Origin of the sequence: Mesorhizobium sp. M1399, from assembly GCF_040317735.1 — a bacterium.
Lineage (GTDB): Bacteria > Pseudomonadota > Alphaproteobacteria > Rhizobiales > Rhizobiaceae > Mesorhizobium.
This window is the reverse complement of the sequence record NZ_JAMYKZ010000003.1, coordinates 171019-281564: the sequence shown is the minus strand read 5'-3', so window position 1 is coordinate 281564 and position 110546 is coordinate 171019. Positions and strand designations below refer to the sequence as shown.

Genomic DNA, 110546 nt, shown 5'->3' with positions numbered 1-110546 from the left:
CGCTGCCGTCGAACAATGGCGCCAAACCGAGCGCCTGCAAATGGCGGCCGCCGATGCCTACGAGCCGAACTTCGCGCCCGGTCATGCGCTTTAACGCCTGCACAAGGTCGGCGCCAAGCAGGTCGCCGGACTCCTCGCCGGCGACGACGGCTATCTTCAACGGCTGCTCATTCGCCATGCGCCGGCTCCGCAGCAGGCAGGCCGATCACGAACAGGCCGAGTGCATTGGCACGCCCGATGGTGGCAGGACCTTCGAGCACCAGCGAGCGGCCGGCTTCGACGGCAATGCCGGCCAGTCCGGCGGCATGCGCCGCCTCGACGGTCAGAGGGCCAATGGAGGGCAGATCGGCACGCAGTTCCTGACCGGGCTTGGCGCATTTGACCAAAACACCACGGCTCCTGCCAGCCAGCCTGCCGTGCCCGCGTAATTGTTTTGTCCGCTCGAGCAGCCCGTCTGTGCCCTCGACGCCTTCCAGCGCGATGGCGCGGCCACCAACCGCAACAGCCGCCTGGCCAATATCCAGCGCGCCGATAGCTTTTGCTGCAGCGTGCGCCGCCTCGATGTCGCGCCAGTCGGATTTGCGTGGCGCCATCTTGGTCAGCGGGCCTTCAGCGGCGACCAGTTCCGGCACGATCTCGTGAGCGCCGACAACCTTGATGCCGCTGCGCTCGATCCTGCGCACGAACAGTTTCAGCACCGTATCGTCCCCCCGGGTTACACCGACGAGAAGGCTGGGTAGCCAGGCGAGCAGGCCCAAATTGAGGCGCATGGCGCTCAGCCTGGGGCGGCGCGTAATATGTCCCGCGGTCACCAGATGCGTAACGTGATGCCGCTTGAGCATCGGCAGCAGCGAGCCGACGTCCTCCAGCCTCAAGCTTGCCTGCTCATAGGGCTCGAAATCGACTATGCGGTCGACCTCGCCCGCCGCCATGACGACGAAGGGAGGTTTGCCTTGCCGGGCGAGCGCTCGGGCAATTTCGACCGGGAGACTGCCGCCGCCGGCGATAATGCCGACCTTGGCATCTGGCGCGAGATCAAGGCCCTTTCCGGCAGCCTCAATCTTCGTCATCTGCCCTCAGTCTTCATCATCGGTATCGTCGCCGTCGCCACCTTTGAGCGACGGCACGGCATAGTGCCGCTTGCCGCGGCCAGCGATGAAATCGACGATCTTCATGGCCGTCGGCGACGAGGCGAATTCCGCCTTGGCGAACTCGATGTTTTCGCCGACGGTCCGAGAGCGATCGAAGATCGTGTTGTAGGCTTTGCGCAGCAAGTGGATCTCGGAACGCGGCAGGCCGGCGCGCTTCAGGCCAATGATGTTGAGGCCGCGAAGGCTGGCACGGTTGCCAACGGCGATGGCGTAGGGAATGACGTCGCCGACGATCGCCGAGCAACCGCCGAGAAAGGCGTTATCGCCGATGCGGACAAACTGATGAACCGCGGTAAGGCCGCCGATGTAGACATTGTCACCGACTTCGCAATGCCCGCCTAACGTCGCTTGATTGGCGAAGGTGGCGTTCCTGCCGACCACGCAGTCATGTGCAATGTGGGCATAGGCGAGGAAATTGCCGTTGTCGCCGATCGTCGTTTCGCCGCGGCTGGAATCGGTGCCGAGATGCATGGTGACGCCTTCGCGGATCGCGCAGTTCTCGCCGATCACCAGCGTGGTACGGCCGCCCTTGTGCTTGGTGTTCTGCGGCGGCCCGCCCAGTATCGCCATCGGATAGACCTTGGTCGATGCACCGATGGTGGTCGCGCCCATCACCGACACATGGCTGACCAGTTCGACACGGTCGCCGATCACGGCGTCGGGGCCGACGTAGCAGAAGGGTCCGATGCGGGCGCCTTCGCCGATTTGGGCGCCTGCCTCGATGACCGACGATGGATGGATGACTGTCTGGATTTTCATTAGCATTCGTTTGTCAGCCGCTTGCGACCATCATTGCCGAGATCTCGGCTTCCGCCGCCTTGGTGCCATCGACGAGGGCCTCGCAGGCGAATTTGAGAAGATTGCCGCGTTTCTTGATTTTCTTCACATGAATTTTCAATTGGTCGCCTGGAACGACCGGCTTGCGGAACTTGGCGTTGTCGATGGTCAGGAAATAAACCAGCGACGGCTTTTCCGTACCGAGGCTGCGGATGCAGATGGCGCCGGCCGTCTGCGCCATCGCCTCGATGATGAGCACGCCGGGCATGACCGGCTGGTCGGGGAAATGACCTTGGAAATGCGGCTCGTTTATGGTGACGTTCTTGATGCCGATGGCGGATTCGTCGCCATCTATGTCGACAATGCGGTCGATCATCAAGAACGGATAGCGGTGCGGCAGGAGCTTCATCAGCCGCATTATGTCAACCGCTTCGAGCGTCGCCGCTGCGATCTCAGCCATTTCCCCCCTCACCCTGTTTGCGCGTCCGTGCAAGTCTGCGCAAGGCCGCTATCTCGCGCATGGCTTCCGCCATCGGCTGCGCCGGATATCCTCCCCAAATCTCACCTGCAGGCACATTGCTCATAAACCCGCTTCTTGCGGCAAGCTTGGCCCCGGACCCGATGGTCAAATGATCCGCAAGGCCGACGCCGCCACCCATGGTGACGTTGTCGCCTACCGTCACGGAACCGGAAATACCCGAAAGCCCGGCTATAATGCAATTGCGGCCGATGCGAACGTTGTGGGCGATCTGCACCAGATTGTCGATCTTGGTGCCCTGGCCGATGATCGTGTCGGACATGGCGCCGCGATCGACGGTCGTATTCGAGCCGATCTCGACGTCGTCCTGAATGATGACGCGGCCGATCTGCGGAACCCGCTCCGGACCCTTGGCGCCGGCAACGAAACCGAAGCCATCCTGGCCGATCCTGGCACCGCCATGGATGATGACGCGATTGCCGATCAACGCATATTGCACGCTTGCACCTGGACCGACATAGCCGTCGCGGCCGATCTGAGAGGAAGGACCGATAACCGCATGCGGGGCAATGACGGTTCCGCTGCCGATGGCAGCGCGCGGCCCGATGACCGCGCCTGCTTCGATGATCGCACCGGCCTCGACATGGGCGGTCGGATCGACATGGGCGTGCGGCGAGATACCGGTTTCGCCGGTCATCGGTCCAGGCGTTGCAGCCGCCGGGAAAAGCAGGCGCCCGACCATTGCGAAAGCCTGCTGCGGGCGCGGATGCACCAGCACCGCAATGCCCGCCGGCGCCTTGCCGGCAAATTCGGCGGGGCAGAGAACCGCTGCCGCCCGCAGTGACTGCATCAGCGCGAAATTGCGCCTCCCATCGACGAAGACAAGCGCGTTCTCGCCGCCTTCGTTGGCGGGCGCCAGAGCCTCGATCGATACATCGGAGAGACCGGAATCGACAAGCGTCGAGCCGGTCAGATTCGCGACTTCGCCGGCCGTATACCGGCGTGAGGGCGCGAAGAACACCGGATCGGTCATTCCAGAAGCAATATCCAGCTAGCGCATGACCCCGGAAATCGGAAGTCGATCCTCGGAAAGGATCATGCGCAAAAACAAAGTGCTACAACATCCTTTGCGTGTCCAATAGGACGCGCTGCGCTGTAGTGTCGGGTCACCGCCCATCCGGATCCAAACGAGCCGGAAGCATCGTTACCCGCACATCAGAAGCGGGTCGATATACCGAAGTTGAATTCCTGCACGTCGTCGGTCTTTTCCTTCTTGACCGGGATCGCATAGTCGATGCGGATCGGACCGAAGGGCGATGCCCACATCAGGCCGACACCGACAGAAGCGCGCCATTCCATTCCGGTTGTCGACTGATCGACGAGGCCACTTGCAATCTTGCTGCCGTAGAGCGTTGCCGCATCGGCAAACACTGCCCCGCGGAGGCCGAAGCTTTCCGGGATAACCGGCAGCGGGAACTGGGCTTCGGCCGAGGCGTTGAAATAAGTGGTTCCGCCGAGATGGTCGTTGCGGTTGTCCAAGGCAACCGGACCGATGCCACCATATTCGAAGCCGCGGATCATACGGTCGCTGCTCTGGAAATGGTCGAAGACACGTAGATCGCCGCCGCCATATCCCTGGACATGGCCGGCGCCGCCGGAAATGAGGCCTACCAGATCCAATTGTTCGGACAACGTCTGATAGATGCTGCCGCGCGCCGTGACCTTGATGAACTTGGCGTCGCCGCCGACGCCGGCCACTTCGGTGTTGACATTGGCATAAAGCCCGTCATGCGGGTTCTTCATGTCGTCGATGGTGTTGTAGATCAGGCCGAGGCTGACCGACGACTTGAGCCATGGGCTCTCGTTAACTCCGTTTTGGATCGCCTGGGAGACGTTGCAACCGGCCATTGGGTCGCAGTCTTCGTCGAACTCGTACTTCTCTTGCGCGATATTGTACGCGAGCTGCGTCGTGATGTTGTCGGTGATCGGCAGACCGAAACGCACTGTCGCGCCCGTCGTATCGCTGTCGTAATGGTCGTAGTTTCGGCTCTGCTTGTAGATGTCGAAGCCGGCCGCGATGCGCCGCCCAAGGAAATAAGGTTCGGTGAAAGAGAAGCTGTAGTCGCGCGAGTTCTTGCCGCCGCCCGCCGCCACCTTGATGAATTGGCCGCGACCGAGGAAATTGCGCTCACTGATAGAACCTTCGACGGACGGACCTGACGTTTCGCCACCAGTCGAATAGCCGGCACCGATCGAGAATTCACCGGTCGACTTCTCGACTACGTCGACCACCAACACGACCTGGTCCGGCTCAGAGCCCGGAACGGTGGAAATCTCGACTTTCTCAAAATAATCGAGCGCTTCCAGCCGCCTCTTCGCGCGCTGGATGAGAACCTGGTTGAACGCATCGCCTTCGCTGACATCGAATTCGCGGCGAATGACGTAGTCGCGCGTTCGATCGTTTCCGCGGATCTCGATGCGCTCGATATAGGCCTTGGTGCCCTGGTCGATTGTATACACAACCGAGATCGTGTGGTTTTCGAAGTTGCGATCGCCGCGCGGCGTCACCTGGGCGAAGGCATAGCCCGAACCGGCGACTTTCTCGGTCAGCGCGATGATCGTGTCCTCGACGTCCTTGGCGTTATAGACATCGCCCTTGTGGGTCTGGACTACCGATTCAAGCGACTTGCTGTCGACCTCGGGGATTGTGCTTTCGACACTGACATCGCCGAACGTATAACGCTCGCCCTCCTGCACCGTGATGGTGACGGTGTATTTGTTGGTGGTGTCGTCGAGTTCGCCGACAGCCGAGACGACCTGGAAGTCGGCATAGCCGTGATTGTAATAGAAGCGGCGCAACAGCTCTTGGTCGGCCCGCAGCTTGTCCTCGTCATAGACGTCGTCGCGCAGCACGAAGGAAAGGAAGGACGAGCGCTTGGTGGAGATGATGTCCGACAGACGGCGGCTCGAATAGGCGCTGTTGCCGACGAAATTGATCGCTGCGATCTGGGTGCGGCCGCCTTCGTTGATGTTGAAGACCACGTTCACGCGGTTATCGCCGAGATCCATGATCTGGGTGGTCACGGCGGCGTCGTCGCGGCCGATACGCCTGTAAGCGGCCTTGACCGCCTCAACGTCGGTGTCGAGTTGCTGTTGCGAGAAGGTGCTGCGCGGCTTCAATTGCACCGCAGCTTCAAGCGCGTTGTCCTTGAGCTTCTTGTTGCCCTGGAACAGCACCTGGTTGACGACCTGGTATTCGGAAACCTTGATGACCAGCGTCGATCCGACTTGGTTGATCTGCACGTCCGAAAACAGCCCGGTGCCGAACAGCGCCTTGACCGCATCGTCGATGTCGGAGCTGGAAAACGCCTTGCCCGGCTTGATCGTCACGTAATTGCGGATGGTGTCCGCGTCGACACGCTGATTGCCGGTGACTTCGACTCTGGAGACGACAGCCGCCTCGGCGGCCGATGTGGCAACGAACTGCACTGCGAGCGCGCCTGGTACAACCAGAGCGGCGGACATAGCCACCGCGGACGCGGCGCTCAGAAACTTGGATGCTGCCTTCATCGGGCTTTTGTACCTTTTCTCGAAGTCCCCACGGCGAGAAAACCGGACGTGCGGTAATTTCCCCTACCGTATTAACCGGATTTTCCCTACACGCAAGGCTTCTGGTTAATTTGTATTTACTTAACCCTGTGGCGTGGCTTTCGCGTCACGCATATCCCCACGCATGGTAAACGGCGTCTCAACATTGCTCGTGCCGAAGCCAAATTCCTTCATGATTTCAGCACCCAAACAGATCGTTCCAGAAAACAAAGCCCATGAAGCCGAGCACCAATATGAGGCCGCTTCGGTAAGCCATTTCCATCATCCGTTCGGACACCGGCCGCCGGATGACAGCCTCCACGCCGTAGAACAGAAGATGCCCTCCGTCGAGGGGGGGAATCGGCAAAAGGTTGAGAATCCCGATCCCGACTGACAGGAATGCAACAAGCTGTACGAGCCATTCAAAGCCGAGCTTTGCCGCCTGACCCGACATCTTGGCGATCTTGATAGGGCCGCCCAGCTGGCACTTGTCCTCGCGACCGACAACGAAACGTTGCAGGAACTGGCCGGTGCGCTGAATGACGTGTCCGGTTTCCTGGACCGCTGCCCCGACCGCCCCGGCCGGACTGTAGGTGATCAGCCGTGGCTGGCCGAGTTCCTTGTTGTTGACGACGCCGATCACGGCCACCTGGACCTTGTTGCCCAGTGCGTCCTGTTGTTCCATCAAGCGCGGCGTCGCCGTGACGGTGATTTCCTTGCCGCCGCGTAGCATGACGAAGGTGATGCTGTCGCCGGCACGGCCGGAGACCAGACGCTGGACGTCGGCAAAGGTCTCGACCTTGCTGCCGTCGACGCTGACGAATCGGTCGCCGGGCATGATGCCGGCCGCCGCCGCCGGACTGCCGACGGTAACCTCAGCCACCATCGGCTCCAGCACGGGACGGCCATGGACAGAAAAAAGCACGGAAAAGACAGCGATCGTCAGCAGGAAGTTGAACAGCGGCCCCGCCACCACTGTCGCCGCGCGCTTCCAGATCGGCTGCGTGTGGAAGGCGACCTTGCGTTCTTCGTCGCTCAGCGCCTCGATCTCCTCCGAGCTGGGCTGGCTCGACGTCGCGTTCATGTCGCCGACGAACTTGACGTAGCCGCCGAGCGGTATGGCGCAAAGCTTCCAGCGCGTGCCGCGGCTGTCGTTGAAGCCGATGATTTCAGGACCAAAACCGATCGAAAAGGCCTTTGCGCCGATACCGCACCAGCGGCCGACGAGGTAGTGGCCCATTTCGTGGACGAAAACGACCACGGTCAGCACGAACAGGAAAGGCACCAGCGTGCCGAGGACAAAGCCCTCTGTGCTGAAAACCGCGTGAAGAATCTCGTTCAATTCATGCCCTCAAATTCATCCACGGCGCAGGTCACGCCGCGACTGTGACATCAATCCAGGCGAATCCATGGCGCAACCCGCGCCAGCCCGCCGTCGGATGCCGCTCAAACCGGGAACAGTCCCTGTGCGGGATGGTCGGCGGTCGCGGAAATCCAGCCGATGACGTATAGGGCGAAAGCCGCCGCGACAAGCCCGTCGACCCGGTCCATGATGCCGCCATGGCCGGGTATTAGCGCGCCGGAGTCCTTACGGCCGTGGCGTCGCTTGACCCATGATTCGAACAGGTCGCCGGCTTGCGCGACGATCGAAAGCACCAGTGCGATCACGCCAAGCACGACAACGTTGCCCGTTCCGGCTATGGCGGCCAGAAGCAGCCCGGCCACCACGCCGCCGATCGCCCCGCCGAGCGCCCCGCTCCGCGTCTTGCCCGGCGAGATCGACGGCGCCAGCCTTGGACCACCGACGGAGCGGCCGACGAAATATGCAAAAATATCGGTCGCCCAAACCACGGCGAACAGAAAGAGGATGGCCAGCAGCCCGGAACGGTCGCCGTCGCGCAAGAAGGCCAGCGACAGGCCGGAAACCGCCGCATAGGCAAGGCCGGATGCTTCCCACGGTCCTGCCTTGCGCATCGACGCCGCGATGGCAGCGACAGCAACCAGAGCCGCGACGAGCGGCAGCAGCAAAGACGCAGGCAGGCCGGCGATGAGGGCACCGATAAAGACCACGATCAGCGCTTCGGGCAGAAAGCCAAGACCTGTCGCAGCATTAACACCTGTCGGGGCAGCTGGACGGCTCATCCGCGTCCACTCGTAGAAGATCACCGCCGCCATGGCAGCGCAAAGCAACCGGAAGGGCAGTCCGCCAAGCCAGGTCAGGCCGAGCGTGACGATGGCAAGCACGACGGCCGAAATGACGCGGAGCTGAAGGTTGCTCATCCCTCAGCCCGAGGCGACGTCTTGGGCGGCAAGTCCGCCGAAGCGGCGCTCGCGGCCGGCGAAATCGCGCAGTGCATCGGACAGGTGCTCGCGACTGAAGTCGGGCCAGTAGCAAGGCAGGAAAACAAGTTCGCTGTAGGCGGCCTGCCATAACAGGAAATTCGACAGCCGAAGCTCGCCGCTGGTGCGGATGACCAGTTCCGGATCCGGGATGCCCTCTGTGTCGAGCGAGTTGGCGAAGGACTCTGCCGTGATCGCTTCGCTGTCGATCTCGCCACGCGCCACCGCCGCGGCGAGTTTGCGCGCTGTGCGGACGATCTCGTCGCGCCCGCCATAATTGAAGGCGATGACCAGCGTCAGCGCCTCGTTGCGGAGAGTGAGCGTTTCGGCTTCCTCGAGCAGGCCTCTTATGTCGGGCTGCAGCCCTGCCCGGTCACCGATGACCCTGATTCGGACGCCGCTCTGGTGCAACTCGGCGAGATCGCGTCGGATGAAAAGCTTCAGCAGGCCCATGAGGTCGCTGACTTCGGATTTCGGCCGTGACCAGTTTTCCGACGAGAAAGCGTAAACGGTCAGGAAGGAGATGCCGAGGTTAGGGGCGGCGCGCACCGTCTTGCGCAGCGCTTCGACGCCGGCGCGGTGACCGGCGAGCCGCGGCAAGCCGCGCGCCTTGGCCCAGCGTCCGTTTCCGTCCATGATGATCGCGACATGCGCGGGCGTTGCCATGTTCTCGCTTCCGGGCCAGCCGTGGCCAGACCCTAGACCTGCATGATTTCCGCTTCCTTGTCGGAAAGCAGGTGGTCGATGGTGCTGATTGTCTCGTCGGTTAGTTTCTGAACCTGGTCGGCCCGTTTGCGGTGGTCGTCCTCGCTGATGTCGCCGTCCTTTTCCGCCTTTTTCAGAAAGTCCATGCCGTCCCGGCGAACGTGACGCACAGCGACGCGGGCATTCTCGGCATAGCCGTGCGAGATCTTGACCAGCTCCTTGCGGCGCTGCTCGTTGAGTTCAGGCAACGGGATCCTGAGATTGGTGCCGTCTACGATAGGATTGAAGCCGAGATTGGATTCACGGATGGCGCGGTCGACGGCACTGACCATCGACTTGTCCCAGACCGAAACCGAGATCATGCGCGGCTCCGGCACCGACACGGTTGCCACCTGGTTGATCGGCATGGCGGTGCCGTAGGCCTGCACCTGGATGGCGTCGAGCAGGCTGCTCGACGCGCGGCCGGTGCGCAGCGAAGCCAGATCATGCTTGAACGCGGCGATCGCCCCGTCCATGCGCCGTTTGAGATCGTCGTATTCGCCACTCATCATCGTCTCCTCGACCCGTTTAGCCCGGGTTCACTGCCTTGAGGGTAAACCCTGTTCGAGCCTCAATCCGCGAACTGGTCCCTCTTTCGGGTTCACGGTCCGGATTAATCGTCGGCGACAACCGTGCAACGGCCGCCGCCACGCAGGATATCACCGAAACCACCCTTCTCGTGGATCGAATAGACGATTATCGGAATGTTGTTTTCGCGCGCAAGTGCAATCGCCGCGGTATCCATGATCGAAAGCCCGCGTTTTATGACGTCGCTATGGCTGATGCGCTCGAAGCGTGTCGCGTTCGGGTCCTTCTTGGGATCAGCCGAATAGACGCCATCGACCTGAGTGCCCTTGAACAAAGCATCGGCGCCGATCTCGGCGGCGCGAAGGGCTGCAGCCGAATCGGTAGTGAAAAACGGGTTGCCGGTGCCACCGGCGAAGATGACGACCTTGCCCTGGTTCATGTAGGCGGTTGCCTGACGCTGCGAAAAACTTTCGCACAGCTCGGGCATGGCGATCGCCGACAACACCACGGCGTCGACGCCGATCTTGTTGAGCGAGGTGCGTAGCGCCAGCGAATTGATGACCGTGGCAAGCATGCCCATATGGTCGCCGGTGACGCGGTCTCCGCCTTTTGATGCAACCGCGACGCCGCGAAAGATGTTGCCGCCGCCGATGACGACACCGACCTCGATGCCCAGTGCGCGGGCCTCGGCAATGTCGGCGGCGATGCGGTCGACCACCGATACGTCGATGCCGAAATGCTGTTCGCCCATCAACGCTTCGCCCGACGCTTTCAGCAAGACACGTCGGTAGAGGGGCTTCACCGTCATCTGGTCCTCGTCATCATGCGTGTGACGCGCTTCGGTGGCGCCCCGAAACACTGGGCGTTCCGATACACGAAGGGCGCCCCGCTGTCCCGCGGCGCCCGAGCCGGAAAGTTGAGATCGTGGACTGGGATAGCCGTCAGCTCACGCCGGCAAAAGTGCCTTGCATGAGCAGATCCGGCAGATAGCTTGCCGGCTTGTCGCCAACCGCCTGCCCACCGGTCAAGCCGCCTTGTATTTCAGGGCCGAAGAACGAATACGGAAAGGGCGTGACCGGCCGGCTCACCGCATCGAGCCGTGCCCGAAGGTCTTCGGGAATGTCGAAATCAAGCGCGCCGAGATTGTCCTTGAGCTGGTCAAGCCTGGTGGAGCCGACGATGACGGACGCAATGCCTGGCCTGTTTGCCGCCCAGTTCAGGGCGACCTGGGCCATGCTGCGGCCGAGCTGGCCGGCAACCCTCTCCAGTTCGGCGACGATTTGCCAGTTGCGGTCGGTGAATTTCTGGAAACCGGGATTGGTCGAACCACGCATTGTCTCCAGCCGGCCACCATCCTTGACGATTGTATCGAAACGGTATTTTCCGCTGAGCAGGCCGCTGGCCAACGGACTCCAGACCATGATTCCAGCGCCATAGCGCGTGCCGAACGGCACGAACTCGTGCTCGATGTTGCGCTCGGCCAGCGAATATTCGAGCTGAAGCGCCGAAACCGGTTCATAGCCGCGATGCTCGGCGATCGCCTGCGCCCGGCTTGCGTACCAGGCCGGCACGTCGGACAGACCGACATGCCGGATCTTTCCGGCGCGCACCAGATCGTCCAGCGTCCGCATCACCTCCTCCGGTGGCGTCAGCCTGTCCCAGGTATGGAGGATGTAGAGGTCGATGTAATCGGTGCCGAGCCGCTTCAGCGAACCGTCTACCGCCCGCAGGATGTTCTTACGGCCGTTGCCGCCGGCATTTGGATTACCCGGTTCGGCGTTGTAGGTGAATTTGGTACTGATCACCGCCTTGTCGCGCAGCCCACGCTCGGCGATGAATTCGCCGAGCCAGGTTTCGGCCGTGCCACCGGTATAGAGATCGGCGGTATCGAAGAAATTGCCACCGGCTTCGACATAGGCATCAACCAAGGCGCGCGCCGTTTCCTTCTCCGCGCCCCAGCCCCATTCCGTGCCGAACGTCATGGTGCCGAGCGCCAGACGAGTGACACGCAGCCCGCTGTTGCCGAGCGTGTAGTAGGACATGGTCATGGATTTTCTCCTGAAATTTGAAAACGGGATTGAGGTCCTTGCCTGGGATATGCAGTCAGGCCTTGGCCAGCGCATCGACCACCACCTGGAACCGACGCGGATCGAAATAGTCGTGGTAGGCGCTGATCAGACCGCTCTCGAAGCGGAAGATCGCGATATTGCTGTTGGTGTATTCAGAGCCGCCAATCAGCATCGCGCGGTTCTTGTACTCAACGACGATCGCGTCCGAATCCGCTGCCGGATAGACGGCTGTCAGCTGGGAGTCGAAGGATTCGAAATTGCCGAAGAGGCCTCGGAAGGCCGCCAGGATCGCGGCCTTACCATCGATGCTGCTTCCAAATCCTGCCGGCGGGTAGAAGACAAGGATTCGGCCATCTTCAGCCCAAAGGTTGCCCCATGCCTCAATGTCCTTGCGGTGCATCAGGTTCAAAGAATTTACGCACTGTCTCGAGATTACGGGTTCGTTCGGACTTGAGGTCGGTCATTGGACGTCTCCTTGGCTGCTCGGCGATTGCCGTGTGATGCAGCCAAAGATGCGTTCTTCTTCCCTATCCGATAAGATTGCATTATCCGAATGGACTATGCGATACCATGCATGAATGGATCGCGATCTGCTTAGCCACCTACCTATAATCGTTGCCGTCGCGCGGCGTGGCGGCTTCGCCTCGGCGGCCGCCGAGCTCGGCATGAGCCCGTCAGCGGTCAGCCATGCGGTGCGGCTGGTGGAGGAGCGAATCGGCCAGCCGTTGTTTGCCCGCACCACACGCAGCGTCTCGCTGACCGAGGCTGGCACCGCCCTCGTCGCTGCGGCGGAGCCGGCGCTGGAAGACATTGCCGACCGGATCGAACGCATCCGCTCTGTCAAAGGCCGGGCAAGCGGACTGCTCAGGATCAACGCGCCGCGTTTGGCGCTGCCTCTGGCGCTGATGCCCATCCTGACGGCGATGGCGGAACGTTACCCTGACGTGACGGTGGAGATCGTCACCGACGAACGTCTGAGCGATATCGTCGGCGAGGGTTTCGACGCCGGCATCCGGCTGGGCGAGATGATCGCCGAGGATATGGTGACGGTGCGGCTGACTCAGCCGTTCCGGACGACCATTGTCGCCTCTCCGGCCTATATCGGCCGCCACGGAAAGCCGCGAACAATTGCTGATCTCTCCACCCGCAACTGCATCGGCTATCGGCTGTTGCGATCACGTGCGCTCTACCGTTGGGATCTGTCAGACCAGGGCAAGGATATCGGCGTCGAGACGCGCGGCAGCGTCGTCGTCAGCGAACCGCTGTCGGCAAAAGACATGGCCCTTGCCGGCATCGGCCTCGCATATCTGTTCGAGCCGCTTGTCAAGCCCGACATCGAGGCAGGCCGGCTGGTCGAAGTCCTTGGCGAGGCATCGATCGAGGAACCGGGACTGTTCCTCTATTTCCCGCGCCGCGCCGCGATGGCCCCGAAGCTCCGCGCCTTTATCGACACCGCGCAAGAAATCGGCCGGGCATCCTCGCGGACACCCGGCCGAAAAAGCCTTTCAAACGAATAGTTTACTTCTTGACCGCTGCCGCGACTTCCGCCGCGAAATCGGTCTCTTCCTTCTCGATGCCCTCACCGAGCGCGAAGCGCAGATAGGCGGCGATTTTGGCCGGCGCGCCGATCTCGCTTTCGGCATCCTTCAGCGCCTTCTCGACGGTGATGTCGGGATTGAGCACGAAAGCCTGCTTGAGCAGTACGACCTCTTCGTAGAACTTGCGCAAACGGCCCTCGACCATCTTCTCGATGATCGCTTCCGGCTTGCCGGACTGGCGCGCCTGGTCGGCGAAGATCGCCTTCTCGCGCTCGACCGCGGCCGGATCGAGCTCTTCGGTGGTCAAGGCCATCGGGTTGGTGGCGGCGACATGCATGGCGACTTGGCGGGCAAAGGCGTTGGCGGCCTGCGCGTTGCCTGTCGTCTCGATGGCGACCAGCACGCCGAGCTTGCCAAGGCCGTCGGCAACCGCATTGTGGACGTAGGTTGCGACAGCGCCGTGCTCGACGGTGAGCTTGGCCGAGCGGCGGAAGCCCAGATTCTCGCCGATGGTGCCGACTGCATCCTTGATGGTCTCGGTGACCGACTTGCCCGAGCCCGGATAGGGAGCAGCGGCAACGGCCTCGGTCTTGCCGCCATAGGCAAGCGCGACCTTCGCGACATTGGCGACGATCTCCTGGAACGCAGCATTGCGCGCAACGAAATCCGTCTCGGAATTGACCTCGACGATCGCTGCCTCGCGGACGCCGGAATCGACGCCGATCAGGCCTTCGGCAGCAGTACGGCCAGCCTTCTTGTCGGCCTTGGAAATGCCCTTCTTGCGCAGCCAGTCGATGGCTTCTTCCATGTTGCCGTTGGTCTCGTTCAACGCCGCCTTGCAGTCCATCATGCCCGCGCCGGTCAAGTCGCGGAGTTCTTTGACCTGTGCAGCCGAAATGCTCATTGTCGCCTCTTTGTCTAAATGCACCGACGCACCATCGAGTTTCGATGATGCGCCTGGTGCCGGTAGCGCTTACCGCGCCAACATATTGGAAAGATGAAGGCCGCAGCCGGCCTTCGCTATTATGCTTCCGGGGTCTGGGTTGCCGGGCTCTCGGCGGCCGGGGTCGGTTCGAGCGCCGGCTCGACCGGAGCCTCGACCGATGCGCCGATGTCGACGCCGAGTGCGCCCTGCTGGCGGGCGATGCCGTCGATCGCAGCCTTGGCAATCAGATCGCAATAGAGCTGGATGGCGCGGGCCGCATCGTCATTGCCGGGGATCGGGAAGTCGATCTTGTCCGGGTCGCAGTTGGAATCGATGATGGCAACGACCGGGATGCCGAGACGCTTGGCCTCGAGGATGGCGATCGCTTCCTTGTTGGTATCGATCACGAACATCAAATCGGGCGTCGAACCCATATCCTTGATGCCGCCCAGCGCCTTGTCGAGCTTCTCACGCTCGCGGTCGAGGTTGAGGCGCTCCTTCTTGGTCAGGCCCTGAGCCTCGCCGGCCAGCATCTCGTCGAGCTTGCGCAGGCGCTGGATGGAATTCGAGATCGTCTTCCAGTTGGTCAGCATGCCGCCGAGCCAGCGCGAGTTAACATAGTACTGAGCCGAGCGCTGCGCGGCATCGGCGACGATGTCGGAGGCCTGGCGCTTGGTGCCGACGAACAGCACGCGGCCGCCCTTGGCAACAGTGTCGGAAACCTGCTTCAGCGCCTGGTGCAGCAAAGGCACCGTCTGCGAGAGGTCGATGATGTGGATGTTGTTGCGGGCGCCGTAGATATAGGGCGCCATTTTCGGATTCCAGCGGTGGGTCTGGTGGCCGAAGTGAATGCCAGCTTCCAATAGCTGGCGCATGCTGAAATCAGGCAGAGCCATTCTTATTTCCTTTCCGGTTAGCCTCCACGGACACAGGCATTTTTTGGACTTGGTCCTCGAACGCCACCGGAGGTTTCCGCCGGATTTCTCCCGGGCAGACACCAAAGTCCGTGTGTGGAATGTGCGCGCATATAGAGGGGATGCGCGACAAACGCAAGCGCTGTGGCGTCTTGCGGCTCAGCGTGCGGCGATCAGCGCACCGGTGCCTATCATGGCGCCGCCGGCAAACCTGTTCATCAGCCGCATGCGCCTTGGCGTCTTGAACCAGCTCGAAGCCCGCCCGGAGAGCGCTGCGTAGAAGCCCATGGTGACGATGTTGACGCAGATCACGACCGCAACCACGAGCAGCCCATCGGCGAAGGTCATCGTATTGAGGTCAAGAATCAGCGGGATGATAGAGGCGTGGAACAGGATCGCCTTGGGATTGCCCAATGCGATGGAGATACCGAGGAAAAACGATCGAGACAGTCTTGCCTGGGTTGCGTGCTGTCCATGCGATCGCGCGGAGGCCGATCGCCACATCCGGATGCCGAGAAACACCAGATAGGCAGCACCCGCATACTTCAGGATTAAAAAAACCCATTCGAAGGCCTGTACCAGCGCCACGAGACCGAGCAGTGCCAAGGTGACCAGCACCGCGTCGCCTGCGGCGATGCCGAGTCCAGCCAGGAAAGCGCGAACGAAGCCAAGCGAGACGCCATTGGCGATAACCGTGAACATCGCCGGACCAGGCGTGGCGGCGGCAAATGTGATCGCGGCGCAGTAAGCCAAAAATGCCGTCAATGTCATCGTCGCATCTTCCCCCTCGGCACGCGCACACGCCGGAAAACAGCGACGATCTCCTCGCGGCTGCACTCGATGGCGCCGAGCCGCACCGCGCGGTCGCGCTCGAACCCGGTTATGTCATAATGCGGCGCCGATGTCTTCGGCGGCCCTTGGTAGGACGAGCGCTTGATGCCGAGCTGCGCGGCGAAGCGATGCAGCTCGTCGGTGTCGTCTGCCAGCAGATGACACCAGCGGTGGCCGACCCATTTCCAGATCGCCGCATCGACATAGACCGCCATGGGGCTTGCCGCACTCCTTCATCTTGCGCCGACCAACACGCCGCTAACGATGATAGAAGGGATTAGCATAGAAAATGAAGCCGCCGCCGGCCTGGAGTTGCGCTATGGTGCTGGTGATGGTCTCCTGCATGCGGTCGTGCAGTTCGACGAGTGCCGCCTCGACGGAGCCTTTATAGGCGTGCAAGCCTAAAGGGTCCGGCACCCGGATATGGGCGCGGCGTGGGCCTGCCGGCTGCGGCACGAAACGGTCGATCGTATCGCGCAGTGTACCCTTGCAATAATCGTTGCGGATCCGCTTCAAGTGTTCGGCGATCTCCTCCTGCGTGATGCGCGGATTGGCTGAAGCCCAGGGCCCGACACGCCGCAAGCGCTGGATCGTATCCGCCAGCGTTCGGACCTGCTTCCGGCTTCCGGTATCATCCGTGTTTTCTCGCAGCCAGCGGCGCGACCGGCGCAAAAGCTCGGCACTGTCGAGCGTGCCGGCGCCGACCGAGACAAGTTCAGCAAGGCGACGGCCGAGTTCCACGAGCAGGTCCTTCTGACGTGCGTCATACGAAACCCGCTCATCGGACCGCAGGCCATATCCAGCCTCATCGCGCGACAGCAATGTCGCATAGATATGATGGACGCGCTCCGGCAGCGAATCGGCGGCATGGCGTTCGATCTTCAGGCTGCGCTCGACGTAGGCGCACTCCTTTGCCAGCGCTGCCTCGACATTCCCCGTGAAAGCGAGCTTCCAGATCACGGGCGCGATCCAAACTTTGAAATCCGGATCCGTCAGGCGGCCGCGCTTCAGCGCTTCGAGCCCCATCTCGACCGCGCCCGGCAGCAGCGGGGCAACGATGTTGGCATGCCAGCCGACGCCGCCTTCGGGATGCAGGAGAACGCCGTGCCCTTTCAGCGCCCAGGCCACCGAATGTTCCTTGGCGGCCCCGCTATTGCCCGGGATTTGGGCGATTAGATTGTTGGCCAGCCAGAATTTCTGCATCAGCCGGCCAAGCCCGTTGACGACGCCGTGCGTGGCCCAGGATGCCGCCAGCGGGCTTACCCGCGAGACGACCTCCTTGTCGATCATCCAGTCGGTAAAGAACTCCGGATGGTTGGGCGTGATGAACGTCGCCTTGCCCGCGCCGCAACAAGCCTTCAACCTTTGCCGGTCGTCCTCCGGAAAATCGATGTGGCGGACATTGGCGACGCCGCGCAGACCGGCCAGACGGTTGAACGGCAACAGGTCGCGAAGCCCCGGAATGCCGTGCAGCATGACAATGCGGTTGACGAATGTCATGGCCTTGATCAGCGTCGCATTGGGCCGCGGCGCCACAAAAACGTCGATCCTGCTCAACCTGCTCCCCCCGCGGCGCTTACCGTCGTAAGACGTTGATATGCAATTGCGGCATGCTCAAGTCGGTGCAACATGCCCGCAAGATCAAGCGCCACTATCGCGGAGAGCAGCCGGCAGCAGCTTGCCGTCGGTTCGAGCCTATTTCGACGGGCAGGTCTTTGGCTGATCGAACAGCGACAGATTGACCAGCTTGCCGGTCATCGAGAACTCGCCATAGTCCATTACGAGACCGCGCGTGATGCCGTTCTCGTGCAGCTTGAAGCTGATCCGGTATTCCGGCACTTCCTCGCCGCCTTTGTCGGTATCGTCGAAATAGGCGATGTCAACCGGCCAGTATTTGTCGCTGGCGAGCTTGGCCAGCGCCGGCACTTCCGGATCAGTCTTGTCGGCATTGGCTTGCTTGCCGACGACGACGGTGGTGGTCATCACCTTGTTGGCATCCTCCGAGCCGTCGAACAGGTTGGTTTCGTAAAAACGCTCGCCCTTTTCCGCCTTGCCGATCATTTCAACCATTTGCTGAGTCGGGAACTGGGTCGCGGCGAGTTCCAGGCTGTTCTTCTCGGGCTTGTCGATTTCGACCTTGAGACCATTGGCCTCCTTCGTTGCCGTCCCCTTGACCTCCTTGTCGAGGTTCTGGTCGACAAAGGACTTGTTGACGAAGGAGAAGGTCTTGCCTTCGGCATCCTCGAAGGTGGTCATCTGCTGGTCGGTCAGCCTAGTATTGTCGTTGGTGACGATCTGGGTGACCAGGCGGAACTTTACCGTGTAGCCCTCGCAAGGCGAGCCATTGAACTCGTAGACCATACGGCCCGATATGCCGGTGATCCCCGAGCGATCCGACGCCTTGTCCAGGGTGATATCATAGACGGCACGGTGCGCCTGCAGCGCCGGCACCGCAAAAGCGGGAGCCGCCCAGGAAGCCGCTGTCAGAAGAACGGCGTTGAATGCGAGGCGCGTTGCGCGCATGGGGTGCTCCGATCATCGCGGCTAATGGCAGGCCGCATGGAAAGATGGTCCAGCTTAAAAAAAGTCGTGGCGGAAGCGAGGCAAAAATAGCAATTTCGGCCCGGCCTGCGCGGCACCTTCAAGCAATAGGGAAATAGCATGAGCGAAACAATCGAAAAGCGGCTAAGCGATCTCGGCGTGACGCTGCCGGCTGCCGCTGCGCCCGCCGCCAACTACGTTCCCTATTGCAGGACCGGCAATCTGCTGTTCACCGCCGGGCAGTTGCCGCTCAAGGAGGGCAAGCTCCAGGCGAGCGGGCTGCTTGGCCGCGATGTCGACACCGCGACCGGAAAGGAAGCCGCAAAATACTGTGCGATCAACATATTGGCGCAGGCCCAGGCGGCACTTGGCGATCTCGACAAGATCCGCCGCCTGGTGAAGATCACCGTCTTCGTCGCCTCGGCACCGGATTTTGTCGAACAGCATCTGGTCGCCAACGGCGCCTCGGATTTTCTCGTCGCCGTGCTCGGCGACCGCGGCAAGCACGCCCGCTCCGCCGTCGGCACCCCCTCCCTGCCGCTTAATGCCGCAGTGGAAATCGAAGCGATCTTCGAAGTCGAATGACCGGGACTGCGACCATGACCGACCTTTCCTGGCTGACTGCCCGGCCCGTCGCCCATCGCGGCCTCCACGACATGAACAAGGCGCGCTGGGAGAACACTCTTTCCGCCTTCGCCGCGGCAGCCGAGCGCGGCTATGCGATCGAGTGCGACGTGCACCTGTCATCCGACGGCGTCCCCGTCATCATCCACGATGGCGATCTGCGGCGGCTGACCGGCGAGGACGGCTTCGTCTGGCAGCGTACGGCTGCTGAGATCACGGCGCTGAAGGTCGGCGGCACCGCCGACCATTTGCCGACGCTGCAGCAGGCGCTTAATCTGGTCGACGGGCGTGTGCCGATGGTTGTCGAACTGAAAGGCGCTGCCGGACACGACGAAGGCCTGGTCGAAGGCGTCGGCAAGATGCTCAAGCGCTATAAGGGCAAGACCGCGATCATGTCGTTCGACCATTGGCTGATCCGCGAGTTCCCGAAACATGCACCCGGCATACCCGGCGGGTTGACCGCCTACGGCAACGACAACCATCTGATCGAGGCGCATTTCGCCATGCTGGCGCATGACATCGCCTTTATCTCCTACGCCGCCGGCGACCTGCCGAACCGGTTCGTGTCGTTCGTACGTGAAAGGCTCGGCATGCCGGTGATCACCTGGACAGTGCATGACCAACCTGCCGTCGACCTGACCTTCAAATATGCCGACCAGATGACGTTCGAAGGATTCGAGCCCGATCTTGTGCGGCTTGCTTGAACGGGCTTGTACGGGTTCGCAGCGAGCTTAAGTAAGCCACATGGATCAAGGGGACGACTGCGACAGACAAACGGCGAATGCGGAGCTGTCGATCCGCATCGCCGCGGGCATCGGCGCCTTCACCAGCGCGGAATGGGACAGCCTTGCTGGCACTACGCGGGGCGAGGCAGAAAACGCCTACAACCCGCTTGTTTCATTCGCTTTTTTGAGCGCGCTAGAAGATTCCGGCTGCGCCGTTCGACGCACCGGCTGGCAGGGTCATCATCTCAGGCTGGAAACCGCGCAAGGCAAGCTGCTCGGTGCGGTCCCCTGCTATCTGAAGTCGCACAGCCAGGGCGAATATGTCTTCGACCATGGCTGGTCGGACGCATTCGAACGCGCCGGCGGGCGCTACTATCCGAAGCTGCAATGCGCGGTGCCGTTCACACCCGTCACCGGCCCTCGCCTGCTGGTCGGCAAGCGCGAGGACAGCCCCACCGTCAAGGCCGGCCTTGCGGCCGGCCTAAAGGCGGTGACGGATAAGCTCGGCGTGTCTTCCGCGCATGTCACCTTCGCGCCGGAGGATGATGTCCAGATCTTGGCGGCAGCCGGCTTCCTGCATCGCACCGACCAGCAGTTTCACTTCTTCAACGAAGGCTTTTCGAGCTACGACGATTTTCTCTCGACGTTGGCCTCGCGCAAGCGCAAGGCGATGAAAAAGGAGCGGCGTGAGGCGCTCGCCGACGGCATCTCGATCGACTGGCTGACCGGCAAGGATCTGACCGAAAAAGCCTGGGACGACTTTTACGCGTTCTACATGGATACCGGCAGCAGGAAATGGGGCCGGCCCTACCTCAACCGCGATTTCTTCTCCTTGATCGGCGAGCGCATGGCCGACGACATCCTGCTGGTGATGGCCAAACGCAACGGGCGCTACATAGCCGGCGCCATCAACTTCCTCGGTTCAGACGCGCTCTACGGCCGCAATTGGGGCTGCATCGAGGACCACCCGTTCCTGCATTTCGAGGTCTGCTACCATCAGGCGATCGATTTCGCCATCTCGCGAAAGCTGAAGGTGGTTGAAGCCGGTGCGCAGGGCGAGCACAAGCTGGCGCGCGGCTACCGGCCGGTGACGATGCATTCGGCGCACTACATCGCCCATCCAGGTCTGCGCAATGCAGTGGCCGACTACCTCCAGCGCGAGCGGCGCGAAGTCGAGCGGATGAGCGAATATCTGGAAGAGCACACCCCGTTCCGCAAGGACATGGCGGAGTAGCAAAACCCGCCCGATCGCTCAACCACGTTCGAGCCTGCATGGCCGATGTCGACCGATCGTCTTGCCCGCCCGCAACAGCTTCGCTACACGAGACCGCGAGCCAAGAACCGGAGCGTGCGCCATGGCCGAAGCAACCTACGACAGCAGCAACATTTTCGCAAAAATCCTGCGCGGAGAAATCCCTTCGCACCGCGTCTACGAGGATGATGCGGTCATCGTCTTCATGGATGTGATGCCGCAAGGACCGGGTCACACGCTGGTCGTGCCGAAAGCGCCGTCGCGCAACCTGCTCGACGCGGATCCGGCGGTGCTTGGCCCCCTCTTCGCTCACGTGCAGAAAGTTGCGCGGGCAGTAAAGAAGGCCTTCGATGCCGATGGCGTCACGGTCATGCAGTTCAACGAACCAGCTTCGGGCCAGACCGTCTACCACCTCCATGTCCATGTCATTCCGCGCTTCGAAGGCATCCCCTTGAAGCCGCACAGCGGACAGATGGAACAGCCTGAAGTCCTGGCTGAGAACGCCGGCAAGATACGGACGGCGCTGGCAAACTGAATCGGGGCGAAGCCGCTCGGCCGACACTCGACCACAAGCTTCATGAAAAAAGCCCCGTTGCCGGGGCTTTTTTACTTGCAGGATTGTCAGTTCTTACGCGGCAGTTGCGGCACCAGGCTGCGCTTGCCGCCATCCTTGCCCTTCGGCTCCGACTTCTGCGCCACTGCCTTTTTCGCGGCGGGCTTTTTCGCCCCCGCCTTCTTGGTTTTCGGCACGTCGTCCGGCTCTTCCTTCTTCGGTTTCACCGGCGCCTCGTCGGCGAGCGATTCGAGCTTCAGGCCGGTCTCGCCGGTTTCCTTCTTCTCGACGGTGACACGCACCGTGCCGCCCTTCTTGAGCTTGCCGAACAGCACCTCGTCGGCCAGCGGCTTCTTGATGTGCTCCTGAATGACACGGCCAAGCGGCCGCGCACCCATGCGCTCGTCATAGCCCTTGTCGGCCAGCCAGGCGATTGCATCCTGCGACAGGTCGAAGGTCACGCCGCGTTCGGAAAGCTGCGCTTCCAGCTGCATGACGAACTTCTGCACCACCTGATGGATGACCGGCACCGGCAGCGAGCCGAACGGAATGATCGCATCGAGACGGTTGCGGAACTCCGGCGTGAACAGCCGGTTGATCGCTTCGACATCGTCGCCTTCGCGTTTGGTCGAACCGAAACCGATCGCCGCGCGCTGCGCGTCGGATGCGCCCGCATTGGTGGTCATGATCAGGATGACGTTGCGGAAGTCGATCTGCTTGCCGTTATGGTCGGTCAGCTTGCCGTGATCCATGACCTGCAACAGGATGTTGAACAGGTCCGGATGAGCCTTCTCGACTTCGTCCAGCAACAGCACGCAATGCGGATGCTGGTCGACGCCGTCGGTCAGAAGGCCGCCCTGGTCGAAGCCGACATAGCCGGGAGGCGCGCCGATCAGCCGCGAAACGGTGTGGCGTTCCATATATTCCGACATGTCGAAGCGGATCAGCTCCACGCCGAGCGAGGCGGCGAGCTGCTTGGCCACTTCCGTCTTGCCGACACCGGTCGGACCGGAGAACAGGTACGAGCCGATCGGCTTTTCCGGTTCCCGCAGGCCGGCCCGCGCCAGCTTGATGGCCGAAGTCAGCGCGGTGATCGCGGTGTCCTGGCCATAGACGACGCGCTTCAACTCGATGTCGAGACCTTGCAGCACCTTCTCGTCGTCGGCGGAAACCGTCTTCGGCGGGATGCGCGCCATCGTGGCGATCGTCGCTTCGATCTCCTTGATGCCGATGGTCTTCTTGCGCTTGGCTTCGGGCACCAGCATCTGCGAGGCGCCGGTCTCGTCGATCACGTCGATCGCCTTGTCCGGCAGCTTGCGGTCGTTGATGTAACGGGCCGAGAGCTCGACCGAAGCCTTGATCGCTTCACTCGTGTAGCGAACCTTGTGGAACTCCTCGAAATAGGGCTTCAGTCCCTTCATGATCTCGATGGCGTCCTCGACGGTCGGCTCGTTGACGTCGATCTTCTGGAATCGCCGCACCAGCGCGCGGTCCTTCTCGAAGAACTGCCGGAACTCCTTGTAGGTGGTCGAGCCGATGCAGCGGATCGCGCCGGACGACAGCGCCGGCTTCAACAGGTTCGACGCATCCATGGCGCCGCCAGAGGTGGCTCCTGCCCCGATCACGGTGTGGATCTCATCGATGAACAGCACGGCTCCGGGATAGTCCTCGAGCTCCTTGACGACCTGCTTCAGCCGCTCCTCGAAATCGCCGCGATAACGGGTGCCGGCCAGCAGCGTGCCCATGTCGAGCGCGAAGATGGTGGCATTGTGCAGCACTTCGGGAACGTCGCCCTCGACGATGCGCTTGGCGAGGCCTTCGGCGATCGCCGTCTTGCCGACGCCGGGATCGCCGACATAGAGCGGGTTGTTCTTGGACCGGCGGCACAGCACCTGGATAGTCCGGTTGATCTCGCTCTCGCGACCGATCAGCGGATCGATCTTGCCAGCCTTGGCCTTGTTGTTCAGGTTGACGCAATAGGCAGTCAGCGCGTCCTGCTGCTGCTTCTTCTTGCCGCCTTCTTCTTGCGGCTCAGCTCCGCCCTGGCTGCCTTGCTCGTCGTCGGCGCCGCGCGGCGTCCGCGTCTCTGAAGCGCCTGGGCGCTTGGCAATGCCATGCGAGATGTAGTTGACCGCGTCGTAGCGGGTCATCTGCTGTTCCTGCAGGAAATAAGCGGCGTGGCTCTCGCGCTCGGCGAAGATGGCGACGAGCACGTTGGCGCCGGACACCTCCTCGCGGCCTGACGACTGCACATGGATCACCGCGCGCTGGATGACGCGCTGAAAACCGGCCGTCGGCTTGGAATCTTCATCGTAGCCGGTGACGAGATTGTCGAGCTCGGTGTCGATATAGGTGAGAACCGTATGCTTCAACTCGTCGAGATCGACGTTGCAGGCACGCATGACTGCGGCCGCCTCGGTGTCGTCGATCAGGGCGAGCAGCAAATGTTCAAGGGTTGCATATTCATGGTGCCGCTCATTGGCGAGCGTCAGCGCTTGGTGAAGCGCCTTTTCCAGGCCTTGGGAGAAAGCCGGCATGTTACCTCACTTCTTCTCCATCACGCATTGCAGCGGATGCTGATTCTGTCGGGCGAAATCCATGACCTGAGACACTTTGGTCTCGGCCACCTCGAATGTATAGACCCCGCACTCGCCCACCCCATGATTGTGAACATGAAGCATTATGCGTGTGGCGGCTTCGCGATCCTTCTGGAAAAAACGCTCCAGCACGTGAACCACGAACTCCATGGGTGTGTAGTCGTCGTTAAGGATGAGGACCCGATACAGACTGGGCTTCTTGGTCTTGGTTTTTGTGCGCGTGATGACGGCCGTGCCGCGACCGGCCTCATTGCCGTTGCTGCCGTTCTGCATTCGCACCACGTAGCTCGTGGCAGTCAAACCTGTAGTCACGTAGTCCTGCCTCTTTCGAATCCTCATGCATGCTCGACATGTAGGTGCTCGATGGACGATTTTAAGCCCTTCTGTTTAGCTGACAATATGGCTAGGTGGCCAAACTTGACCGATTTTTCAAATCGTGAAGACCGCAAGGACCCCGATTTCGAACTGGCATGAAAAAACCCGGCCGCGCGTTCGCGACCGGGTCTGTCTTTTGAGGCCCAGGGGCCGGCTTGGAACGTTCGTCGAATTTACTTCGCCTTGGCGACAATCGATTCGAACGGCTTGTAGGCTTCCTTGGCGAGTTCGGCATAGAGATCGCCAAGCTTGGTGGCCTCGGTGACGAAGCTCTCATAGGACTGCTTGGCGTAGTCGGACTGGATTTCGATCGCCTTATCCAGCGACTTGGCGGAGAAGAGCTTCTCGACAACGGCGCTGCCGGCCTCAAAACTTTTCTTGGTGTACTCGCCCGCCTCGGTGGCGATGGCCTGCGCACCCTTGGACAGCGATGCAAAGCTCTTCAATCCGGTGTCGGCAAATTCCTTGCCGTATTTGCTGAAATCTTCATAGGTCTGGGTCATTTCACGCATTCCCTTGAACGGTTGCCTTTGGACGATGGACGCGCCTTGTCCGGGCCGCGTTGTGCAATGCGTGTAAATATATTGTGCAGTGCACAAAAAGTCAAGATTTCCGCGGCAATGCGCATCGTGAGCCGCCGGCAATCGCTAAGATTCGAATAAAGAGAGGCTCAATCCCGCAGAAAATGGTGAACGCGGCGGTTACCATAAACGGATTGGTAACGCTGCCCGCGTTAGCGTGGCCCGAGGTGAGGCAGGACCCTTTGCCGCCTCCAAGGCAACGGAAATTCAAAGGAACTATCAGTGCGTAAGGCGTTGTCGGGCTTCGTTTCCAAATCCGCGTCCCCCCTCAAAACGATCATGATTCTCGCTATGGCGATGAGCTTCGTCGTCGCGGACGCGGCTTCATCCATGGCGGCCAAGTCGGCGGCCATCGTCATCGATGCCAAGTCCGGCAAGGTGCTTTATTCATCGGATGCCGATGGCCGGCGCTATCCGGCCTCGCTTACCAAGATGATGACGCTCTATCTGACGTTCGAGGCATTGGCGAAGGGCAGGATCAGCAGGAATTCTCCGGTCGTGTTCTCGGCCAATGCCGCTGCCGAACCGCCAACAAAGCTCGGCGTCAAGCGGGGCGGCTCGGTCACGGTCGAGACCGCCATCCTGTCGATGGTGACCAAATCGGCAAACGATTCCGCAACTGCGCTTGGCGAGATGCTCGGCGGCAATGAGGCCAATTTCGCCCGCATGATGACCGCCAAGGCGCGGGCGCTGGGCATGCGGGGAACCGTTTTCCGCAACGCCAACGGCTTGCCTGATCCCGGGCAGTTCACGACGGCGCGCGACATGGCGCTGCTCGGTATCGCCCTGAGAGAGCATTTTCCACAATATTACGGCTATTTCTCGCAGCGCTCCTTTCTTTACGGGCGACAGCGCATCAACGGCCATAACCGTCTGCTCGGACGCATCAAGGGCGTCGACGGCATCAAGACCGGTTATACCCGCGCCTCCGGCTATAACCTGGTCTCCTCGGTATCGGATGGCGACCGGCGCATCGTAGCGGTGGTCATGGGCGGCAGGTCCGGCGGCAGCCGCGACAGCCAGATGGCCGGGTTGATCAATGCCTACATGCCGAAGGCGTCGTCGCGCGGCGGCGGCATGCTGATTGCCAAAGCCGGTGGCGGCAATCCGATTTCAGCCCTGGCCAAGGTGCTTCTGCCGAAGCATGACGCGCCGACGCCGGATAGTAAGCCGGACGACGATGCCGTTGCCTCCCTCGTCGAGGAAAATGCTCCCGTCGTTGAAGAAACCACTCCGGTCGTTCAGACCAGAAAGGTCAAGACGGCGGCCGTGGCGACAGCGGACGATGTGGCGACGGCCCGGGTCGCCGCAGCCTATGCCGAACCGGCTGCAGAGGTCGATCCGGTCAGCACGGCGTCGGTGCCATCCGGCTGGGCAATACAGGTCGCCTCTTCGCCAAAGCAATCCGAAGCAAAGGCTTTCCTCGACAAGGCGACGAAGCAGGTGCCCTCCGTTCTGGCCGATGCCTCCGGTTTCACCGTCGCCTTCGACAAAGACGGCGTCACCTATTACCGCGCCCGGTTCGGTGGTTTTGGTTCGAAGACCGCCGCCTGGAGGGCTTGTAACGCTTTGAAAAAGAAGAAGATCGAGTGCTACGCCGTCCAGCAGTAAGGGCGCGAAACGATATCTTTCCCGAAAGTTCTGCGTCGAAGGAGACTAGTTGTGATTGGAGAGCAAGACGTCCTTGGCTTCGTTGATCCGCGCCGCCAGGAAAGACGTGCCACCGATATCGGGGTGCAGGCGCTGCATCAGGCGGCGGTGCGCCTTGCGGACATCCGCCGCGGCAGCCCCCGCTTCAAGACCAAGGATCTTGTAGGCCTCCTCCTTAGTCATGGCGCCCGAACCTGGCGCAACACCCAGCCCTTCGCCACCATTCGCATCAGCGTCTTTGCGCCAGATGGGAAATCTGCCGTCAAGATACGTCTCTAGCAGCTGGCGGCTCTCCGGATCGCCGGAGAGCTCGCGATAAAGTTGCTGCAATTCGGCAAGCCCCATCGAGCCAAGCATCTTGCCTTCATGGCGCCCAGCCAGCACGAGGCCTTCGAGGCCGCCGGTGTCGTGATCGAGTTCCATCTCAAGCGCCGCGGTACGCACCGTCGAACGCTTGCCCGGTGCCAGTTTTGCGGCCGGCTGATTCATGCGCATGGAGCCATACCAGGCGAGCGCGGCCGACAGGATCAAGCCGCCGAGGCCCTCGCGCCCGACCAGCAGCACGGCAACGCCGACCAGCCCGAGCAGCACGGGTCCAAGGGTCCTCATGCCGCCTGCAAGCTTCCCCGGATCGGCGCGCAGGAAGATGGTGAGCATGCCGAGAAGCACCAGAAGCAATGCTACAAAAGCGATAATCGCGCCCATCAGTTTCCGCCGCCCCGCAGATGCTCGATCATCAGCCGGTCCTCCGGCCTGCCCCGGTCCTCCAGTGCTTTCAGACCGCCGGTCGCAAACACGGCGACGGACGAAAGCAGGCCGGCCAAGGTCGCGGCAGCCCGCCGATCAAACCGGAACCAGGCCCCTTTGGACAGCCGTGCAATTTCCTTGAACGCCTTTTCTGCACCGGCATCATGGCCTTCCTGAAAAACGAAGACAGGAACGCCGTGCAGACCTAGGCTACCGGCCTTTTCGGCCAGATCATCTATGTTTTCTTCCATCGCATCGCCGATATAGACCAGCGCGTTGACCTTGGCCGCCGCCGTCTGTTTCAGCGCATGGGCGAGCACCTTGCCGATCTGGGTGTGGCCGCTACGGCAGTCGATGCGCGTCATCAGCTGCTTCAGAGCTTCGGTATCGGTGACGAATGCGGAGGAACGGCACTCGCCAAGCCCGCGGAAATAGACCAGTTGAACCTTGAGCACCCCAGCCTTGCCGACGGCGTCGAACATCTCGGCCTGCAGCGCACAGGCGAGATCCCAGGTCGGCTGGCGGCTCATCGTAGCGTCGAGGGACAGGATCAGCCTGCCTGAACCGGTGGCGGATGCAGCGAGCGTCCTTGCCTGACGGAGAAAGGCGTCGATCTCGCCGGTGCTCGATTGGGACTCGACCGGCGCAGGATTGGCCTTTGCAGGCACGGGCTGCTTCTTGTCGCTCATGACATTCAAGATGTGGCGTTGTTCCCCAGCTTGCAAGCCCAGATCAGGCGACCTGCAGGACCGGTGATGATGGCAACTGCGGACAAGCGTTCGGCCGGTGCCCTTGGCGTTACGGTTCTTGGCGTCAGAGTAGGCCGAGATCGGCAAGCTCACGCCTGAGCTTCGGCGGCATTTCGATCAGCCCGGCTTTGCCCTTGCCGAGATCGGCCGGCGCGTCCGCCGGCTTCAGGTAGCGCCACCCTTGGAATGCACGGCGCGGCTGCCAGTCGGTGCGCACGACCTCGGGATCGAGGATCAGATGGCAGCGGCCGATGCCATCGTCATCAGTGAAGGGCCGGATTTCGGTGATCAGCTGACGGCATTGGACATTGCCCTTGACCACCCAGTAGAGCGAGCCGCCGTCGGTGATCTCGGCGCCGCGCGTCGGCACCATGCGGGTGGTGTGGTAGTGTTCGGCCGGTTCGCCGGCGCGGCGCCGCTCGTCGAGGCGGAAGGCAATCCACTCTTCCAGATCCTCGACGCTGTCACAGCCGACGCAAAGCTTTATGAGATTGAGAGACATCGTTTAAGGTTTAGCCCAGCACGCGAACGCGTCAACGGCCTGATCGACTTCTCCACAGTGGTGGTCCAGGCCGCCAGACTGGCGCTCAGCACTCCACGACATTGACGGCCAATCCGCCAAGGCTGGTTTCCTTGTACTTTTCGTTCATGTCGAGGCCGGTCTGGCGCATCGTCTCGATCGCCGCATCGAGCGGCACGAAATGAACGCCATCGCCCTTGATGGCCAGCGAAGCGGCGGTCACCGCCTTGACAGCGCCAAGCGCGTTGCGCTCGATGCACGGCACCTGCACCAGGCCGCCGACCGGATCGCAGGTCATGCCGAGATGATGTTCCAGCGCGATTTCGGCAGCGTTCTCGACCTGCTCGGGCGTGCCGCCCATGACGGCGCACAATCCCGCCGCAGCCATCGCCGAAGCCGAACCGACCTCGCCCTGGCAGCCTACCTCGGCCCCCGAGATCGAAGCATTGGTCTTGATGATGCCGCCAACGGCCGCCGCCGTCAGCAGGAAATCGCGGATACTTGGCTGGTCGGCTTCGGGATGGAAATGCAGCCAATAGCGCAACACCGCGGGCAGAGTGCCGGCCGCCCCATTGGTTGGCGCGGTGACGACACGGCCGCCGGCGGCGTTCTCCTCGTTGACCGCCATTGCATAGATCGACAGCCAGTCATTGGCGAGCAGCGGGTTGGGCCGGTTCTGCTGCCATTGCTCCTGCAACTTGTCGTGCAGCATCCGGGCACGGCGGCGCACCTTCAGTCCGCCGGGCATGATGCCGTCTTGCGACAGGCCGCGCTCGATGCATCCCTTCATGGCGCTCCAAATGCCGTCGAGGCCGGCGTCGAGCTCCTCGCGCGACATCTGCGTCTCCTCGTTGACGCGCTTCATCTCGGCGATGGAAAGGCCACTTTTCGCTGCCATTGAGAGCATTTCGACGGCGTTCTTGAACGGATATGGAACCTTCTTGCCTTCGGTTGTCGCCGAGCCCCTCGCCTTCATCCGCTGCAATTCTTCCTCGGAAACGACAAAGCCGCCGCCGATCGAATAGTAGACGCGCCTCAGCAGCAACCGGTCTCCGGCATCATAGGCAGAAAACGCCATGCCATTGGCGTGACCCGGCAGCGGCGTCTTGCGATCCAGCACCAGATCCGTTGCCGGGTCGAAACGATAGGACGGATGGCCGGGCGGCGAAATCCGCTTCTCGGCGGCGATGCGAGCGGCGATGCCGTCGGCGTGGTCAGGATCCACCGTCTGCGGCGTCTGGCCGGCGAGGCCGAGCACCACGGCGCGATCGGAGCCATGGCCGATACCGGTATAGGCGAGCGAGCCATGCAGGCTGGCCGCGATTCGGTCGACCCTGGCGTCGGCCGGACGCGGCCAGTCGTCTCCCGCAATCTCGTCGAGAAACCGCCGCGCAGCCGTCATCGGCCCCATCGTGTGCGAACTCGATGGGCCGATGCCGATCTTGAACAGGTCGAAAACCGAAAGGAACACGTGGGCGTTTTCTCCTGGGACCCTGTTGAGATCTACATATAGGAATTCCCATGATGTTTTCCGCTGTTTTGAAGATCGCGGCGCTGCGCCTGCCGACCTTGTTTGCTCCGGCAGCGACATTCCGGCTTCGGCCATCGAAGCGTCCCCTCCGCCTGTGGTAAAAGCACCGCATGAGCGATTCCTTTCATTTATCGACGGCCGACCTTGCTGCGCTGGGGTTCTTCCTTGCCGCGTGGGTGCTGCATACGCTCGCCGCCGACGGAATGCTGGTCAGCCGCATGTCGCTGACGAGGGCGATGAACGCGCAGCGCGAGGCCTGGATGAGGACCATGGCCGAACGCGAGATCCGCATCGTCGACACCGCCATCATGAGCGGCCTGCAACAGGGGACCGCCTTCTTTGCCTCCAGTTCGCTAATTGCGATCGGCGGCTGTTTTGCCTTGCTCGGCACTTCCGATCAGGTTCTCACTGTGCTGAGCGACCTGCCGTTTGGCGCCACATCCTCACGCGCCGCCTTCCAGACGAAGGTGTTCGGGCTGGTGCTGATCCTGGCCTTTTCCTTCTTCAAGTTCGGCTGGGCTTACCGGCTGTTCAACTATTGCTCGATCCTGATCGGCGCGGTGCCGATTCCGCATGGCGAGGCGTCGCGCAATCCGGTCACCGAAACGGCGGTGTGGCGCGCGGCCCGCATGAACATGCTGGCCGGGAAGCATTTCAATTCCGGGCTGCGCGGCGTGTTCTTCTCGATCGGTTATCTTGGCTGGTTCGTCGATCCCGCCGTTTTCGTGCTATCGACGCTGCTGCTTCTGGCGGTGCTGGTGCGCCGCCAATTTTTCTCGGCGGCGCGGCAGGCGGTGCTCGGTCAGCCGCCCGGCCCGGGAAAAGGCTGATCAATGCGGCCCGACAGCCAATAGGCGACGAGCCCGATCCATTCGCGAATCGCGATGGTCGTGGTCTGCAGCGCTTCGTTGGTAGATTTGCGGAACAGGCTGATACCTTCCTTACCGGAGGTGCGGTAGTCGACCGGCCATGGAACCGTCGGGAAGCCGGCTCTGTCGAACAGCGCCTTGGCGCGCGGCATGTGGAAGGCTGAGGTCACCAGCAGCCAGATCTCGCCGGGTTTCGGCGTAATCAGCCGCTTGGTGAAGACGGCATTCTCGTAGGTGTTGCGTGACTTGTCTTCCAGGATCAGACGATCGGCCGCCACGCCGAGCGCAGTGAGTACGCGTGGCGCCGTGGTTGAGTCGCCTTCGTCCTCACCGATTATTGCAACGGGGCCGCCTGAAATGACGACTCTCGCTGTCGGAAAACGCCGCGCCAGCACGGCTGCCTCGACAATTCGATCGCCACTGGCGTTGAGTTCATAACCGCCGCGAACGAAATTGATGGCGCCGTCCATACCGCCGCCGAGCACAACGATTCCGTCAACCCTTTCCGGCAGGGGTGGCTTAGGGAAACGCTCCTCGAGCGGATTGAGCATCACTGCGCCGAGCGAGGTCCATGCTGACAGTGCCAGGACAAGGAAGGCCAGCACGCTGCCGGTGGCAAATAGCCTTTTGCGCCCGACCAATGCCGCAAGCAATCCAGCCAGCAGCAGGATGATCGCGAGATTAAGCGGCTGGACGAAGAGCCACAGGACCTTGGAGACATAGAAGAACATCCCTCACCCCCTCAGATGAGAAACGATCCTACCACCATTTTTCCGGCTGAAATGTGCCGGCCGCCTGTTCGATGACATGGGCGGTCTGGAACAGCGTTTCCTCGTCGAAAGGCCGGCCGATCAGCTGCAGGCCGAGTGGCAGCCCCTTGGCGTCGAGCCCGGCCGGAACCGCGATGCCGGGCAAGCCGGCCATGTTCACCGTCACCGTAAAGATGTCGTTGAGATACATCTTGACCGGGTCGGCGGCCATGTCTTCGTCTGCGATGCCGAAGGCGGCGGACGGCGTTGCCGGCGTCAGGATGACGTCGACACCTGCGACAAACACATTTTCGAAATCGCGCTTGATCAGGTTACGAACCTTCTGCGCCTGCAGATAGTAGGCATCGTAGTAGCCAGCGGAAAGCACATAGGTGCCGATCATGATGCGGCGCTTGACCTCACGCCCGAAGCCGGCGGCGCGGGTCTTTTCATACATGTCGACAATGTCCTTGCCGGGCACGCGCAATCCATAGCGGACGCCGTCGTAACGGGCGAGGTTGGACGAGGCTTCGGCGGGCGCAACAATGTAATAGGCCGGCAGCGCGTATTTCGTGTGCGGCAGCGAGATGTCGACAATCTCGGCGCCGGCATCCCTCAGCCAGGCAATGCCCTTCTGCCACAACGCCTCGATCTCCTCGGGCATGCCGTCGACACGGTATTCCTTGGGGATGCCGACCTTCATCCCCTTGATCGAGCGGCCGATCGCCGCCTCGTAATCCGGCACCGGCAGGTCGACGGAGGTCGTGTCCTTCGGGTCGACCGAAGCCATCGAGTTCAACAGGATCGCGGCATCGCGCACGTCGCGCGCGATCGGCCCGGCCTGGTCGAGCGACGAGGCGAAGGCGACGACGCCCCAACGCGAGCAGCGGCCATAGGTCGGCTTAATGCCGACCGTGCCGGTGAAGGCGGCGGGCTGGCGGATCGAGCCGCCGGTGTCGGTGGCGGTAGCGCCGGCGCACAGGAAGGCCGAGACGGCTGATGCCGAGCCACCGGACGAACCGCCCGGCACCAGCTGGGCATTGTCCAACGTGCGCGCGGTCCTGGTGCCGCCCGCCGAAACGAAGCCGCCCTCGCCCTGATGTGTCGTCGGCATTACCACCGTGTCGAGCCGCGAACGCCGCCACGGGTTGATGACAGGCCCGTAATACGAGGTCTCGTTGGACGAGCCCATGGCGAACTCGTCCATGTTGAGCTTGCCGAGCATGACGGCGCCATCCGCCCACAGATTGGCGGTGATAGTCGATTCGTAGCGCGGCTTGAACCCGTCAAGCACGTGGCTGCAGGCCTGGGTGTGGACGCCTTCGGTGCCGAACAGATCCTTGATGCCGAGCGGGATACCCTCGAGCGACCCGCCCTCGCCCTTGGCCAGTTTCGCGTCGGAGGCCTTGGCCATGTCGCGCGCTTTGTCGCCAGTGACCACCACATAGGCATTGAGCGCCGGATTGGCTCGCTCGATAGCCGAAAGATAAGCCTCGGTGACTTCGGTGGCGGTGATCTCCCTGGAGCGCAATTTGGCGCGGGCCTGCGAAATCGTCAGCTGGGTCAGGTCGCTCATCAGGCAAGACTCTTTTCGTAAAACACCGACCACTCGGAATTGGGATAATTCAGCACCGGCCCACAGCGCGAAAAACCGGCGCGTTCGTAGACGGTCCAGGCGGCGGGATGACGGTCGCCCGTCTCCAGCACCAGACGCTTCAGCCCTTCTTGGCGCGCCAAGCCCTCAATCCGCTCGACGATCATCGCACCGATTTTGCGGCCGCGATGCGAAGGCCGCGTATACATACGCTTGACCTCGCCGACGACAGCATCGTGGCGCTTCAGCGCGCCGCAACCGATGGCAAGGCCGTTATCGCGGGCGATGAAGACGGTCGTGTCGCGGTCCGCCATCTGCTCGACCGTCAAATGGTAGCAATGCTCCGGCGGCGTCAACTCCAGCAATGTGGCGTTGAGCTCCTCGACCAGCCCACGCACATCGTCCTGCAGCGGCGTCTCCGCGGCGATCTCGATTACCATCGGCCAGCTACTCCACGACCTTTGGCACGAGAAAGAAGTTCTCTTCGGTTGCCGGCGCGTTGGCGACGATGTCGGCTGCCTTGCTGCCGTCGGTGACGACGTCCTGGCGCTTCTTCATTGCCATCGGCGTGACCGAGGTCATCGGCTCGACGCCGGAAACATCGACCTCGTTCAACTGCTCGACAAAGCCCAAAATGGCGTTCAATTCGCCGGTCATGCGCTCTGCATCCTCCTCGCTCACCGCAATGCGGGCAAGGTGCGCGACGCGCTTCACGGTTTTAATATCAACGGACATGTTGTGCCTCGGGGAAAACCAGCGCTATAGCGGCGCAGCGCGTGCCGCGCAACATGCATCGTGCCGACAACTGCCCTACGGCATCGCCACGCCGTCGCAGAGGAAATAGCTGCCACCGTTGCCGCTCTGCTCGCTTTCGTCCGCGGCAGGCCGAACCGAAACCAGGTCGATCTGCTTCGGGTTCATCTGAGTCAGTGAGAGAACATCCGGAAAGACGTAGCCCGGCTCCTGGCAGATGGCGGTCACCGCCCAGCTTGGCGACCGTGTCGCCTTGGTGATCTGCAGGAACTCGCAGTTATATTCGATGCTTTCCAATCCGTTTGCCGACAGTACGATATTGCCGCCCTCGATCACCGTCTGCAGCGTATCCTTTTTGGCCTGCGCGCAGAGATCCTCCGATTGCAGATAGATGCCCTCGATGAAATCCTCGGCGGCCAGCGCCGGCGATGCGGCAACCAGCATAGAAATGCAAAGAGAGTTTCTCAGACCCATGTCGTCATTCCGGTTCGCTATTCCTACAGCGTAATCGTCTCGCCGATCTTCGGCAACGCCACTTTCACACCCGATCCGTCCAGCCCGGCCACAAACTTGTCGGCGGTCTGATCTATCATCGGAAATGTGCCGAAGTGAGCGGGAACGACCGTCTCGAACTTGAAGAAACGCTGGCAGGCAAGAGCTGCCACCGCGCCACCCATGGTGAAGCGGTCGCCGATCGGCACGATGCCGATCTTCGGCTCATGCAACTCGTTGATCAGCGCCATATCGGAAAAGATGTCTGTGTCGCCCATATGGTAGAGCGTCTTATCCTCGGGGAAGTGCAGGACGAGCCCGCCCGGATTGCCGAGATAGGTGTTCTGGCCGCTCTCGCCTAGAAAGGACGATGAATGCAGAGCCTGAACGAAAGTGGTGGTGAAGCCGCCGCAATCGACGGTACCGCCGATATTGCCGGGATTGATTTGCTTGTCACTGACGCCTTTGCCGACCAGGTACATGCAAATCTCGAAATTGGCGACAAGCATCGCGCCGCTTTTCTTGAGCACTTCGACGGCGCCGCTGATGTGGTCGCTGTGGCCATGGGTAAGCAACACGTGCGTGACCCCTTCGGCCGGCTCTTCCCAGCCGCCTGTCCATGACGGATTGCCGACCAGATACGGGTCGATGAGGATTTTCGCGCCTTCGATTTCGACGCGGAATGCCGAGTGTCCGTACCAGGTAAGTTTCATCAATACCTTCCTCGATTTTTGCTTCGGTAGAGGCTAGAACGCCGACGGCGAAATTAAAGTGCCGCGGCATATGTTGCGCGTATAGGAAGTGCGGCGTCGCGGTCAAAGGAAAAGCCGTTGGGCATCATCACGATCGAGGAGTTGCCGGGCCGGCTCGGCGGCGGCAAGACCCTGGCTGGGCTTGACCTCGGCGACAAGACGATCGGCGTGGCGGTTTCGGACCGCGGCTTGTCCTTCGCGCACCCGCGCCCTGTCATCATGCGCAAGAAATTCTCGCTCGATGCCGCGGTGCTGCTCGCTCTGCTGCAGAAGGAAAATGCCGGCGCAGTGGTGATCGGCCTCCCCATCAACATGGACGGCTCGGAAGGCCCACGCGCCCAAAAATCCCGCGCTTTCGTCCGCAACATGGCTGGATTGACCGATCTGCCGTTCGTCTTTTGGGACGAAAGGCTGTCGACGGTGGCGGCCGAGCGGACACTGATCGAGATGGATTTTTCCCGCAAGAAACGCGCCGGCAAGATCGATTCAGCGGCGGCGGCCTTCATCCTGCAGGGTGTTCTCGACCGGCTTCAGGCGCTCGGAGTCGATGCCTGGTCGAAATAGCGATTGCGCGTTGCCTTGATCCAGCTGCCGATCGCCTTGCGGCGGCGAAATGCCCAGAACGCCATCAGCAGTAGGCCGTCGAAGACGCAAGCCTTCGCCACCATGCCCGGGATGAGCGCCGGATCGACGCCGAGCATCTGCCCATAAAGCTGGAAAACGAGATCGTGCAATTGGCGGCTCAGCATGACATAGCCGAAATTGATGTCGTTGAGCGACAGAAAGAACCAGCCCCAGAACAGGAGGAGCGGAGCCGCCCACAGCGCGAACAAGGTGCGCATCAGCGATCGTCCCTCGAATCCGGCCGGCCCGAAATGCGCGCAAGCGAGGAATTGTACGCCGCTGCCTTGGCCATGATATGCGCGGCCGCGCGGATTTCGCCGGTCACTGGAACTGCCGCGGCAGCGGCTGAGCGCCGCTCGGCGAGCATCGCGACATATGACGCCAGAAGTGCCGCCAATTGCACGGCGACAACCATGAACAGCCCATTGATGCCTTGCGCAGCGCCGCCGATGACGATCAACGACAGCACGCCCGAGGCCGAGATGAAGGCGATCCGCACAACACTGTCGGCTGGGTCCGGGTTGGTGGCGTCGCTGGTCAATGCTTCAACAAAGGCCCAGCAGAACAGCACCGCGACGACAAGCAATGCCACGGCGAGCGGCGCCACGACGACGGCGTTTTCAAGATCGGCAAAGCGAGTGTTCTGGACGGGAACGCCGAGCACGCCAAGGGCCGCCGCGACGCCACGATTCCCATCGATGCAAATGAACGCCAGCAGGGCGAAAACGGCCGCCCAATGCAATGCCAGAAAAGAGCTCAAAATATGCCGCATGACGCTCCTGCTTCGCAGGACAAAGACCGCTCAGCCGAACAGTCCTTGCCTTAACCATAACACTGGGCTTTGCCACCGGCCGCCGCAATGGAAACCATTTGTTAAGGTTAACGATCATCCACAGGGCGCGCGAAAAAAAGCGGCTACGACCCGGGCGACGGCACTAGTTGATCGGCGGGTAGAGCGTGTCGATGATCATCCGCGCATCGTGGCGCGAATCGAGCATTCCATAGGTGTTGCGCCACTGGCCGGCGAGGCGCGTCTCGACGAAGGCGTCGGCGATCCGCCCTGCCCCCAGCCTGCGAAGCTCTGCCGCCGCCGCCGACAATGCTAATTGCTCGGTCAACAGCCGCGCTGAGCCCTCGTCGGTTGCAGCGACCTGCATTGCTGCCTTGAGCACGCCGACGGTGCCGCGTCCGCCAGCGCCGAGATCGCGGTCGATGCCGGCCAGCACGTCATCGAACAGGCCTGGCGCGCGGCCGAGCACTCGCAACACGTCGAGCGCCATGACGTTGCCTGAACCCTCCCAGATCGCGTTGACCGGAGCTTCGCGATAGTAGCGGGCGAGCGGCCCCTCCTCGACATAGCCATTGCCGCCGAGGCATTCCATCGCCTCATAGAGCAGCGGCGGCGCAATCTTGCAGACCCAGTATTTGACGACCGGCGTCATGGCGCGGGCGAAGGCCGCCTCGCCGCGGTCGCCGGCCGCCTCGTCGAAGGAGCGCGCCAGCCGGAACGACAGCGCGGTAGCGGCGGCAACGTCGAGCGCCATGTCGGCCAGAACACGCTGCATCAGCGGCTGCTCGATCAGATTGGTTCCGAACACCTGGCGGTGGCGCGTATGGTGGACGGCCTCGGCCAGTCCGGCCCGCATGATCGCCGAGGAGGCGACGGCACAGTCGAGCCGCGTCAGGGTCACCATGTCCATGATCGTCTTCACGCCGGCGCCGGGCTCGCCAACCATCTCGCCGATGGCATTGACGAATTCCACCTCGGAGGACGCATTGGAGCGGTTGCCGAGCTTGTCCTTCAGCCGCTGAAAGCGGAAGCCGTTGCCGGATCCGTCGCCAAGCAAGCGGGGAACGAGAAAGCACGACAGTCCCTCCGGCGCCTGTCCGAGCACCAGGAAGGCATCCGACATCGGCGCCGACATGAACCATTTGTGGCCGGTCAGGCGATAAAAACCGCTGCCGGCGCGCTCGGCCTTGGTGACGTTGGCACGAACATCGGTACCGCCTTGCTTCTCGGTCATGCCCATGCCGAGCGTCAGCCCGGCTTTTTCGACCGGCGGCTTTTGGCCCTGATCGTATTTGCGCGTCGTCACCCGAGGCGCCCATTCGCGAAACAGCTTCGGGCTGGCCATCAGCGCTGCCAGCGAAGCGCTGGTCATGGTGATCGGGCAAAGATGCCCGGTTTCGAGCTCAGCCGTGAGGTAAAAGCGCGCGGCGCGCACCTGGTGGCGGCGGCCGATCTCGGCGTCGCCATTCTCCCAGACCGACGAATGCAGCCCGTTGGCGACCGAGCGGCGCATCAGCGCGTGATAGGCGGGGTGGAACTCGACCTGGTCGATGCGCCGGCCCTGGCGATCATGGGTCCTGAGCTTCGGCGTCTCGACATTGGCAAGACGGGCCAGCTCCTGCGCCTCATGCGTCAAAACGAAACGGCCAAGCCCGTCGAGGTCCTTGCGCACCGGATCGGAAAAGCGCTCGGCAAGCTGGATCAGCAACGGATCGCCCCGCCAGGCGTTGCCGCCGGCCAGCGGCGGCGGCTGGTTGGTCACGTCGTCGGTCACGCTTCGTCCTTATCACCTGAAGTCTGCGAATCCAAAGTCATCGCGGTTTATAGCCTATGGCCGGCGGCGCGCGACGAAAATACCGGGGAGAACCGATCCAATCCCAAGCCGGTGCTTGCAGCCGCGGAGCCTCCCCCCTATAGCAGCGACTTGAGATGACTGACGCATCGTCCCTTCCACTTTATCCCCACCGCCATCTTCTAGGCATCCGCGATCTTTCCCCCGCCGACATCGAGCTTCTGCTCGACCGGGCGGACCGGGCCGTTGCCATCTCGCGGCAATCGGACAAGAAGACATCGACGCTGCGCGGCCGCACCCAGATCAATCTCTTCTACGAAGCCTCGACCCGTACGCAATCGTCGTTCGAGCTGGCCGGCAAACGGCTCGGCGCCGACGTCATGAACATGTCGGTGGCAAGCTCGTCGGTGAAGAAGGGCGAGACGCTGATCGATACCGCGATAACGCTGAACGCCATGCGCCCCGACATATTGATCATCCGCCACCAATCGGCGGGCGCGGCGGCACTTCTTGCTCAAAAGGTCGGCTGCTCGGTGGTCAATGCCGGCGACGGCGCTCATGAACATCCAACGCAGGCGCTGCTCGACGCGCTGACCATCCGCCGCGCCAAGGGTCCGTTGTCGAAGCTGATCGTGGCGATCTGCGGTGACATCCTGCATTCGCGCGTGGCCCGCTCCAATATCATTCTGCTCAACGCACTCGGTGCCCAAGTACGGGTCGTCGCCCCTTCGACGCTTTTGCCCGCCGGCATCGAGAAGATGGGCGTCATCGTCACCCGCTCGATGGGCGAGGGTCTGAAGGACGCCGACGTGGTGATGATGTTGCGCCTGCAGCGCGAACGCATGGAAGGCGCTTTCGTACCCTCGGTGCGTGAATATTTCCGCTATTTCGGGCTCGACGCCGAGAAGCTGAAAGCGGCCAAGGAGGGTGCGCTGGTCATGCATCCCGGCCCGATGAACCGCGGCGTCGAGATCGCCTCCGAGATCGCCGACGGCCCGCAAAGCGTTATCCAGGAACAGGTTGAGATGGGCGTCGCCGTGCGCATGGCGGTGATGGAAGCGCTGCTCGACCCCCGTCGAAACCACGAGGGCCGCGGCGCATGAGCATAACGGTCTTCAGCCGCGCCCGCATCGTCGACCCATCGCGCGGCATCGACGAGATAGGCACCGTCATCGTCGAAGGACGCAAAATCGTTGCCGCCGGCAAGGCGGCCTTGAACCAGGGCGCGCCCGAAGACGCCACGATCATCGAGTGCGCTGGTAAGGCGATCATCCCCGGCCTGATCGATGCACGTGTCTTCATCGGCGAACCGGGCGGCGAACACCGCGAAACCATCGCATCGGCGAGCATTGCTGCGGCGGCGGGCGGCGTCACCTCAATCGTCATGATGCCCGATACCGACCCGGTGATCGACAATGTCGCACTGGTCGAGTTTGTGCTGCGCACCGCCAAGGACACGGCAATCGTCAACATCTTTCCGGCGGCAGCGATCACCAAGGGGCTGGAAGGCCGCGAGATGACCGAATTCGGCCTATTGCGCGAGGCTGGAGCGGTCGCCTTCACCGACGGCCGGCATTCTATCGCCAGCGCGCTGGTGATGCGTCGCGCGCTGACCTACGCGCGCGATTTCGACGGCGTCATCGCGCATGAAACCCAGGACGCCGATCTCGCCTCGGCCGGCGTGATGAACGAAGGCCTTTACGCAAGCTGGCTTGGCCTTGCCGGCATTCCTCGCGAGGCCGAATCAATCCCCCTGGAGCGCGATCTCGCGCTGGCTCGCCTGACCGGCGGCTCCTATCACGCTGCCAAGATCTCGACGGCTATGGCGGCAGACGCGGTAGCGCGCGCAAAAGCCGACGGGGCCAACGTCACAGCAGGCGTGTCGATCCACAATCTGTCGCTCAACGAGAATGATGTCGGCGAGTACCGCACCTTCTTCCGGCTGACGCCGCCGCTGCGCGCCGAGGAAGACCGGCTGGCGATGATCGAGGCGGTCAAGGACGGCACCATCGACCTCATCGTCTCCTCGCACGACCCGCAGGACGTCGACACCAAGCGCCTGCCCTTCGCCGATGCTGCGGCCGGCGCCATCGGGCTGGAAACGCTGCTGGGCGCGGCGCTGCGGCTCTATCACAATGGCGACGTGACGCTGCTCCGGCTGGTCGAGACCTTATCCACCGCGCCGGCAAGATTGTTCAGCCTGCCCGGCGGCACGCTGAAACCGGGGGCTTTGGCCGACCTTGCACTCGTCGATCTGGACGAGCCATGGATCGTCAGCGAGAGCGGCATCCGCTCGCGCTCGAAAAACACCTGTTTCGAAGGCGCGCGGCTGCAAGGCAAAGTCTTGCAAACGATGGTGGCGGGCCGCACAGTGTTTTCGGCCTAGGACGGAACAGGCGTCACGCCTTCAAATCCGTTCAGCCAAGGAAACTTCGGGGGAACAATGGCTTACAGTCCCGTCTTGGCATTGGTGTTCGGCTATCTTCTCGGCTCGATCCCCTTCGGGCTGCTGATCACCCGTGCCGCCGGCCTCGGCGACGTGCGCAACATCGGCTCCGGCAACATCGGCGCCACCAATGTGCTGCGCACCGGCAACAAGGGTCTGGCGGCGGCCACCCTGCTGCTCGACGCCCTTAAAGGCACCGCGGCTGTGCTGATCGCCGGCCGCTTTGCACCTGAGTTCGGACTCTGGGCCGGTTTCGGTGCGTTTCTAGGCCACCTCTTTCCGGTCTGGCTCGGCTTCAAGGGCGGCAAGGGTGTCGCCACCTACCTCGGCGTGCTGATCGGCCTTGCCTGGCAGGTGGCGGTGATCTTCGCCGTTGTCTGGCTCGCGGTGGCTTTCCTGTTCCGCTACTCCTCGCTGGCGGCATTGACGGCAGCGGTCGTCGTGCCAGTGGCCTTGTACTTCCTGAGCACGCCGCAGATTGCCGGGCTTTTCGCGGCGATGAGCCTGATCGTCATCATAAAGCACCGCGCCAACATTGCGCGGCTGCTTGCCGGCACCGAGGGTAAGATCGGGGCAAAGGAGTGAGCGAGCCCGCCGCCGGGCCGCGCCTCAGCGACCGGCAGCGGCTGAGCTGGCTTCGCCTGATCCGCACGCCGAATGTCGGCCCGGCTTCCTTTCGCGACCTGATCAACCGGTTCGGTTCGGCCGAAGCAGCGCTTGCGATGCTGCCGGAGCTGATGATTTCGGGTGGCGCCAAAAAAATCGTCCGCATTCCGTCCATTGCCGAGGCCGAGGCCGAGCTGGAGGCAGCCAGGCGGGCGGGCGCCCGCTTCGTCGGCATCGGCGAGGCGGATTATCCGCCGCTGATGAAGAGCATGGACCATCCGCCGCCGTTGCTCGCGGTCAGGGGCAGTAGTGCGGTTTTCCGCTTGCCCGCGGTCGCCATCGTCGGCGCTCGCAACGCCTCGCTGGCCGGCATCAAGATGGCGCGGATGCTGGCGGCGGATCTCGGCCGCGACGGCTATGGCATCGTCTCCGGCTTGGCGCGCGGCATCGATACGGCCGCGCACCAGGGCAGCCTTTCGACCGGCACGATCGGTGTGCTCGCCGGCGGCATCGATTTGCCCTACCCGCCCGAAAATGCCGGGCTGTGCGACGAGATTGCCGAGCGCGGTGGCGCCATCGTCTCGGAAATGCCGTTTGGCTGGCAGCCGCGCGCGCAGGATTTTCCGCGCCGCAACCGGCTTGTTGCTGGCGCCGCATTGGGATTGGTGGTGGTCGAGGCCGCACAGCGCTCCGGCTCGCTGATCAGCGCCCGGCTTGCCGGTGAGATGGGCCGACTGGTCTTCGCCGTTCCCGGTTCGCCGCTCGATCCGCGCGCCGCCGGCACCAATGGCCTGCTCAAGGACGGCGCCACCCTTGTCACCGAGGCCGCCGATGTCACCAGTGCGATCGCGCCGCTGGTCGGCGCCTGGGCGCCAAGGACATCGCCGCTTGAAGAGCCGCCCGACTTTTCGGCAACGCCGCCGCCGCGCGAGGATGACCGCGACCGCGTCGTCGAGGCACTCGGCCCGACGCCGGTAGCAGTCGACGAGATCATCCGCCACACCGGCCTGCATCCCGCCCAAGTGTTCATGGTGCTGCTGGAGCTCGACCTCGCCGGCCGGCTCGAACGCCATGCCGGCGGTAGTGTCTCGCTGATTTGACCGGGAGCTTGCGCATGTCCCGGCGCGCATTCAGACGTGATTTCATGACCGATCTAAGCAACAAACCAAAGCGGACGCTGTTCACTCGTAAGACGGCCTTCGTTTGGGCGGCATTGAGCGTCGTGCTGGCGCTGCAATGGTCGATGGATCTCGGCACGCTGGGTTTTCCCGACAGCTATACAACGCCCTTCGCAAGAGGGACGAGCACGCTTCTGGGCATTCTGACGGCAGCCTGCATGGCCCAGGGTCTCTACTTTTTCCTGGCCGGCGTGTTCGGCAGAAAGGTAAGCGCCGTCGGTCTTTGCCCGCAAATCCTTGCCGCAGCGGTTCTCACGGTGGTGCCGGCGCTTATCGTGAAGGATTGTCCGCATTCGCAGCTGTGCAGCAGAGCCTATGAGGCGCTCACCGGCACGATGATGGACGATGGGGCGGTGGTTAAGGCCACCGCATGCGTTCGGCACGAGGTTGTCACCCATTTCTTAGGTACAAACTGTTACCCATGTCTCCGGGCCGTACATCTGGATTTTGGTGAGCGCGATGGGATTCGAACCCATGACCTACTGATTAAAAGTCAGTTGCTCTACCGGCTGAGCTACGCGCTCCCGCGGGCTCAGAAAGGCCGCCCTCGAAATTGCGCGGAACATAGGGAGAGTGCCTCTGCCGGTCAACCGGAAAAAGACGGCTCGCACACCGGGCTTTCCAGCCGTGTCATCATGCCTTGCGGAGCGCTTCGGCGTTGACGGAACTGCCTCCCTCTCGCACAAGGCCGAAGCTCGCCCTCTATGGCGACAAAGGCAAGCAGCAAATCGGGAGAACCTTTGCGGATCAGCAACTTGGGATTTTTGGCGGAACAATTTGCGCAGCCTGCCCGTTTCCCGCGATAAGGGACATGCGTTTCAAGGAGAAGATCATGAATAGGATCATGTCGGGCCTGCTGGCGACCACTCTTTCGATCTCATTCGCTGCCGCGGAGATCGTGCCAGTCAACGCTCAGCCCAGCTATGCGCCCCCGGCCCAGGGGATCACCTCGAATGTCCAGACCGTCCAGTACGAGCCGTGGCGGAGGCACCGGAGTTTCAACCGCGATTTCTCGCGTCGCGATTTCTCCCGGCGCAGTTTTGCGCGTGACGATGGCATGTATTGGCGTGGCCATCGCGGCTATCGCGAATATCGTCGCGGCTATCGCCGTCACGGTGACTACTGGTTCCCGCTGGCCGCCTTCGCCACCGGAGCGCTGATTACGGGCGCTATCGTCAACAGCCAGAATCGTGTCTATCGTGGCGATGCCCACGTGCAGTGGTGCTACGACCGTTATCGGAGCTATCGCGCTTCTGACAACACTTACCAGCCCAACTACGGTCCGCGCCGGCAGTGCCGGTCGCCTTACTGAGTCCTAAAGCGCGTCGCGTTCGATCGGCCTCATGCGACGCGCTATCGCAAAACCGCTGTTTGCGCGACATGCATTAGATTAGAGGCTGCAGGCCCGCGCCCGAAACGGCGCGGGTGTTTCATTAGTGCGTATCCGGTGGCATCCCTGCCTATTGAGTACTGAGCGTCCTGCGTACAGCGTGGCGCCAACCTGCCAGCTTGGCGGCACGTGTCGAAGCATCCATGTCCGGCTTGAACCGGCGCTCGAGCGCCCAACTCCTGGCGAATTCCGCGGCCTTCGGCCAGACACCCGCCTTCGAGCCGGCCAGCCAAGCCGCACCAAGCGCCGTCGTCTCGAGAATTGTCGGCCGGTCGACCGGCGCATCGAGAATGTCGGCCAGCCGCTGCATGGTCCAGTCCGACGCCACCATGCCGCCATCGACCCTGAGCACGGTCTTGGCCGAGGCGCCCTTCCAGTCCTTTCGCATGGCGTCAAGCAGGTCGCGGGTCTGGAAGGCAACGGATTCCAGTGCCGCGCGGGCAAATTCCGCCGGCCCCGAATTGCGGGTCAGCCCGAAGATGGCGCCGCGCGCCTCGGCATCCCAGTGCGGTGCGCCGAGCCCGACGAAAGCCGGCACCAGATAGACGTTCTGCGTTGGATCGGCTTCCGCCGCCAATTTGCCGCTCTGCTCGGCCTTGCCGATCACCTTGATGCCGTCGCGCAGCCATTGTACGGCGGCGCCGGCGATAAAGATCGAGCCCTCCAGTGCATAGGTGGTCTTGCCGTTCAGCCTATAGGCGATGGTGGTCAAAAGCCGGTTCTTCGAACGCACCAGATCGCTGCCGGTGTTGAGCAGCGCGAAGCAACCGGTGCCGTAGGTGGATTTCATCATGCCCGGATCGAAACAGGCCTGGCCGATCGCCGCCGCATGCTGGTCGCCGGCCACACCGAGGATTCTGATCTCTGCACCAAACAGGCTTTTGTCTGTGATTCCAAAATCATCGGCACAATCTTTCACCTGCGGCAGCATTCTTGCAGGTATGCCAAGAATGGCCAGCAGCTCGTCGTCCCAGGCATTTTGTTCGATGTTGTAGACCAGTGTGCGCGAGGCATTGGTGGCGTCAGTGGCGTGGACCTTGCCGCCAGTCAGGCGCCAAATCAGAAAACTGTCGATGGTGCCGGCCAGCAGTTCGCCCTTCTCGGCGCGTTTTCTGGCGCCCTTCACCTTGTCCAGCATCCAGGCGATCTTGGTGCCGGAGAAATAGGGATCGAGTAGCAGGCCGGTCTTTTTTGTGAATTTCTTCTCCAGCCCCAGCTTCTTCAGTTTCTGGCATAGCGGCGCGGTGCGGCGGTCCTGCCAGACAATCGCGTTGTGGATCGGCTTGCCGGTCTCTTTGTCCCAGATGACGACGGTTTCGCGCTGGTTGGTAATGCCGATCGCGGCGACTTCGGCTGCGTTGCGGCCAGCTGTCTTCAGCGCGGCCTTCACCGTTTCCACGACGCTTGCCCATATCTCCTCGGGATCGTGCTCGACCCAGCCGGAGGCCGGATAATATTGAGTGAATTCCTTTTGCCCGCTGCCGACGACCTTCATCTTGTCGGCGAACAGGATCGCCCGGCTCGATGTCGTCCCCTGGTCGATTGCAAGGATGTATCCGGTCATTCTCTCTCCCGTCGAAGCGAATTCAAAGGTGCTACGGTGTCTCGACGCCAGACGGCGCGGAGCCGTTCACGCAAACAGGGGAGACGGCAACATGCCGCCTCCCCTGAGCATGGCGATGCGGGCGCGGACGCCCGCATCAAACGGTCCTATTGCTGCCAGCTCTTCACCAGCTCGTCGTAGTTGATGGTGACCGGCTTTTCCTTCTCGTTCTCGATCTTGAGCTGAGGAGCGAGATTGCCCTTCTTGACCGCGTCGGCGTTCCAGTAGGCGAGGTCATGCTCTTCGGCCATCTTCGGGCCAATATCGCCCTGGACGCCCGACTTCTCGATGCGGCTCATCACCTTTTCCTGCTCGGCGCAGAGCGAGTCCATCGCTTCCTGCGGGCTCTTGGCGCCCGACGAAGCATCGCCGATCGCCTGCCACCAGAGCTGTGCCAGCTTCGGATAGTCCGGCACGTTGGTGCCGGTCGGCGACCACTGGACGCGCGCCGGCGAGCGGTAGAACTCGATCAAGCCGCCGAGCTTTGGCGCACGTTCGGTGAAGCTCTTGTCGTGGATCGTGCTCTCGCGGATGAAGGTCAGGCCGACATGGCTCTTCTTCACGTCGACCGTCTTCGAGGTGACGAACTGCGCGTAGAGCCAGGCGGCCTTGGCGCGGTCGGTCGGCGTCGACTTCATCAGCGTCCAGGAACCGACGTCCTGATAGCCGAGCTTCATGCCGTCCTTCCAGTAGACGCCATGCGGCGACGGCGCCATGCGCCACTTCGGCGTGCCGTCGTCGTTCAGCACGGCCTTGGCGCTGGCGTCGACCATGCTGGCGGTGAAGGCGGTGTACCAGAAGATCTGCTGGGCAACCGCGCCCTGCGCCGGAACTGGCCCCGATTCGGAGAAGGTCATGCCTTGGGCTTCCGCCGGTGCATAGGCCTTCAGCCAATCGAGATACTTCTGGATGGAGTAGACGGAAGCCGGACCATTGGTGTCGCCGCCGCGCGCCGTGCAGGAACCGACCGGACGCGAATTCTCGTCGACCTTGATGCCCCATTCGTCGACGGGCAGACCGTTCGGAATGCCCTTGTCGCCATTGCCGGCCATCGACAGCCAGGCGTCGGTGAACCGCCAGCCGAGCGACGGGTCCTTCTTGCCATAGTCCATATGGCCGTAGACCTTCTTGCCGTCGATCTCACGCCCGGTGAAGAACGCTGCAATGTCCTCATAGGCCGACCAATTCACCGGCACGCCGAGGTCGTAGCCGTATTTGGCCTTGAAGTCCGCCTTGTTCTTCTCGTCGTTGAACCAGTCGTAACGGAACCAGTAGAGGTTCGCGAACTGCTGGTCAGGAAGCTGGTAGAGTTTCTTGTCGGGCGCGGTGGTGAACGAGGTGCCGATGAAATCCTTCAGGTCGAGATTCGGATTGGTGACATCCTTGCCGTCGCCTGCCATCCAGTCGGTCAGGTTGCGCACCTGCTGGTAGCGCCAGTGCGTGCCGATCAGATCGGAATCGTTGACCCAGCCGTCATAGAGGTTCTGGCCGGTCTGCATCTGGGTCTGGATCTTCTCGACAACGTCGCCTTCCTGGGTGACGTCGTGCGTAACCTTGATGCCGGTGATGGCTGTAAAGGCCGGCGCCAGCACCTGCGATTCATACTGATGCGTGGCGATGGTTTCGGAAACCACCTTGATATCCATGCCGGCGAAAGGTTTCGCGGCATCGATAAACCATTGCATTTCGGCTTCCTGGCCGGCGCGGTCGAGCGTCGACAGGTCGCCGATTTCCTTGTCCAGGAAGGCCTTGGCCTCGTCCATTCCGGCATAGGCGTTGCTTGCCCCGAGCAACAGGACAAGCGCAGTTGTTGATGTCAAGAATTGCCGTCGCATGTATTTCCTCCACTGTTAAGTTCAAAGTGCGATCTGGATCGGCGGCCGGCACGCCGCCGTTCCAACAGTTTCCCCCTCTATACGTAGCGGAACACGCCGACGGCGTAGACCACGGAGAGAGCGAGAGCCCACCACAGATTGGGTCCGACTAGACCCAGCCAAGCGAGATGGATAAAGGCACTGCCAAGCAGCGACAGGAACAAGCGGTCGCCGCGCGTCGTTTCGAAGCGCAGCACGCCGACGCGCGGATTGCCGCCCGGCGAGACGTATTCCCACACCGCCATGCCGCAAAGCAGCAGAAAGATGGTTCCAAAGAAGGCCGCGGTCGGCCACGTCCACGCCATCCACGAAAAATCGAGGTTGGACGAGAGGTTAAATCCCCACAGGCGGATATTGGCCGGATCGCTGAAGCCTACCGTTATTGCCACGAAATCGATTTGAAGGGCCACCCAGGCCACGACGACCAGGGCGAGAAACAGCACGGCCCACCACCATGGGCTTCTGTCGACCTGCTCCATCATACCCTCCCCAGGGCAAAGCCCTTGGCGATGTAGTTGCGCACAAACCAGATGACGAGCGCGCCGGGAATCAGCGTCAGCACGCCGGCTGCGGCGAGCAGCCCCCAATCCATGCCGGCGGCCGAAACGGTGCGGGTCATGGTCGCGGCGATCGGCTTGGCGTCCGTGGTCGTCAGCGTGCGGGCGATCAGCAGCTCGACCCACGAGAACATGAAGCAGAAGAAGCACGCCACGCCGATGCCGCTCGCAATCAGCGGCATGAAGATCTTGATGAAGAAGCGCGGGAACGAATAGCCGTCGATATAGGCGGTCTCATCGATCTCCTTCGGCACCCCCGACATGAAGCCTTCGAGGATCCACACCGCCAGCGGCACGTTGAACAGGCAATGCGCCAGAGCCACGGCGATATGGGTGTCGATAAGGCCGAAGGCCGAATAAAGCTGGAAGAATGGCAGCGCGAACACCGCCGGCGGCGCCATGCGGTTGGTCAGCAGCCAGAAGAACAGATGCTTGTCGCCGAGGAAGCGATAGCGCGAAAAAGCATAGGCAGCAGGCAGTGCTGCGGCCACCGAAATCACCATGTTCATAACCACATAGGTGATCGAGTTGATGTAGCCCGAATACCAGGACGCGTCGGTGAAGATGGTGCGGTAATTCGCCAATGTCGGTGCGTGCGGGTAGAGCGTCAGCGACGAGACGATCTCGCCATTGGTCTTGAAGCTCATATTGATGAGCCAGTAGATCGGCAAAAGCAGAACGATGATGTAGAGCGTCGGCACGATCCACCACCAACGCGACTCCTCGCCGCGACGGCGCATCAGCCGTGCGATCTCGTCCTGCCGCAGCGTGCTGGCTAATCCTTGCGAAGCTGTCGTCTCGCTCACTCTGTCGGCTCTTTCGTCAGCGCGGCTCATCTCAGCGCTCCGCGTCGTAATTGGTCATCACGGTGTAGAACACCCATGACAACAACAGGACGATAAGGAAGTAGACCAGCGACATCGCCGCCGCCGGGCCGAGGTCGAACTGGCCGAGCGCCGTCTTGACGAGATCGATCGAAAGAAAGGTCGTCGAGTTGCCGGGTCCGCCGCCGGTCACCACGAACGGTTCGGTGTAGATCATGAAGCTATCCATAAAGCGCAGCAGCACGGCGATCAGCAGCACGCGGTTCATCTTCGGCAGCTGGATGTAACGGAACACCGCCCAGCGCGAGGCACCGTCGATCTTGGCCGCCTGATAAAAGGCATCCGGGATCGAGACCAGGCCGGCATAGCAGAGCAGAACGACGAGGCTGGTCCAATGCCAGACGTCCATGATGATGACCGTGACCCAGGCGTCATAGGGATCTTGCACATAGTTGTAGTCGATGCCGAGCGCGTTGACGTAATAGCCGAGCAGGCCAATGTCGTTGCGCCCGAACACCTGCCAGATGGTGCCGACGACGTTCCACGGGATCAGCAGCGGCAACGCCATCAAAACAAGGCAAACAGGCACGCCCCAACCCTTCTTCGGCATATTGAGCGCAATGAAGATGCCGAGCGGCACTTCGATCGCCAGGATGATGAAGGAGAAGACAAGGTTGCGGATCATCGCCTGCCAGAAGCGGCTGGAGGAAAGCAGTTCCTCGAACCACTCGGTGCCGGCCCAGAAGAAGACGTTGTTGCCGAAAGTGTCCTGCACCGAATAATTGACAACCGTCATCAGCGGTATGACCGCCGAGAACGCCACCAGCAGCAGCACCGGCAGCACCAGGAACCAGGCTCTGTTGTTCCAGGTCTTTTCCACTTCAGGCTCCCATCTCGACGCGCCAGGAATCGGCATAGATGTTGATGCCGGCCGGGTCGAACCGCACCTTCGGATCAGCCGGAACTGTCTCGTCCTCGCCGATGATGGCGGCGATCTCGCGCCCTTCGAGATTGGCACGGACCACCTTGTGGCGGCCGACGTCCTCGACCTTGCTGACCCGGACGGCCATGCCCTGGCTGCCCAGGCGCACATATTCGGGACGGATGCCGAGCTCGATGGCGCTGCCGCCCGCCTTGGGCACGCCCGGCAGTTCGATCTGCTGCGAGCCCAGCTTCGCGGTCTTGCCGTCGATCGCCACCGGCATGACATTCATGCCGGGCGAGCCGATGAAATAGCCGACAAAGGTATGGCGCGGGCGCTCGAACAGCTCCGCCGGTGTGCCGATCTGCACGATTTCGCCGTCATACATGACGACCACCCTGTCGGCGAAGGTCAACGCCTCAGTCTGGTCGTGCGTGACATAGACCATGGTGTAGCCGAAGCGGCGGTGAAGCTGCTTCAACTGCGAGCGCAGCACCCATTTCATATGCGGGTCGATGACGGTCAAAGGCTCGTCGAACAGGATGGCATTGACGTCGGAGCGCACCAGCCCGCGTCCGAGCGAGATTTTCTGCTTCTGATCGGCGGTCAGTCCGCGCGCCTTTCGTTTGGCCATATCGGCCAGCCCGGTCATCTCCAGCGTCTCGCGCACCTTGCGGTCGACGTCGGCCTCCGGCACGCCGCGATTGCGCAGCGGGAACGCCAGATTGTCGTAGACGGTCATCGTGTCGTAGATCACCGGGAACTGGAAGACCTGGGCAATGTTGCGCTCTTGGGTCGACAGATTGGTCACGTCCCTGCCGTTGAACAGCAACTGGCCGTGCGAGGGATGCAGCAATCCCGAAATGATGTTGAGCAGCGTAGTCTTGCCGCAGCCGGACGGGCCTAGCAGCGCATAGGCGCCGCCATCCTCGAACGTGTGGTGCACTTCCTTCAGCGCGAAATCGGCATCCGTGCGGGGGTTCTGCAGATAAGAGTGGCGGATATGATTGACATCGATGCGCGCCATCGCTTCCTCCTAAGCCGCCAGCTTCGGCGCGGCCACGGCGCGGCCGTGCTCGTCGAAGACCATGATGTGGCGCGGGTCGATGAACACCTCGACCTCCTCGTCCGGCTCGAAGTCGCGAATGCCGTGGGTCAGCATGACCCAGCGCGCATCGGCAAAATCGAGATGGATGAAGCTTTCCGATCCCGTGATCTCGGTGATCGTCACCTTTGCGCGCACCGGCACCGCGGCGGCGTCGGGCCGATCGAGGGAAAGATGATGAGGCTGGAAGCCGATCGTATAGATCGCATCGGCAATGCCGAAGAGTTCGGCCGGCACCGGCAATTTCACGCCGCCCTCGAGCAGGAAATCCAGGCCCTTCTTGGCAAGCACGATGGTGTTGAGCGGCGGATCGGCGAAGGTTCTCGCCGTCACCAGATCGACCGGCTTGCGGAACACTTCGATGGTCGGCCCGAACTGGGTGATGCTGCCTTCGGAAAGCGTCGCCGTGTTGCCGCCGAGCAGCAAGGCCTCGTGCGGCTCGGTCGTGGCATAAACGAAGATTGTGCCGGCGGCCGCGAATATCTTCGGCAGTTCCGCGCGTAATTCTTCGCGCAGCTTGTAGTCTAGGTTGGCGAGCGGCTCGTCGAGCAGCACGAGGCTGGCATTCTTGACGATGGCGCGGGCCAGCGCGGTGCGCTGCTGCTGGCCGCCCGACAGACTGAGAGGCGTGCGATCGAGATAGGGCGTGAGTTTGAGAAGGGCGGCGGCATTGCGCACCTCCCTGTCGATCGTTGCCTGATCCGTGCCGGCCACCCGCAGCGGTGAGGCGATGTTTTCGTAGACCGTCATCGCCGGATAGTTGATGAATTGCTGGTAGACCATGGCGACGTTGCGCTTTTGCACAGGCATGCCGGTGACATCCTTGCCATCGAACCAGACCGAGCCGGAGGTCGGCACGTCGAGGCCCGCCATCAGCCGCATCAGGCTGGTCTTGCCGGAGAGCGTCGGCCCGAGCAGGACGTTGAGCGAGCCGTGCTGAAGCGTCAGCGAGACGTCGCGGATATGTTCCGCCGCACCCACCGTCTTCGTCACGTTTCTCAGTTCAAGCATGATGCCTCCTCCCAGGCTTTCTGCATTAGTCGGCCGTCCCTATTCGGCAGCCGCTACGTGCTGCCGGCTTATTCCGCGCATGAACTCGTCGAGCACTGCCGCCTGCTCACGGCTGAGACGCAGGCCGCGCTTGGTCCGGCGCCACAATACATCCTCGGCGGTCATCGCCCATTCGTTTTCGACGAGGTAGCGCACCTCGGCTTCGTAGAGATCGGCGCCGAAGTTGCGGCCAAGATCGACGTTCGACTTGGCGAGGCCCAGCAGCTTCCTTGCGCGGGTGCCGTAGAGCCGAGTCAACCGGCGGGCCAGCCGCGCGTCGAGGAACGGGTACGCCGTTTTCAGTTTCGCCACCTCGGCATCGAAGCCGGTGACGGGAAAGTCACCGCCGGGCAGCGGCGCGTTTGCCGTCCATGGTTTGCCGCGCTTGCCGAGAAAACCCTCGATCTTCTCGAGCATCGATTCCGACAATCGGCGGTAGGTCGTGATCTTGCCGCCAAAGGCGTTGACGATCGGGGCGGCACCCTCGCCTCCATCGGCCTTCAGCACATAGTCGCGGGTGGCTTCCTGCGCCTTTGAGGCGCCATCGTCGTAGAGCGGGCGCACCGCGGAATAGGTCCAGACGATATCCGACGGCTTGACCGGCTGCGCGAAATATTCGCTTGCCGCAGCGCAGAGATAGTCGATCTCGGCATCACTGATCCTGACGTCGTGCGGATCGCCGGGATAGTCCCGGTCGGTGGTGCCGATGAGCGTGAACTCGTCTTCGTATGGGATGGCGAAAATGATGCGCCCGTCCTTGTTCTGAAAGAAATAGGCGCGTGGGTCGTCGAATTTCTTGCCAACGACGATGTGGCTGCCTTGCACGAGGCGGACATTGTGCACGTCGTTCAAGCCGACGGTGGCTGAAAGCACCTGATCGACCCACGGGCCGGCGGCATTGACCAGCAGCCGCGCCTTGACCTCCTCGGTATCGCCGGTCCGCACGTTTTCAAGCCTGACCGTCCAGAGATTGCCTTCGCGGCGTGCGCTGACGACCCTTGTTCGGGTTCGAACGGTTGCACCGCGCTCGGCAGCGTCACGGGCGTTCAACACAACCAGCCGGGCATCGTTGACCCAACCGTCGGAATATTCGAACGCCTTTCGAAAAAGCGGCTTCAGCGGCTTGCCGGCCGGATCCTTGGCCATGTCCAGCGTTTTCGTCGGCGGCAGCAATTTGCGCCCGCCAATATGGTCGTAGAGAAAAAGCCCGAGCCGGATCAGCCAGGCCGGACGCAGCCCCTTGGCGTATGGCAGCACGAAGCGCATCGGCCAGATGATATGCGGCGCGTTCCTCCACAGGATCTCGCGTTCCATCAGCGCTTCGCGCACCAGGCGGAATTCGTAGAATTCGAGATAGCGCAAGCCGCCATGGATCAGTTTGGTCGAGCCGGAAGAGGTTCCGCTGGCCAGATCGTTCATCTCGGCAAGGAAGACCGAAAAGCCACGCCCAACGGCATCGCGGGCAATGCCGCAGCCATTGATGCCGCCACCGATGACGAAAATGTCATGGATCGGTGATGCGCCCAAAGAAGTCCTCCCTCGATTTCGCATTGCAGCATTTTTGAGTTTTGCGAAACCGTGGCAGGATTATTTCGAAATGATAACGAATGTCAAACGAAATATGATCGGCGGCAGATGCCGCAGCGGCATCTCTAGGAGAGCGACGTTTCGATCAGCTGAACCTCTGCCTCCTGGCAGATCTTGCGCACCGACGGGATGTCGCAACGATCGGTGATGAAGGTGTTGACCTGCGACAGATGGCCGATGCGGACGGGCGCGGTGCGCTCGAATTTGGTCTGGTCCGACACCAGGATCACATGCCGCGCGTTGGCGATGATCGCCTGAGCCACCTTCACCTCGCGAAAATCGAAGTCGAGCAGTGCGCCGTCATGGTCGATGGCCGAGGCGCCGATCACCGCAAAATCGACTTTGAACTGCCTGATGAAATCGACCGCTGCCTCGCCGACCACGCCGCCGTCGGAACCGCGCACGACACCGCCGGCGATCACCACCTCGATCGAAGGATATATGCGCATTCTGTTGGCAACATTGATGTTATTGGTGATGACCATCAGGCCAATATGATCGAGCAGCGACTTGCTGACCGCTTCCGTCGTGGTCCCGATATTGATGAACAGAGAGGCGTTGTCAGGGATCAGCCGGGCTGCCGCGCGGCCGATCGCCTCCTTCTCCTCGGCGGCGATCTTGCGTCGGGCCTCATATTCCATGTTCTCGATGCCGGACGGGAACAATGCCCCGCCATGAATGCGGGACAAAAGCCGCTGGTCGCAGAGATCGTTGAGATCCTTGCGGATCGTCTGCGGCGTCACGTTGAAATGCGTCGCCAACTCCTCGACCAGTACGCGGCCATGATCTTTGGCCATCTGGATGATTTCGGAATGACGCGGCGACAGATACATCTAGCAACCTCTCATTTTCGTTTTTCTCGTCTATAGCTGAAAACGAAAGCCATGAACAGGTATGAGCCGGCTAATGAAAATCGGGCGACTGCAGAGAGAAAAGCTCCGGCGCAATCTCGACGAGGCTATCAACTCAGGCCCCGCGCGATCTCAGTGATGACCTCGAAAGCAGTATCGACGTCCGCCGCAGTCGTTTCGAACTGCCCGACCTGAAAGCGGATCGCCACCTGCCCGTCCACCCGAGTCTGCGTCAGGTAGATGCGGCCGTCATCGTTGATCGCGCTGACCAACCGCAAATTGTGCTTGTCAGAGTCGATGCCCGCAGCCGTAAGATGCCGGAACGAGAGCAGCGACAGCATCGGCTCCGTTACGATCTCGAAATCCGGTTCCCGAGCCAGCCGCGCGGCAAGGCTCTCGCTCCAGGCGACATGATTGCGGATCATGGTTCGCAGATTTTCCAAGCCATGTGCACGCAGCAGGAACCAAAGTTTCAGCGCGCGGAACCTCCGTCCGAGCGGCACCGACCATTCGGAATAATTGATGACCCCGTCGCGGCCATGTGTTCTCAAGAATTCGGGCTTGATCGCCAGCGTACGCACGAGGTCTTCCGGCTGGCGAACGAACTGCATCGAGCAATCGAACTGTGCGCCCAGCCATTTGTGCGGATTGAAGACGATCGAATCCGCATGTTCGGCGCCGGCCCAGAAATGCCGGAACTCGGGGCAGATCATGGCGGAGCCGGCCCATGCGGCATCGACATGCAGGTAGAGCCCGTGCCGCTTCGCCACCGCGCCAACAGCCGCGACATCGTCGGTGCCGCCGGTACTGGTGCCGCCGACGCTGGCGATGATGCCGGCCGGCAGCATGCCGTTTTCGCGGTCGGTGACGATCGCCGCTTCCAGAGCCGCCGTCTGCATGGCGCGAAAGCGTCCGGCGACCGGAATGCGCACGAGGTTCGCCTCGCCGATGCCCGACACCCAGATCGCCCGGTCTATGGAAGTATGGACTTGGTCGGAAGAATAGACCCGCACGATCGGCTGGCCTTGCAGGCCGCTCTTGTTGCCTTGCCAGTCGAGCGCGCGCTCGCGCATGGTCAGCACGGCGGCAAGCGTCGCCGATGAAGCCGAATCCTGCATGACGCCGGAAAATCCCTCCGGCAGACCAAGCGCCTGCCGCATCCAGTCGACGACCCGCATCTCGAGCTCGGTTGCGGCCGGCGAGGTCTGCCAGAGCATGCATTGCGCAGCCATCGCGGAAACCAGATACTCGGCCACGACGGAGGCCGGGGCCGCATTGGCCGGAAAATAGGCGAAGAAACGCGGATGCTGCCAGTGCGTCATGCCCGGCAGGATCTTTTGCTCGAAATCGGCGAAGATTGCCTGCATCGTTTCGCCGTCTTCCGGCGGCGCGACATCGATGCTTTTGAAGATTTCGCCCGGCTCGACAAGCGGCCGCACCGGTCTTTCGCGAAGGCTGTTTCTGTAGTCGGCGCCCCATTCAGCCGCTCGCAGCGACCATTCGCGGAATTCGTTGCTATTCATCTTCGCCTCCGTAGCGCCTCAGCGAGCCGCGATCAAAGAGCACGAAAAACGAAGGTTTTCATTCGGGAAAATCAGGCAAGCTCGCAAAGGCGGTCTTCAGCGCGTTCGACCAGCTATCCGAGATCGTGCGATAATATTGATCGTCATGGTTTATTCGCTTTTTGAGGCCGACCTTGAAAGTGTCCTTTTCATAGAACAGCAGGTCGAGCGGCAGGCCGACCGACAGGTTCGACTTCAGCGTCGAATCGAACGACACCAGCAACAGCTTTACCGTCTCGGCGAAACTCATCGTCTTTTCGTAGGCCCGGATGATGATCGGCTTGCCGTATTTGGTCTCACCGATCTGGAAGAACGGCGTATCGTCGGTCGATTCGATGAAATTGCCTTCCGGATAGATCATGAACAGGCGCGGCGCGCTGCCCTTGATCTGACCGCCGAGGATGAAGGAGGCGTTGAAATAGGAATCCGCCTTTTCGCCGGCCGGCGACGAACTGGCGATGACCTCCTTGACGGTGTCTCCGACCAACCGGACTGTCTGGTACATGGAGGGCGTTTCGAGCAGCGTGGCATGGCGCTCCGCCACTGCCTTGGTGCGTTCGTCGAGCAGGCTGACTACGGCCTGGGTTGTCGCCAGATTGCCGGCCGACATCAAAACGATGACGCGCTCGCCCGGCTCCTCCCAGACATGCATCTTCCTGAAGGTCGAGATCGAATCCATGCCGGCATTGGTGCGCGTGTCCGACATGAACACGAGCCCGCGATCGATCTTCAGGCCGACGCAATAGGTCATCGAATCTCTTTGGCAACAATCTTGCCGGGATTACTGCTCCACGGTGACGGTGACCGCAAGCTGTTCTTCCGCCTGTCCCAGCCGAATTCCCGATACCGGCGTGGCGTCGCGATAATCGCGGCCGATCGCCACCTTTACATAGCGCTCGTCGGGAGAAATGCCGTTGGCGACATCGAAGGAGACCCAGCCCAGGCCCGAGACATGCGCCTCGGCCCAAGCGTGGCTTGCCGCCTGCTCGATCGCTGCATCCATCATCAGATAGCCGCTGACGTAGCGCGCCGGGAAATCCATGGCGCGAGCCGCGGCAACGAAGATATGGCTGTGGTCCTGGCAAACGCCGGTCTTGAGCGCAAGGGCCTCTTCGGCCGGCGTCGTCGCGTTGGTGGTGCCGGGTGTATAAGCGACACGCTCGCCGATCACGGCCATTAGCCGGTGCAGCCTTTCGATGTCGGTGCCCTTGCCCACCGAGGCAGCAAGCTCACGAATGCCGCTGCCGATCGTCGTCAGCGGCGTTTCATGGCCGAACAGCCAGAGCGGCGCGAAACCCTGATGCGGTCCGCAGACACCGGCGGTATCGCGCGTCACCACTTCGCCAGCTGCTTCGACTGTGATGAAGTCGCGCTCGCCCTCGACGCTCAACAGCCGGGTATCATTGCCGAAATGGTCGGTGAACCGCACTTCCTCGCGCGCGCCTTCGATCTTCAGCGCCCAGGACAGCACCGTCTGGGTGCGCCCGTTCACCGGGAGCAGCCGCAAACGCTGCAACAGATAATGCACCGGCGCATCGTAGCGGTATTCGGTCCGGTGGGTGATCTTCAGCCGCATCGCTCTCGTCCCTGGAGCATGAGCCTTACCGAAAACCGGTCTTCGTTTTTTGGGATCATGCTCAATAGAACCTGTAATCCTGCGCGATCTCATCGCCGAGCCTGGTGTTGTCGCGGATGAAATTGGCCAGGAATTCGTGCAGGCCGGCGTCGAAAATATCCTTGATCGAGCCGGCCGTCAGCATGGAATGGGTCTTGGCGGCCGTCGCATGACAGGCGTGGCGCTCACCATAGTCGTCACCCAGGAATTTGAGATGCTCCGTCAGGAAGCGGTAGCAAAAGGTCAGCGAGCGCGGCATGCGGACATTGAGGATCAGATAGTCGGCGATGTTGCTCGGCTTGTAGTCGGCGTCATAGACCCAGCGGTAGGAGCGGTGCGCCGACACCGAGCGCAGGATCGATTCCCACTGGTAGTTGTCGAGCGTCGAGCCGACCCAGGAGATCGACGGCAACAGAACATAGTACTTCACGTCCAGGATGCGCGCGGTGTTGTCGGCGCGTTCGACATAGGTGCCGAGCTGCGAGAAATCGAAGATCTCGTTGCGCAGCATGGTGCCGTAGAACGAGCCGCGGATCAGCGCCGTCTCGCGCTTGATTGCGTCGAGCGCGCTGGGCAGGTCGCGCTCGTCGATCGGCTTGGCCAACATCCGTTTCAGCGACATCCAGGCTTCGTTGATGCTTTCCCAGGTTTCACGCGTCAATGCTGTGCGCACCATGCGGGCATTGTTACGGGCCGTTTCGATAGACGACATCGTGCTCGACGGGTTCGACGTATCGCGCAGCAGGTAGTCGGCGACATTGGCGGCGGTGTAGTCCGAATATTTCTGCGTGAAGCTGGCGTCCGAGCCGGCACTGAGCAGCACCGAATTCCACTCCTCCGAAGCATTCTGCGTGCGAGTGAGCGCCATGCGCAGGCCGGCATCCACCAACCGCGCCATGTTCTCCGCCCGCTCGATATAGCGGTTCATCCAATAGAGCCCGTTGGCGGTGCGGCCGAGAAGCATGTCAACGTGCCTCGATGCTGAGTGAGTAGCGAATAGCGAATAGCGAATAGGGGAAAATCGGCTTCATGATTTCTGTTGCAGACTCCTGATCATCGAACGCAGCATTCTCCCGATCTCATCGGCCTGGCCAAGCAAACGCAATACGTCCTGCTCAACCATCAGCGCTACCCTTCCAGACAAGATTAGGTGCGTTTCCAACTCTTTGAAAGAACCTTGCGCTATGCGAAGATATTGAACGAACGATCCCGTGTTTTCTCGCCCGTGCCCTTCGGCGACATTTGCCGCAATCGATACAGATGATCGCCGTATCTGAGACGTCATCCCGTAAACTTCGCTGCTCGGAAAGGCTTTCGTTGCCGAATAGCAATCTACAGCCAATTCAACGGCCGCCTTCCAAACAATCAAGTCCCTGTAAGAGTTAATAGTCGTGTTGGTGCCCCTCTTCCCTATTCGCTACTCACTATTCGCTATTCGCTACTCACTATTCACTCGCTCTAATCATCCAACACCCAAGTATCCTTCGTGCCGCCGCCTTGCGAGGAATTGACGACCAGCGAGCCTTCCTTGAGCGCTACTCGCGTCAGTCCACCGGGCACGATCTGGATACGGTCGGACACCAGCACATAGGGGCGCAGATCGACATGGCGCGGCGCCAGCCCCTTGTCCGTCAGGATCGGACAGGTCGACAGCGCCAGCGTCGGCTGGGCAATGTAGTTCGACGGTTTTGCCGCGAGCTTTTTGGAAAAATCCTCGCATTCCTTCTTGGTCGCCGCAGGTCCTACCAGCATGCCGTAACCGCCGGACCCGTGGACCTCCTTGATCACCAGTTCGTCGATGTGCTCCAGCACATATTTCAGGCTGTCCGGTTCCGAGCAGCGCCAGGTCGGGATGTTGCCGAGCATCGCCTTGCGGCCGGTGTAGAATTCGACGATTTCGGGCATGTAGGAATAGATCGCCTTGTCGTCGGCAATGCCGGTTCCGGGCGCATTGGCGATCGTGATATTGCCGGCGCGGTAGACGTCCATAATGCCCGGCACGCCAAGGGCTGAGTCCGGGCGGAAGGTCAGCGGATCGAGGAACGAGTCGTCGACGCGCCGGTAGAGCACGTCGATCTGCTTGTAGCCCTCGGTCGTGCGCATCGCGACATGGCCATCGACGACGCGCAGATCCTGCCCTTCGACGAGTTGCACCCCCATCTGGTCGGCAAGGAAAGCATGTTCGAAATAGGCCGAGTTGAAGCTGCCCGGCGTCAGCACGGCAATGGTCGGCGCGCCCTTGGTGCTTTGCGGCCGCACTGCGGCCAGCGACTGGCGCAAGAGCTGCGGATAATTCTCCACCGGCCGCACCTTGATCTGCTGGAACAACTCGGGAAAGAGCTGCATCATCGTCTCGCGGTTCTCCAGCATGTAGGAGACGCCGGACGGCGTGCGCGCATTGTCCTCCAGCACGTAGAACTCGTTCTCGCTGATGCGTACGATGTCGACGCCGATGATATGGGTATAGACGCCGGCCGGCGGCCGCACCCCGATCATTTCGGGCAGGAACGCCTCGTTCTTGGCGATCAACTCCTTCGGCACACGGCCGGCACGCAAGATTTCCTGACGATGGTAGATGTCGTCGAGAAAGGCGTTCAGCGCCTGGACGCGCTGCTCGATGCCTTGCGTCAGCCGTCGCCATTCGTTGCCGGAAATGATGCGCGGAACGATGTCGAAGGGTATCAGCCGCTCCGATGCTTCCTGCTCGCCGTAAACGGCGAATGTGATGCCGGTCTTGCGAAAGACGCGTTCGGCGTCCTGCATCTTCTCGTTAAGCCTGGCCGGGTCCTGTTCCTTCAGCCAGCGATCGTAAGCCGAATACGGTTTTCTCAGCCCGGAAACTTCCGGAAGCATTTCATCGAACGCTGCCAATCGTATACTCCCCTGTGGCGCCATTTCACTGGCCTCGCTGGAGAAAATCAAGCGCAATCGGTGATTTGGTGGGCGCCGGCGATCAGTATATCGCTCTTGCCTAAAATTAAGGCAGTGCCGATAGGGCCGTAGTCAGGCTTTGCTTCGTGTCCGGGCAGATGCCGGATGCGGATCAAAACGCGCGAAAGGTGACGACCGTGAACGTGTCTTTGATGCCGGGAAGAATCTGCACTTTCTCGTTGACGAAGTGGCCGATGTCTTCCTCGTCGTCGACATAGAATTTGGCGAGCAGGTCGTAGTTTCCGGCTGTCGAGTAGATTTCGGAAGCGATCTCGGCATCGGCCAGGGCGCTGGCAACGTCATAGGCCTTGCCCAGATCGCACTTTATCTGCACGAAAAATGCTTTCATTGCCTGGTCCTGCCCAACATCGCACGCTCTAGGTAAAATCGAGCGGCCCTTGTGGCAGACTGCCGCCCGGCTTTCAAGCATCGGCCATCGCTCAGGCTGTTCTAGCCTCGACAATGCTTTCTCGGTCTGGACACAGCTCGCGGCGCCGAATGTTTGCGCTCGGCTGAAACCCTCGAGCACTGCAAAGCGTATAGTATCATGTACCTCGGACAGCGATTTCTCAGGGACAACGGAGACAGGCCATGCGCCGCGCGTTTTTCGCATTCGCAGTCGTTCCATTCATTTTCGCATCCCAGGCCTTTGCTGGCGACGCCGAAGTCAAGGCGGCGCAAACGGTCATCGATGGTCAATTGAAGGCCTTCATCGCCAACGACGGAGCGACGGCCTACAGCTTTGCCGCACCAAATGTGAAACGCATCTTTCCAACTGTCGATACCTTCATGAACATGGTGACCAACGGCTACCCGCCGGTGCGCCAACCGCAGACCTACTCCTTCGGCAAGGTTCGCGAGACGAGCCCGACCTCGATCATCCAGCAGGTGCTGATCGTCGGCCCGGATGGCAAGGACTATGAGGCGGTCTACACGCTCGAACTACAGCCTGACGGCAGCTTTCGGATCACCGGCTGCAGCCTGCGCGCGTCCACGTCGCTCAGCACCTGAGGGTGCTTGAGGAGGGCAAAGTTGTCTCAATCCTGTCGCCGGTAGAGCGTCCAGCTCAGGCCTGAAAACCCCCAGTGTCTCGACGCGTCGGCCCGTTCATACGCCAAAGCGCATGCGGCCGTCGGTTCAACATGTTCGGCTTGCTTGTCCACATCCCCCTCGAGGATCAGCCAAGCCGGCCGGTCGGCGCACATCCTGTTTTCCGGAACCAGCCAAGCCCGACGATCCGTCCGCGCCGCAAAATAATCGACGACCATGGCGGTGCGGAAATCACTGTTGCTCGCATAGGCGGCAGCGCCGTTCCTGGTCATTTCATCGACCATAGCAGCGTACGAGCCGCGTCCGTACTGATAGAATTGGAGCAGCGACGAAATGCTTCCACTCACCACGATCGCCAGTGCTCCCACCGCAAATAGCCTGGCAGTCCCGCGAGCAGCCAAGCCGCGACCGATCATCTCGCCGGCCCAGAGCAGCAGCAATGTTCCGCTGATGATGAAATAGCGCGGAAACTCGAGATTGGGCAGATGTGTCGCCGCCATGAGCAAAGGCAGTCCGATAATCCCGATGACATAGAGGCTGGCCCGGCGATCGCACCAGACACCAGCGGAGAGGCCAACAAGACCGCAGGCGGCAACGATATACGGCCAGTCGCCGAACCAGGGGGGCAGCCCGAACAGAGAGCGGATCATTCCGCCATAGCCCTGCGCGAAGGCGGCAATCGAGAACGGCGAAACACCACCGACACTGAAGCCGAACAGCCTGCCGCCGATAAACACGCAGGCAGCCAGCGGCAGCACGGCAAGCAAGGCCGGCAGGAAGATCGACGCCAGATCCGCAACGACACGGCTGACCCTCGCCGTACGCTGCCAGGCGAGCCACGCGGTCCAGATTGCGAGGACTGCCACCATTCCGATCATGGTGAGATGGCATAGGAACCCGAAAAGGATCGCCGCTGCCAAGGCCGTGCCAGACAACCGTTTGTTGTCGAGCCGGCGCTCCAGAAAAACCACCGAAAGCAGCGTGAAGAGCACAAGGCCGGCATAGCCACGCGCCTCCGAGCCGTAGTGCACCATCGGATAGCTCACGGCAAACAACAGGCTTGTGGCAATCATCGCCCGTCGTCCGTGCGGTGCGGCGGTCGCTGCCGCCGCAACTGTCGTGGCAACACCTAGTGCTATCGACAGGCCTCGCTGGATCAAAGGCGAAGCGTCGGGGCCGATGAGATAGAGATAGATCGAGTTGAGGAAATGATTGTTGTCGTGATTGACGCGCCAGAATATCTGGTCGATCGAGGTCAGCGGCTCAATCAGCGCAAAGCTCCAGATCTCGTCCAGCCAAAGGTCGCCGCGCGCGCCAAGCAAGCGCAAAACCAAGCCGGTCACGGCGATGACCAGAACGGCAAGCAACGACCCCGCCGTCCATTGCTGGACCGCCACGGAGGGCGAAGGCGAAGGCTCGGCGCTGCCATTCGTCCGCACCGTCGTGCCAGGAACTGAAACTTGCCCCGAAACGAACAGGTTCTTGATCCTCGCCCGATGTCGTCCGGCAATGCTTATTAGGCAGACGTTTCAAAACAGTTCATGGCAGGTGCGACTCCTTCCTGGAGCCGGATTCCTGGCGAGCACGCCTACCGGACGGGGAGGTCACCGTTTGCCCATTGCTGCGTGATGATCTCAGCTTGTCCGGCGAACCTGCCAGCCCCGATCGCTTCGCGAACGTCGCGCATCAGCTGCTGGTAGTAGGACAGATTGTTCCAGGTCAGGAGCATCGCCCCGAGCGCCTCTTGCGAGCGCACCAGGTGGTGCAGATAGGCGCGCGAATAGTCGCGTGCGGCCGGGCAGTCGCTTTCCTCATCGAGCGGGCGCGGATCGTCGGCATGGCGGGCGTTGCGCAGATTGACCTTGCCGCGCCGTGTATAGGCAAGGCCATGCCGCCCTGCCCGCGTCGGCATCACGCAGTCGAACATGTCGATGCCGCGCGCCACCGACTTCAAGATGTCGTCCGGCGTACCGACACCCATCAGGTACCGCGGCCGATCAGCCGGCAACTCCGGGCAAGTGATGTCGAGCATCTCCAGCATCACCGCTTGCGGCTCGCCGACGGCCAACCCGCCGACCGCGTAGCCCTTCAGCTCCATCGCCTTCAGCGCCTGCGCCGAGCGCAGCCGCAGGTCCGGTATATCGCCGCCTTGCACAATGCCGAACATCGCCTTGCCGGGCTGCTCGCCGAACGCCGTCTTGCAGCGCTCGGCCCAGCGCAACGACAACTCCATGGCACGCTCGATCTCTTTTTCCTTGGCCGGCAGCGCCGTGCACTCGTCGAGTTGCATCTGGATGTCTGAATCGAGCAGCCCCTGGATCTCGATGGAACGCTCCGGCGACATCTCGTAGGCGCCGCCGTCGATATGCGAACGAAAGGTCACGCCGTTCTCGGTCAGTTTCCTCAGCTTCGACAGCGACATCACCTGGAAGCCGCCGCTGTCGGTGAGGATCGGATAGGGCCAGCGGGCGAATTCATGCAGGCCGCCGAGCCGAGCCACGCGCTCGGCGCCGGGTCTCAGCATCAGGTGGTAGGTATTGCCAAGGATGATGTCCGAGCCGACACCGCGCACCTGATCCATATACATGGCTTTCACCGTGCCGCCGGTGCCGACCGGCATGAAAGCGGGCGTGCGGATTTCCCCGCGCGGCATGGTGATTGAGCCGCGCCGGGCTCTGCCTTCGGTCGCCAGCACCTTGAAGGCGAATGCGTTAGTCATTGAATTCCCTAGCCATCGAACTCCTTGTCGAACACCGGCGCGTCCGGAGCCTGTCGGTCGAGCGACTGCCGGTAGCGGATGCAGCCGCGCATGAATTTCGGCCAGGGCGGCACGGCAATCGCCGGCTCGGTCTTTTCGGGTAAAAGCGACCAGAGGTCGGGGTGATGCCAGCACAGATCATGGCCGGTGGCGTCGCGGTGTTGGCGGATGCCGGCGCGCAGTTTCCTGACCTCGGCGAGCAAGGCTTCGCGGCCGAAAGTTTCCAGGTCATCGTCCATCGTTATCCTCCCTGAACAGAAGACTTGCGTCTCCATAGGAATAGAACCTGTAGCGGTTCTCAATGGCATGCGCATAGGCCGCGTGCATCGTCTGCAAACCGCAGAAGGCCGAAACCAGCATGAACAGCGTCGAACGCGGCAGATGGAAATTGGTCATCAGCATGTCGGCGGTCTTGAAGCGATAGCCGGGCGTGATGAAGATGTCGGTCGGGCCTGACCATGCGGCCAGCCTGCCGTCCTTGCCAGCCGCGCTCTCCAACAAACGCAGCGATGTCGTGCCGACAGCGATAATGCGCCCTCCTTTTGCTCTCGCCGCATTCAGCGCCTCGGCGGTTTCCGGGCTGACCGAACCGGTTTCGGCGTGCATCTTGTGGTCGGCGGTGTCGTCCGCCTTCACCGGCAGGAACGTGCCGGCGCCGACATGCAGCGTGACGAAACGGCGCTCTATGCCCTTGGCGTCGAGCGTCGCAAACAGCTCCGGCGTGAAATGCAGCCCTGCCGTCGGCGCGGCCACGGCGCCCTCCTCCCTGGCATAGATGGTCTGGTAATCGCTGCGGTCGCGCTCGTCGTCGTCACGCTTGGAGGCTATGTAGGGCGGCAGCGGGATGTGGCCGACGGCGTGCAGAGCCTCATCGAGGAACGGACCCGACAGGTCGAAGCCGAGCAGCACCTCGCCACCTTCACCCTTCTCGATCACGGTCGCGTCGAGCTGGCCGAGAAAGCAGGAATTGGCATCATGACCAAAATGGATGCGATCGCCGGCGGCGACGCGCTTGCCCGGCCGCATGAAGGCGAGCCACCGGTCGGGCGCCGTCCGCATGTGCAGCGTGGCTTCAACCTGCGCCGCTGCCTCGCCGCGCCGCCTGATGCCTTTCAGCTGCGCAGGAATGACCTTGGTGTCGTTGAAAACCAGCACATCACCAGCCTTGAGCAGGGACGGCAGGTCGCGCACGGTCATGTCCTCGAGCCCCGCGCCCGGGCTGACCACCAGCATTCTGGCACTGTCGCGCGGCTCGGCTGGGCGAAGCGCGATGCGCTCCTCCGGCAGATCGAAGTCAAAAAGGTCGACGCGCAAGAAATCCCCGCCTCAAGGTTCCGGGCAGGTCACCGCCCAGGCGCCGACACCGTCTATGCTCAATGTGCCGCCCATCGCGAAACTGGACTGCTCGCTGGCCTTGACCAGCCGCAATCTGGCGACGATCGAGCTGAGGCCCTCATCAGTGAGATCGATCAGCATACGCTCGTCGTCCTCGAATGCCTGTCCGACGATGACTTTCGTTGAACCCGGCTGGCCGTCCGTGGTCCATGTCTTGCCGCCGGCATCCAGCCACACGCGCGCCACTGCAATGACGGCTGTGTGTCCCATCAACACGTCGATCGATGCCGCGCCGCCGTCGGCGCCGCAAACGATCGATTCCGTCGCCACCGCCGGAGTGGCCGCCGCGACGAGCACAAATGCGATGGCCGCGACAGCCCGGCTGGTCATTTCACGTCGGCCGCGACCTTGAGCGACACGATCTTGTCGGGATCCTGCACCGGTTCGCCGCGCTTGATCTTGTCGACATTGTCCATGCCTTCGATGACCTGGCCCCACACCGTGTACTGGCGGTTGAGGAAGGCGGCATCGTCGAAGCAGATGAAGAACTGCGAATTGGCCGAGTTCGGGTTCTGCGAGCGCGCCATCGAGCAGGTGCCGCGGCCGTGGTTGGCGTTGGAGAACTCGGCCTTCAAGTCGGGCTTATCGGAACCGCCCGTACCGGCGCGGGTCGGCGCGAAAGACGGCTTATTGGAATTGCCGAATTTCACGTCGCCGGTCTGCGCCATGAAGCCGTCGATGACGCGGTGGAAGACTACGCCGTCATAGGCGCCTTCGCGCGCCAGCTCCTTGATGCGGCCGACATGGCCGGGCGCCAGGTCTGGGAACAATTCAATGACGACCTTGCCCTTGGTCGTGTCCATGATAAGCGCGTTCTCGCGGTCCTTGATCTCGGCCATGTCAGAATATCCTTTTGAAACTTGGGTTTACTTGCCATCCGCGGCGATGCGCACCTTGATCATGCGATCGGGATCGGTCACCGTCCCGTTCTGCGCCTCGTCGCCTTTCTTGATGTGGTCCACCAGTTCCATGCCGCTGACGACATTGCCGACGATGGTATACTGGCCATCGAGCGGCGGTGCCGGCGCGAACATGATGAAGAATTGCGAATTGGCGGAATTCGGATCGTTGGAGCGGGCCATGCCGACCACGCCGCGCTGGTAGTGTTCGGTGCTGGAGAATTCGGCCGGCAGGTCGGGAAGATCGGAACCGCCGGTGCCGACGGCGTCGGCATTGAAGCCGCTCTTCATATTGCCGAACTTGACGTCGCCGGTCTGCGCCATGAAGCCGTCGATGACGCGGTGGAAGGCGACGTTGTCGTAGGCGCCCTGGCGCACCAGCTTTTTGATCTGCGCGACGTGCTTCGGCGCAAGGTCGGGCCTCAGCGCGATGGTCACGTCGCCGTCCTTCAGCGTTACGATCATGGTGTTTTCGGGATCGGCGGCAAACGCCGACACCGATGCGGTCACAAGACCGGCAAGCATGACAAGCAAGAAGGCAAGCTTTTTCAGCTGCATGGGATCTTTCTCCGAATATCTTCGTTCATGCATGTCGTTACCCAAAACCGGGCTCCACTTTTGGGCGACATGCATTTATTTCGCGAATTTGGCGGTGAGCGCGCCGGCCACGGCCGCCGGCACGAAGTGGCGGATGTCGCCTCCCATCGAAGCGATCTGGCGCACAAGTGTGGCGGTAATGGTGCGCACCGAGGGGCTGGCGGGCAGGAAGACCGTCTGCAGCTCCGGCGCCATGGTCTCGTTCATGCCGGCCATCTGCATCTCGTAGTCGAGATCGGTGCCGTCGCGCAGGCCGCGGATCATGATCGAGGCGCCATGCTTCCTGGCCGCGTCGATGACCAGACCGTCGAAGGCGACCACTTTGATGCGCGCACCGTCGCTGCCGAATTCCGCCTTCGTTGCCGTTTCGATCAGATCGACCCGTTCCTCGAAGGAAAACAATGGCTTCTTGCCGGGATGGATGCCGATCGCCGCATAGATGGTGTCCGCCACGGCCAGCGACGCCTTCAGCACGTCGAGATGGCCGTTGGTCAGCGGGTCGAAAGAGCCGGCATAAAGGGCGATGCGTTCGGTCATGGCAGGTGCTTCTAGCGAGCCTCTCCCCTAAAGGCAAATCCGATCGGCAGGCCCGCCCCATGAACCTTTTGGCCGACGTGAACGACAGATGAATGTGCCGCTCACAACGGCTTCACGCAGTGTTCACTAAGTTGCAGCTTCGAAAGATGAAACCAAACACCCATCTAACCGTTGTTAGGCGCAGGAGAACACGCACATGCTGATCTACATGCTCGCCACCGCAATGACCGTCGCCATGCTGATCGCTACCGTATTCGGGTTGCATCAGGAAGCACAGCGAGTCCGCGCCAAGGCCAATACCAAACGGTTCGAAGGCTTCGGCATCCGCAAGCCTTATCGCCACTTCTAGATTGCTGGGGTTTCTTGAGAACGCCGGCCCATAGGGCTGGCGCCGTCGCGGCAAACTCACTCGACGGTAGTGTCAGGCTCCCCACCTTCGGCATCGGTAGCAGCGCCACCTTCAGCATCGACACTCTCTTCGATCTCTTCGTCGGCTTGCGGCTCTGAAATCCGCTCCACCGAAACGACCTTCTCGCCCTCTGCGGTATTAAAGATCGTAACGCCCTTGGTGGCGCGGCTGGCAAAACGAATGCCGTTGACCGGGACGCGGATGACGGTGCCGCCATCCGAAACCAGCATGATCTGATCGTCATTGCCGACCGGGAAAGTCGCCACCAGGCGGCCGATTTCGACCGTTTTCGACACGTCGGTGGCGCGGATACCCTTGCCGCCACGGCCGGTCAGACGGAAATCGTAGGACGACGAACGCTTGCCGTAGCCATATTCCGTAACCGTCAGCACGAACTGCTCATGTGCCTTGAGGAATTCGTAGCGCTCGTCGGAAAGCTCCGCCTCTTCGCCGACCTCCTCATTGGTAAGCTGGATTTCTTCCTCCTCACCGGCGGCAATGTCGACGACAAGCCGGCGTTCAGCCACCACCCGCTTGAGGTAGGCGGCCCGCTCGGCCGGCGGCGCATCGACATGCTCGATCACCGCCATCGAGATCACCCGGTCGCCATCGGCCATGGCTATGCCGCGTACACCGACCGAATTGCGGCTCTGGAAGACGCGTACGTCGCTGACCGAAAAGCGAATGCACTGGCCGGAACTTGCCGTCAAAAGCACGTCGTCATTGTCGGTGCAGGTTTCGACGCCGAGGATCTCGTCGCCTTCCTCGTCCAGCTTCATGGCGATCTTGCCGTTGCGGTTGACCTGGACGAAGTCCGAAAGCTTGTTGCGACGCACCGTGCCGCGCGTGGTGGCGAACATCACGTCGAGCTCGCCCCAGCTCGTCTCATCCTCCGGCAGCGGCATGATGGTGGTGATGCGCTCGCCCTGTTCGAGCGGCAGCATGTTGATCAGCGCCTTACCGCGCGATTGCGGGTTGCCGATCGGGAGGCGCCAGACCTTTTCCTTGTAGACGATACCGCGTGAGGAGAAGAACAGCACCGGCGTGTGCGTGTTGGCGACGAACAGCCGGGTGACGAAATCCTCGTCCTTGGTCGACATGCCGGAGCGGCCCTTGCCGCCGCGGCGCTGCGCCCGGTAGAGCGACAGCGGCACGCGCTTGATGTAGCCGGAATGGCTGACGGTGACGACCATGTCCTCGCGCTGGATGAGGTCCTCGTCTTCCATGTCGGCCCCGCCCTCGGCGAGCTCGGTGCGGCGCGGTGTGCCGAACTCGTCGCGCACGGCGATGAGTTCGTCCTTGACGATCTGCTGGATGCGGGCGCGGGACGACAGGATGTCCAGGTAATCCTTGATCTCGTCGCCGATCGTATTCAGCTCGTCCGCGATCTCATCGCGGCCGAGCGCGGTCAGGCGCTGCAGGCGCAGTTCGAGGATGGCGCGGGCCTGCTCCTCGGAGAGATTGTAGGTTCCGTCCTCGTTGATGCGATGGCGCGGATCGTCGATCAACAGAATCAGCGATTCCACGTCGCCCGAAGGCCAGCGCCGCTCCATCAACTGCTCGCGCGCCGTCTGCGGGTCCGGCGCCGTGCGGATCAGCTTGATGACTTCATCGATGTTGGCAACAGCAATGGCAAGGCCGACCAGCACATGGGCGCGGTCGCGCGCCTTGCGCAGCAGGAATTTCGTGCGCCGGCTGATCACCTCCTCACGGAAGGCGACGAACGCCTTCAGCATGTCGGTCAGCGTCAGCAATTCCGGCTTGCCGCCGTTCAGCGCCACCATATTGGCGCCGAAGGACGTCTGCAGCGGGGTGAAGCGGTAAAGCTGGTTGAGGATGACATCGGCGACGGCGTCGCGCTTCAGTTCGATAACGACGCGGTAACCCTGGCGGTCGCTCTCGTCGCGAATGTCGGAAATGCCCTCGATGCGCTTATCGCGCACCAGCTCGGCCATCTTCTCGATCATCGACGCCTTGTTCACCTGGTAGGGAACCTCGGTGATGACAATCGATTCACGGTCGTTGCCGCGTGGCTCGACGTTGACGCGGCCGCGCATGACGATGGAACCGCGGCCTGTCGAATAGGCGCTGTAGATGCCGGAGCGGCCAAGCACGATGCCGCCGGTCGGGAAATCCGGTCCAGGAATGATCTCCATCAGCGCCGGCAGGTCGATCGCCGGATTGTCGATGAGGGCAATGGCGCCGTTGCAGACCTCGCCCAGATTGTGCGGCGGGATGTTGGTGGCCATGCCGACGGCGATACCGCCGGAGCCGTTGACCAACAGGTTCGGGAAGCGCGCCGGCAGGACTTTCGGTTCGCTGCCCGACGCATCGTAAGTGTCCTGGAAATCGACGGTGTCCTTGTCGATGTCTTCCAGCAACTCATGCGCGACCTTGGTCAGCCGCGATTCCGTGTAGCGCATCGCCGCCGGCGGATCGCCGTCGATCGAGCCGAAATTGCCCTGCCCGTCGATCAGCGGAACGCGCAGCGACCAATCCTGCGCCATGCGCACCAAAGCGTCATAGATCGAGGCGTCGCCATGCGGATGGTATTTACCCATCACGTCGGCGACCGGGCGTGCCGATTTCACATATTTGCGGTTCCAGTGATAGCCGCTCTCATAGGCGGCGTAGAGGATGCGGCGATGCACCGGCTTGAGGCCGTCGCGCACGTCCGGCAGCGCACGGCTGACGATTACGCTCATGGCGTAATCGAGATAGGAGCGCTGCATCTCCTCGATGATGGATATCGGCTCGATGCCGGTGGGGCCGCCGTCGGCGCCGCGCGGTGTCTTTTGGTCGGTCAAATCGGATCACAATCTAATCAGGAATCACTTGGTGCTTATATAGGAAGCCGGCCCGAAACTCCAATAATCGCGGCAGTTTTCCAGTGTCGTTTTTAGCGGCAAATTCAAAAGGATACACCAATTGCGACGATATGGCCGTGGCACCCTTTCACGAGCGTCGCCGGCGGGCGCGATAAGTTCCCGGCGTCTCGCCCATCAGCCGCCGGAAACGGCGGTTGAAGGTTGATAGATCGTTGAATCCCGCCGCAAAGGCGATCGCCGAGATCGCCTGATCTGACGTCCGCAGCCGCACGGCTGCCCTGTGCAGCCGCGCTCTCAGCAGGAACTGATAGGGCGTCATGCCGGCAACGTGCCGGAAGGTGCGCAGGAAATGGTAAGGGCTGGTGGCGGTCTCGTCGGCGAGTTCGGCAAGCGAGATCGGCCGGTCGGCATCGATTTCGATGCGGCGCACCGCTTCGGCGACACGCTTCTGGTCACGGCGACTTGGCGCCCGTCCCCGATCCGTATCGCCGCAAGCCGCTGTCACGGCTGCGCCGGCAATGCGCAGGGCGAGTTCCTCGAACGCGCCGGTGTCGGCCATCTCGCGCGCCGCCTCCGCTTCGGCGAGCAGCGGCACCAGCGCCGACAAAGGCGGCAGGCGCGGCATGCTGAAATCAAGCTGCTTTGCGCCCGCGTCGGCGACGATCCGCTCCATATAGGCCAGTCCGAAATGGAAGGAGAGGCAGCGGTCGCCGGTGCCATGCTCATGCCCGCATTCGTAGCAGGTGCCGGGATTGCCGAGCAGGAGCGCGCCCGGCGCCAGCATCGCCGTGCCCTGGCGCGCACGATAGCGGAACGTGCCGCTGGTCACGGCGGCGACGCAGAAATCCCGATGCTCCTCCTCGAATGGCCTGTCGGCGGCACTAGCGGTGCAGACGACATCCAACACCTGCCAGCCTCGGCCCGACGCCAGCCTATGCGCGCTCGTCGTCATCGCCGAAACATAGCAATTTTTCCCAAGCGCAGAACCCCGGTCGGCCTCTATGCTTACCGGTCTCCTGACAAGATGAGAGCGAAGCCATGTCCAATTCCTTTGCCAAGGCCCTGCACAGCGATGGGCCCGTACCGGCCCTTGCCGAGAAACTGAACCTTTATGGCCGCTTCGTCGGCGCCTGGACGTTCGACGCCACGCGCCATCTCGAGGACGGCCAGGTGCTGACCGGGCGCGGCGAAGTGCATTTCGGCTGGGTGCTCGAGGGCCGCGCGATCCAGGACGTATGGATCCTGCCCGCTCGCGACGCCGGCCCCTCGCCGTCGCTCGGCAAATGGACCTTCTATGGCACGACGTTGCGCGTCTATGACTCAGGCGTCGACGCCTGGCACATCTTCTGGAGCGACCCGCGCAACCAGTATTACAGCCGTCAGCTGGGCCGCGTCGAAGGCGACACGATCGTCCAATTGGGCGCAGACGGCACCGGCGCTTCGGTACGCTGGAGCTTTTCCCGGATCACCGGAGATTCCTTCCGCTGGCTGGGCGAGCGGTCGTATGACGACGGCGCGGCCTGGCGTGTCGAAGTCGAGTTTCTGGCGCGGCGCGCCGCCAGCCCCTGATCCGCACGGTTTCCACTGGCACCGCTTTGCTCTACCAATCCCGTTATCCGGCATTGCCGGCGGGGAGGGTCAGCATGCCGAGCTTCGACAGCCTGTTCAACGCCTTCGTCACCATACTGGTGACGATCGATCCGCCCGGCCTGGCGCCGCTCTTCCTCGCCGTGACCCGCGGCATGAACCGCGAGGAGCGCAACCAGGTCTCCGTGCGCGCCTCGGTCATCGCCTTCCTGGTGATGGCGTTGTTCGCAGTCGCCGGCGCGTCGATCCTGTCAGTCTTCGGCATCACCCTGCCGGCCTTCCGCGTCGCCGGCGGCTTTCTGCTGTTCTTCATCGCCTTCGAAATGGTGTTCGAGCGCCGGCAGGACCGCAAGGAGAAGATCGGCGATGTCGCCATCACCAGGGACATGATCCACAACATCGCCGCCTTTCCGCTGGCGATCCCGCTTATTGCGGGTCCCGGCGCGATTTCGGCGACCGTCCTGCTCTCAAGCTCGTTTCAGGGTTTTAGCGCGCAGACAGCACTTGTCGGCATCATCGCGATCTGCCTTGTCATCACCTACCTGGTGTTCGTGCTGTCAGAGCGCATCGACCGTATCCTCGGCCAGACCGGCCGTTCGATCCTCACGCGGCTGCTTGGCGTCATACTGGCGGCGCTCGCCGTGCAGTTCGTCGCCGACGGCATCAAGGCACTGATGGCGACGTAGGAACCGCCCTACTTCGCCGTCTCGATCACTTCGAAGTCATGGGTGATCACGGCGGTCTTGGCCATCATTGCCGAGGCCGAGCAGTATTTCTCGATCGAAAGCTCGATCGCGCGCTTTACCTTGTCGTGCGACAGCGCCCGGCCCTTGACGACGAAATGCATGTGGATGCGGGTGAACACCTTGGGATCGGCTTCTGCACGGTCGGCATCGAGTTCGACGACGCAATCTTCGACCGCCTCGCGCCCCTTTTCCAGGATATGGACCACGTCATAAGCCGAACAGCCGCCGGTGCCGATCAGCACCAGCTCCATTGGGCTCGGCCCCGGCGTCTTGCCCTCCGGCCCGAACGCAGTGCCTAGCACCAGCTTGTGCCCACTGGCGGACTCGCCGACGAAAGTGCGCTCCTCGACCCATGTGACCCTTGCTTTCACTGATCCGTCCTTTCACCGCTCAAACGCACAACGTCCCGAAAATCCAAGACAGATTTTCGGGACGCCATTTCGTGGCCAAGGTGCTGGCGCTTTTCGCCGCAAGGGCAGTCCGCCCCGAGAAATCAGAACGGGATTTCGTCGTCCAGTTCGCGCGACGAACCACCGCCGGTGCCCTTGTTGGCGCCACCGCGATTGAAACTTTCTCCCGGGCCGGACTGGCCGAAATCGGACCCGCGGCTGGCACCACCACCGGCATAGTTGCCGACCTGGCCGCCGCCCTCGCCCCGTGCATCGAGCATCTGCAGCTCGCCGCGGAATTTCTGCAGCACGATTTCGGTCGTATAGCGGTCATTGCCGGTCTGGTCCTGCCACTTGCGCGTCTGCAACTGGCCCTCGACGTAGACTTTCATGCCCTTCTTCAGATACTGCTCGGCCACCTTGGCGATCTGATCGTTGAAGATCACGACATTGTGCCACTCGGTCTTTTCCTTGCGCTCTCCGGAAGTCTTGTCGCGCCAGCTTTCCGACGTCGCGATGCGGATGTTGACAACCGGGTCACCCGAATTCAGGCGGCGGATTTCAGGGTCCGCCCCGAGGTTGCCCACCAGAATGACCTTGTTGACGCTACCCGCCATGATACTTCTCCGCGCTCATCCGAAACCAGATTTCCGTCGCTGCACCTTACAGGCTATGGATAAGCCCTGCCTGCCGTCGCTGCCTTTTCCCACAACGTTTTTGTTCTCTTTTCGTTCTATAGTACAGGCCCTGCACTGTCAATAGTTGTCAGCAAGAAGTAGTGTCTTGGCGTCGAATTTCCACAGACCATGGGATCGAGGCGAACGCATGAAGACGGTTGCGCATGACGATCAGCCGCAAGAAGAATGGCGGGCGGGGGTAAAGACCCGAATGCATGTCTCGGCCCACAACGGCGCAACTCAACTTTGCATATTCGAACAATGGGTCGAACCAGCGGTTGGCGCCCCGACACATTGGCACCCGGTCGAGGAAGTGCTTACCGTCATCGCTGGCAAGGCCGAGATGTGGATCGACGAAGAGCATGTCGTCTTGACTGCCGGACAGTCGCTTGTTGTTGCCGCGCGCAGGCGACATGGCTTCCGAAACGTCGGCTCCGAAATGCTTCATATCCATGCCGTGCTCGCGTCACCAGTTTTCGAGGCGACGTTCAACGGATCCCCTGACATGGTGAGACGCTGGCTTCCAGCGAGTTTGTAAAACCTCGCCCGTCTTAAAAAACACCGCCTGTCTTAAAAACACGGCTTGCCAAACCGATAAGTATCGACTTATGCTTTTGACATGATCGAAGCAGAGATTTTTCGGGCACTGGCCGATCCGACGCGTCGCGCCGTCTATGAGCGGCTCGCCGGCGGCGAGATGACGGTGTCGGAACTGCGCACTGGCATGCCGGTATCGCAGCCGGCGGTATCGCAACACCTCGCCGTGCTGCGCGGCGCCGGCCTCGTGGTCGAGCGCCGGGCCGGTCGCAACGCCTATTACCGCGCCGATCCGAAGGGGCTTGCGCCACTGCTCGGCTGGATCGAACGCTACCGCGCGTTCTGGCCAGAGCGCATCGAAAGGCTCAAGACGGTTTTGAAGGACATGGACCAATGACCAGCCGAGGCAAAGAACGCGCGGAAATGGCGGCAGACAAGATCGAGTTCGAGTGCGAGCTGCCGGAGCCGCCGGAAAAGGTGTGGCGGGCGCTGACGGTGCCGGACCTGCTCGCGGCCTGGATGATGCCGAACGACATTGAACCAAAGATCGGTAGCCGCTTTGCCTTTAAAGCGCCGGAGGCGCCGATCGAATGCGAAATCCTCGACGCCGATCCCGGACGGCTGCTGCGCTATTCCTGGCGAGAACGGCCGGCGCCCGGCGATACACAGGCGCCGCCCGGCAGCCCGGTGGACAGCCCAATGGACGACAGCCCGGTGGACAGCATCGTCACCTTTACGCTCGATCGCACCGTTTCCGGCGGCACGCATCTGCGCATCGTCCATGATGGTTTTGCTCGGGCAGCGATGCCGGAGATCGCGATGGCAGGCGCCGGCTGTCGGCTTTCGTTTGAAGCGCGCAATCCCAGGCACAAGCAGATCGCCGCCAACATCCCGCGCCTCTTCCTGCGCGCGGCCTGAACGACAATAGTCAACGGAGAGAAACGATGAGCGGCCTTGCCAATCTGGTGCCGATGGTGATCGAGCAGTCGAGCCGCGGCGAACGCGCCTTCGACATATTTTCGCGGCTGCTGCGCGAGCGCATCGTCTTCATCAACGGCCCGATCGACGACGGCACCTCGGCGCTGGTCTGCGCCCAGCTTCTGTCGCTGGAATCCGACAATCCCGACAAGGAGGTCTCGCTCTACATCAACTCGCCGGGCGGCGTGGTGACCAGCGGTTTCGCCATCTACGACACGATGCAGTACATCAGCTGCCCGGTCTCCACCGTTTGTATGGGCTTCGCCGCCTCGATGGCCTCGTTCCTCTTGATGGCGGGCACGCCGGGGCGGCGCATCGCATTGCCCAACGCCAGCATCGTGCTGCATCAGCCTCTCGGGGGTTTCCAGGGCCAGGCCTCCGACATCCAGCGCCATGCCGAGGGCATCCTTCGCACCAAGCGGCGCATGACCGATCTTTACGCCCAGCATTGCGGCCGCACCTACGAAGAAGTGGAACGCACGCTCGACCGCGACTTTTTCATGACCGCGCAGGAGGCGAAGGATTGGGGCCTCGTCGACCATGTTTTCGACACTCGCAAACAGGCCGCGTGAAGCACCTTCGAAGCGATATAAGGGCCGGCAACTTTCAGCGCCGCCGGTCTGGCTTCGGCGCTATCGCCGCACTATAGTCAGGTGATGACCGCCAGCCGTTCACCCAGCCTATACCTTGCCATTGCCGCCATTGTGGGCACGAACATGCTGGTGGGCACGGCATTTGCCCAAGATAATTCGACATCGGCGCAAAGGGGCGCCCTGCCCGGTGTGACCAGCGACTATCGCATCGCCGAGCCAGCGCTGCAGCCCGAGCCCGACGGGGCGGTTCCCAGCAGCGGCTACGGCACATTCAAGATCGGCGATACCGAAGTTCGGATTTCCGGTAGCATCACCATCGATGTCGCCACCGGCGGGATCAGGCCTCCCAGCCGCTAAGTTCGCCTGGTATGCACCGCAAATGTGCGCTTCAAACGAACAGCCCCGCCATTGCTTGTGCAACTGACGGGGCCTCTTGGATCTGAAATCCAAATTGCCGGGAGTGTACTGCCGGCTTTTTATTTCGGATGCTTCGCGGCATTCAGCCGACGATCCGACTAGCAGTCTCTGATTGTTGTGGGGATCGGCAGGTCAACGTTGGCAGGTAGCGCTGCCTGACCTGGCTACTTATACCTGCCGCGGCTCCAGCGACACGTGGAGCCTCAAGGAACTGTCCGGTGGAGTCATGCCTCTGCTCTCCTTCTGTTCGTTGCGACTGTCGTCGTCGAAGCGCTCATCGCATAACCCGCGGCGTCTCACAGGCTAGCCCCAGGCCGCGAGGCCATCAAAAGACGGCCGGCTTCGTTGACGTTTGGAGTCTGCCCCCGTGACGCATGGACGTCAACCTTGAATAGCCGATTACCGAAAAATGTGATCGCGAGACGCATTGTGAAGCCGGCTGTACGGGCAGCTTTTGTCAGGAGCGTGTTCGGCCTTTGTTCTTTCCGCTTGCCCGTTCGCGCGAAAGGCGGTTAAACGCATTGGTCGAGAGTTGTGGCGTCTCTCGAAAAGGCGGCGAAATTACCTACATAGGGGGTGGTCGGGAAAACCCGCCCATCCCACGAATTCCAGATTCTGAGGCGGCGACCGGCGATGGCCGACCATAAATATCTCTCCATTCGCGGGGCACGCGAACACAATCTGAAGAATGTCGATCTCGACCTGCCGCGTGACAGCCTGATTGTCATGACCGGCCTGTCGGGGTCCGGCAAGTCGTCGCTTGCCTTCGACACTATCTATGCCGAAGGCCAGCGCCGCTATGTCGAGAGCCTTTCGGCCTACGCACGGCAATTCCTCGAGATGATGCAGAAGCCGGACGTCGACCAGATCGACGGCCTGTCGCCGGCCATCTCCATCGAGCAGAAGACCACCTCGAAGAACCCGCGCTCGACGGTCGGCACCGTCACCGAGATCTACGATTATATGCGGCTTTTGTTCGCCCGCGTCGGCATCCCCTATTCGCCGGCCACCGGCCTGCCGATCGAGAGCCAGACGGTTTCGCAGATGGTCGACCGGGTGCTTGCGGTCGAAGAGGGCACCCGGCTGTTCATCCTGGCACCGATGGTGCGCGGCCGCAAAGGCGAGTACCGCAAGGAACTGCTCGAGCTGCAGAAAAAGGGTTTTCAGCGCGTCAAGGTCGACGGCGTCTTCTACGAGATCGCCGACGTGCCGGCGCTGGACAAGAAGTACAAGCACGACATCGACGTCGTCGTCGACCGCATCGTCGTGCGCGGCGATCTGGCGACGCGGCTCGCCGATTCCATCGAGACTGCGCTGAAGCTGGCCGACGGGCTGGCGGTGGCGGAATTTGCCGACAAGCCGCTCGACGCCAGCCAGACCGGCGAGGATTCGGTCAACAAGTCGAAGAACGAGACGCATGAGCGCATGCTGTTCTCGGAAAAATTCGCCTGCCCGGTGTCCGGCTTCACCATTCCCGAGATCGAGCCCAGGCTGTTCTCGTTCAACAATCCGTTCGGCGCCTGCCCGACCTGTGACGGGCTCGGCAGCCAGCGCGCCATTGACGCCAGCCTGGTCGTGCCCGACGAGAATGTCTCGCTGCGTGCCGGCGCCGTCAGCCCGTGGGCGAAGTCGACCTCACCCTATTATGCGCAGACGCTGGAAGCGCTGAGCGTTGCCTATGGCTTCAAGCTCGGCGACAAGTTCAAGGATTTGAGCGAAGAGGCAAAGCAAGCCATCCTGCACGGCACTGGCGAGCGCGAAATCGCCTTCCAGTATGATGACGGGCTGCGCTCCTACAAGACGACCAAGACCTTCGAGGGCGTCATCCCCAATCTCGAGCGCCGCTGGAAGGAAACCGAATCCGCCTGGATGCGCGAGGAGATCGAGCGCTTCATGTCGGCCACGCCCTGCCCGGCCTGCCGCGGCTACCGGCTGAAGCCCGAGGCGCTCGCAGTCAAGATCGCCGGCAAGCACATTGGCGAGGTCACCGAGCTGTCGATCCGCAAGGCTGACCAGTGGTTCACCGATTTGCCTGCTTCGCTTAACGACAAGCAGAACGAGATCGCAGTGCGCGTGCTCAAGGAAATCCGCGAGCGGCTGCGCTTCCTCAACGATGTCGGTCTCGACTATCTGACGCTGTCGCGCAACTCCGGCACGCTGTCGGGCGGCGAGAGCCAGCGCATCCGCCTCGCTTCGCAGATCGGCTCCGGCCTGACCGGCGTGCTCTACGTGCTCGACGAGCCGTCGATCGGCCTGCATCAGCGCGACAATGCCCGCCTGCTCGACACGCTGAAGCATCTGCGCGACATCGGCAACACGGTCATCGTCGTCGAGCACGACGAGGATGCCATCCTGCATGCCGACTACGTCGTCGATATCGGCCCGGCCGCCGGCATCCATGGCGGTCACATCATCGCCCAGGGCACACCGCAGCAGATCATGGCGACTCCCGCCTCGATCACCGGCAAATATCTGTCGGGCGAGCTCGAAGTGGCGACGCCTGCGGTTCGGCGCGAGGCGAAAAAGAACCGCCGGCTGAAGATCGTCGGCGCGCGCGGCAACAATCTGAAGAACGTCACCGCTGAAATCCCGCTCGGCACGTTTACCGCCGTCACCGGCGTGTCCGGCGGCGGCAAGTCGACCTTCCTGATCGAGACCTTGTTCAAGGCGGCGTCACGCCGCATCATGGGCTCGCGTGAGCATCCTGCCGATCACGACCGCATCGAAGGGCTGGAATTCCTCGACAAGGTCATCGATATCGACCAGTCGCCGATCGGGCGCACCCCGCGCTCCAACCCTGCAACCTATACCGGCGCCTTCACGCCGATCCGCGACTGGTTCGCCGGCCTGCCGGAGGCCAAGGCGCGCGGCTACCAGCCGGGCCGTTTCTCGTTCAACGTCAAGGGCGGCCGCTGCGAGGCCTGCCAGGGCGACGGCGTCATCAAGATCGAGATGCATTTTCTGCCCGACGTCTATGTCACCTGTGATGTCTGCCACGGCAAGCGCTACAACCGCGAGACGCTCGACGTGCTGTTCAAGGGCAAGTCCATCGCCGACGTGCTCGACATGACGGTCGAGGAAGGCGTCGATTTCTTCGCCGCCGTGCCCGGCGTGCGCGACAAGCTGGAGACGCTGAAACGGGTCGGCCTCGGCTACATCCATGTTGGCCAGCAGGCGACGACTTTATCGGGCGGCGAAGCGCAGCGCATCAAGCTCGCCAAGGAACTGTCGCGCAAGGCAACCGGCAAAACGCTCTACATCCTCGACGAACCGACCACCGGCCTGCATTTCCACGATGTCGCCAAGCTGCTTGAAGTGCTGCACGAGCTGGTCGACCAGGGCAACACGGTCGTCGTCATCGAGCACAATCTAGAGGTGATCAAGACCGCTGACTGGGTTCTCGATCTTGGCCCCGAAGGTGGTGACGGCGGCGGCGAGCTGGTGGCGTCCGGCACGCCGGAGGACATCGTTCGCGAAAAGCGCAGCTATACCGGGCAGTTCCTGAGGGAATTGCTGGAGCGGCGCCCCGGAGGCAAGCGCGAAGCGGCGGAGTGATGGCAAAGAACGGTCTCATCACGGTCCAAAGCAGCTTCGGCGTGGCCGAAACCATCGATCGCCTGGTCGAGACTGTGGAACGTGCAGGATTGCTGGTCTTCGCCCGCATTGACCACGCCGCCGGTGCGCGCAATGTCGAAACATCACTGCGTCCAACCCAACTCCTGATTTTCGGCAATCCCAAAGGCGGTACGCCACTGATGCAGGACCGGCAGCTTGCCGGCATCGATCTGCCGGTCAAGGCGTTGGCCTGGGAGGACGAGCAAGGCAAGGTCTGGCTCTCCTACAATGACGCACACTGGCTGGCGGAACGCCACGGCTTGGGCGACGCTAGTCGCAATGCCGTCGCTGCGATCGCCGCCGGCATGGACAAGGTGATTGCGGCCGCTGCCGGCGCGGGCCAGTTTTGATCATGAGAGCCGCTCGGGCCGATGATCTCCCTACGGTGATCTCGCTCACCACCGACGCCTACGCGCCCTACACTGCCCTGTTCGGAGCGCCGCCGATCCCCGTCACCGAGGACTATGCGCCGCGCATAGAACGCGGCGAGGTCTGGCTTTCGGAGCAGTACGGACAGCCGGCCGGCCTGATCGTTCTCGAACGGCACGATGACCACACAGTGATCTTCAGCGTCGCCGTTGCGCCCGCCTTTCAAGGCAAGGGTTTCGGCATAGCGCTGCTCGACTGGGCCGAGCAACAGACGCGCCTGTGGAGCTTGCCTGAAATCCGACTCTACACCAATTCCAGAATGGAACGGAACGTTTCGTTGTATAAGGCCTACGGCTTTCGCGAAACGGGTCGCCGGCCCAATCCATATCGGCCAGGATGGACGGTCGTCGACATGGCGAAAGCCGTCGAGACGACCGCCATCGCGTGATCCTTTTTCTGCAAACCGGGAGGACTACCATGACTCAATCAGGAACAATCCGCGCTGGCATGGGCGGCTGGACCTTCGAGCCCTGGGACACGTCCTTCTACCCGGACAAATTGTCGAAGGCCAAGCAGCTGAATTACGCCAGCCGGCAGGTGCCGACCATCGAGGTCAACGGCACCTATTATTCGAGCTTCAAGGAACCGACCTTCGTCAAATGGGCCAACGAGGCGCCGGATGGTTTCGTCTATTCGCTGAAGGGCAACCGCTTCGTCACCAACCGCCGCGTGCTCGGCGAGGCCGGCGAATCGGTGACGCGCTTCCTCGGGTCGGGCGTCGCGGCACTTGGTGACAAGCTTGGGCCGATCTTGTGGCAGTTCGCGCCGACCAAGAAATTCGACCCGGACGACTTCGAGGCCTTCCTCAAGCTATTGCCTGAGAAGCAGGACGGCGTTGCGCTGCGCCACGCGGTCGAGGTGCGCAACGACAGCTTCGTCGTGCCCGAGTTCGCCGCCTTGGCTCGCAAGCACAAGGTGGCGATCGTTTTTGCTGATCATGCTAAATATCCAGCGATTGCCGACGTCACCGGCGATTTCATCTATGCGCGGCTGCAGACCGGCAGCGACGACAATCCCGATTGCTATACGCCCAAGGCGCTCGACGAATGGGCGGCCCGTGCCAAGACCTGGGCTGATGGAAAGGTTCCGACCGACCTGCCCCACGCCGACCCTTCAACCGACGCGCCGGTCAAGCCACGCGACGTGTTCGTCTACTTCATCACCGAGGGCAAGGTCCGCGCTCCATTCGGCGCCATCGCGCTGATGAAGCGGGTCGCAGGCTGACGCCCCGCTGTCGGCGGTCCGGCTGGCCGGCTCCTAGATTACCGCCTATGCGGCGCGCTCGTCCGGACGCCGATCAACCCTGACGATCTCGTTGAAAGCATCGAGATCGACATAGAAGACCTTGGTGATCTCCGCGATAAGTTCGTCGTGTTCATATCCCTGCGATTTCAGAATGTTGATGGCGGTTATGATGTCGACACGCTCCGTGAGCCGTCGTTTCTGGTAGTCCTCGACATAGCGCTCCATCGTCTGGCCCTGGCTCCCAAGCACCCGAAATGTTGGACGACAACAGATCGCTGGAGGGAGCGGCTTGCGCGCAAGCGGCCCGCGCCTTCCCCTGATCTGCCAATTTGGAACTGGTACGGAAAGCGGCCGACTCACCAAGGCCAAGCAAAATCTAGCACGCAATCTTCGGCGCGCCAGAGTTGCAAAGTAATAGAATCAATAAGAATTCAGACGGTCAGGAATTTCCGCACGTCCGCCCGGTCGAGATCCTCGGCGGGGCCGGTATGGACGATCTGGCCGCGGTCCATGATATTGACCTCGTCGGCCAATTCCCGGCAGAAATCGAGATATTGTTCGACCAAAAGCACGGCAATGCCGGCTTGGTCGCGCAGATAGCGGATGGCGCGGCCGATATCCTTGATGATCGACGGCTGGATGCCTTCGGTCGGCTCGTCGAGCACCAGCAGTTTCGGCCGCATCACCAGTGCCCTGCCGATGGCAAGCTGCTGCTGCTGGCCGCCGGACAGATCGCCGCCGCGGCGCGCGAGCATCTGCTTCAGCACCGGAAACAGCTCGAAGACGTGACCGGGAATGTTGCGGTCGGCGCGCTTCAGCGGCGCGAATCCCGATTCGAGGTTTTCCCGCACCGTAAGCAGTGGAAAGATCTCCCTGCCCTGCGGCACGAATGCGATGCCCGACCGGGCGCGATCATACGCCGCGCTCCGGTCGAGCGCCTTCCCCTCGAAGGCAACACTTCCGCTCGTCAGCCGGTGATGGCCGACGATCGATCTCATCAAACTGGTTTTGCCGACGCCGTTGCGGCCGAGCACACAGGTGATCTTGCCGGCGCCGGCCTTTAGCGAGACGCCGCGCAGCGCCTGGGCGGCGCCGTAATGCAGCGTGGCATTGGAGACTTCGAGCATGGTCAGCGCTTTCTCCAACGCCTGAAAAACGAAAGGTCGAAATGATGGAACGGAACGCGCCAGACCATGCTCATCTCCCCAGGTAGACTTCGACGACGCGCTCGTCGGCCGAAACGAAGTCGAGCGAGCCCTCGGAAAGTACCGAGCCTTCGTGCAGGCAGGTAACCTTGACGCCGAGCTCGCGCACGAAATGCATGTCGTGCTCGACGACGATGACCGAATGGTCGCGCGCGATGTCTCTAAGCAGCCGCGCGGTTTCCTCAGTCTCGGCGTCTGTCATGCCGGCAACCGGTTCGTCGACCAGCAGCAGCTTCGGATCCTGCGCCAAAAGCATGCCGATCTCGAGCCATTGTTTTTGGCCATGGCTCAAATTGGCGGCGAGTTCGTCGCGCTTGTCGCCAAGCCGGATGATGCCGAGAATGTCGTCGATCTGCCGCGCTTCCGCGGCCGAGCGACGATGGAACAGTGCCGGGAAGATCGAGCGCGGGCCTTTCAGCGCCAGCATCAGATTGTCCTCGATCGTGTGGCTTTCGAAGACGGTCGGCTTCTGGAATTTACGGCCGATGCCCATCATGGCGATTTCGGCCTCGTCGTGTTTAGTCAGGTCGACCTCGCCGTCGAAGAAGACCTCGCCCGCGTCGGGCCGCGTCTTGCCGGTGACGATGTCCATCATCGTCGTCTTGCCGGCGCCGTTGGGGCCGATGATCGCCCGCATCTCGCCCTTGTCGAGCACCAGCGACAGGTTGTTGATGGCGCGAAAACCATCGAAGGAAACCGACACGCCGTCGAGATAGAGGATGGTGTTGCTCTTCGACATCAGGCCATCACTCCGCCGGCTGCGGTTCGGCACCGGAGGCCGACCAGTCGCCCGGCCTTCTCGCCGCCGAGCGATCGGTTTTCGGCGGCACCGGCGTGTCAGGATCGGTGCCGGCTTCCTCGGCAATCGAGGCTGCCCGCAGCGCCTTGGCATTGCCGCGCCAGGAATCCCACATGCCGATGATGCCCTTGGGCAGGAACAGCGTGACGGCGACAAACAGGCCGCCCAGCGCAAACAGCCAGAACTCCGGCAGCACGCCGGTGAACCAGGATTTACCGGCATTGACCAGAAGCGCGCCAATGATCGGTCCGACGATGGTGCCGCGCCCGCCGACGGCCGCCCACACCACCACCTCGATCGAATTGGACGGCTCGAACTCGCCAGGGTTGATGATGCCGACTTGCGGCACGTAAAGCGCACCGGCGATGCCGGCCATCACCGCCGACACGGTGAAGGCGAACAGTTTGACGTTCTCCGCCCGCCAGCCGAGAAAGCGCGTGCGGCTTTCGGCGTCGCGCACCGCCATCAAAAGCTTGCCGTATTTGGAACCGACGATTGCCCAGGTGACGAAGACGGCAAACGCGAGCATGACGGCGCTGGCCGCGAACAGCGCCGAGCGTGTCATGTCGGCCTGCACGTTGAAGCCTAGAATGTCCTTGAAATCGGTCAGGCCGTTATTGCCGCCGAAACCCATGTCGTTGCGGAAAAAGGCAAGCAGCAGCGCATAGGTCATCGCCTGGGTGATGATCGACAGATAGACGCCGGTGACGCGGCTGCGGAAGGCAAACCAGCCGAAGACGAAGGCGAGCAGGCCGGGCACCGCAAGCACCATGATCGCCGCGAACCAGAAATGGTCGAAGCCATACCAGAACCACGGCAATTCCTTGTAGTTCAGGAACACCATGAAGTCGGGCAGCAGCGGATTGCCGTAGACGCCTCGCGAGCCGATCTGGCGCATCAGGTACATGCCCGTCGCATAGCCGCCGAGCGCGAAGAAGGCGCCGTGGCCGAGTGAGAGGATGCCGCAATAGCCCCAGACGAGATCGAGCGCCAAGGCGAGCAGTGCGTAGCAGAGATATTTGCCGGTGAGCGCCACGATATAAGACGGCACGTAGAAGGAACTTGTCGGCGAGACCGCAAGGTTGAGCAGCGGCACGACGATGGCGGCCGCCAGCAGGACGAAGATGGTGATGGCGACGCGACGATCGGCGCCGGCGGCAAAGAAACGTCCCGTGATCATGCTTCCACCGACCTGCCCTTGAGCGCAAACAAGCCGCGCGGGCGTTTCTGGATGAACAGGATGATCAGCACCAGGACGACGATCTTGCCGAGCACCGCTCCGGCATAAGGTTCGAGGAACTTGTTGACGATGCCGAGCGAGAAGGCGCCGACCAGCGTGCCCCAGAGATTGCCGACACCGCCGAAGACGACGACCATGAAGCTATCGATGATGTAGCCACGACCGAGATTGGGCGAGACGTTGTCGATCTGGCTGAGCGCGACACCGGCTATGCCGGCAATGCCGGAGCCGAGTGCAAACGTCAGGGCGTCGACCCACGGCGTCCTGATGCCCATCGAGGCGGCCATGCGGCGGTTGGCGGTGACGGCACGCATCTGCAGCCCCCAAGGCGTGCGCTTCATCACGTAGAGCAGCACCGCGAACACGCCAAGCGCGAATACCAGGATCCAGAGCCGGTTCCATGTCACGGCAAGCTGGCCGATATTGAACGAGCCGGACATCCATGACGGGTTGCCTACCTCCTGGTTGGTCGGCCCGAAGATGGTGCGTACGGCCTGCTGCAGGATCAGCGACACACCCCATGTCGCCAGCAGCGTCTCCAGCGGCCGGCCGTAGAGGAAGCGGATCAGCCCGCGCTCAATGACAAGGCCGACGAGCGCCGCCACTAGGAAGGCCAGCGGCAAGGCGATGACCAGCGACCAGTCGAACAGACCGGGAAAGGAATTCCGGATCACCTCCTGCACGACGAAGGTCGTGTAGGCACCGAGCATGACCATCTCGCCATGCGCCATGTTGATGACGCCCATGACGCCGAAGGTGATGGCCAGGCCAATCGCCGCCAGCAGCAGCACCGATCCGAGCGATATGCCGTACCAGATATTCTGGCCGGCATCCCACAGCGCCAGCGTCGAATTGATATTGGCGATCGCAGCCGTCGCCGCGTCCTTCACCGCACCTTCGGAATTGGCCTCTACAGACGTGAGCAGCGACACCGCATCGCGGTCGCCGCGCGCGCCGATGAGAGCGATAGCCGCCAGTTTGTCGGCCTCCAGCCTGTCGGAAACGAGAACCGACGCGGCGCGGGCATGTTCGAGCAGCGCCTTGACGCTTGCCACGCTCTCATTGGCGATGGCGGTGTCGAGCGGCTCGATGTTTGCCGCGTCCGGCGTCTTGAACATGGTGTCGGCGGCGGCAATGCGCACGGCCGGGTCCTTGGAGCCAAGCGTCAGTGTGCCCAGCGCGTCGCGGATGACGCGGCGCAGCGTGTTGTTGACTTTGATCTTGGTGATGTCGGCCTTGGCAGCTTCGCCCGATTTTTCGCCGGTGAGCGCATCGAGCAGCTCAATACCGTCGCCGCTCTCCTTGCCGACAAAGACCAGTGAATCGGCCTTGCGGACGTAAAGGCTGCCCTCCGCAAGCGCGGCAAGCGGCCGTTCGACGGCCGGATCGCCGGAAGCCGCAAGCTCGCGCACGACGGCTTCGATCGCCGGAAAATTGGCGGCAGTGGCGAATTTGGCGATGACGGCGCGCAGATCTGCTTCGCTGGCGTTCGACGGCAGCAGCGCCCCCAGGAGGAGCAGCAGCATCAGGCCAATCGCGCGGATCAGGATCATCGGTTTCTGGTGGCTCTTGGAGGTTGAATGTCGCCTCCGGGCAGGCTGGAGAAGGAGCCCGCCCGGAGGCTTTGCGGTCTGGGAGGACAGACCGGGAGGATTAGTTGGTTCCCTTGCCGCCGCATTTGCCGGTGGCAACGTTGAAGTTGCCGCAGGATAGAGGCGCGCGCCAATCGGAGATCAGGTCCTTGGAATCAGGCAGGTAGTCGGACCACTCGTCGCCCATCACCAGGCCCGGCGTCTGCGAGACGGTTTCGAACTGGCCGTCGGCCTGGATTTCGCCGATCAGCACCGGCTTGGTGATATGATGGTTCGGCATCATGGTCGAATAACCGCCGGTCAGGTTCGGCACCGAGACACCGACCATGGCGTCGATGACCTTGTCCGGATCGGTGGTACCGGCCTTCTCTACCGCCTTCACCCACATGTTGAAGCCGATATAGTGGGCTTCCATTGGGTCGTTGGTGGTGCGCTTGTCGTTCTTGATGAATTTGTGCCAATCGGCGATGAACTTCGCGTTCTCGGGCGTGTCGACGCTCTCGAAATAATTCCAGGCGGCGAGATGGCCGACGAGCGGCGCGGTGTCGAGACCGGCAAGCTCTTCCTCACCAACCGAGAAGGCCATGACCGGAATATCCTCGGCCTTGATGCCCTGATTGCCGAGTTCCTTGTAGAACGGCACGTTGGCGTCGCCGTTGACGGTCGAGACGACAGCGGTCTTCTTGCCAGCCGAGCCGAACTTCTTGATTGCCGAGACTTCGGTCTGCCAGTCGGAGAAGCCGAACGGCGTATAGTTGACCATGATGTCTTCGGCAGCAACGCCCTTCGCCTTCAGATAGGCTTCAAGAATTTTGTTGGTGGTGCGCGGATAGACATAGTCGGTGCCTTCGAGCACCCAGCGCTTCACCGAACCGCCATCCTCGCTCATCAGATAGTCGACCGCGGGAATGGCTTGCTGGTTCGGCGCCGCACCGGTGTAGAACACGTTGCGCTCGCTCTCCTCGCCCTCATATTGAACCGGGTAGAACAGGATGTTGTCGAGTTCGCTGAACACCGGCAGCACCGATTTGCGCGACACCGAGGTCCAGCAGCCGAACACCGCCGCGACCTTGTCCTTCGAGATCAGCTCGCGCGCTTTTTCTGCGAACAGCGGCCAGTTGGAAGCCGGATCGACGACCACCGCCTCGAGCTTCTTGCCGAGCAGGCCACCCTTGGCATTCTGCTCTTCGATGAGCATCAGCATGGCGTCCTTTAGCGTCGTCTCCGAGATCGCCATGGTTCCCGACAGCGAATGGAGGATACCGACCTTGATGGTGTCGTCGGCCGCCTTGGCGGGAATGCTCATCAGCAGGCCGGCGGTGACCACGCCGGCCGAAAACATTTTTGTTATTGTCGAGAAACTGCCCCTCATGCTTTTAAACTCCCAAGCTGGTTACTGCATCGGAACAGACCATGCAACGGCTGTGCCAATTGCCGGAGCAAGATCGGAAGATCTGAGATTTCCCAGCTCTGTCAGTCGGTTAATGTATTAGGCGCAGGAGATGAACCTCGCCTGCCAGGTTCGAACTGAGAAAAGATCACCCGTATCAGCCTAAGTTTTACTCATGTACGGGCCAATGCCCGAATTTTGAGCAGCATCACAAGAGCACTGGCGAGGATTGCAGCGCCGCAGCGAAATGGGGCAAGTTCGAACCCTTAAACGAGCGACGCCATGGCCTTCCGAACGTCTTGCATTTTCATCACCATGCTTCTGCTGGCGACGACGACTGTAGCGCGCGCCGGCTTCAGCGACGGCAAGCTGCCGGACGGCCCCTATCATTGCGAAGTCTATCTGCTTGGCATGTTCCTCAGCCTCGGCGACATCACCATCAAGGGAAACGTCTATAGCGGTCCGGTGAGCTTCGGCACCGCGCGGCAGAGTTATAACTACCAGATGGATGCAGACGGGGTGATCACTTGGCTGGGTCCGCTGGGCGGCTACACCAGCGGCGGCAACTCGATCTCGCTTACGCAAGCGACGCTGGAAAGCGGAACCACCCCCTCCTTCGACATCATCATGAAGCAGCCGGACGGTGCCTTTACCGCCTCGACCTGCACCAAACGTTGAAAAAAATATGCGCAACCTCGTGAGAATTAGCACCGGAAGGCAGAGAGCCGCCTAGCTCTCCGCCGCCACGTCGAGCGCCAGCCGGGTCATATTGGTGAAAAGCCCCTGGCGTTCTGCATAGTCGGTCTGCTCGCCGGTTGCCACATTGTCGACGACGGTCAGGATCGACAGTGCCCGGGCACCAAAATCGGCCGCGATGCGGTAGAGCGCGCTGGTTTCCATGTCCACGGCGAGCGCGCCCTGTGCCTGCGCTTCGGCAAAGCGCTCACGCCCCTGCGGATGATAAAAAATATCGCTGCAGATGGTCAGGCCGGCCCGCTGGTCGATGCCGAGTTCGGCGGCCCGGGTCAACGCCTGGGCCAACAATGCCGGATCGGGGCTGGCGTTGGCACGATAGAGCCCGAAACTCTGAACGCTTTCTGAGCTTTCACCGCGCACCGATTGCGCGATCACCAGACTGCGCAGCGCCAGCTCGGCGGTCAGCCCGCCGCAGGTGCCGGTGCGGATCAGTGTTTTCGCACCATAGAAATCCAGCAGCTCGTGCACGTAGACCAGGAATGACGGGACGCCGATGCCGGTGGACTGGATGCTGATAGGCTTGCCGCGAAACAGGCCGGTAAAACCAAGCGCGCCGCGGCGGCGGTTGACGCAGCGCGGCGCCTCCAGAAAAGTCTGCGCCATCCATTCTGCGCGCTGCGGATCGCCCGGCAGCAGCACCGTGCTTGCATAGTCGCCCTTGCTGGCCTCGTTGTGTGGCGTCACGGCATGCTTTCCAAAACCCGTCGCCCGTTTCGCCTGCAATCATGGCAGTCTCACGGCATTGCGCAAGCGGAGCATTGGAAGGGTCAGGATTCCAGCATGTCCTTGACGATCGTGGCCAATTGCTTGAGCGAAAACGGCTTGGGCAAAAAGCCGAAATGTGCGTCGGCCGGCAAGTTCTTGGCGAATGCGTCTTCCGCATATCCGGACACGAAGATGAACTTGATGTCGGGCTGCCGCTTGCGCAATTCGCCAAGCAGCGTCGGGCCGTCCATTTCCGGCATCACCACGTCTGAGACCACGATGTCGACCTTGCCGCCGAGCGCTTCGTAGACTTCAAGCGCCTCGACGCCCGACGACGCCTCGTGGACGGTGTAGCCGCGCGACTTTAGTGCACGCATGCCGCCCATGCGTACGGCGTCCTCGTCCTCGACCAGCAGCACCGTGGCCGAGCCCGACAGATCCTTGGCTGAGTCGGCGATCTTGGCAGGTGCGGCCGGCACTTCTCCAGCCTCGCCCGCCTTCCTTGCCTCCGCAATGTGCCGCGGCAGGAAGATGCGGAACAGGGATCCCTTGCCGACTTCGGAATCGCAGAAGATGAAGCCGCCTGTCTGCTTGATGATGCCATAGACCATGGACAGGCCGAGGCCCGTTCCCTTGCCAACCTCCTTTGTCGTGAAGAAGGGCTCAAAGATCTTTTTCAGCACATCAGGCGCGATACCGCTGCCGCTGTCCTCGACCTCGACCAGCACATAGTCGGCCGGAGTAAGTTCGCGATAGGAAAAGGTCTTGCATTCCCCGGCGCTGACGTTGCGGGTGCGAACGGTGAGGTCGCCGCCGGCCGGCATCGCATCGCGCGCATTGACCGCCAGATTGACCACCACTTGCTCGAACTGCCCGATATCGACCCTGACCGGCCACAGGTCGCGGCCATGGTCGATCTTGAGCTTGATATCGTTGCCGACCAGACGGGCAAGCAGCATCCTTAGGTCGGCGAGCACGTCGGTCAGGTTGAGCACCTCCGGTCGCAGCGTCTGCTTGCGCGAGAAGGCCAGCAACTGCCGCACCAGCGAGGCCGCCCGGTTGGCATTCTGCTTGATGTTCATGATGTCCGGGAACGACGGATCGGACGGCCGGTGGTTGGTCAAAAGCAGGTCTGAGGCCATGATGATGGCGGTCAGCACATTGTTGAAATCATGCGCGATGCCGCCGGCGAGCTGGCCGACCGCCTGCATCTTCTGGCTCTGCGCCATCTGGCCCTCGAGGGCCTTTTGCTCGGTGGTCTCGACGGCATAGACGATGGCCGATTCCTCGGCGCCCTCGCCGCCGGTGCCGTCTGCGACCGCATTGACGTAGAAGCGTATGTGTCGTTCCTCATTGCCGGGCAGCACCGTATCGATCGGCTCGATATCAGCCTGTTGCTGGCGTGCCTTTTCGAACGCCGCGGCGAAGGCCGGCCGGTCGCGCTCGTGGATCACCGTATCCAGCCGCACACGCCGATCGACCGCGTCGCGGTCGACGACCGAGGAAAATAGCGACAGGAACGGCGCATTGGTGCGCAGGATGCGACCGGCATGGTCGACGCCGGCAATCGCCATCGGCGTCGAGTTGAAGAATCGCGTGAAGCGTATTTCCGAGGCGCGAAGGTCGGCCGAAGCGTCCTCGCCTTGCGTCCGGTTGAGCACGATGGTGCGAGTCGGGCCGTTGAGCCCCTCTCGGCTGGCCGAAACACGATGCATGAAGCGCACCGGCAACGCCTCCCCGGTCATCGTCGTCAGATCGAGATCGATAACGGCATTGCGCGTGGTACCCGCGTCGGCCTTGACCGAACGGACCAGCGCCATGCCGTCGCCGGCGACGATCTCCGGCAGCGTGATGGCGCCGGGGGTGAAGCTGGCCAGGTCGATGCCCAGCCACTCCGCAAGGGTCGCGTTGATATAGGTGACGCGGCCTTCCTGGTCGGCCGAAAAGAAACCGGCCGGCGCGTGGTCGAGGTGATCGATGGCCTTTTGCAGGTCGAGAAAGAACCGCTCCTGCTCGGCCCGTTCCCGCGAGATATCAGCAAGCTGCCAAGCAAGCATGGGCAGCCGCTGGCCTGGAACGCTGAACGCGCGGGCCCGGACGCGGTACCAGCGCGCGCCCGATTCGGCGCCTGGCCGAATGGACTGCGCGAGCCGAAACTCGCCGTCGCCCGCCTGGCCGTCGCGCAGGCCTGACGCCAGCCGGTATATGGTCACTGAGGCCTCGGGAACGTCTGAAAGCAAACCTTCGACCGTCTTGAGGTCGGCGGCCGACTCGGCGCCAGTCATGTCGGCATAGGTCCGGTTGGCGTAGATGATCCGGCCTTTGGTATCGGTGACCAGGAGGCCTTGCGACATCGAATCGACGAAAGCTTTCGACAGTTCGTCGCTTGTCGAGCGCGGCGTGACGTGCACGAAGCCGATCGCAGTGGCGAACAGAAAGCCGACGCCGATCATCGCCAACACGCCAAGCATGCCGAGCAGGAATGGGTCGCCAAGTCGCTCGCGGAAAAGGCCGAAGACGATCGCTGCCCCCGTCAGGACGACGATGAAGACGATGAGCCGGGTGACCGCGCCCGGTCGCGTGTTCTGGTCGACGATAGGTACCGGATAGAAATCGCCGCGCGCTTCCTTGGCCATGTTCCCCCTGCTCGTGAATTCCGGTGTCGGTTGAATCATATTCTCAGGGTCGGGAAAAGGCCCGGCGGCAAATGTCCGCTAAAAAGACGCCGTTCCGCTCCCGGTGTTTCAAGCTGTTCACGAAGCGTGAAAGGCAACTTGCGGTGGCCTGCCGCAACAGTCTAGTGTCGCGTCTCTTCGAAAGCTGATTTTGGGGGAACCAATGCTGCAATGGCTGGATGGCGTGGCGGGTCCTGGTTATGCCGCGGCAATCCTGTGGACGTTTGCAGTACTTGTCCTTCTGCTCATCATTCTTCTTATCATCAGGCTGGTCCGCAGCCTGACCTTCGGAACATTCGTCGCCGGCGGCAGGAACCGCAAGACGCGGCTGGCGGTCATGGATGCCACAGCGGTCGACAGTCACCGGCGGCTGGTGCTGGTGCGCCGCGACGATATCGAGCACCTGCTCTTGATCGGTGGTCCGACCGACGTCGTCGTCGAGCGCGACATCAGGCTCTCGGCGCTGCGCCGCCCGGCATTGACCGGAGATAACAGCCACCAGCCGGCAGCAAGATCGGCTCAGACCACAGCCGCGCCGGTGAGGCAAGCGCCGCCGCAGGCGGCAAGCGTAGCCGCAACCCCTGTCCGAGCCCGCCAGACGGCGACAATGCCGGCAACAATGCCGGCACCGGCGCCGAAACCGCCATCGAACGTCACACCGTTGCCAAATTATGGATCCGTCAACGCCAATGCTTCACGGCATGCGCCGCCGCCGACAAGACAGGACTCCCCGGCAAGATACGAGCCGCCGGCACAGCACGAGTCGATCGACGATGCGCTGATGAAGGAGCTGGAGGTTTCCCTCGACGAGCCACGCTTCAGCCAAACGCCGAGCAAGCCGGTGGCGAAGGCATCGCCCTCTCTCGACGACGAGATGACGAAGCTCCTCGGCGAGTTGTCCAATCAGAAAAGATAGGCTGATAGCGAACGGCCAATGAAAATGGCCGGAAAACCGGCCATTTTGAACGCTTTACCGATGCCGCTCTGTTTTTCCCGCCGACTCAGTCGTCGCGGTACACCTTCTCGCGCCGCTCATGGCGCTCCTGTGCCTCGATCGACAAGGTCGCGATCGGGCGCGCGTCGAGCCGCTTCAGCGCGATCGGCTCGCCTGTTTCCTCGCAATAGCCGTAGGTGCCTTCGTCAAGGCGCTGGAGGGCGGAATCGATCTTCGAGATGAGTTTTCGCTGGCGATCGCGGGCGCGAAGTTCGATGGCGCGGTCGGTTTCTGAGGAAGCCCGATCGGCGAGATCGGGATGGTTGGCGTTTTCCTGCTGCAGGATTTCGAGAGTTTCGCGCGCTTCGCGCAAGATGTCGTTCTTCCAGGTGACGAGCTTCAGGCGAAAGTAGGATTTCTGCCGCTCGTTCATGAACGGCTCGTCTTCGGAGGGTACGTAATCGGCGGTAACGATGTCGTTCATTCGACTCACCCAACAAACCCCAAATTTGGCGCCTATATATTCGCGGACCGAAAACTGCACAAGGTCAATCGACGACTGTTTCACGCAATTGTTAGTCCCGGACAAACGGCATCCGCGATGCCCTTTTTGCGAAGAATACGACCGAATTCATACATGATTCGCTATGCTTGAAGGACGCTTGCCATTGCGCACGGAGCTCTTCTGATGGCAAATCCTGCGGCGTATTGACGGGTTCGGTGCCCGGCACAACGGGGATCCGGTGACCAGACTTTACCTGCTGAGGCATGCGAAGGCCGGCTGGGCGCTGCCCGGCGTCGCCGACTTCGACCGCCCGCTCTATACATCTGGCTTCGCCGATGCCGAAGCGATGGGCGTGCTGATGCGTTCTCGCAAATACGTACCGGGCCTCACCCTGTGCTCAAGCGCCAGGCGTGCCCGCCAGACGCTGGAAAGCTTAGCTGGCCATACGGACACGGGCCGGGTGCTGTTCTTTGACGCGCTCTACAACGACGATGCCGCCGCGTACCTCGCTGCCGTCCGGCAGAATGGCGGGCTGGACGCCCTGCTCGTCATTGGCCACAATCCGATGATTGAGGATCTCGCCATGGCGCTCTCAGGCGACGGCAACGAGACCGCGCGGGCCATGCTGAACCACGGCTTCCCGACCTCCGCACTTGCGGTGGTCCGGTTCAACGGCAGTCTTGCGGAGGCTGCGCCTGGCGCCGGCTATCTCGAAGCCTTCCTGACGCCTGCCGATATCTGAGGCCATTTCAAAGCCGCGCCTCAAAGCCTATATCGGTGGCTGACCGGCCCCGCGAGAACAGATTTTGGCATCATCGCTGACGACTTTCACCGACGAGGCGAAGATCGCCTTGGATACGTTGTCAGGCCGCGCTGCCGGGCTTTTCGCTCCGTCGCTGCGTCTTGGCGTGACCGGGCTGTCCCGCGCCGGCAAGACGGTGTTCATCTCGGCCCTTGTGCACAATCTGGTCCATGGCGGACGCTTGCCGCTGTTTGAGGCACAAAAATCGGGGCGCATCGCCAGGGCCTTTCTCGAAGAGCAGCCGGACGACGCCGTACCACGCTTCCAGTACGAGGATCACATCGCGGCTCTTGTCGACGACCGTGTCTGGCCGGACTCGACGCGTGCGATTTCCGAACTGAGGCTCACCATCGAATACGAATCGGCCTCCGGTTGGAGCCGCATGTTTTCCGCCGGCAAATTGTCCGTCGACGTCGTCGATTATCCCGGCGAATGGCTGCTCGACCTGCCGCTGCTCGGCAAGTCCTACGCCGATTTTTCGCGTGAGGCCTTCGAGATGGCCGTGTTGCCGGTGCGTGTCGATCTTTCGCGGGAATGGCAGGCGCTCTCTGCCTCCGTCGACCCCAACGACGACGCCGACGAGATGACGGCGCGCCGTCTCGCCGAGAGCTTCGCCGCCTACCTCAAGGCCTGCAAGCTTGACGAGCGGGCGCTTTCGACCCTACCGCCCGGCCGCTTCCTGATGCCCGGCGATCTTGAAGGATCGCCGGCGCTGACCTTTGCGCCGCTGCCGAAACTCGGCCTCGGGCGCGCCCGCTCCGGATCGCTGCAGGCGATGATGGAGCGGCGCTACGAGGCTTACAAGACGTATGTCGTCAAACCGTTCTTTCGCGAACACATCACGCGCCTCGACCGGCAGATCGTGCTCATCGACGCCTTACAGGCATTGAACGCCGGCCCCGGTGCTATGGCCGATCTGGAACGCGCGGTCACCGAAATCCTGTCCTGTTTCCGGCCCGGCCGGGGCAACTTCCTGACCGACCTGTTTTCAAGACGCATCGACCGCATATTGGTGGCCGCGACCAAGGCCGACCATCTGCACCACGAAAGCCACGACCGGCTGCAGGCGATCGTGCGGCGGCTTGCCGACCGCGCCGTGGCGCGGGCGAATTTCACTGGTGCCGACGTCGACGTCGTCGCCATGGCGGCCATGCGCGCGACTCGGGAAGGCACGGTCAAGCAGGGCCGTGAGACTTTGCCGGTCATTATCGGCACGCCATTGCGTGGCGAAAAAATCAATGGCGAAACCTTTGACGGAAAGACCGAAACAGCCATATTTCCCGGTGATTTGCCGGAGAAAGTTGATGCGGTGTTCGATGGTTTCGAATCGAAGCACCAGCAGAACGATGACGACCCGGCGATCCGCTTCGTGCGCTTTCGCCCGCCGAAACTCGAGCGCACGGCCGAGGGCGTGACGCTGTCGCTGCCGCATATCAGGCTCGACCGCGCGGTGCAGTTCCTGATCGGAGATCATCTCGCATGAGCGCGCCCCGCAGACCGGCGGCCTTTCGCATCGAGCCGGAGCCCCAGCCGAAGGTAGATCCGACGGCTCGCCATTCCGGGGCCGAGGCCGCGCCGGCGCGAAAGCCGCGTAACGTGAAGGCGGATCTTGCCGTGGTCACACCGGCGGAGATCGACGTCTTCGACGAGCCTGATGTCGTCGCTGCCGAACCGCCGCCGGCGATTGCGCCGCGAAAACGTTCGCTGCTTGGCTGCCTGTTCTTCGGCGCGCTGGGCGTTCTGGTTTCGCTCGCCCTTGGCCTCTGGACCGACCAGCTGATTCGCGACCTGTTCGAGCGCGCCGAGTGGCTGGGCTGGCTGGCGGCCGGAATGGCATTGATCGCCATCCTGGCGCTTGTAGTCATCCTTATCCGCGAATTCGTGGCGATTGCTCGCCTCGCCGAGGTCGAAAAGTTGCAGAAGCGGGCGCTCGATGCGATTGCCCGCGATGATCCGAAGGCCGCCCGCGCCGTGGTCGACGAGTTGTCGGCATTTGTCGCGGCCAAGCCCGAAACCGCGGCCGGCAGGCGCTCGCTGGCCGAATTGCGCGGCGAGATCATCGATGGCGGCAATCTGGTGCGGCTGGCCGAGACCGAGATCCTCGGCCCGCTCGATGCCCGCGCCAAGATGATGATCCTCGAAGCGGCGAAGCGCGTGTCCCTGGTGACCGCGGTCAGTCCGCGCGCGCTGGTCGACGTCGCTTATGTCGTGTTCGAAGCCGGCCGGCTGATTCGCCGTCTGTCGGAGCTCTATGGCGGCCGCCCCGGCACGCTAGGCTTTTTTCGCCTGGCGCGCAGCGTTCTCGCCCATCTCGCGGTCACTGGGTCGATCGCCGTCGGCGACAGTTTCGTCCAGCAGATCGTCGGCCATGGCCTTGCGGCTCGGCTCTCGGCCAAGCTCGGCGAAGGCGTCGTCAACGGCATGATGACGGCGCGCATCGGCATTGCAGCGATGGAAACGGCAAGGCCCCTGCCCTTTAACGCCGTCAGGCGTCCAGGATTGGGCGATTTCCTTTCCGCGCTGACCTCCTTTGCGGCAAAGAAAGAAAAAGAAACATCCGCTTCCGAGACGTGACTACCGCCTTGGGGTGACAAAGCATTAACCAATCTTGTTCATGGTCGGAAGCGTCCAAACCAGTCTCTTTGTTGCCGGGTGTCGTCGATGAAAAGCGTTATTTTGTCCAACGTGCTGCACGTGGCGCTCGCCCTTGTCGCAACCATCGGCATTGCCGGAAAGGCTTCGGCGGCGGAACCGGACAAGCAGTTCTTTCGATCGGTCGAGGGCAAATGGGTCGGCCCCGGAGAAATCGTTGCCGGCAAATACAAGGGCACGAAATTCACCTGCAGCTTCATTGGCTCGACGCCTGACGGCAAGGTCGGCATGTCGCTCGACGGCGGCTGCCGGGTCGGTATGTTCACCCAGCAGATGTCGGCAACGATCGAACACATGGGCCGGCAGGGCTACAAGGGCAGCTTCATGGGCGGGGCCGCCGGCTCCGGCCTCGACATTATCGGCGGCAATGTCGTCGATGCGCACAAGGTGGTTTTCACCATTAATCGTAATCAGTTGCGCGGCGTGATGCAGGCGCTTGTCCCCGACGACAATTCGATGACGGTGACCGTTGCCGTGCGGGTCGACCAGCAGCTGGTCCCGGTCATCGGTATGAAGTTGAAGCGGATCGATGCAGTCGAGGTCGGCTCCATAACTCCGAACTGAGCTTTCGGCGTGAAAAGGCGGCAACCAAACGCCGCCGCCGTCCTTGACATGCAGATGGGTGCTCAGCCCTTGATCGCTGCAATCAACTCGTCATAGGCCTTGCAGGCCTCGGCTGCTGTCGTGCCGCCCTGATACTTGGTTGTGACCGCCTGGACCTTGGCTGTGAGGTCGGCTGCCTTGGCCGGATCCTTGGTGATAGCAGCCTGAAGTGCCGCAGTCATGTCCTGAGCCTTCTTGGTCAGCATCTCGGTCGTGCACTCCGGCGCCTTCGAACAGGCAGAGCCGGCAAGTGCCGCGATGCCAACGGCAACCAGCAAAAACTTCTTCATGTCAGTCATCTCCTCAAAAAGGGCCGTGACTTGATCGTCGCTCACCCTCCACTGGCCGAAGCCGGGCGTCCTTAGCGCCGGATAGCGAAAACAAGCAACGCCTGGAAGGCCATTATCCTGTGCAGTGCGCCTGCAATATCGCCTGCACAATGCGCCGGATTCACACTGTTCGATCCGCTCCGAAGCCCCTATCTTGGCCGCTTGACTCCCAGGAGAGCGGAAGGGCAGGCATGGCGGCAGAGGCATCGAACAGCGATCTGATCCAGGTGGTGGCGCTGCTTGCCGCTGGCGTCGTTGCGGTGCCGATCTTCAGGCGCATGGGACTTGGCTCCATCCTCGGCTATTTGGCGGCCGGCGTCGTGATCGGCCCATTCGGGCTGCGCGTCTTTTCCGAATCGGAAGCCATTCTTCATGTCGCCGAACTCGGCGTCGTCATGTTCCTGTTCATCATCGGGCTGGAGATGCAGCCGTCACGCCTATGGGGCCTGCGCCGCGAGATTTTCGGGCTTGGTGCGCTGCAGGTCGGCGTCTGCGCGGTTCTGCTGACCGGCGTCGGCCTGGCGGGAGGTTTCCCGATCGCGCAATCCTTCGTCGCTGGCGCCGGTTTCGTACTCACCTCGACGGCAATCGTCATGCAATTGCTGGAAGAACGCGGCGACCTGGCAACGCCCAAGGGCCAGCGCATCGTCTCGGTCCTGCTTTTGGAAGATCTGGCCATCGTGCCGCTGCTGGCGCTGATCGCCTTCCTCGCGCCGGGCGGCGCCGATATGAGCCTGTCGGATAGGTTGACGGAGGTCGGCATCGGCCTTGCCGCGATCGTCGGGCTGGTGGTTGCCGGGCGCTATCTGCTCAATCCGTTCTTCCGTATCCTGGCGGATGCGCGCGCCCGTGAGGTGATGACCGCAGCTGCCCTTCTGGTCGTTCTCGGGTCAGCGCTCGCCATGCAGCTTTCCGGCCTGTCGATGGCCATGGGCGCCTTCCTGGCCGGCGTGCTTTTGTCGGAATCGACCTTCCGCCACCAGCTGGAGGCCGACATCGAACCGTTCCGCGGCATTCTGCTCGGGCTGTTCTTCCTCGCCGTCGGCATGTCGCTCGACCTGCATGTCGTCGTCGTCAACTGGCAGCTCATTGCCATCTATGTCGTCGCCTACATGGTGATGAAGGCGATCGGCATCTATATCGTTGCCCGCGTCCTCAAAACCGACCATCGGGAAGCGCTCGAGCGCGCCGTCTTCATGGCGCAAGGCGGCGAATTCGCCTTCGTCCTCTATTCCGCGGCGGCTGCGGTGGGCATTATCGACGGCCAAGCCAATGCGATGCTGACCGCCATTGTCATCATTTCCATGGTGCTGACGCCGTTGGCGATCATTGCACTGCGGTATCTGACGCCGCGCGACGAGCAGTCGCTTGAAGGCGTCGATGTCGCCAACGGCCTGACCGGCAGCGTGCTGATCATAGGCTTTGGCCGGTTCGGCCAGATCGCCAGCCAGCCGCTTTTGTTGCGCGGCATCGACGTGTCGATCATCGACAACGAGGTCGAAATGATCCAAGCAGCGGCCGATTTCGGCTTCAAGGTCTATTACGGCGACGGCACGCGGCTGGACATCCTGCGAGCCGCGGGAGCCGGGCGGGCACGCGCCGTGCTGATCTGCGTTGACAAGCCCGATGCCGCCGTGCGCATCGCGGAACTGATCAAGGCGGAGTTTCCCTTGCTGACAGTGCTGGCACGGGCGTTCGACCGCGGCACCGCGTTGCAGCTCATCCGTGCCGGCGTTGACTATCAGCTCCGCGAGACGTTCGAATCGGCGCTTGTCTTCGGCGGCTCGACGCTGGAAGCCCTCGGCGTCGACCCGGAAGAGGTCGCCGAGGTAGTCGAGGACGTCCGCCGCCGCGACGCTGCCCGTTTCGAGCTTCAACAGGCCGAAGGCATCCGCGCCGGACGGCGCTTCCTCAAAGGCAATATTGGCACCCCCATCCCGACGCCGCTCAGCACACCACGCCGCGCGGGTCAGGCGCTCAATGAGGAAACCGCCGGCGTGCTGCAGAAATCCGAGCCGGCCGATTAATCCTTGGGAAGATGCGAATGATGGATGAACTGGACGAACGCGCGCTCTCCGTAACCAGATTCTGGCGCCACGCCGGGGAGGACGCATGGTTCGAGAAGAACGACGCTTTTGATGCCGACTTCCGCACCCGGTTTCTCGATCTGCACTTCGCCGCCGCCCGCCGCGAATGCGACGGCTGGTCCGAACACGCCGAAGGGTCGCTGGCACTGATGATCCTGCTCGACCAGTTTCCGCGAAACTGCTTTCGCGGCACTGGCCACATGTACGCCACGGACCCGCTGGCGCGGCATTTTGCCGGGAAGGCGATCGCTGCCGGCCATGACTTGGCGCTCGACGAAGAGCTCCGCGTCTTTCTTTATCTGCCCTATGAGCATTCGGAGGATCTCGCCGATCAGCTCAAATCGATGGAGCTTACCGCCGCCAAAGCCCCGTCCTATCTGAAATATGCGGTAGAACACCGCGACATCATCCAGCGCTTCGGCCGCTTTCCACACCGAAACAGGATGCTTGGCCGGGAGACGACACCGGACGAACAAATGTTCCTCGACGGTGGTGGGTTTTCCGGCTGATTTTCGGCCACCAATGGCGGCAGCGTCAGGTCTTCCACCATTTCCGGCCTGACGGCAGCCGTTCAATACCCGACGTGTCGACGGCGGCCAGTCGCTCCGACACGCTCTTGCCGTCGACCACAAGCTTCGGTGCAATTTCTGCCAACGGTGCCAGCACGAAGGCGCGCTCCAGCATGCGCGGATGCGGCACCTCCAGTCCGGTCTCGTGGATGATGCGGTCACCGAACACCAGAATGTCGATGTCGATCAGGCGCGGACCCCAGCGCTCCTCCCGCACCCGCTTCAGTTTTCGCTCGGCGTCGAGGCAAAGGTCGAGCAAAGCCCGCGGCGCAAGCGCGGTCGAGATCTCGGCCGCCGCATTGAGGAAATCCGGCTGATCGAGCTTGCCCCAGGGCGGCGTTCGGTAGAGCGACGAAACGGCAACGACGCGCGTGCTCTCGTCGGCATCCAGAATGCCCAGTGCCGCAGCCATCGACTTCGCCGGATCACCGAGATTGCCGCCAAGGCTGAGATAGACGGTGTTGTTGTTACTATTCTGGCCAGACAACGGTCACCTCGACATGATCGAGCACACCCGGCACCGGGGCGTTCGGCTTGCGCACGGTGATCTCGGCCTTTTTGATCTGCGGAAACCGCGCCGTCAGCGCCCTCGCCACTTCGAGCGCCAGCGCTTCGATCAGAAAGCGCCGCTCGCCGGTAATGATCTTTTCGATGACCGCAAAGGCGATGCCGTAATTGACGGTGTCCTCGATAGAATCGTCGACCAGCGCCCGCCCGGGGTCTACCGTGAGCGCCGCATCGACATAAAAGCGCTGGCCGAGCGTCTCCTCTTCGTCCAGCACACCGTGCCGGGCGAAGAAGGCGCAGTTCTTCATGCGGATGACATACATGGCTCAGCTTTCCCCGATCTCACGTGCGAGCATAGCATCGGCAATAGCCAACGCATCCACGTTGATTGCGACATCGTGGACGCGAAAAAGATGCGCGCCTTTGAGCCTCAGGATGACGCTTGTGGCGGCGGTTCCGGCGCCCCTTGCCGCTGCGTCGCGGCCGGTGACGGTGCCGATAAAGCGCTTTCGCGATGTGCCGGCCATCAGCGGAAAGCCCAGCGCACGAAGCTCGGAAAACCGTGCCATCAGGTCAAGGTTTTCCGCGGCTGTCTCCTTGGCGAAGCCGAAGCCCGGATCGAGCACGATGTGGTCGTCGGCAACACCGCTCCGTTGCGCGATTTCCAGCGACTTCCTGAGGAAGAAGAGCTGATCGGCAATCACGTCGGGCAGTTTCTGCCGGTCCCGTCCCGTGTGCATGATGACAAGGCCGGCGCCGGTTTCGGCAGCGACGCTGGCAATGCCCGGCTCGCGCTGCAGGCCCCAGACGTCGTTGACGATATGTGCACCGGCTTGGACGGCAAGCCGCGCCGTATCCTGGCGATAGGTATCGACCGAGATCAGCGTTCCGCCAGACGTCGCGAGCGCCTCGATGATGGGCACTATGCGGGCCTGCTCTTCCTTTGCAGACACCGGAGAGGCACCGGGACGCGTCGATTCTCCGCCGATGTCGATGACGGAGGCTCCCTCCTCCACCATACGGCGCGCCTGGTCCACCGCTTTTTCCGGGGCATCGAACAGCCCGCCGTCGGAAAAACTGTCCGGCGTGACGTTGAGGATGCCGACGACGATGGCCTTGCCGCCAAGGTCAAGATGGCGCCCATGCGCCAGCTGCCATCGCCCTGTCATCATTGCCCATCAACCATGTTCGATCCCACGTCATGACCGGGGATCAATTCCGTTGCGCCGGAGACGGCGGTAAAGCAAGGTGGGCAAAGAGGCAACACGATGAAACGATCCCTCCTCTGCGCCCTGATGCTCGCTCTGACCGCATTCCCGGCCGGCGCTACGACTCTCGTCAAGACATATAGTTATTTCCCGATCGGCGGCAGGACGCTCGACGACATCGGGACCCAGCTGTCGAAACTCGGGCCTCAGGTGAAAAGCACCGGGTCGCGGCATCCCGGCGCCACCCAGATGGCGTTCACCACCCGCGTCAGTTATGCGCAAAAGCCGGGCTCGTGCTGGATTGCCGACGCTGCCGTTACCGTCAAGGTCAAGGTTATCCTTCCCGAGTGGCGCCGCCCGCGCAAAGCCGATGCAGGCGTCAAGCTGTTCTGGGAGACTTTGTCCGCCGACATCAAGCGCCATGAGGAACGCCACGTCGAGATTGCCAAGAACCATGGCCGCGAACTAGAAGACGCCTTGAAGGCGAGCTACCCTGAAAAGACCTGCGAATTGGCCAAGGCCAAGGCCGCGAAAATTACAGCGGCCATGCTTGCCAAGCACGACCAGGACCAGATGCGCTTCGATCGTGTGGAAAGCGTCAATTTCCAAAGCCGCATCCTGCGGCTTTTGCACTATCGCATCGAGCGCATTGAGAATGGACGGCTCGCTCCCGGCTGAACTCCGCGTCGGACAAAGCCAAATTTGGAACAAAGCCAATTTGGCGAAGCATAGTGCCAGCTTCGAAAAACTTTCGAGCCGCTGTCGAAATCGGCCTATAGCGAACGACATATGCCAGGTTCGCAGGGATCAGCCTCCGGCAAACGCCAATCGGCGTACTAGATGCTTCCCAGCCCGTCGCGGAAGTGCACGCAGGCATAATGGATGAACGGATATGGACCAGGCTATCGACAAGCAAGCGATGGTGGAAACCAGCACGCCGCTGACCGAAACCGAGAAAAACGCCATCATCGGCGGCGTGCTTTTGTCAATGCTGCTGGCGGCGCTCGACCAGACCATCGTCGCGCCGGCGATGCCGACGATGGCACGTCTGCTCGGGCATGCCGAATATCTGCCGTGGATCGTAACCGGCTATCTTCTGACCGCGACCGCAGTGGCGCCGCTCTACGGCAAGATCTCCGATATCTATGGCCGCCGGCCGACCGTCTATGCGGCAATCCTGATCTTTCTCGCCGGGTCGCTGGTCAGCGCCACGGCCCCCAACATGCTGGTCCTGGTTGTCGGCCGGGCGATCCAGGGCGCCGGCGGCGGCGGGCTCTTCGCCCTGACGCAGACCGTGATCGGCGACCTCGTGCCGCCGCGCGAGCGGGCTCGCTACGCCGCCTGGATTTCGGGCACCTGGGCCGTCGCCAGCATCGCCGGGCCGCTGCTCGGCGGCACCTTCGCCGAACATCTGCATTGGTCGCTGATCTTCTGGATCAACATTCCGCTCGGCCTGCTGGCGATGGCGATCATTAACAATCCGCTCAAGAAGCTGCCGATCGCCGCAAAACATCACCGCATCGACGGCCTCGGCGCGCTGCTTCTGGTCGCGGCCACCTCGCTGCTGCTGCTTGCCTTGAACTGGGGCGGCAGCGAGTATCCGTGGCTGTCGCGTGAAATCCTTGGACTGCTCGCCTGCTCAGCGGTGTTCTGGAGCGCGTTCGCGCTGCGGCTGATGCGCGCGGCCGAACCGCTGATCTCGCTGGAAGTGCTCGGCAATCCGATCGTTCTCGCCGGCACGTTGTCGATGTTCCTGCTGCAGGCCGCCAATGTCGGCTTGTCGGTCTATCTGCCGGTCTACCTGCAATCGGTCGTCGGCCTGTCAGTCAGCGAATCTGGCACCGCGTTGCTTGGGCTGATGCTCGGCACGGTGGCCGGTGCGACATTCAGCGCGCGAATGATCCCACGCTTTTTCCACTACAAGCGCATTGCCATGGTCGGAACTGTTTTCTCGATCCTGTGCCTCGGCGTGCTCAGCCTGGTCGCCGGGCATGCCTCGCTATTGCTTGTCGAGGTGTTGACGACCTGCATAGGCCTGGGCACAGGCACGACCTTTCCGGTTGCCACTGTCTCGGTCCAGAACGCCGTCGATCGCATGCACCTTGGCGTGGCGACCGGCGTTCTCACCTTCCTCCGCTCGCTGGGTAGTGCGCTTGGCGTCGCCATGCTTGGTGCCGTCGCCCTTGGTTACGGGCTGCCGCTGGCCAGCGAAGGCACGCAGACGGCCGGCCATATCGCCTCAGCCACGCCGTTCGTGATGATCTTTCTTGCCGCCGCCGCGACCTTGCTGCTGTCGTTCATCACGCTCTGGCTGATGCCGGAGAAAACGCTTCGCGGCCATGCCGAGGCTTCGGCCCCAGCCCTGGCGGAGTAGACCGGCCTGGTGAAATCCGGCGAGCTTCAGTCGACCACGCCGAGCTTCTTCTGCAGGCTGGTCGACGAAGTCGTATACTGGAACACGATGCGCTCGCCGGGGCTGATGATGCGCTTGGCTGCCTGTGCCATTAGAGCGACCTCATGGAAGCCCGACAGGATCAGCTTCAGCTTGCCGGGGTACCAGTTGATGTCGCCGACGGCGAAGATGCCGGGCACCGACGTCTGGAATTTTTCGGTGTCGACCGGGATCAGGTTTTCGTGGAGATTGAGGCCCCATTCGGCGATTGGGCCGAGCTTCATCGTCAGGCCGAAAAATGGCAGCATCCGCGTGCACGGCACTTCGACATCGCCCTCCGGCCCCTTGATCGTGGCGGAGGCTAGCTGGCCGTCGCTGCCGGTCAGGCCCGTCACCTGTCCGACTTGGAATTCCAGCTGCTTCATCTCTTGCATGGCATACATCTTGTTGACGCTGTCGGGCGCTGCCCGGAATTCGGGCCGCCGATGCACCAGCGTCACGCTCTTGGCCACCGGCTGCAGGTTCAGCGTCCAGTCGAGCGCCGAATCGCCGCCGCCGACGATGACGAGGTCATGGCCGCGAAAGTCCTCCATCCGGCGCACCGAGTAGAACACGCTCTTGCCTTCATAGGGTTCGATGCCTGGAATCGGCGGCCGCTTCGGCTGGAAAGAGCCGCCGCCGGCGGCAATCACCACAATTTTGGCTTCGAACACCTCGTTTTCGTCGGTAGTGACGCGGAAGCTGCCGTCCTCCAGCCTTTCCAGGCTCGAAACCATGCGGTTATAGGTGAATTCGGGCTTGAACGGCGCGATCTGCTCAAGCAGCTTGTCGACCAGACCTTGCGCCGAGATCGAGGGCCAACCCGGAATGTCGTAGATCGGCTTTTCCGGGTAGAGTTCGGCGCACTGCCCGCCGGGCCGGTCGAGTATGTCGATCAGATGGCACTTCATGTCGAAGAGGCCGAGCTCGAATACGGCAAACAGGCCGACAGGCCCTGCCCCGACAATGAGTACGTCCGTCTTGGTGATAGCGGTCATGAAGCATGCGCCTTTATGGGAAAACGGCGCGACACTGCATGACCATTGGTCCGCTGCCAAGCGGCAGCCGCAAAAATCGGCTTCAGCCTTGGCGGGCCGGCACGCGCACGACCAGCCCATCGAGGGCGTCGCGCACCTTGATCTGGCATGACAGCCGCGAATTCGGCTGGACGTCGTAGGCGAAGTCCAGCATGTCTTCTTCCATGGCTTCCGGCTCGCCGACCTCCGCCGTCCAGGCTTCGTCGACATAGACATGGCAGGTCGCGCAGGCGCAGGCGCCGCCGCATTCCGCTTCTATTCCCGGCACCGCATTGCGGATCGCATTTTCCATGACGGTCGAGCCGTTTTCGGCATCCACGTCAAAATGCGTGCCGTCATGGGCGATGAAGGTCAGCTTGGTCATTTGTCACCTGAAGGGAGTCTGAGCCGACATAATCACTCTGCCAGACAAGTCAACTGCGGCGCGAAAGCGCCGCTGCGTGGCGTTTTGGGAATAAGTTCTATCGGCTGATGGCGGCGACGAAGTCGCGCACTTCTTCGATCAGTGAGCCAAGGCGCTTCAGCGTGCTGGCGTCGTCGGGCCGGCATTCGATCGCACTGGCGCAATCGGCAATGGCGAAGGCGCCGACCCCGCGCGCCGAGCCTTTGAGCCCGTGCGCCAGTAGCAGCCGCTGCCTGACATCCGCATCGACGATCTTGTCGCGCACCGATAGCGCCTGCTGCACGAACAGTGCCAGCACCTCTTGCTCGAGGCTCCGATCGCCCATCGTCTGGCGCGCAAGATGCGCCAGATCGATCGGCCGCGCCCCAGCTGTCCCTGACACGTCACCGCCGGGCATCGAGAAGGCAATGCCGTTTTCGCCACGTATCACTTTGAGACTCCGTTCTTCGACCGCCGCAAAAAATAGGCGTATCCGGTGGACAACGGGTTAATGATTGACCCGGAAAAATGTCGCGATAACGGCGCCGGAATCACGGCTGTGTTAACCTTATATTTAAAGTTTTACGTATCGGACGGAATGCATGTTTTCTTTACCCCGCTGTGTCATTACGATACGACAGGTCCATTTTCAGCCTCCTGCGCGGGACACGCTAGGCAGAATCAATAAGCACAACCATAAGTCCCGCGGCAGCTTGTACAGGGTAGCGAAGGCATGGCGAAGAAACCAACGACGACAAAAACGCTCGACAGCGACGTAGCCAGGGAACTCGAAAAGGCACTTGATATCGATCTGAGCGGCGATGCCGGCGGCGACTTCGACATCGCGGCATCCATGGAAGATCTGGAAGCGCAGATATCGCAAGCCGCCGACGAACTGGCGCGCGAAGGCCGCAGCCAGAACGAGGCGCCTGCCCCCGACCAGGCCCAGAATGCAGCACCCGCCGCCAATCAAAGCCAGAACCTAAATCCCGCGCCAAAAGCCAAGCCGGCTGAGTTGCGTCCTGTCGCAACGCGCAATGGCTCGCAGCCGCCAGCTTTCTCGCCGGCCAACGACGATCGTCAAAAAGACTATAAGACGCTCCTGCACACCCTCAACCGGCGCGCCTCGAACACGATCTATTGGGTCGTGGCTTTTGTTTCGCTGGCCTGGATCGCCGGCGCCGGTGGCCTCGCGAACCTGTTGTTCGGACCTGGCATCTGGAACATCCGCACCTTCGATCAGTTTTTCGCCCGTCCCGAGCTGATCGGCCTGGCGGTCGCGGCAATCGTGCCCGTCATCCTGTTCTGGGCATTCGCAGTGATGATTCGCCGCGCTCAGGAGATGCGCCTTGCCGCGCAGTCGATGACCGAGGTGGCCTTCCGTCTGGCCGAGCCGGAAAATCTTGCCCAGGATCGCGTCATGATGATCGGCCAAGCGGTTCGCCGCGAGGTGGCGGCCATGGGCGAAGGCATCGAACGCACGCTTGCGCGCGCCGTCGAGCTCGAAACGCTGGTTCACAGCGAGGTGAACCAGATCGAGCGCTCCTATTCGGAGAACGAGTCCCGCATCCGCTCGCTGGTCGACGGGCTGGGCAGCGAGCGCGAAGCGGTCGTCACCCATGCCGAGCGTGTGCGCGCCTCGATCACCGGTGCCCACGAGACGCTGAAGGACGAGATCAACGCCGCCAGCGATATCATTCGCGACAGCATTCTCAACGCCTCGACCAAGCTGTCGATGACGATCAACGAATCCGGCGACACGCTGATCGACAGGATCAACGGGAGCTCGATGTCGATCTTCGATTCGGTGGAAGGCCGGCTCGAATCGATCACCGACCGGCTGTCGACGTCGGGCGAGGCCTTCGCCAGCCTGCTCGACACCCGCATCGCCAAGCTGACGGACACCACCGATGGCCTGACGCGGTCGCTGACCGACCTGCTCGACGACCGCACGACCGGCATGGTGTCGCTGCTCGGCGGTGCCGCGCGCACACTCAATTCCGAATTCGAAGCCAGCCTCAACGGCATCGAGCGGACGCTTGCCGAACGTGGCCAGGCGCTGATCAGCGAGTTCCAGACCCGCGCCGAGGCGCTCGACACCGGTACGCAGAAGCTCAACGCCGCGCTGGAGGCTCGCGCACGCCAGATCAACGAGACGCTGGTCGAGCGCGCGCGCGAAATCGCCCACACCTTCCAGGATAGCAAGGAGACGCTGTCGGCGATGATCGATCAGGGCAAGACCCAGATCGGCGCCGACATGGCCGACATCATCTCATCGACCTCGACCATGCTCGAAGCCCGCGCCGGCGATTTCGCCGGGCGCATGGAAGCGGCGCGCCATGTCGTATCGCGATCGTTCGATACGGACATCCAGCGGCTTGCGGATGCTCGCGCCGGCATCGAGGAAGCCGTCGAAAACCACAGCCGCAAACTTTCCGAAAGCCGCGACCGGATGGCGGCGGCAATGCAGGCCGATCTGGCGAAGTTCGCCGAGGGCCGCGCCGAAATCGATGCGGCGGTGACCAACCAGGTGCAGAAGCTTGCCGAAGGCCGCGGCCTGATCTCGCGCGCCCTTGAAGAGGATCTGCGCAAGGTCAACGAATCGCGTGCAGCGATCGACGCTTCGCTGGGCAGCCATCTAGAAAGCCTTGAAGAGGGCCGCAACCGGCTCGCCCAGGCCTTGAACGAAGACTCTGGAAAACTCGTACAAGCCCGCACGATCATTGATGAAATGGTTGCCGGGCACGTCGGAAAGCTCGCCGAAGGCCGCAGCATTCTTTCGCGCGCGCTCGAGGCCGACCTCGGCAAGCTGGCAGACAGTCGCGCCAGCATCGACGGCCTTGTCGCCGGTCAAGTCGAAAAGATCGCCGAGGGTCGCGCCATACTCGCCAGTGCGCTGGAATCCGACATCGCCGGCATCAATGGCCTCATCGAGGCCCATTCGGCGAAATTGGCGCAAGACCGCAGCGGTCTTTCCCAGTCGCTCGAGAACGACCTGTCCGACATCAGAGGTCTGATCGCCGATCATTCGGGCAGGCTCGCCGATGATCGCAGCCTGCTTTCGAAGACGCTTGAAGACGATCTTGCCAAGCTGGCCGAAAGCCGGTCGAGCATCGACGGGCTGGTTGCCGGCCAGGTCGAGAAGCTTGCCGAAGGCCGCGATATCCTCAAGCGCGCGCTGGAATCGGACCTGAACGCGATCAAGGGCGTCATCGCTGGCCAGTCCGAAAAGCTGGCGGAAGACCGTGGCCAGCTGTCACGGGCACTGGAGAGCGACTTGGAGGCTGTGCGCGGCGTTGTCTCCGATCACATGAACAAGCTCGCGGAAGACCGTTCGACGCTGTCGAAGGCGCTCGAAGACGATCTCGCCAAGTTGGCCGAAAGCCGCTCGAGCATCGATGTGATGGTTGCCGGCCAGGTCGAAAAACTGGCAGAGGGCCGCGACATCCTCAAACGCGCTCTGGAAGCCGATCTGAGCACCGTCAAGGGCGTCATTGCCAGTCAATCCGAGAAGCTGGCGGAGGATCGCGGTCAGCTGTCGCGCGCACTGGAGACCGATCTCGAGACCGTGCGGGGCGTCGTCTCCGAACATATGAACAAGCTCGCCG

At 62.1% G+C, this 110546-nt stretch carries 116 protein-coding genes and 1 tRNA gene (2 of these 117 only partly in view); 37 read left to right on the top strand and 80 right to left on the bottom strand.

What is annotated here, in order from left to right; translation table 11 throughout:
- The 13 genes from lpxB to NKH05_RS06175 form a co-directional block, all read right to left on the bottom strand.
- Positions 1-178 carry the 5' portion of a lipid-A-disaccharide synthase gene (lpxB, locus tag NKH05_RS06235; RefSeq protein ID WP_352858266.1) on the bottom strand. The gene continues 989 nt to the left of window position 1, outside the view, so only the first 178 of its 1167 coding nucleotides appear in the window; it begins with the start codon at positions 176-178; the stop codon falls past the left edge of the window.
- Positions 168-1070, bottom strand: coding sequence for an LpxI family protein (locus NKH05_RS06230; RefSeq protein ID WP_023717720.1), 903 nt, complete (start codon positions 1068-1070; stop codon positions 168-170). Before NKH05_RS06230 ends, lpxB begins: the two co-directional genes overlap by 11 nt.
- Positions 1071-1076: 6 nt before the next feature.
- A complete protein-coding gene (gene lpxA, locus NKH05_RS06225) occupies positions 1077-1910 on the bottom strand; it encodes an acyl-ACP--UDP-N-acetylglucosamine O-acyltransferase (RefSeq protein ID WP_023717721.1) in 834 nt (277 codons plus the stop codon).
- Between the two features lie 13 nt (positions 1911-1923).
- Positions 1924-2388: a 3-hydroxyacyl-ACP dehydratase FabZ gene (gene fabZ / locus NKH05_RS06220; protein WP_023717722.1), complete on the bottom strand. Its 465-nt coding sequence runs from the start codon at positions 2386-2388 to the stop codon at positions 1924-1926.
- Positions 2381-3439, bottom strand: coding sequence for a UDP-3-O-(3-hydroxymyristoyl)glucosamine N-acyltransferase (gene lpxD / locus NKH05_RS06215; protein WP_352482670.1), 1059 nt, complete (start codon positions 3437-3439; stop codon positions 2381-2383). The genes fabZ and lpxD overlap by 8 nt, the downstream gene beginning before the upstream one ends.
- 182 nt (positions 3440-3621) lie before the next feature.
- Positions 3622-5976, bottom strand: coding sequence for an outer membrane protein assembly factor BamA (bamA, locus tag NKH05_RS06210; RefSeq protein ID WP_352482671.1), 2355 nt, complete (start codon positions 5974-5976; stop codon positions 3622-3624).
- 217 nt (positions 5977-6193) lie between these two features.
- Positions 6194-7336, bottom strand: a complete 1143-nt coding sequence (gene rseP, locus NKH05_RS06205; protein ID WP_352482672.1) for an RIP metalloprotease RseP — start codon at positions 7334-7336, stop codon at positions 6194-6196.
- 104 nt (positions 7337-7440) lie between these two features.
- Positions 7441-8274 carry a phosphatidate cytidylyltransferase gene (locus NKH05_RS06200; RefSeq protein WP_352858263.1) on the bottom strand — a complete coding sequence of 278 codons (834 nt, stop codon included), beginning with the start codon at positions 8272-8274 and terminating at the stop codon, positions 7441-7443.
- A 3-nt stretch (positions 8275-8277) separates the two neighbouring features.
- The gene (locus NKH05_RS06195) at positions 8278-9000 is read right to left on the bottom strand and encodes an isoprenyl transferase (protein WP_023717727.1); all 723 of its coding nucleotides are present in this window, start codon (positions 8998-9000) and stop codon (positions 8278-8280) included.
- Between the two features lie 32 nt (positions 9001-9032).
- Positions 9033-9587, bottom strand: a complete 555-nt coding sequence (frr, locus tag NKH05_RS06190) for a ribosome recycling factor (RefSeq protein ID WP_084642476.1) — start codon at positions 9585-9587, stop codon at positions 9033-9035.
- Between the two features lie 104 nt (positions 9588-9691).
- Positions 9692-10414, bottom strand: coding sequence for a UMP kinase (gene pyrH, locus NKH05_RS06185; RefSeq protein ID WP_023717729.1), 723 nt, complete (start codon positions 10412-10414; stop codon positions 9692-9694).
- Positions 10415-10547: 133 nt separating this feature from the next.
- Positions 10548-11654: an aldo/keto reductase gene (locus tag NKH05_RS06180; protein ID WP_352844083.1), complete on the bottom strand. Its 1107-nt coding sequence runs from the start codon at positions 11652-11654 to the stop codon at positions 10548-10550.
- Positions 11655-11709: 55 nt separating this feature from the next.
- Positions 11710-12075, bottom strand: coding sequence for a nuclear transport factor 2 family protein (locus tag NKH05_RS06175; protein ID WP_352855423.1), 366 nt, complete (start codon positions 12073-12075; stop codon positions 11710-11712).
- A gap of 178 nt (positions 12076-12253) precedes the next feature.
- On the opposite strand from NKH05_RS06175, the gene NKH05_RS06170 reads away from it, so the two are divergent.
- Positions 12254-13192, top strand: a complete 939-nt coding sequence (locus NKH05_RS06170) for a LysR family transcriptional regulator (RefSeq protein ID WP_023717732.1) — start codon at positions 12254-12256, stop codon at positions 13190-13192.
- A 1-nt stretch (position 13193) separates the two neighbouring features.
- Here the strand turns inward: NKH05_RS06170 and tsf are convergent, their stop codons facing one another.
- The 6 genes from tsf to NKH05_RS06140 form a co-directional block, all read right to left on the bottom strand.
- Positions 13194-14117 carry a translation elongation factor Ts gene (tsf, locus tag NKH05_RS06165; protein WP_023717733.1) on the bottom strand — a complete coding sequence of 308 codons (924 nt, stop codon included), beginning with the start codon at positions 14115-14117 and terminating at the stop codon, positions 13194-13196.
- Between the two features lie 119 nt (positions 14118-14236).
- Entirely contained in the window at positions 14237-15034 is a 798-nt protein-coding gene (gene rpsB / locus NKH05_RS06160; RefSeq protein WP_023717734.1) for a 30S ribosomal protein S2, read from the bottom strand.
- 177 nt (positions 15035-15211) lie between these two features.
- Positions 15212-15823, bottom strand: coding sequence for a LysE family translocator (locus NKH05_RS06155; protein WP_352855340.1), 612 nt, complete (start codon positions 15821-15823; stop codon positions 15212-15214).
- A complete protein-coding gene (locus NKH05_RS06150; protein WP_023717736.1) occupies positions 15820-16098 on the bottom strand; it encodes a DUF4031 domain-containing protein in 279 nt (92 codons plus the stop codon). Before NKH05_RS06150 ends, NKH05_RS06155 begins: the two co-directional genes overlap by 4 nt.
- 43 nt (positions 16099-16141) lie before the next feature.
- The gene (locus NKH05_RS06145) at positions 16142-17440 is read right to left on the bottom strand and encodes a lysophospholipid acyltransferase family protein (protein WP_352855342.1); all 1299 of its coding nucleotides are present in this window, start codon (positions 17438-17440) and stop codon (positions 16142-16144) included.
- Between the two features lie 138 nt (positions 17441-17578).
- Positions 17579-18406 (bottom strand): cell envelope integrity EipB family protein, encoded by an 828-nt coding sequence (locus tag NKH05_RS06140; RefSeq protein ID WP_023717738.1) that lies wholly within the window; start codon positions 18404-18406, stop codon positions 17579-17581.
- 138 nt (positions 18407-18544) lie between these two features.
- Between NKH05_RS06140 and NKH05_RS06135 the strand changes: the two genes are divergently transcribed.
- The 4 genes from NKH05_RS06135 (at position 18545) to NKH05_RS06120 (ending at position 21560) form a co-directional block, all read left to right on the top strand.
- Positions 18545-19009: a RidA family protein gene (locus NKH05_RS06135; protein ID WP_023717739.1), complete on the top strand. Its 465-nt coding sequence runs from the start codon at positions 18545-18547 to the stop codon at positions 19007-19009.
- A gap of 14 nt (positions 19010-19023) precedes the next feature.
- A complete protein-coding gene (locus NKH05_RS06130) occupies positions 19024-19752 on the top strand; it encodes a glycerophosphodiester phosphodiesterase (protein ID WP_023717740.1) in 729 nt (242 codons plus the stop codon).
- Between the two features lie 40 nt (positions 19753-19792).
- Positions 19793-21007 (top strand): GNAT family N-acetyltransferase, encoded by a 1215-nt coding sequence (locus NKH05_RS06125; protein WP_352482289.1) that lies wholly within the window; start codon positions 19793-19795, stop codon positions 21005-21007.
- Positions 21008-21128: 121 nt separating this feature from the next.
- The gene (locus tag NKH05_RS06120; protein WP_352482287.1) at positions 21129-21560 is read left to right on the top strand and encodes an HIT family protein; all 432 of its coding nucleotides are present in this window, start codon (positions 21129-21131) and stop codon (positions 21558-21560) included.
- Between the two features lie 86 nt (positions 21561-21646).
- Here NKH05_RS06120 and clpA read toward each other — a convergent pair whose 3' ends face one another.
- The 3 genes from clpA to NKH05_RS06105 form a co-directional block, all read right to left on the bottom strand.
- Entirely contained in the window at positions 21647-24115 is a 2469-nt protein-coding gene (clpA, locus tag NKH05_RS06115) for an ATP-dependent Clp protease ATP-binding subunit ClpA (protein ID WP_352482285.1), read from the bottom strand.
- 6 nt (positions 24116-24121) lie between these two features.
- Entirely contained in the window at positions 24122-24448 is a 327-nt protein-coding gene (clpS, locus tag NKH05_RS06110; protein WP_023717744.1) for an ATP-dependent Clp protease adapter ClpS, read from the bottom strand.
- 275 nt (positions 24449-24723) lie between these two features.
- A complete protein-coding gene (locus NKH05_RS06105) occupies positions 24724-25053 on the bottom strand; it encodes a phasin family protein (protein ID WP_023717745.1) in 330 nt (109 codons plus the stop codon).
- A 300-nt stretch (positions 25054-25353) separates the two neighbouring features.
- Here NKH05_RS06105 and NKH05_RS06100 point away from each other — a divergent pair, with 300 nt between their 5' ends.
- A complete protein-coding gene (locus NKH05_RS06100) occupies positions 25354-26742 on the top strand; it encodes a D-alanyl-D-alanine carboxypeptidase (protein WP_023717746.1) in 1389 nt (462 codons plus the stop codon).
- A 45-nt stretch (positions 26743-26787) separates the two neighbouring features.
- On the opposite strand, the gene NKH05_RS06095 is transcribed toward NKH05_RS06100, so the two are convergent.
- From NKH05_RS06095 to NKH05_RS06080, 4 genes are all read right to left on the bottom strand, one after another.
- On the bottom strand, positions 26788-27486 hold the full coding sequence (locus NKH05_RS06095) for a DnaJ domain-containing protein (protein ID WP_023717747.1): 699 nt from the start codon (positions 27484-27486) through the stop codon (positions 26788-26790).
- A complete protein-coding gene (locus NKH05_RS06090; protein WP_352482282.1) occupies positions 27486-28217 on the bottom strand; it encodes a vWA domain-containing protein in 732 nt (243 codons plus the stop codon). The genes NKH05_RS06095 and NKH05_RS06090 overlap by 1 nt, the downstream gene beginning before the upstream one ends.
- Positions 28218-28341: 124 nt before the next feature.
- Complete coding sequence (locus NKH05_RS06085) at positions 28342-28779, bottom strand: DUF1489 family protein (RefSeq protein WP_023717749.1); 438 nt, start codon at positions 28777-28779, stop codon at positions 28342-28344.
- Positions 28780-28864: 85 nt separating this feature from the next.
- Positions 28865-30268 carry an L-serine ammonia-lyase gene (locus tag NKH05_RS06080; protein ID WP_352482280.1) on the bottom strand — a complete coding sequence of 468 codons (1404 nt, stop codon included), beginning with the start codon at positions 30266-30268 and terminating at the stop codon, positions 28865-28867.
- 170 nt (positions 30269-30438) lie between these two features.
- On the opposite strand from NKH05_RS06080, the gene NKH05_RS06075 reads away from it, so the two are divergent.
- On the top strand, positions 30439-31158 hold the full coding sequence (locus tag NKH05_RS06075) for a DUF599 domain-containing protein (RefSeq protein ID WP_023717752.1): 720 nt from the start codon (positions 30439-30441) through the stop codon (positions 31156-31158).
- Here NKH05_RS06075 and NKH05_RS06070 read toward each other — a convergent pair.
- The 6 genes from NKH05_RS06070 to NKH05_RS06045 form a co-directional block, all read right to left on the bottom strand.
- Positions 31131-31928 carry a YdcF family protein gene (locus tag NKH05_RS06070; RefSeq protein WP_023717753.1) on the bottom strand — a complete coding sequence of 266 codons (798 nt, stop codon included), beginning with the start codon at positions 31926-31928 and terminating at the stop codon, positions 31131-31133. The two genes, NKH05_RS06075 and NKH05_RS06070, sit on opposite strands and share 28 nt — an antisense overlap.
- Positions 31929-31956: 28 nt before the next feature.
- Positions 31957-33522: an amidase gene (locus NKH05_RS06065; protein ID WP_352587122.1), complete on the bottom strand. Its 1566-nt coding sequence runs from the start codon at positions 33520-33522 to the stop codon at positions 31957-31959.
- Positions 33522-33980 (bottom strand): GNAT family N-acetyltransferase, encoded by a 459-nt coding sequence (locus NKH05_RS06060; RefSeq protein WP_352482278.1) that lies wholly within the window; start codon positions 33978-33980, stop codon positions 33522-33524. The genes NKH05_RS06065 and NKH05_RS06060 overlap by 1 nt, the downstream gene beginning before the upstream one ends.
- A 7-nt stretch (positions 33981-33987) precedes the next feature.
- Complete coding sequence (gatC, locus tag NKH05_RS06055) at positions 33988-34275, bottom strand: Asp-tRNA(Asn)/Glu-tRNA(Gln) amidotransferase subunit GatC (RefSeq protein WP_023717756.1); 288 nt, start codon at positions 34273-34275, stop codon at positions 33988-33990.
- A gap of 75 nt (positions 34276-34350) precedes the next feature.
- Entirely contained in the window at positions 34351-34767 is a 417-nt protein-coding gene (locus NKH05_RS06050) for a hypothetical protein (protein WP_023717757.1), read from the bottom strand.
- A gap of 23 nt (positions 34768-34790) precedes the next feature.
- Positions 34791-35498 carry a metal-dependent hydrolase gene (locus NKH05_RS06045; RefSeq protein ID WP_023717758.1) on the bottom strand — a complete coding sequence of 236 codons (708 nt, stop codon included), beginning with the start codon at positions 35496-35498 and terminating at the stop codon, positions 34791-34793.
- 117 nt (positions 35499-35615) lie between these two features.
- On the opposite strand from NKH05_RS06045, the gene ruvX reads away from it, so the two are divergent.
- The gene (ruvX, locus tag NKH05_RS06040) at positions 35616-36101 is read left to right on the top strand and encodes a Holliday junction resolvase RuvX (protein WP_023717759.1); all 486 of its coding nucleotides are present in this window, start codon (positions 35616-35618) and stop codon (positions 36099-36101) included.
- On the opposite strand, the gene NKH05_RS06035 is transcribed toward ruvX, so the two are convergent.
- The 3 genes from NKH05_RS06035 to NKH05_RS06025 all read right to left on the bottom strand — a co-directional run bounded on the left by NKH05_RS06035 (position 36068) and on the right by NKH05_RS06025 (position 38725).
- Positions 36068-36379, bottom strand: coding sequence for a DUF6105 family protein (locus tag NKH05_RS06035; protein ID WP_023717760.1), 312 nt, complete (start codon positions 36377-36379; stop codon positions 36068-36070). The two genes, ruvX and NKH05_RS06035, sit on opposite strands and share 34 nt — an antisense overlap.
- Complete coding sequence (locus NKH05_RS06030; protein ID WP_023717761.1) at positions 36379-36933, bottom strand: hypothetical protein; 555 nt, start codon at positions 36931-36933, stop codon at positions 36379-36381. Before NKH05_RS06030 ends, NKH05_RS06035 begins: the two co-directional genes overlap by 1 nt.
- A 163-nt stretch (positions 36934-37096) precedes the next feature.
- Positions 37097-38725 carry a DNA alkylation response protein gene (locus NKH05_RS06025; protein WP_023717762.1) on the bottom strand — a complete coding sequence of 543 codons (1629 nt, stop codon included), beginning with the start codon at positions 38723-38725 and terminating at the stop codon, positions 37097-37099.
- 155 nt (positions 38726-38880) lie between these two features.
- Between NKH05_RS06025 and NKH05_RS06020 the strand changes: the two genes are divergently transcribed.
- From NKH05_RS06020 to dprA, 4 genes are read left to right on the top strand one after another with little or no spacing between them, the layout of a single operon-like run.
- Positions 38881-39846 carry an aspartate carbamoyltransferase catalytic subunit gene (locus tag NKH05_RS06020; protein WP_352855356.1) on the top strand — a complete coding sequence of 322 codons (966 nt, stop codon included), beginning with the start codon at positions 38881-38883 and terminating at the stop codon, positions 39844-39846.
- Positions 39843-41129: a dihydroorotase gene (locus tag NKH05_RS06015; protein WP_023717764.1), complete on the top strand. Its 1287-nt coding sequence runs from the start codon at positions 39843-39845 to the stop codon at positions 41127-41129. Before NKH05_RS06020 ends, NKH05_RS06015 begins: the two co-directional genes overlap by 4 nt.
- A 57-nt stretch (positions 41130-41186) precedes the next feature.
- Positions 41187-41774, top strand: a complete 588-nt coding sequence (gene plsY, locus NKH05_RS06010) for a glycerol-3-phosphate 1-O-acyltransferase PlsY (protein WP_352855358.1) — start codon at positions 41187-41189, stop codon at positions 41772-41774.
- Positions 41771-42895, top strand: a complete 1125-nt coding sequence (gene dprA, locus NKH05_RS06005; RefSeq protein ID WP_352855360.1) for a DNA-processing protein DprA — start codon at positions 41771-41773, stop codon at positions 42893-42895. The genes plsY and dprA overlap by 4 nt, the downstream gene beginning before the upstream one ends.
- A gap of 526 nt (positions 42896-43421) precedes the next feature.
- On the opposite strand, the gene NKH05_RS06000 is transcribed toward dprA, so the two are convergent.
- Positions 43422-43497 (bottom strand) — tRNA-Lys (locus NKH05_RS06000).
- 308 nt (positions 43498-43805) lie between these two features.
- Here NKH05_RS06000 and NKH05_RS05995 point away from each other — a divergent pair.
- Entirely contained in the window at positions 43806-44285 is a 480-nt protein-coding gene (locus tag NKH05_RS05995; protein WP_023717768.1) for a BA14K family protein, read from the top strand.
- A gap of 148 nt (positions 44286-44433) precedes the next feature.
- Here the strand turns inward: NKH05_RS05995 and glpK are convergent, their stop codons facing one another.
- From glpK to NKH05_RS05915, 16 genes are all read right to left on the bottom strand, one after another.
- Positions 44434-45927 carry a glycerol kinase GlpK gene (gene glpK / locus NKH05_RS05990; protein ID WP_023717769.1) on the bottom strand — a complete coding sequence of 498 codons (1494 nt, stop codon included), beginning with the start codon at positions 45925-45927 and terminating at the stop codon, positions 44434-44436.
- Between the two features lie 146 nt (positions 45928-46073).
- The gene (locus NKH05_RS05985) at positions 46074-47801 is read right to left on the bottom strand and encodes an ABC transporter substrate-binding protein (protein WP_023717770.1); all 1728 of its coding nucleotides are present in this window, start codon (positions 47799-47801) and stop codon (positions 46074-46076) included.
- A 77-nt stretch (positions 47802-47878) separates the two neighbouring features.
- The gene (locus tag NKH05_RS05980) at positions 47879-48145 is read right to left on the bottom strand and encodes a DUF2160 domain-containing protein (RefSeq protein WP_031193610.1); all 267 of its coding nucleotides are present in this window, start codon (positions 48143-48145) and stop codon (positions 47879-47881) included.
- 173 nt (positions 48146-48318) lie between these two features.
- Positions 48319-49233 (bottom strand): carbohydrate ABC transporter permease, encoded by a 915-nt coding sequence (locus NKH05_RS05975; protein ID WP_023717772.1) that lies wholly within the window; start codon positions 49231-49233, stop codon positions 48319-48321.
- Position 49234: 1 nt separating this feature from the next.
- On the bottom strand, positions 49235-50101 hold the full coding sequence (locus tag NKH05_RS05970; protein ID WP_023674893.1) for a carbohydrate ABC transporter permease: 867 nt from the start codon (positions 50099-50101) through the stop codon (positions 49235-49237).
- 1 nt (position 50102) lies between these two features.
- Positions 50103-51170: an ABC transporter ATP-binding protein gene (locus tag NKH05_RS05965; protein ID WP_352482267.1), complete on the bottom strand. Its 1068-nt coding sequence runs from the start codon at positions 51168-51170 to the stop codon at positions 50103-50105.
- A 9-nt stretch (positions 51171-51179) separates the two neighbouring features.
- The gene (locus NKH05_RS05960; protein WP_352482266.1) at positions 51180-52259 is read right to left on the bottom strand and encodes an ABC transporter ATP-binding protein; all 1080 of its coding nucleotides are present in this window, start codon (positions 52257-52259) and stop codon (positions 51180-51182) included.
- Between the two features lie 39 nt (positions 52260-52298).
- On the bottom strand, positions 52299-53825 hold the full coding sequence (gene glpD, locus NKH05_RS05955; RefSeq protein WP_352482265.1) for a glycerol-3-phosphate dehydrogenase: 1527 nt from the start codon (positions 53823-53825) through the stop codon (positions 52299-52301).
- Between the two features lie 125 nt (positions 53826-53950).
- The gene (locus tag NKH05_RS05950; RefSeq protein WP_023717776.1) at positions 53951-54718 is read right to left on the bottom strand and encodes a DeoR/GlpR family DNA-binding transcription regulator; all 768 of its coding nucleotides are present in this window, start codon (positions 54716-54718) and stop codon (positions 53951-53953) included.
- Between the two features lie 128 nt (positions 54719-54846).
- Complete coding sequence (locus NKH05_RS05945; protein ID WP_352494585.1) at positions 54847-56259, bottom strand: pyridoxal phosphate-dependent decarboxylase family protein; 1413 nt, start codon at positions 56257-56259, stop codon at positions 54847-54849.
- Between the two features lie 58 nt (positions 56260-56317).
- A complete protein-coding gene (locus tag NKH05_RS05940; RefSeq protein WP_352482263.1) occupies positions 56318-57049 on the bottom strand; it encodes a proteasome-type protease in 732 nt (243 codons plus the stop codon).
- Positions 57050-57079: 30 nt separating this feature from the next.
- Entirely contained in the window at positions 57080-57874 is a 795-nt protein-coding gene (locus NKH05_RS05935; protein ID WP_023717778.1) for a transglutaminase family protein, read from the bottom strand.
- Between the two features lie 61 nt (positions 57875-57935).
- Positions 57936-58877, bottom strand: a complete 942-nt coding sequence (locus NKH05_RS05930; RefSeq protein ID WP_023717779.1) for an alpha-E domain-containing protein — start codon at positions 58875-58877, stop codon at positions 57936-57938.
- 63 nt (positions 58878-58940) lie between these two features.
- On the bottom strand, positions 58941-59255 hold the full coding sequence (locus NKH05_RS05925) for a four helix bundle protein (RefSeq protein ID WP_031193612.1): 315 nt from the start codon (positions 59253-59255) through the stop codon (positions 58941-58943).
- Positions 59256-59371: 116 nt separating this feature from the next.
- Complete coding sequence (locus NKH05_RS05920; protein ID WP_023717781.1) at positions 59372-60784, bottom strand: circularly permuted type 2 ATP-grasp protein; 1413 nt, start codon at positions 60782-60784, stop codon at positions 59372-59374.
- A 172-nt stretch (positions 60785-60956) separates the two neighbouring features.
- Positions 60957-61193: an Lrp/AsnC ligand binding domain-containing protein gene (locus NKH05_RS05915; protein WP_023674883.1), complete on the bottom strand. Its 237-nt coding sequence runs from the start codon at positions 61191-61193 to the stop codon at positions 60957-60959.
- A 242-nt stretch (positions 61194-61435) separates the two neighbouring features.
- Between NKH05_RS05915 and NKH05_RS05910 the strand changes: the two genes are divergently transcribed.
- Entirely contained in the window at positions 61436-61855 is a 420-nt protein-coding gene (locus NKH05_RS05910; RefSeq protein WP_023717782.1) for a DUF4864 domain-containing protein, read from the top strand.
- A 26-nt stretch (positions 61856-61881) separates the two neighbouring features.
- On the opposite strand, the gene NKH05_RS05905 is transcribed toward NKH05_RS05910, so the two are convergent.
- The 8 genes from NKH05_RS05905 to coaD all read right to left on the bottom strand — a co-directional run bounded on the left by NKH05_RS05905 (position 61882) and on the right by coaD (position 68080).
- Positions 61882-63261, bottom strand: coding sequence for a glycosyltransferase family protein (locus tag NKH05_RS05905; protein WP_353000793.1), 1380 nt, complete (start codon positions 63259-63261; stop codon positions 61882-61884).
- Positions 63262-63482: 221 nt separating this feature from the next.
- Positions 63483-64613, bottom strand: coding sequence for a tRNA guanosine(34) transglycosylase Tgt (gene tgt / locus NKH05_RS05900; protein ID WP_352482259.1), 1131 nt, complete (start codon positions 64611-64613; stop codon positions 63483-63485).
- A gap of 8 nt (positions 64614-64621) precedes the next feature.
- Positions 64622-64891 (bottom strand): hypothetical protein, encoded by a 270-nt coding sequence (locus tag NKH05_RS05895; RefSeq protein WP_023717785.1) that lies wholly within the window; start codon positions 64889-64891, stop codon positions 64622-64624.
- Positions 64881-65966, bottom strand: coding sequence for a tRNA preQ1(34) S-adenosylmethionine ribosyltransferase-isomerase QueA (gene queA / locus NKH05_RS05890; protein WP_352587098.1), 1086 nt, complete (start codon positions 65964-65966; stop codon positions 64881-64883). The genes NKH05_RS05895 and queA overlap by 11 nt, the downstream gene beginning before the upstream one ends.
- Before the next feature lie 12 nt (positions 65967-65978).
- Positions 65979-66377: a hypothetical protein gene (locus NKH05_RS05885; RefSeq protein ID WP_352587095.1), complete on the bottom strand. Its 399-nt coding sequence runs from the start codon at positions 66375-66377 to the stop codon at positions 65979-65981.
- On the bottom strand, positions 66374-66886 hold the full coding sequence (locus NKH05_RS05880) for a peptidylprolyl isomerase (protein ID WP_023717788.1): 513 nt from the start codon (positions 66884-66886) through the stop codon (positions 66374-66376). The genes NKH05_RS05885 and NKH05_RS05880 overlap by 4 nt, the downstream gene beginning before the upstream one ends.
- Positions 66887-66913: 27 nt before the next feature.
- Complete coding sequence (locus NKH05_RS05875) at positions 66914-67504, bottom strand: peptidylprolyl isomerase (protein WP_502896295.1); 591 nt, start codon at positions 67502-67504, stop codon at positions 66914-66916.
- A gap of 75 nt (positions 67505-67579) precedes the next feature.
- A complete protein-coding gene (gene coaD / locus NKH05_RS05870) occupies positions 67580-68080 on the bottom strand; it encodes a pantetheine-phosphate adenylyltransferase (protein WP_023717790.1) in 501 nt (166 codons plus the stop codon).
- 196 nt (positions 68081-68276) lie between these two features.
- Between coaD and NKH05_RS05865 the strand changes: the two genes are divergently transcribed.
- Complete coding sequence (locus NKH05_RS05865) at positions 68277-68429, top strand: hypothetical protein (RefSeq protein WP_023717791.1); 153 nt, start codon at positions 68277-68279, stop codon at positions 68427-68429.
- A 56-nt stretch (positions 68430-68485) separates the two neighbouring features.
- On the opposite strand, the gene gyrA is transcribed toward NKH05_RS05865, so the two are convergent.
- On the bottom strand, positions 68486-71296 hold the full coding sequence (gene gyrA / locus NKH05_RS05860) for a DNA gyrase subunit A (RefSeq protein WP_353025132.1): 2811 nt from the start codon (positions 71294-71296) through the stop codon (positions 68486-68488).
- Between the two features lie 148 nt (positions 71297-71444).
- Positions 71445-72269: a helix-turn-helix transcriptional regulator gene (locus tag NKH05_RS05855; protein WP_352789237.1), complete on the bottom strand. Its 825-nt coding sequence runs from the start codon at positions 72267-72269 to the stop codon at positions 71445-71447.
- 86 nt (positions 72270-72355) lie between these two features.
- Between NKH05_RS05855 and NKH05_RS05850 the strand changes: the two genes are divergently transcribed.
- Entirely contained in the window at positions 72356-72886 is a 531-nt protein-coding gene (locus NKH05_RS05850; protein ID WP_352908358.1) for a hypothetical protein, read from the top strand.
- A gap of 74 nt (positions 72887-72960) precedes the next feature.
- Positions 72961-73590, top strand: a complete 630-nt coding sequence (locus tag NKH05_RS05845; RefSeq protein ID WP_023717795.1) for a MarC family protein — start codon at positions 72961-72963, stop codon at positions 73588-73590.
- 8 nt (positions 73591-73598) lie between these two features.
- Here the strand turns inward: NKH05_RS05845 and NKH05_RS05840 are convergent, their stop codons facing one another.
- Together NKH05_RS05840 and NKH05_RS05835 are read right to left on the bottom strand one after the other, a co-directional pair.
- On the bottom strand, positions 73599-74021 hold the full coding sequence (locus NKH05_RS05840) for an OsmC family protein (protein ID WP_023717796.1): 423 nt from the start codon (positions 74019-74021) through the stop codon (positions 73599-73601).
- A 122-nt stretch (positions 74022-74143) separates the two neighbouring features.
- The gene (locus NKH05_RS05835) at positions 74144-74656 is read right to left on the bottom strand and encodes a single-stranded DNA-binding protein (RefSeq protein WP_023717797.1); all 513 of its coding nucleotides are present in this window, start codon (positions 74654-74656) and stop codon (positions 74144-74146) included.
- Between the two features lie 208 nt (positions 74657-74864).
- On the opposite strand from NKH05_RS05835, the gene NKH05_RS05830 reads away from it, so the two are divergent.
- The 9 genes from NKH05_RS05830 (at position 74865) to NKH05_RS05790 (ending at position 82509) form a co-directional block, all read left to right on the top strand.
- Complete coding sequence (locus NKH05_RS05830; protein WP_353004220.1) at positions 74865-75254, top strand: cupin domain-containing protein; 390 nt, start codon at positions 74865-74867, stop codon at positions 75252-75254.
- An 81-nt stretch (positions 75255-75335) separates the two neighbouring features.
- A complete protein-coding gene (locus NKH05_RS05825; RefSeq protein WP_023717799.1) occupies positions 75336-75650 on the top strand; it encodes an ArsR/SmtB family transcription factor in 315 nt (104 codons plus the stop codon).
- Positions 75647-76171: an SRPBCC family protein gene (locus tag NKH05_RS05820; RefSeq protein ID WP_023717800.1), complete on the top strand. Its 525-nt coding sequence runs from the start codon at positions 75647-75649 to the stop codon at positions 76169-76171. The genes NKH05_RS05825 and NKH05_RS05820 overlap by 4 nt, the downstream gene beginning before the upstream one ends.
- Before the next feature lie 26 nt (positions 76172-76197).
- Positions 76198-76803 (top strand): ATP-dependent Clp protease proteolytic subunit, encoded by a 606-nt coding sequence (locus NKH05_RS05815; protein ID WP_352482251.1) that lies wholly within the window; start codon positions 76198-76200, stop codon positions 76801-76803.
- Positions 76804-76887: 84 nt separating this feature from the next.
- Positions 76888-77181: a hypothetical protein gene (locus tag NKH05_RS05810; protein WP_352789227.1), complete on the top strand. Its 294-nt coding sequence runs from the start codon at positions 76888-76890 to the stop codon at positions 77179-77181.
- Between the two features lie 693 nt (positions 77182-77874).
- Positions 77875-80796, top strand: a complete 2922-nt coding sequence (gene uvrA / locus NKH05_RS05805; protein WP_353025130.1) for an excinuclease ABC subunit UvrA — start codon at positions 77875-77877, stop codon at positions 80794-80796.
- Positions 80796-81206 carry a DUF302 domain-containing protein gene (locus tag NKH05_RS05800; RefSeq protein ID WP_023717804.1) on the top strand — a complete coding sequence of 137 codons (411 nt, stop codon included), beginning with the start codon at positions 80796-80798 and terminating at the stop codon, positions 81204-81206. The genes uvrA and NKH05_RS05800 overlap by 1 nt, the downstream gene beginning before the upstream one ends.
- Positions 81203-81673, top strand: coding sequence for a GNAT family N-acetyltransferase (locus tag NKH05_RS05795; protein ID WP_352494576.1), 471 nt, complete (start codon positions 81203-81205; stop codon positions 81671-81673). The genes NKH05_RS05800 and NKH05_RS05795 overlap by 4 nt, the downstream gene beginning before the upstream one ends.
- Positions 81674-81702: 29 nt before the next feature.
- Positions 81703-82509 carry a DUF72 domain-containing protein gene (locus NKH05_RS05790; RefSeq protein ID WP_353025128.1) on the top strand — a complete coding sequence of 269 codons (807 nt, stop codon included), beginning with the start codon at positions 81703-81705 and terminating at the stop codon, positions 82507-82509.
- 45 nt (positions 82510-82554) lie between these two features.
- Here the strand turns inward: NKH05_RS05790 and NKH05_RS05785 are convergent, their stop codons facing one another.
- The 6 genes from NKH05_RS05785 to urtA form a co-directional block, all read right to left on the bottom strand.
- Complete coding sequence (locus NKH05_RS05785; RefSeq protein WP_023717807.1) at positions 82555-82755, bottom strand: hypothetical protein; 201 nt, start codon at positions 82753-82755, stop codon at positions 82555-82557.
- 206 nt (positions 82756-82961) lie between these two features.
- On the bottom strand, positions 82962-83657 hold the full coding sequence (gene urtE, locus NKH05_RS05780; protein ID WP_126041867.1) for an urea ABC transporter ATP-binding subunit UrtE: 696 nt from the start codon (positions 83655-83657) through the stop codon (positions 82962-82964).
- A 70-nt stretch (positions 83658-83727) separates the two neighbouring features.
- Positions 83728-84474 carry an urea ABC transporter ATP-binding protein UrtD gene (gene urtD / locus NKH05_RS05775; RefSeq protein WP_023717809.1) on the bottom strand — a complete coding sequence of 249 codons (747 nt, stop codon included), beginning with the start codon at positions 84472-84474 and terminating at the stop codon, positions 83728-83730.
- 7 nt (positions 84475-84481) lie between these two features.
- Positions 84482-85714 carry an urea ABC transporter permease subunit UrtC gene (urtC, locus tag NKH05_RS05770; RefSeq protein ID WP_353025126.1) on the bottom strand — a complete coding sequence of 411 codons (1233 nt, stop codon included), beginning with the start codon at positions 85712-85714 and terminating at the stop codon, positions 84482-84484.
- The gene (urtB, locus tag NKH05_RS05765) at positions 85711-87327 is read right to left on the bottom strand and encodes an urea ABC transporter permease subunit UrtB (protein ID WP_352855381.1); all 1617 of its coding nucleotides are present in this window, start codon (positions 87325-87327) and stop codon (positions 85711-85713) included. Before urtB ends, urtC begins: the two co-directional genes overlap by 4 nt.
- 100 nt (positions 87328-87427) lie before the next feature.
- A complete protein-coding gene (gene urtA / locus NKH05_RS05760; RefSeq protein ID WP_352448748.1) occupies positions 87428-88738 on the bottom strand; it encodes an urea ABC transporter substrate-binding protein in 1311 nt (436 codons plus the stop codon).
- 300 nt (positions 88739-89038) lie between these two features.
- Between urtA and NKH05_RS05755 the strand changes: the two genes are divergently transcribed.
- Entirely contained in the window at positions 89039-89434 is a 396-nt protein-coding gene (locus NKH05_RS05755; RefSeq protein ID WP_352482241.1) for a hypothetical protein, read from the top strand.
- 51 nt (positions 89435-89485) lie between these two features.
- On the opposite strand, the gene NKH05_RS05750 is transcribed toward NKH05_RS05755, so the two are convergent.
- Positions 89486-90196: a purine-nucleoside phosphorylase gene (locus NKH05_RS05750; RefSeq protein WP_023717814.1), complete on the bottom strand. Its 711-nt coding sequence runs from the start codon at positions 90194-90196 to the stop codon at positions 89486-89488.
- An 83-nt stretch (positions 90197-90279) separates the two neighbouring features.
- Positions 90280-92853 (bottom strand): cell cycle histidine kinase CckA, encoded by a 2574-nt coding sequence (gene cckA, locus NKH05_RS05745; protein ID WP_352494572.1) that lies wholly within the window; start codon positions 92851-92853, stop codon positions 90280-90282.
- A gap of 202 nt (positions 92854-93055) precedes the next feature.
- On the opposite strand from cckA, the gene NKH05_RS05740 reads away from it, so the two are divergent.
- Entirely contained in the window at positions 93056-93808 is a 753-nt protein-coding gene (locus tag NKH05_RS05740; protein WP_031193614.1) for a flagellar biosynthetic protein FliO, read from the top strand.
- An 85-nt stretch (positions 93809-93893) separates the two neighbouring features.
- Here the strand turns inward: NKH05_RS05740 and dksA are convergent, their stop codons facing one another.
- A complete protein-coding gene (dksA, locus tag NKH05_RS05735; RefSeq protein ID WP_023717816.1) occupies positions 93894-94310 on the bottom strand; it encodes an RNA polymerase-binding protein DksA in 417 nt (138 codons plus the stop codon).
- Between the two features lie 259 nt (positions 94311-94569).
- On the opposite strand from dksA, the gene NKH05_RS05730 reads away from it, so the two are divergent.
- The 4 genes from NKH05_RS05730 to NKH05_RS05715 all read left to right on the top strand — a co-directional run bounded on the left by NKH05_RS05730 (position 94570) and on the right by NKH05_RS05715 (position 98349).
- Complete coding sequence (locus tag NKH05_RS05730; protein WP_023717817.1) at positions 94570-95073, top strand: SixA phosphatase family protein; 504 nt, start codon at positions 94570-94572, stop codon at positions 95071-95073.
- A 64-nt stretch (positions 95074-95137) separates the two neighbouring features.
- Entirely contained in the window at positions 95138-96616 is a 1479-nt protein-coding gene (locus NKH05_RS05725; RefSeq protein WP_023717818.1) for a YcjX family GTP-binding protein, read from the top strand.
- Complete coding sequence (locus NKH05_RS05720; RefSeq protein WP_023717819.1) at positions 96613-97707, top strand: YcjF family protein; 1095 nt, start codon at positions 96613-96615, stop codon at positions 97705-97707. The genes NKH05_RS05725 and NKH05_RS05720 overlap by 4 nt, the downstream gene beginning before the upstream one ends.
- 87 nt (positions 97708-97794) lie before the next feature.
- Positions 97795-98349, top strand: coding sequence for a hypothetical protein (locus tag NKH05_RS05715; protein ID WP_023717820.1), 555 nt, complete (start codon positions 97795-97797; stop codon positions 98347-98349).
- A gap of 62 nt (positions 98350-98411) precedes the next feature.
- Here the strand turns inward: NKH05_RS05715 and NKH05_RS05710 are convergent, their stop codons facing one another.
- Positions 98412-98678, bottom strand: a complete 267-nt coding sequence (locus tag NKH05_RS05710; protein WP_023717821.1) for a hypothetical protein — start codon at positions 98676-98678, stop codon at positions 98412-98414.
- A 230-nt stretch (positions 98679-98908) separates the two neighbouring features.
- On the opposite strand from NKH05_RS05710, the gene NKH05_RS05705 reads away from it, so the two are divergent.
- Together NKH05_RS05705 and NKH05_RS05700 are read left to right on the top strand one after the other, a co-directional pair.
- Entirely contained in the window at positions 98909-100744 is a 1836-nt protein-coding gene (locus tag NKH05_RS05705; protein ID WP_023717822.1) for a monovalent cation:proton antiporter-2 (CPA2) family protein, read from the top strand.
- A 20-nt stretch (positions 100745-100764) separates the two neighbouring features.
- Complete coding sequence (locus NKH05_RS05700) at positions 100765-101313, top strand: DUF924 family protein (RefSeq protein WP_031193615.1); 549 nt, start codon at positions 100765-100767, stop codon at positions 101311-101313.
- A gap of 25 nt (positions 101314-101338) precedes the next feature.
- Here NKH05_RS05700 and folK read toward each other — a convergent pair whose 3' ends face one another.
- Genes folK through folP form a run of 3 tightly spaced genes read right to left on the bottom strand, consistent with a single transcriptional unit; the run spans position 101339 to position 103052 of the window.
- Positions 101339-101860, bottom strand: coding sequence for a 2-amino-4-hydroxy-6-hydroxymethyldihydropteridine diphosphokinase (gene folK / locus NKH05_RS05695; protein WP_023717824.1), 522 nt, complete (start codon positions 101858-101860; stop codon positions 101339-101341).
- Positions 101844-102203, bottom strand: coding sequence for a dihydroneopterin aldolase (folB, locus tag NKH05_RS05690; protein ID WP_023717825.1), 360 nt, complete (start codon positions 102201-102203; stop codon positions 101844-101846). Before folB ends, folK begins: the two co-directional genes overlap by 17 nt.
- A gap of 3 nt (positions 102204-102206) precedes the next feature.
- Complete coding sequence (gene folP, locus NKH05_RS05685) at positions 102207-103052, bottom strand: dihydropteroate synthase (protein WP_023717826.1); 846 nt, start codon at positions 103050-103052, stop codon at positions 102207-102209.
- Between the two features lie 96 nt (positions 103053-103148).
- On the opposite strand from folP, the gene NKH05_RS05680 reads away from it, so the two are divergent.
- Together NKH05_RS05680 and NKH05_RS05675 are read left to right on the top strand one after the other, a co-directional pair.
- Positions 103149-103766, top strand: a complete 618-nt coding sequence (locus NKH05_RS05680; RefSeq protein WP_023717827.1) for a DUF922 domain-containing Zn-dependent protease — start codon at positions 103149-103151, stop codon at positions 103764-103766.
- Positions 103767-103980: 214 nt separating this feature from the next.
- Positions 103981-105462, top strand: coding sequence for an MDR family MFS transporter (locus NKH05_RS05675; RefSeq protein ID WP_023717828.1), 1482 nt, complete (start codon positions 103981-103983; stop codon positions 105460-105462).
- A gap of 26 nt (positions 105463-105488) precedes the next feature.
- On the opposite strand, the gene NKH05_RS05670 is transcribed toward NKH05_RS05675, so the two are convergent.
- The 3 genes from NKH05_RS05670 to NKH05_RS05660 all read right to left on the bottom strand — a co-directional run bounded on the left by NKH05_RS05670 (position 105489) and on the right by NKH05_RS05660 (position 107386).
- Positions 105489-106517 carry an NAD(P)/FAD-dependent oxidoreductase gene (locus NKH05_RS05670; protein WP_023717829.1) on the bottom strand — a complete coding sequence of 343 codons (1029 nt, stop codon included), beginning with the start codon at positions 106515-106517 and terminating at the stop codon, positions 105489-105491.
- Between the two features lie 82 nt (positions 106518-106599).
- Positions 106600-106920 (bottom strand): 2Fe-2S iron-sulfur cluster-binding protein, encoded by a 321-nt coding sequence (locus NKH05_RS05665; RefSeq protein WP_006334837.1) that lies wholly within the window; start codon positions 106918-106920, stop codon positions 106600-106602.
- 97 nt (positions 106921-107017) lie between these two features.
- Positions 107018-107386, bottom strand: a complete 369-nt coding sequence (locus NKH05_RS05660; protein WP_023717831.1) for an Hpt domain-containing protein — start codon at positions 107384-107386, stop codon at positions 107018-107020.
- A gap of 285 nt (positions 107387-107671) precedes the next feature.
- Here NKH05_RS05660 and NKH05_RS05655 point away from each other — a divergent pair, with 285 nt between their 5' ends.
- On the top strand, positions 107672-110546 hold the beginning of the coding sequence (locus NKH05_RS05655) for an apolipoprotein A-IV repeat region-like domain-containing protein (RefSeq protein WP_353025124.1). 3512 nt of this gene lie beyond the right edge of the window; only the first 2875 of its 6387 coding nucleotides appear in the window; its start codon is at positions 107672-107674; its stop codon lies off the right edge, out of view.

What these genes read in the sequence shown, in the direction of transcription:
- NKH05_RS06230 (WP_023717720.1), bottom strand. Translation starts at nt 1,070, where the DNA reads ATGACGAAGATTGAGGCTGCCGGAAAGGGCCTTGATCTCGCGCCAGAT.
- lpxA (WP_023717721.1), bottom strand. Translation starts at nt 1,910, where the DNA reads ATGAAAATCCAGACAGTCATCCATCCATCGTCGGTCATCGAGGCAGGC.
- fabZ (WP_023717722.1), bottom strand. Translation starts at nt 2,388, where the DNA reads ATGGCTGAGATCGCAGCGGCGACGCTCGAAGCGGTTGACATAATGCGG.
- lpxD (WP_352482670.1), bottom strand. Translation starts at nt 3,439, where the DNA reads ATGACCGATCCGGTGTTCTTCGCGCCCTCACGCCGGTATACGGCCGGC.
- bamA (WP_352482671.1), bottom strand. Translation starts at nt 5,976, where the DNA reads ATGAAGGCAGCATCCAAGTTTCTGAGCGCCGCGTCCGCGGTGGCTATG.
- NKH05_RS06200 (WP_352858263.1), bottom strand. Translation starts at nt 8,274, where the DNA reads ATGAGCAACCTTCAGCTCCGCGTCATTTCGGCCGTCGTGCTTGCCATC.
- NKH05_RS06195 (WP_023717727.1), bottom strand. Translation starts at nt 9,000, where the DNA reads ATGGCAACGCCCGCGCATGTCGCGATCATCATGGACGGAAACGGACGC.
- frr (WP_084642476.1), bottom strand. Translation starts at nt 9,587, where the DNA reads ATGAGTGGCGAATACGACGATCTCAAACGGCGCATGGACGGGGCGATC.
- pyrH (WP_023717729.1), bottom strand. Translation starts at nt 10,414, where the DNA reads ATGACGGTGAAGCCCCTCTACCGACGTGTCTTGCTGAAAGCGTCGGGC.
- NKH05_RS06180 (WP_352844083.1), bottom strand. Translation starts at nt 11,654, where the DNA reads ATGACCATGTCCTACTACACGCTCGGCAACAGCGGGCTGCGTGTCACT.
- NKH05_RS06175 (WP_352855423.1), bottom strand. Translation starts at nt 12,075, where the DNA reads ATGCACCGCAAGGACATTGAGGCATGGGGCAACCTTTGGGCTGAAGAT.
- NKH05_RS06170 (WP_023717732.1), top strand. Translation starts at nt 12,254, where the DNA reads ATGGATCGCGATCTGCTTAGCCACCTACCTATAATCGTTGCCGTCGCG.
- tsf (WP_023717733.1), bottom strand. Translation starts at nt 14,117, where the DNA reads ATGAGCATTTCGGCTGCACAGGTCAAAGAACTCCGCGACTTGACCGGC.
- rpsB (WP_023717734.1), bottom strand. Translation starts at nt 15,034, where the DNA reads ATGGCTCTGCCTGATTTCAGCATGCGCCAGCTATTGGAAGCTGGCATT.
- NKH05_RS06155 (WP_352855340.1), bottom strand. Translation starts at nt 15,823, where the DNA reads ATGACATTGACGGCATTTTTGGCTTACTGCGCCGCGATCACATTTGCC.
- NKH05_RS06150 (WP_023717736.1), bottom strand. Translation starts at nt 16,098, where the DNA reads ATGGCGGTCTATGTCGATGCGGCGATCTGGAAATGGGTCGGCCACCGC.
- NKH05_RS06140 (WP_023717738.1), bottom strand. Translation starts at nt 18,406, where the DNA reads ATGCGCGCAACGCGCCTCGCATTCAACGCCGTTCTTCTGACAGCGGCT.
- NKH05_RS06135 (WP_023717739.1), top strand. Translation starts at nt 18,545, where the DNA reads ATGAGCGAAACAATCGAAAAGCGGCTAAGCGATCTCGGCGTGACGCTG.
- NKH05_RS06130 (WP_023717740.1), top strand. Translation starts at nt 19,024, where the DNA reads ATGACCGACCTTTCCTGGCTGACTGCCCGGCCCGTCGCCCATCGCGGC.
- NKH05_RS06125 (WP_352482289.1), top strand. Translation starts at nt 19,793, where the DNA reads ATGGATCAAGGGGACGACTGCGACAGACAAACGGCGAATGCGGAGCTG.
- NKH05_RS06120 (WP_352482287.1), top strand. Translation starts at nt 21,129, where the DNA reads ATGGCCGAAGCAACCTACGACAGCAGCAACATTTTCGCAAAAATCCTG.
- clpA (WP_352482285.1), bottom strand. Translation starts at nt 24,115, where the DNA reads ATGCCGGCTTTCTCCCAAGGCCTGGAAAAGGCGCTTCACCAAGCGCTG.
- clpS (WP_023717744.1), bottom strand. Translation starts at nt 24,448, where the DNA reads ATGCAGAACGGCAGCAACGGCAATGAGGCCGGTCGCGGCACGGCCGTC.
- NKH05_RS06105 (WP_023717745.1), bottom strand. Translation starts at nt 25,053, where the DNA reads ATGACCCAGACCTATGAAGATTTCAGCAAATACGGCAAGGAATTTGCC.
- NKH05_RS06095 (WP_023717747.1), bottom strand. Translation starts at nt 27,486, where the DNA reads ATGGGCGCGATTATCGCTTTTGTAGCATTGCTTCTGGTGCTTCTCGGC.
- NKH05_RS06090 (WP_352482282.1), bottom strand. Translation starts at nt 28,217, where the DNA reads ATGAGCGACAAGAAGCAGCCCGTGCCTGCAAAGGCCAATCCTGCGCCG.
- NKH05_RS06085 (WP_023717749.1), bottom strand. Translation starts at nt 28,779, where the DNA reads ATGTCTCTCAATCTCATAAAGCTTTGCGTCGGCTGTGACAGCGTCGAG.
- NKH05_RS06075 (WP_023717752.1), top strand. Translation starts at nt 30,439, where the DNA reads ATGAGCGATTCCTTTCATTTATCGACGGCCGACCTTGCTGCGCTGGGG.
- NKH05_RS06070 (WP_023717753.1), bottom strand. Translation starts at nt 31,928, where the DNA reads ATGTTCTTCTATGTCTCCAAGGTCCTGTGGCTCTTCGTCCAGCCGCTT.
- NKH05_RS06065 (WP_352587122.1), bottom strand. Translation starts at nt 33,522, where the DNA reads ATGAGCGACCTGACCCAGCTGACGATTTCGCAGGCCCGCGCCAAATTG.
- NKH05_RS06060 (WP_352482278.1), bottom strand. Translation starts at nt 33,980, where the DNA reads ATGGTAATCGAGATCGCCGCGGAGACGCCGCTGCAGGACGATGTGCGT.
- gatC (WP_023717756.1), bottom strand. Translation starts at nt 34,275, where the DNA reads ATGTCCGTTGATATTAAAACCGTGAAGCGCGTCGCGCACCTTGCCCGC.
- NKH05_RS06050 (WP_023717757.1), bottom strand. Translation starts at nt 34,767, where the DNA reads ATGGGTCTGAGAAACTCTCTTTGCATTTCTATGCTGGTTGCCGCATCG.
- NKH05_RS06045 (WP_023717758.1), bottom strand. Translation starts at nt 35,498, where the DNA reads ATGAAACTTACCTGGTACGGACACTCGGCATTCCGCGTCGAAATCGAA.
- NKH05_RS06035 (WP_023717760.1), bottom strand. Translation starts at nt 36,379, where the DNA reads ATGCGCACCTTGTTCGCGCTGTGGGCGGCTCCGCTCCTCCTGTTCTGG.
- NKH05_RS06030 (WP_023717761.1), bottom strand. Translation starts at nt 36,933, where the DNA reads ATGCGGCATATTTTGAGCTCTTTTCTGGCATTGCATTGGGCGGCCGTT.
- NKH05_RS06020 (WP_352855356.1), top strand. Translation starts at nt 38,881, where the DNA reads ATGACTGACGCATCGTCCCTTCCACTTTATCCCCACCGCCATCTTCTA.
- NKH05_RS06015 (WP_023717764.1), top strand. Translation starts at nt 39,843, where the DNA reads ATGAGCATAACGGTCTTCAGCCGCGCCCGCATCGTCGACCCATCGCGC.
- plsY (WP_352855358.1), top strand. Translation starts at nt 41,187, where the DNA reads ATGGCTTACAGTCCCGTCTTGGCATTGGTGTTCGGCTATCTTCTCGGC.
- NKH05_RS05995 (WP_023717768.1), top strand. Translation starts at nt 43,806, where the DNA reads ATGAATAGGATCATGTCGGGCCTGCTGGCGACCACTCTTTCGATCTCA.
- glpK (WP_023717769.1), bottom strand. Translation starts at nt 45,927, where the DNA reads ATGACCGGATACATCCTTGCAATCGACCAGGGGACGACATCGAGCCGG.
- NKH05_RS05985 (WP_023717770.1), bottom strand. Translation starts at nt 47,801, where the DNA reads ATGCGACGGCAATTCTTGACATCAACAACTGCGCTTGTCCTGTTGCTC.
- NKH05_RS05980 (WP_031193610.1), bottom strand. Translation starts at nt 48,145, where the DNA reads ATGGCGTGGACGTGGCCGACCGCGGCCTTCTTTGGAACCATCTTTCTG.
- NKH05_RS05975 (WP_023717772.1), bottom strand. Translation starts at nt 49,233, where the DNA reads ATGAGCCGCGCTGACGAAAGAGCCGACAGAGTGAGCGAGACGACAGCT.
- NKH05_RS05965 (WP_352482267.1), bottom strand. Translation starts at nt 51,170, where the DNA reads ATGGCGCGCATCGATGTCAATCATATCCGCCACTCTTATCTGCAGAAC.
- NKH05_RS05960 (WP_352482266.1), bottom strand. Translation starts at nt 52,259, where the DNA reads ATGCTTGAACTGAGAAACGTGACGAAGACGGTGGGTGCGGCGGAACAT.
- NKH05_RS05950 (WP_023717776.1), bottom strand. Translation starts at nt 54,718, where the DNA reads ATGTATCTGTCGCCGCGTCATTCCGAAATCATCCAGATGGCCAAAGAT.
- NKH05_RS05945 (WP_352494585.1), bottom strand. Translation starts at nt 56,259, where the DNA reads ATGAATAGCAACGAATTCCGCGAATGGTCGCTGCGAGCGGCTGAATGG.
- NKH05_RS05940 (WP_352482263.1), bottom strand. Translation starts at nt 57,049, where the DNA reads ATGACCTATTGCGTCGGCCTGAAGATCGATCGCGGGCTCGTGTTCATG.
- NKH05_RS05935 (WP_023717778.1), bottom strand. Translation starts at nt 57,874, where the DNA reads ATGCGGCTGAAGATCACCCACCGGACCGAATACCGCTACGATGCGCCG.
- NKH05_RS05930 (WP_023717779.1), bottom strand. Translation starts at nt 58,877, where the DNA reads ATGCTTCTCGGCCGCACCGCCAACGGGCTCTATTGGATGAACCGCTAT.
- NKH05_RS05915 (WP_023674883.1), bottom strand. Translation starts at nt 61,193, where the DNA reads ATGAAAGCATTTTTCGTGCAGATAAAGTGCGATCTGGGCAAGGCCTAT.
- NKH05_RS05910 (WP_023717782.1), top strand. Translation starts at nt 61,436, where the DNA reads ATGCGCCGCGCGTTTTTCGCATTCGCAGTCGTTCCATTCATTTTCGCA.
- tgt (WP_352482259.1), bottom strand. Translation starts at nt 64,613, where the DNA reads ATGACTAACGCATTCGCCTTCAAGGTGCTGGCGACCGAAGGCAGAGCC.
- NKH05_RS05895 (WP_023717785.1), bottom strand. Translation starts at nt 64,891, where the DNA reads ATGGACGATGACCTGGAAACTTTCGGCCGCGAAGCCTTGCTCGCCGAG.
- NKH05_RS05885 (WP_352587095.1), bottom strand. Translation starts at nt 66,377, where the DNA reads ATGACCAGCCGGGCTGTCGCGGCCATCGCATTTGTGCTCGTCGCGGCG.
- NKH05_RS05880 (WP_023717788.1), bottom strand. Translation starts at nt 66,886, where the DNA reads ATGGCCGAGATCAAGGACCGCGAGAACGCGCTTATCATGGACACGACC.
- NKH05_RS05875 (WP_502896295.1), bottom strand. Translation starts at nt 67,504, where the DNA reads ATGCAGCTGAAAAAGCTTGCCTTCTTGCTTGTCATGCTTGCCGGTCTT.
- coaD (WP_023717790.1), bottom strand. Translation starts at nt 68,080, where the DNA reads ATGACCGAACGCATCGCCCTTTATGCCGGCTCTTTCGACCCGCTGACC.
- NKH05_RS05865 (WP_023717791.1), top strand. Translation starts at nt 68,277, where the DNA reads ATGCTGATCTACATGCTCGCCACCGCAATGACCGTCGCCATGCTGATC.
- NKH05_RS05855 (WP_352789237.1), bottom strand. Translation starts at nt 72,269, where the DNA reads ATGACGACGAGCGCGCATAGGCTGGCGTCGGGCCGAGGCTGGCAGGTG.
- NKH05_RS05850 (WP_352908358.1), top strand. Translation starts at nt 72,356, where the DNA reads ATGTCCAATTCCTTTGCCAAGGCCCTGCACAGCGATGGGCCCGTACCG.
- NKH05_RS05845 (WP_023717795.1), top strand. Translation starts at nt 72,961, where the DNA reads ATGCCGAGCTTCGACAGCCTGTTCAACGCCTTCGTCACCATACTGGTG.
- NKH05_RS05835 (WP_023717797.1), bottom strand. Translation starts at nt 74,656, where the DNA reads ATGGCGGGTAGCGTCAACAAGGTCATTCTGGTGGGCAACCTCGGGGCG.
- NKH05_RS05830 (WP_353004220.1), top strand. Translation starts at nt 74,865, where the DNA reads ATGAAGACGGTTGCGCATGACGATCAGCCGCAAGAAGAATGGCGGGCG.
- NKH05_RS05825 (WP_023717799.1), top strand. Translation starts at nt 75,336, where the DNA reads ATGATCGAAGCAGAGATTTTTCGGGCACTGGCCGATCCGACGCGTCGC.
- NKH05_RS05820 (WP_023717800.1), top strand. Translation starts at nt 75,647, where the DNA reads ATGACCAGCCGAGGCAAAGAACGCGCGGAAATGGCGGCAGACAAGATC.
- NKH05_RS05815 (WP_352482251.1), top strand. Translation starts at nt 76,198, where the DNA reads ATGAGCGGCCTTGCCAATCTGGTGCCGATGGTGATCGAGCAGTCGAGC.
- NKH05_RS05810 (WP_352789227.1), top strand. Translation starts at nt 76,888, where the DNA reads ATGACCGCCAGCCGTTCACCCAGCCTATACCTTGCCATTGCCGCCATT.
- uvrA (WP_353025130.1), top strand. Translation starts at nt 77,875, where the DNA reads ATGGCCGACCATAAATATCTCTCCATTCGCGGGGCACGCGAACACAAT.
- NKH05_RS05800 (WP_023717804.1), top strand. Translation starts at nt 80,796, where the DNA reads ATGGCAAAGAACGGTCTCATCACGGTCCAAAGCAGCTTCGGCGTGGCC.
- NKH05_RS05790 (WP_353025128.1), top strand. Translation starts at nt 81,703, where the DNA reads ATGACTCAATCAGGAACAATCCGCGCTGGCATGGGCGGCTGGACCTTC.
- NKH05_RS05785 (WP_023717807.1), bottom strand. Translation starts at nt 82,755, where the DNA reads ATGGAGCGCTATGTCGAGGACTACCAGAAACGACGGCTCACGGAGCGT.
- urtE (WP_126041867.1), bottom strand. Translation starts at nt 83,657, where the DNA reads ATGCTCGAAGTCTCCAATGCCACGCTGCATTACGGCGCCGCCCAGGCG.
- urtD (WP_023717809.1), bottom strand. Translation starts at nt 84,474, where the DNA reads ATGTCGAAGAGCAACACCATCCTCTATCTCGACGGCGTGTCGGTTTCC.
- urtC (WP_353025126.1), bottom strand. Translation starts at nt 85,714, where the DNA reads ATGATCACGGGACGTTTCTTTGCCGCCGGCGCCGATCGTCGCGTCGCC.
- urtB (WP_352855381.1), bottom strand. Translation starts at nt 87,327, where the DNA reads ATGATCCTGATCCGCGCGATTGGCCTGATGCTGCTGCTCCTCCTGGGG.
- urtA (WP_352448748.1), bottom strand. Translation starts at nt 88,738, where the DNA reads ATGAGGGGCAGTTTCTCGACAATAACAAAAATGTTTTCGGCCGGCGTG.
- NKH05_RS05755 (WP_352482241.1), top strand. Translation starts at nt 89,039, where the DNA reads ATGGCCTTCCGAACGTCTTGCATTTTCATCACCATGCTTCTGCTGGCG.
- cckA (WP_352494572.1), bottom strand. Translation starts at nt 92,853, where the DNA reads ATGGCCAAGGAAGCGCGCGGCGATTTCTATCCGGTACCTATCGTCGAC.
- NKH05_RS05740 (WP_031193614.1), top strand. Translation starts at nt 93,056, where the DNA reads ATGCTGCAATGGCTGGATGGCGTGGCGGGTCCTGGTTATGCCGCGGCA.
- dksA (WP_023717816.1), bottom strand. Translation starts at nt 94,310, where the DNA reads ATGAACGACATCGTTACCGCCGATTACGTACCCTCCGAAGACGAGCCG.
- NKH05_RS05720 (WP_023717819.1), top strand. Translation starts at nt 96,613, where the DNA reads ATGAGCGCGCCCCGCAGACCGGCGGCCTTTCGCATCGAGCCGGAGCCC.
- NKH05_RS05715 (WP_023717820.1), top strand. Translation starts at nt 97,795, where the DNA reads ATGAAAAGCGTTATTTTGTCCAACGTGCTGCACGTGGCGCTCGCCCTT.
- NKH05_RS05710 (WP_023717821.1), bottom strand. Translation starts at nt 98,678, where the DNA reads ATGAAGAAGTTTTTGCTGGTTGCCGTTGGCATCGCGGCACTTGCCGGC.
- NKH05_RS05705 (WP_023717822.1), top strand. Translation starts at nt 98,909, where the DNA reads ATGGCGGCAGAGGCATCGAACAGCGATCTGATCCAGGTGGTGGCGCTG.
- NKH05_RS05700 (WP_031193615.1), top strand. Translation starts at nt 100,765, where the DNA reads ATGGATGAACTGGACGAACGCGCGCTCTCCGTAACCAGATTCTGGCGC.
- folB (WP_023717825.1), bottom strand. Translation starts at nt 102,203, where the DNA reads ATGTATGTCATCCGCATGAAGAACTGCGCCTTCTTCGCCCGGCACGGT.
- folP (WP_023717826.1), bottom strand. Translation starts at nt 103,052, where the DNA reads ATGATGACAGGGCGATGGCAGCTGGCGCATGGGCGCCATCTTGACCTT.
- NKH05_RS05680 (WP_023717827.1), top strand. Translation starts at nt 103,149, where the DNA reads ATGAAACGATCCCTCCTCTGCGCCCTGATGCTCGCTCTGACCGCATTC.
- NKH05_RS05675 (WP_023717828.1), top strand. Translation starts at nt 103,981, where the DNA reads ATGGACCAGGCTATCGACAAGCAAGCGATGGTGGAAACCAGCACGCCG.
- NKH05_RS05670 (WP_023717829.1), bottom strand. Translation starts at nt 106,517, where the DNA reads ATGACCGCTATCACCAAGACGGACGTACTCATTGTCGGGGCAGGGCCT.
- NKH05_RS05665 (WP_006334837.1), bottom strand. Translation starts at nt 106,920, where the DNA reads ATGACCAAGCTGACCTTCATCGCCCATGACGGCACGCATTTTGACGTG.